The sequence below is a fragment of the Plasticicumulans acidivorans genome (assembly GCF_003182095.1).
GTDB classification, from domain to species: Bacteria; Pseudomonadota; Gammaproteobacteria; order Competibacterales; family Competibacteraceae; genus Plasticicumulans; species Plasticicumulans acidivorans.
On the sequence record NZ_QGTJ01000002.1, the window covers coordinates 485,617 to 597,162 of the forward strand.

The 111,546-nt window shown below is 65.9% G+C and carries 106 protein-coding genes, 1 pseudogene and 1 riboswitch (2 of these 108 cut by a window edge); of the genes and pseudogenes, 33 read left to right on the plus strand and 74 right to left on the minus strand.

What is annotated here, in order from left to right; genetic code table 11:
* From dapF to C7443_RS04930, 8 genes are all read right to left on the minus strand, one after another.
* On the minus strand, positions 1 to 354 hold the beginning of the coding sequence (gene dapF / locus C7443_RS20355; RefSeq protein ID WP_246004553.1) for a diaminopimelate epimerase. Its footprint begins 474 nt before the window's first position; the window shows 354 of its 828 coding nt (coding positions 1-354); the start codon lies at positions 352 to 354; its stop codon lies off the left edge, out of view.
* An 18-nt stretch (positions 355 to 372) separates the two neighbouring features.
* Positions 373 to 3,123, minus strand: coding sequence for a sensor histidine kinase (locus tag C7443_RS04900; RefSeq protein ID WP_246004554.1), 2,751 nt, complete (start codon positions 3,121 to 3,123; stop codon positions 373 to 375).
* A 4-nt stretch (positions 3,124 to 3,127) separates the two neighbouring features.
* On the minus strand, positions 3,128 to 3,328 hold the full coding sequence (locus C7443_RS04905; RefSeq protein ID WP_110017432.1) for a hypothetical protein: 201 nt from the start codon (positions 3,326 to 3,328) through the stop codon (positions 3,128 to 3,130).
* A gap of 9 nt (positions 3,329 to 3,337) precedes the next feature.
* A complete protein-coding gene (locus C7443_RS04910; RefSeq protein ID WP_110017433.1) occupies positions 3,338 to 5,455 on the minus strand; it encodes a 3'-5' exonuclease in 2,118 nt (705 codons plus the stop codon).
* A 35-nt stretch (positions 5,456 to 5,490) separates the two neighbouring features.
* Complete coding sequence (locus C7443_RS04915) at positions 5,491 to 5,862, minus strand: response regulator transcription factor (RefSeq protein ID WP_110017434.1); 372 nt, start codon at positions 5,860 to 5,862, stop codon at positions 5,491 to 5,493.
* Positions 5,863 to 5,918: 56 nt separating this feature from the next.
* The gene (locus tag C7443_RS04920; RefSeq protein WP_110017435.1) at positions 5,919 to 6,209 is read right to left on the minus strand and encodes a DUF6489 family protein; all 291 of its coding nucleotides are present in this window, start codon (positions 6,207 to 6,209) and stop codon (positions 5,919 to 5,921) included.
* A gap of 179 nt (positions 6,210 to 6,388) precedes the next feature.
* Positions 6,389 to 8,287, minus strand: a complete 1,899-nt coding sequence (mnmG, locus tag C7443_RS04925; protein WP_110017436.1) for a tRNA uridine-5-carboxymethylaminomethyl(34) synthesis enzyme MnmG — start codon at positions 8,285 to 8,287, stop codon at positions 6,389 to 6,391.
* Between the two features lie 92 nt (positions 8,288 to 8,379).
* Positions 8,380 to 8,829, minus strand: coding sequence for a c-type cytochrome (locus tag C7443_RS04930; protein ID WP_110017437.1), 450 nt, complete (start codon positions 8,827 to 8,829; stop codon positions 8,380 to 8,382).
* Between the two features lie 179 nt (positions 8,830 to 9,008).
* On the opposite strand from C7443_RS04930, the gene C7443_RS04935 reads away from it, so the two are divergent.
* The 3 genes from C7443_RS04935 (at position 9,009) to C7443_RS04945 (ending at position 10,591) form a co-directional block, all read left to right on the plus strand.
* Positions 9,009 to 9,410, plus strand: coding sequence for a cupin domain-containing protein (locus C7443_RS04935; protein ID WP_110017438.1), 402 nt, complete (start codon positions 9,009 to 9,011; stop codon positions 9,408 to 9,410).
* Positions 9,411 to 9,431: 21 nt separating this feature from the next.
* Positions 9,432 to 10,106 carry a GNAT family N-acetyltransferase gene (locus C7443_RS04940; RefSeq protein ID WP_110017439.1) on the plus strand — a complete coding sequence of 225 codons (675 nt, stop codon included), beginning with the start codon at positions 9,432 to 9,434 and terminating at the stop codon, positions 10,104 to 10,106.
* Positions 10,107 to 10,201: 95 nt separating this feature from the next.
* Positions 10,202 to 10,591, plus strand: coding sequence for an MAPEG family protein (locus C7443_RS04945; protein ID WP_110017440.1), 390 nt, complete (start codon positions 10,202 to 10,204; stop codon positions 10,589 to 10,591).
* A 25-nt stretch (positions 10,592 to 10,616) separates the two neighbouring features.
* Here C7443_RS04945 and C7443_RS04950 read toward each other — a convergent pair whose 3' ends face one another.
* From C7443_RS04950 to rpmH, 6 genes are all read right to left on the minus strand, one after another.
* Entirely contained in the window at positions 10,617 to 11,390 is a 774-nt protein-coding gene (locus C7443_RS04950; RefSeq protein WP_170123496.1) for an SGNH/GDSL hydrolase family protein, read from the minus strand.
* Between the two features lie 375 nt (positions 11,391 to 11,765).
* A complete protein-coding gene (gene mnmE, locus C7443_RS04955) occupies positions 11,766 to 13,112 on the minus strand; it encodes a tRNA uridine-5-carboxymethylaminomethyl(34) synthesis GTPase MnmE (RefSeq protein ID WP_110017442.1) in 1,347 nt (448 codons plus the stop codon).
* A 93-nt stretch (positions 13,113 to 13,205) separates the two neighbouring features.
* Positions 13,206 to 14,843, minus strand: a complete 1,638-nt coding sequence (yidC, locus tag C7443_RS04960) for a membrane protein insertase YidC (protein WP_425467066.1) — start codon at positions 14,841 to 14,843, stop codon at positions 13,206 to 13,208.
* Positions 14,844 to 14,863: 20 nt separating this feature from the next.
* A complete protein-coding gene (gene yidD / locus C7443_RS04965) occupies positions 14,864 to 15,091 on the minus strand; it encodes a membrane protein insertion efficiency factor YidD (protein WP_110017444.1) in 228 nt (75 codons plus the stop codon).
* A complete protein-coding gene (gene rnpA / locus C7443_RS04970) occupies positions 15,076 to 15,435 on the minus strand; it encodes a ribonuclease P protein component (RefSeq protein WP_246004555.1) in 360 nt (119 codons plus the stop codon). Before rnpA ends, yidD begins: the two co-directional genes overlap by 16 nt.
* A 7-nt stretch (positions 15,436 to 15,442) precedes the next feature.
* Positions 15,443 to 15,580 (minus strand): 50S ribosomal protein L34, encoded by a 138-nt coding sequence (gene rpmH / locus C7443_RS04975; protein WP_110017446.1) that lies wholly within the window; start codon positions 15,578 to 15,580, stop codon positions 15,443 to 15,445.
* A 152-nt stretch (positions 15,581 to 15,732) separates the two neighbouring features.
* Here rpmH and dnaA point away from each other — a divergent pair, with 152 nt between their 5' ends.
* The 5 genes from dnaA (at position 15,733) to C7443_RS05000 (ending at position 23,963) form a co-directional block, all read left to right on the plus strand.
* Positions 15,733 to 17,142, plus strand: a complete 1,410-nt coding sequence (dnaA, locus tag C7443_RS04980) for a chromosomal replication initiator protein DnaA (protein ID WP_110017447.1) — start codon at positions 15,733 to 15,735, stop codon at positions 17,140 to 17,142.
* A 232-nt stretch (positions 17,143 to 17,374) separates the two neighbouring features.
* Complete coding sequence (gene dnaN, locus C7443_RS04985; RefSeq protein ID WP_110017448.1) at positions 17,375 to 18,475, plus strand: DNA polymerase III subunit beta; 1,101 nt, start codon at positions 17,375 to 17,377, stop codon at positions 18,473 to 18,475.
* Between the two features lie 12 nt (positions 18,476 to 18,487).
* A complete protein-coding gene (gene recF, locus C7443_RS04990; protein ID WP_110017449.1) occupies positions 18,488 to 19,561 on the plus strand; it encodes a DNA replication/repair protein RecF in 1,074 nt (357 codons plus the stop codon).
* A gap of 30 nt (positions 19,562 to 19,591) precedes the next feature.
* Entirely contained in the window at positions 19,592 to 22,006 is a 2,415-nt protein-coding gene (gene gyrB, locus C7443_RS04995; protein ID WP_110017450.1) for a DNA topoisomerase (ATP-hydrolyzing) subunit B, read from the plus strand.
* Positions 22,007 to 23,426: 1,420 nt separating this feature from the next.
* Positions 23,427 to 23,963: a DUF4431 domain-containing protein gene (locus C7443_RS05000; RefSeq protein ID WP_146213233.1), complete on the plus strand. Its 537-nt coding sequence runs from the start codon at positions 23,427 to 23,429 to the stop codon at positions 23,961 to 23,963.
* A gap of 511 nt (positions 23,964 to 24,474) precedes the next feature.
* Here the strand turns inward: C7443_RS05000 and C7443_RS05005 are convergent.
* The 3 genes from C7443_RS05005 to gpmI all read right to left on the minus strand — a co-directional run bounded on the left by C7443_RS05005 (position 24,475) and on the right by gpmI (position 28,851).
* A complete protein-coding gene (locus tag C7443_RS05005; protein ID WP_110017452.1) occupies positions 24,475 to 25,635 on the minus strand; it encodes a GGDEF domain-containing protein in 1,161 nt (386 codons plus the stop codon).
* Between the two features lie 171 nt (positions 25,636 to 25,806).
* Complete coding sequence (locus C7443_RS05010) at positions 25,807 to 27,096, minus strand: S41 family peptidase (RefSeq protein WP_110017453.1); 1,290 nt, start codon at positions 27,094 to 27,096, stop codon at positions 25,807 to 25,809.
* Between the two features lie 207 nt (positions 27,097 to 27,303).
* Entirely contained in the window at positions 27,304 to 28,851 is a 1,548-nt protein-coding gene (gpmI, locus tag C7443_RS05015) for a 2,3-bisphosphoglycerate-independent phosphoglycerate mutase (protein WP_110017454.1), read from the minus strand.
* Between the two features lie 141 nt (positions 28,852 to 28,992).
* On the opposite strand from gpmI, the gene C7443_RS05020 reads away from it, so the two are divergent.
* From C7443_RS05020 to C7443_RS05035, 4 genes are all read left to right on the plus strand, one after another.
* Positions 28,993 to 29,418 carry a rhodanese-like domain-containing protein gene (locus tag C7443_RS05020; RefSeq protein ID WP_110017455.1) on the plus strand — a complete coding sequence of 142 codons (426 nt, stop codon included), beginning with the start codon at positions 28,993 to 28,995 and terminating at the stop codon, positions 29,416 to 29,418.
* A complete protein-coding gene (gene grxC, locus C7443_RS05025) occupies positions 29,415 to 29,693 on the plus strand; it encodes a glutaredoxin 3 (RefSeq protein WP_110017456.1) in 279 nt (92 codons plus the stop codon). Before C7443_RS05020 ends, grxC begins: the two co-directional genes overlap by 4 nt.
* Positions 29,694 to 29,786: 93 nt before the next feature.
* Positions 29,787 to 30,254, plus strand: coding sequence for a protein-export chaperone SecB (gene secB / locus C7443_RS05030; RefSeq protein ID WP_110017457.1), 468 nt, complete (start codon positions 29,787 to 29,789; stop codon positions 30,252 to 30,254).
* Positions 30,255 to 30,265: 11 nt separating this feature from the next.
* Entirely contained in the window at positions 30,266 to 31,258 is a 993-nt protein-coding gene (locus tag C7443_RS05035; RefSeq protein WP_110017458.1) for an NAD(P)H-dependent glycerol-3-phosphate dehydrogenase, read from the plus strand.
* 125 nt (positions 31,259 to 31,383) lie between these two features.
* Here the strand turns inward: C7443_RS05035 and C7443_RS05040 are convergent, their stop codons facing one another.
* From C7443_RS05040 to glnA, 8 genes are all read right to left on the minus strand, one after another.
* Complete coding sequence (locus tag C7443_RS05040; protein ID WP_110017459.1) at positions 31,384 to 31,854, minus strand: thermonuclease family protein; 471 nt, start codon at positions 31,852 to 31,854, stop codon at positions 31,384 to 31,386.
* 11 nt (positions 31,855 to 31,865) lie between these two features.
* Entirely contained in the window at positions 31,866 to 33,290 is a 1,425-nt protein-coding gene (locus tag C7443_RS05045; RefSeq protein WP_170123497.1) for a virulence factor family protein, read from the minus strand.
* The gene (gene mprF, locus C7443_RS05050) at positions 33,287 to 35,848 is read right to left on the minus strand and encodes a bifunctional lysylphosphatidylglycerol flippase/synthetase MprF (RefSeq protein WP_110017461.1); all 2,562 of its coding nucleotides are present in this window, start codon (positions 35,846 to 35,848) and stop codon (positions 33,287 to 33,289) included. Before mprF ends, C7443_RS05045 begins: the two co-directional genes overlap by 4 nt.
* 60 nt (positions 35,849 to 35,908) lie before the next feature.
* A complete protein-coding gene (gene trmL / locus C7443_RS05055; RefSeq protein ID WP_110017462.1) occupies positions 35,909 to 36,373 on the minus strand; it encodes a tRNA (uridine(34)/cytosine(34)/5-carboxymethylaminomethyluridine(34)-2'-O)-methyltransferase TrmL in 465 nt (154 codons plus the stop codon).
* Positions 36,374 to 36,470: 97 nt separating this feature from the next.
* The gene (locus tag C7443_RS05060) at positions 36,471 to 38,018 is read right to left on the minus strand and encodes a PEP-CTERM sorting domain-containing protein (protein WP_110017463.1); all 1,548 of its coding nucleotides are present in this window, start codon (positions 38,016 to 38,018) and stop codon (positions 36,471 to 36,473) included.
* Positions 38,019 to 38,054: 36 nt separating this feature from the next.
* Positions 38,055 to 38,135, minus strand: a riboswitch (cyclic di-GMP riboswitch).
* A 129-nt stretch (positions 38,136 to 38,264) separates the two neighbouring features.
* Positions 38,265 to 39,677, minus strand: a complete 1,413-nt coding sequence (gene ntrC / locus C7443_RS05065) for a nitrogen regulation protein NR(I) (RefSeq protein WP_110017464.1) — start codon at positions 39,675 to 39,677, stop codon at positions 38,265 to 38,267.
* Between the two features lie 6 nt (positions 39,678 to 39,683).
* Entirely contained in the window at positions 39,684 to 40,757 is a 1,074-nt protein-coding gene (gene glnL, locus C7443_RS05070) for a nitrogen regulation protein NR(II) (RefSeq protein WP_110017465.1), read from the minus strand.
* A 245-nt stretch (positions 40,758 to 41,002) separates the two neighbouring features.
* Positions 41,003 to 42,412: a glutamate--ammonia ligase gene (glnA, locus tag C7443_RS05075; protein WP_110017466.1), complete on the minus strand. Its 1,410-nt coding sequence runs from the start codon at positions 42,410 to 42,412 to the stop codon at positions 41,003 to 41,005.
* A gap of 809 nt (positions 42,413 to 43,221) precedes the next feature.
* Here glnA and glyQ point away from each other — a divergent pair.
* The 4 genes from glyQ to C7443_RS05100 all read left to right on the plus strand — a co-directional run bounded on the left by glyQ (position 43,222) and on the right by C7443_RS05100 (position 47,521).
* Positions 43,222 to 44,100 (plus strand): glycine--tRNA ligase subunit alpha, encoded by an 879-nt coding sequence (gene glyQ / locus C7443_RS05080; protein WP_110017467.1) that lies wholly within the window; start codon positions 43,222 to 43,224, stop codon positions 44,098 to 44,100.
* Positions 44,093 to 46,165: a glycine--tRNA ligase subunit beta gene (gene glyS, locus C7443_RS05085; RefSeq protein WP_110017468.1), complete on the plus strand. Its 2,073-nt coding sequence runs from the start codon at positions 44,093 to 44,095 to the stop codon at positions 46,163 to 46,165. The genes glyQ and glyS overlap by 8 nt, the downstream gene beginning before the upstream one ends.
* 85 nt (positions 46,166 to 46,250) lie before the next feature.
* A complete protein-coding gene (locus C7443_RS19800) occupies positions 46,251 to 46,787 on the plus strand; it encodes an HAD-IIIA family hydrolase (RefSeq protein ID WP_146213234.1) in 537 nt (178 codons plus the stop codon).
* Entirely contained in the window at positions 46,784 to 47,521 is a 738-nt protein-coding gene (locus C7443_RS05100; protein WP_246004557.1) for a lysophospholipid acyltransferase family protein, read from the plus strand. Before C7443_RS19800 ends, C7443_RS05100 begins: the two co-directional genes overlap by 4 nt.
* A gap of 83 nt (positions 47,522 to 47,604) precedes the next feature.
* Here the strand turns inward: C7443_RS05100 and C7443_RS05105 are convergent, their stop codons facing one another.
* The 3 genes from C7443_RS05105 to ubiD form a co-directional block, all read right to left on the minus strand.
* Positions 47,605 to 48,633 carry a CDP-6-deoxy-delta-3,4-glucoseen reductase gene (locus tag C7443_RS05105; RefSeq protein WP_110017471.1) on the minus strand — a complete coding sequence of 343 codons (1,029 nt, stop codon included), beginning with the start codon at positions 48,631 to 48,633 and terminating at the stop codon, positions 47,605 to 47,607.
* A 106-nt stretch (positions 48,634 to 48,739) separates the two neighbouring features.
* Positions 48,740 to 49,009 (minus strand): YkgJ family cysteine cluster protein, encoded by a 270-nt coding sequence (locus C7443_RS05110; RefSeq protein WP_110017472.1) that lies wholly within the window; start codon positions 49,007 to 49,009, stop codon positions 48,740 to 48,742.
* Positions 49,006 to 50,469: a 4-hydroxy-3-polyprenylbenzoate decarboxylase gene (gene ubiD / locus C7443_RS05115; protein WP_110017473.1), complete on the minus strand. Its 1,464-nt coding sequence runs from the start codon at positions 50,467 to 50,469 to the stop codon at positions 49,006 to 49,008. Before ubiD ends, C7443_RS05110 begins: the two co-directional genes overlap by 4 nt.
* Before the next feature lie 238 nt (positions 50,470 to 50,707).
* On the opposite strand from ubiD, the gene C7443_RS05120 reads away from it, so the two are divergent.
* Positions 50,708 to 51,292 carry a TRAP transporter small permease subunit gene (locus C7443_RS05120; RefSeq protein ID WP_110017474.1) on the plus strand — a complete coding sequence of 195 codons (585 nt, stop codon included), beginning with the start codon at positions 50,708 to 50,710 and terminating at the stop codon, positions 51,290 to 51,292.
* A 9-nt stretch (positions 51,293 to 51,301) separates the two neighbouring features.
* Complete coding sequence (locus C7443_RS05125; protein ID WP_110017475.1) at positions 51,302 to 52,744, plus strand: TRAP transporter large permease; 1,443 nt, start codon at positions 51,302 to 51,304, stop codon at positions 52,742 to 52,744.
* 64 nt (positions 52,745 to 52,808) lie between these two features.
* On the opposite strand, the gene C7443_RS05130 is transcribed toward C7443_RS05125, so the two are convergent.
* Positions 52,809 to 53,891 carry a TRAP transporter substrate-binding protein gene (locus C7443_RS05130; protein WP_110017476.1) on the minus strand — a complete coding sequence of 361 codons (1,083 nt, stop codon included), beginning with the start codon at positions 53,889 to 53,891 and terminating at the stop codon, positions 52,809 to 52,811.
* A 231-nt stretch (positions 53,892 to 54,122) separates the two neighbouring features.
* Positions 54,123 to 54,575, minus strand: a complete 453-nt coding sequence (locus tag C7443_RS05135; protein ID WP_110017477.1) for a PaaI family thioesterase — start codon at positions 54,573 to 54,575, stop codon at positions 54,123 to 54,125.
* Between the two features lie 153 nt (positions 54,576 to 54,728).
* Between C7443_RS05135 and C7443_RS05140 the strand changes: the two genes are divergently transcribed.
* Positions 54,729 to 55,364, plus strand: a complete 636-nt coding sequence (locus C7443_RS05140; protein ID WP_110017478.1) for a MarC family protein — start codon at positions 54,729 to 54,731, stop codon at positions 55,362 to 55,364.
* Between the two features lie 241 nt (positions 55,365 to 55,605).
* Here C7443_RS05140 and ubiB read toward each other — a convergent pair whose 3' ends face one another.
* The 7 genes from ubiB to C7443_RS05175 form a co-directional block, all read right to left on the minus strand.
* Complete coding sequence (gene ubiB, locus C7443_RS05145) at positions 55,606 to 57,276, minus strand: ubiquinone biosynthesis regulatory protein kinase UbiB (RefSeq protein ID WP_110017479.1); 1,671 nt, start codon at positions 57,274 to 57,276, stop codon at positions 55,606 to 55,608.
* Positions 57,277 to 57,306: 30 nt separating this feature from the next.
* The gene (locus tag C7443_RS05150; RefSeq protein ID WP_110017480.1) at positions 57,307 to 57,918 is read right to left on the minus strand and encodes a ubiquinone biosynthesis accessory factor UbiJ; all 612 of its coding nucleotides are present in this window, start codon (positions 57,916 to 57,918) and stop codon (positions 57,307 to 57,309) included.
* A gap of 10 nt (positions 57,919 to 57,928) precedes the next feature.
* The gene (ubiE, locus tag C7443_RS05155) at positions 57,929 to 58,675 is read right to left on the minus strand and encodes a bifunctional demethylmenaquinone methyltransferase/2-methoxy-6-polyprenyl-1,4-benzoquinol methylase UbiE (protein ID WP_110017481.1); all 747 of its coding nucleotides are present in this window, start codon (positions 58,673 to 58,675) and stop codon (positions 57,929 to 57,931) included.
* Between the two features lie 157 nt (positions 58,676 to 58,832).
* Positions 58,833 to 59,189: a gamma-butyrobetaine hydroxylase family protein gene (locus C7443_RS05160; protein ID WP_110017482.1), complete on the minus strand. Its 357-nt coding sequence runs from the start codon at positions 59,187 to 59,189 to the stop codon at positions 58,833 to 58,835.
* Positions 59,190 to 59,201: 12 nt separating this feature from the next.
* Positions 59,202 to 60,545 (minus strand): ATP-dependent protease ATPase subunit HslU, encoded by a 1,344-nt coding sequence (gene hslU / locus C7443_RS05165; protein ID WP_110017483.1) that lies wholly within the window; start codon positions 60,543 to 60,545, stop codon positions 59,202 to 59,204.
* Positions 60,546 to 60,553: 8 nt separating this feature from the next.
* Positions 60,554 to 61,087, minus strand: a complete 534-nt coding sequence (gene hslV / locus C7443_RS05170; protein WP_110017484.1) for an ATP-dependent protease subunit HslV — start codon at positions 61,085 to 61,087, stop codon at positions 60,554 to 60,556.
* A 320-nt stretch (positions 61,088 to 61,407) separates the two neighbouring features.
* The gene (locus C7443_RS05175; RefSeq protein ID WP_110017485.1) at positions 61,408 to 64,266 is read right to left on the minus strand and encodes a methyl-accepting chemotaxis protein; all 2,859 of its coding nucleotides are present in this window, start codon (positions 64,264 to 64,266) and stop codon (positions 61,408 to 61,410) included.
* A gap of 102 nt (positions 64,267 to 64,368) precedes the next feature.
* Between C7443_RS05175 and C7443_RS20595 the strand changes: the two are divergent.
* From C7443_RS20595 to C7443_RS05185, 3 genes and pseudogenes are all read left to right on the plus strand, one after another.
* A pseudogene (locus tag C7443_RS20595) lies at positions 64,369 to 64,575 on the plus strand (SDR family oxidoreductase); the annotation flags it as partial.
* Between the two features lie 34 nt (positions 64,576 to 64,609).
* Positions 64,610 to 64,867, plus strand: a complete 258-nt coding sequence (locus C7443_RS20360) for an SDR family oxidoreductase (protein WP_246004558.1) — start codon at positions 64,610 to 64,612, stop codon at positions 64,865 to 64,867.
* Positions 64,868 to 64,957: 90 nt separating this feature from the next.
* A complete protein-coding gene (locus C7443_RS05185; RefSeq protein WP_110017487.1) occupies positions 64,958 to 65,881 on the plus strand; it encodes a hypothetical protein in 924 nt (307 codons plus the stop codon).
* A gap of 4 nt (positions 65,882 to 65,885) precedes the next feature.
* Here the strand turns inward: C7443_RS05185 and C7443_RS05190 are convergent, their stop codons facing one another.
* From C7443_RS05190 to polA, 7 genes are all read right to left on the minus strand, one after another.
* Entirely contained in the window at positions 65,886 to 66,416 is a 531-nt protein-coding gene (locus C7443_RS05190; protein WP_110017488.1) for a YdcF family protein, read from the minus strand.
* A gap of 92 nt (positions 66,417 to 66,508) precedes the next feature.
* On the minus strand, positions 66,509 to 67,075 hold the full coding sequence (gene efp, locus C7443_RS05195) for an elongation factor P (protein WP_110017489.1): 567 nt from the start codon (positions 67,073 to 67,075) through the stop codon (positions 66,509 to 66,511).
* Between the two features lie 43 nt (positions 67,076 to 67,118).
* Complete coding sequence (gene earP, locus C7443_RS05200; RefSeq protein ID WP_110017490.1) at positions 67,119 to 68,270, minus strand: elongation factor P maturation arginine rhamnosyltransferase EarP; 1,152 nt, start codon at positions 68,268 to 68,270, stop codon at positions 67,119 to 67,121.
* Positions 68,267 to 69,424, minus strand: coding sequence for an EAL domain-containing protein (locus tag C7443_RS05205; protein ID WP_110017491.1), 1,158 nt, complete (start codon positions 69,422 to 69,424; stop codon positions 68,267 to 68,269). The genes earP and C7443_RS05205 overlap by 4 nt, the downstream gene beginning before the upstream one ends.
* A 1,180-nt stretch (positions 69,425 to 70,604) precedes the next feature.
* Entirely contained in the window at positions 70,605 to 71,345 is a 741-nt protein-coding gene (locus C7443_RS05210) for an ABC transporter ATP-binding protein (RefSeq protein WP_110017492.1), read from the minus strand.
* Between the two features lie 15 nt (positions 71,346 to 71,360).
* Positions 71,361 to 72,089, minus strand: a complete 729-nt coding sequence (locus C7443_RS05215) for an ABC transporter permease (protein ID WP_110017593.1) — start codon at positions 72,087 to 72,089, stop codon at positions 71,361 to 71,363.
* Positions 72,090 to 72,473: 384 nt separating this feature from the next.
* A complete protein-coding gene (polA, locus tag C7443_RS05220; RefSeq protein ID WP_246004559.1) occupies positions 72,474 to 75,191 on the minus strand; it encodes a DNA polymerase I in 2,718 nt (905 codons plus the stop codon).
* A 96-nt stretch (positions 75,192 to 75,287) separates the two neighbouring features.
* Here polA and C7443_RS05225 point away from each other — a divergent pair, with 96 nt between their 5' ends.
* The 3 genes from C7443_RS05225 to C7443_RS05235 all read left to right on the plus strand — a co-directional run bounded on the left by C7443_RS05225 (position 75,288) and on the right by C7443_RS05235 (position 77,387).
* Positions 75,288 to 76,013, plus strand: a complete 726-nt coding sequence (locus C7443_RS05225; protein ID WP_110017494.1) for an LOG family protein — start codon at positions 75,288 to 75,290, stop codon at positions 76,011 to 76,013.
* Between the two features lie 33 nt (positions 76,014 to 76,046).
* Positions 76,047 to 76,379 (plus strand): DUF2782 domain-containing protein, encoded by a 333-nt coding sequence (locus tag C7443_RS05230; protein WP_110017495.1) that lies wholly within the window; start codon positions 76,047 to 76,049, stop codon positions 76,377 to 76,379.
* Positions 76,380 to 76,445: 66 nt separating this feature from the next.
* Complete coding sequence (locus tag C7443_RS05235; protein WP_110017496.1) at positions 76,446 to 77,387, plus strand: homoserine kinase; 942 nt, start codon at positions 76,446 to 76,448, stop codon at positions 77,385 to 77,387.
* Between the two features lie 83 nt (positions 77,388 to 77,470).
* Here C7443_RS05235 and C7443_RS05240 read toward each other — a convergent pair whose 3' ends face one another.
* From C7443_RS05240 to speE, 7 genes are all read right to left on the minus strand, one after another.
* Complete coding sequence (locus C7443_RS05240) at positions 77,471 to 77,608, minus strand: DUF3149 domain-containing protein (RefSeq protein ID WP_110017497.1); 138 nt, start codon at positions 77,606 to 77,608, stop codon at positions 77,471 to 77,473.
* Between the two features lie 316 nt (positions 77,609 to 77,924).
* Complete coding sequence (locus C7443_RS05245) at positions 77,925 to 78,539, minus strand: pentapeptide repeat-containing protein (protein WP_110017498.1); 615 nt, start codon at positions 78,537 to 78,539, stop codon at positions 77,925 to 77,927.
* Positions 78,540 to 78,595: 56 nt separating this feature from the next.
* Positions 78,596 to 80,464 carry a methanol/ethanol family PQQ-dependent dehydrogenase gene (locus tag C7443_RS05250; RefSeq protein ID WP_110017499.1) on the minus strand — a complete coding sequence of 623 codons (1,869 nt, stop codon included), beginning with the start codon at positions 80,462 to 80,464 and terminating at the stop codon, positions 78,596 to 78,598.
* 49 nt (positions 80,465 to 80,513) lie between these two features.
* Entirely contained in the window at positions 80,514 to 80,597 is an 84-nt protein-coding gene (pqqA, locus tag C7443_RS20600) for a pyrroloquinoline quinone precursor peptide PqqA (protein ID WP_110017500.1), read from the minus strand.
* Between the two features lie 319 nt (positions 80,598 to 80,916).
* Positions 80,917 to 82,230: an ATP-binding protein gene (locus tag C7443_RS05260; RefSeq protein WP_110017501.1), complete on the minus strand. Its 1,314-nt coding sequence runs from the start codon at positions 82,228 to 82,230 to the stop codon at positions 80,917 to 80,919.
* Positions 82,231 to 82,238: 8 nt separating this feature from the next.
* Entirely contained in the window at positions 82,239 to 82,907 is a 669-nt protein-coding gene (locus C7443_RS05265; RefSeq protein WP_110017502.1) for a response regulator, read from the minus strand.
* A 141-nt stretch (positions 82,908 to 83,048) separates the two neighbouring features.
* Positions 83,049 to 83,918: a polyamine aminopropyltransferase gene (gene speE / locus C7443_RS05270; protein WP_110017503.1), complete on the minus strand. Its 870-nt coding sequence runs from the start codon at positions 83,916 to 83,918 to the stop codon at positions 83,049 to 83,051.
* A gap of 156 nt (positions 83,919 to 84,074) precedes the next feature.
* Here speE and C7443_RS05275 point away from each other — a divergent pair, with 156 nt between their 5' ends.
* Entirely contained in the window at positions 84,075 to 84,947 is an 873-nt protein-coding gene (locus tag C7443_RS05275; RefSeq protein WP_211346148.1) for an NAD(P)-dependent oxidoreductase, read from the plus strand.
* Positions 84,944 to 85,486, plus strand: coding sequence for a lipocalin family protein (locus tag C7443_RS05280; protein WP_110017504.1), 543 nt, complete (start codon positions 84,944 to 84,946; stop codon positions 85,484 to 85,486). The genes C7443_RS05275 and C7443_RS05280 overlap by 4 nt, the downstream gene beginning before the upstream one ends.
* 18 nt (positions 85,487 to 85,504) lie before the next feature.
* Here the strand turns inward: C7443_RS05280 and C7443_RS05285 are convergent, their stop codons facing one another.
* Positions 85,505 to 86,200 (minus strand): SPOR domain-containing protein, encoded by a 696-nt coding sequence (locus tag C7443_RS05285; protein WP_110017505.1) that lies wholly within the window; start codon positions 86,198 to 86,200, stop codon positions 85,505 to 85,507.
* A gap of 60 nt (positions 86,201 to 86,260) precedes the next feature.
* Positions 86,261 to 87,946 (minus strand): arginine--tRNA ligase, encoded by a 1,686-nt coding sequence (gene argS / locus C7443_RS05290; RefSeq protein WP_110017506.1) that lies wholly within the window; start codon positions 87,944 to 87,946, stop codon positions 86,261 to 86,263.
* Positions 87,947 to 88,281: 335 nt separating this feature from the next.
* Between argS and C7443_RS05295 the strand changes: the two genes are divergently transcribed.
* On the plus strand, positions 88,282 to 89,106 hold the full coding sequence (locus C7443_RS05295) for a THxN family PEP-CTERM protein (RefSeq protein ID WP_170123498.1): 825 nt from the start codon (positions 88,282 to 88,284) through the stop codon (positions 89,104 to 89,106).
* 33 nt (positions 89,107 to 89,139) lie between these two features.
* Here C7443_RS05295 and murB read toward each other — a convergent pair whose 3' ends face one another.
* From murB to C7443_RS05315, 4 genes are all read right to left on the minus strand, one after another.
* A complete protein-coding gene (murB, locus tag C7443_RS05300; RefSeq protein ID WP_425467067.1) occupies positions 89,140 to 90,162 on the minus strand; it encodes a UDP-N-acetylmuramate dehydrogenase in 1,023 nt (340 codons plus the stop codon).
* A 62-nt stretch (positions 90,163 to 90,224) separates the two neighbouring features.
* Positions 90,225 to 91,022, minus strand: coding sequence for a nucleotidyltransferase domain-containing protein (locus C7443_RS05305; RefSeq protein WP_110017509.1), 798 nt, complete (start codon positions 91,020 to 91,022; stop codon positions 90,225 to 90,227).
* 30 nt (positions 91,023 to 91,052) lie between these two features.
* On the minus strand, positions 91,053 to 93,881 hold the full coding sequence (locus tag C7443_RS05310) for an EAL domain-containing protein (RefSeq protein ID WP_170123499.1): 2,829 nt from the start codon (positions 93,879 to 93,881) through the stop codon (positions 91,053 to 91,055).
* Between the two features lie 84 nt (positions 93,882 to 93,965).
* A complete protein-coding gene (locus tag C7443_RS05315) occupies positions 93,966 to 96,155 on the minus strand; it encodes a primosomal protein N' (RefSeq protein ID WP_110017511.1) in 2,190 nt (729 codons plus the stop codon).
* Positions 96,156 to 96,295: 140 nt separating this feature from the next.
* Here C7443_RS05315 and C7443_RS05320 point away from each other — a divergent pair, with 140 nt between their 5' ends.
* Both C7443_RS05320 and C7443_RS05325 read left to right on the plus strand, forming a co-directional pair.
* Positions 96,296 to 96,631 carry a hypothetical protein gene (locus C7443_RS05320; RefSeq protein ID WP_110017512.1) on the plus strand — a complete coding sequence of 112 codons (336 nt, stop codon included), beginning with the start codon at positions 96,296 to 96,298 and terminating at the stop codon, positions 96,629 to 96,631.
* A 116-nt stretch (positions 96,632 to 96,747) separates the two neighbouring features.
* Entirely contained in the window at positions 96,748 to 96,930 is a 183-nt protein-coding gene (locus tag C7443_RS05325; RefSeq protein WP_110017513.1) for a hypothetical protein, read from the plus strand.
* Between the two features lie 72 nt (positions 96,931 to 97,002).
* On the opposite strand, the gene C7443_RS05330 is transcribed toward C7443_RS05325, so the two are convergent.
* Entirely contained in the window at positions 97,003 to 97,680 is a 678-nt protein-coding gene (locus tag C7443_RS05330; protein ID WP_110017514.1) for a YiaD family glycine zipper/OmpA-like lipoprotein, read from the minus strand.
* Between the two features lie 100 nt (positions 97,681 to 97,780).
* Complete coding sequence (locus C7443_RS05335; protein WP_110017515.1) at positions 97,781 to 98,452, minus strand: alpha/beta hydrolase; 672 nt, start codon at positions 98,450 to 98,452, stop codon at positions 97,781 to 97,783.
* A gap of 88 nt (positions 98,453 to 98,540) precedes the next feature.
* Between C7443_RS05335 and lptM the strand changes: the two genes are divergently transcribed.
* Genes lptM through C7443_RS05350 form a run of 3 tightly spaced genes read left to right on the plus strand, consistent with a single transcriptional unit; the run spans position 98,541 to position 100,397 of the window.
* Positions 98,541 to 98,672: an LPS translocon maturation chaperone LptM gene (lptM, locus tag C7443_RS05340; RefSeq protein WP_110017516.1), complete on the plus strand. Its 132-nt coding sequence runs from the start codon at positions 98,541 to 98,543 to the stop codon at positions 98,670 to 98,672.
* Positions 98,673 to 98,718: 46 nt separating this feature from the next.
* Positions 98,719 to 99,966 (plus strand): diaminopimelate decarboxylase, encoded by a 1,248-nt coding sequence (gene lysA, locus C7443_RS05345; protein WP_110017517.1) that lies wholly within the window; start codon positions 98,719 to 98,721, stop codon positions 99,964 to 99,966.
* Between the two features lie 8 nt (positions 99,967 to 99,974).
* Positions 99,975 to 100,397: a CoA-binding protein gene (locus C7443_RS05350; protein WP_110017518.1), complete on the plus strand. Its 423-nt coding sequence runs from the start codon at positions 99,975 to 99,977 to the stop codon at positions 100,395 to 100,397.
* Positions 100,398 to 100,404: 7 nt separating this feature from the next.
* On the opposite strand, the gene dinB is transcribed toward C7443_RS05350, so the two are convergent.
* From dinB to C7443_RS05425, 15 genes are all read right to left on the minus strand, one after another.
* Positions 100,405 to 101,490 carry a DNA polymerase IV gene (gene dinB / locus C7443_RS05355; protein WP_110017519.1) on the minus strand — a complete coding sequence of 362 codons (1,086 nt, stop codon included), beginning with the start codon at positions 101,488 to 101,490 and terminating at the stop codon, positions 100,405 to 100,407.
* Between the two features lie 116 nt (positions 101,491 to 101,606).
* Positions 101,607 to 102,233, minus strand: coding sequence for a ProQ/FINO family protein (locus C7443_RS05360; protein WP_110017520.1), 627 nt, complete (start codon positions 102,231 to 102,233; stop codon positions 101,607 to 101,609).
* A 122-nt stretch (positions 102,234 to 102,355) separates the two neighbouring features.
* A complete protein-coding gene (locus C7443_RS05365; protein WP_170123500.1) occupies positions 102,356 to 102,745 on the minus strand; it encodes a Mor transcription activator family protein in 390 nt (129 codons plus the stop codon).
* Positions 102,746 to 103,360: 615 nt separating this feature from the next.
* Positions 103,361 to 105,904 carry a hypothetical protein gene (locus C7443_RS05370; RefSeq protein WP_110017522.1) on the minus strand — a complete coding sequence of 848 codons (2,544 nt, stop codon included), beginning with the start codon at positions 105,902 to 105,904 and terminating at the stop codon, positions 103,361 to 103,363.
* The gene (locus C7443_RS05375) at positions 105,901 to 106,212 is read right to left on the minus strand and encodes a CHC2 zinc finger domain-containing protein (RefSeq protein WP_246004561.1); all 312 of its coding nucleotides are present in this window, start codon (positions 106,210 to 106,212) and stop codon (positions 105,901 to 105,903) included. The genes C7443_RS05370 and C7443_RS05375 overlap by 4 nt, the downstream gene beginning before the upstream one ends.
* Positions 106,209 to 106,409 (minus strand): hypothetical protein, encoded by a 201-nt coding sequence (locus tag C7443_RS05380; RefSeq protein ID WP_110017523.1) that lies wholly within the window; start codon positions 106,407 to 106,409, stop codon positions 106,209 to 106,211. The genes C7443_RS05375 and C7443_RS05380 overlap by 4 nt, the downstream gene beginning before the upstream one ends.
* On the minus strand, positions 106,406 to 106,687 hold the full coding sequence (locus C7443_RS05385; protein ID WP_110017524.1) for a hypothetical protein: 282 nt from the start codon (positions 106,685 to 106,687) through the stop codon (positions 106,406 to 106,408). The genes C7443_RS05380 and C7443_RS05385 overlap by 4 nt, the downstream gene beginning before the upstream one ends.
* Positions 106,684 to 106,932, minus strand: coding sequence for a hypothetical protein (locus C7443_RS05390; RefSeq protein ID WP_110017525.1), 249 nt, complete (start codon positions 106,930 to 106,932; stop codon positions 106,684 to 106,686). Before C7443_RS05390 ends, C7443_RS05385 begins: the two co-directional genes overlap by 4 nt.
* Entirely contained in the window at positions 106,925 to 107,152 is a 228-nt protein-coding gene (locus C7443_RS05395) for a hypothetical protein (protein WP_110017526.1), read from the minus strand. Before C7443_RS05395 ends, C7443_RS05390 begins: the two co-directional genes overlap by 8 nt.
* Positions 107,153 to 107,549: 397 nt before the next feature.
* On the minus strand, positions 107,550 to 108,704 hold the full coding sequence (locus tag C7443_RS05400) for a phage major capsid protein (RefSeq protein ID WP_110017527.1): 1,155 nt from the start codon (positions 108,702 to 108,704) through the stop codon (positions 107,550 to 107,552).
* A gap of 39 nt (positions 108,705 to 108,743) precedes the next feature.
* Complete coding sequence (locus C7443_RS05405; RefSeq protein ID WP_110017528.1) at positions 108,744 to 109,436, minus strand: hypothetical protein; 693 nt, start codon at positions 109,434 to 109,436, stop codon at positions 108,744 to 108,746.
* Between the two features lie 4 nt (positions 109,437 to 109,440).
* Positions 109,441 to 109,770, minus strand: coding sequence for a phage protein Gp27 family protein (locus C7443_RS05410; RefSeq protein ID WP_110017529.1), 330 nt, complete (start codon positions 109,768 to 109,770; stop codon positions 109,441 to 109,443).
* Positions 109,771 to 109,772: 2 nt separating this feature from the next.
* Positions 109,773 to 110,111: a helix-turn-helix transcriptional regulator gene (locus C7443_RS05415; RefSeq protein ID WP_110017530.1), complete on the minus strand. Its 339-nt coding sequence runs from the start codon at positions 110,109 to 110,111 to the stop codon at positions 109,773 to 109,775.
* Between the two features lie 129 nt (positions 110,112 to 110,240).
* Positions 110,241 to 111,191 (minus strand): hypothetical protein, encoded by a 951-nt coding sequence (locus tag C7443_RS05420; protein WP_110017531.1) that lies wholly within the window; start codon positions 111,189 to 111,191, stop codon positions 110,241 to 110,243.
* Positions 111,192 to 111,496: 305 nt separating this feature from the next.
* On the minus strand, positions 111,497 to 111,546 hold the 3' portion of the coding sequence (locus C7443_RS05425) for a type II toxin-antitoxin system MqsA family antitoxin (protein WP_110017532.1). It continues 223 nt past the right edge of the window; the window shows 50 of its 273 coding nt (coding positions 224-273); its start codon lies beyond the right edge, outside the window; the stop codon is at positions 111,497 to 111,499.

Sequence of the window (111,546 nt, forward strand, 5' to 3'; positions counted from 1 at the left end):
GTCGACGCAGACATCACCGTCGTCACCGACGTGCAGCACGATGACACCGCCGGCGGTCTCGACGCGGATTGCCGACTTATCGGTCAGCCCCTGATCGCGCACGAAGCGGGCGAAGCAGCGTGCACCGTTGCCGCATTGTTCGACCTCGCCGCCGTCGGCGTTGAAGATGCGGTAGCGGAAATCCGTGTCGGCACTGCGCGCCGGCTCGACCAGCAGCAGCTGATCGCAGCCGACGCCGAAATGGCGATCCGCCAGCCGGCGCACGCACTCGGCATCGAGCTGGACATCCTGGCGCACGCCATCGATGACGACGAAGTCGTTGCCGAGGCCATGCATCTTGGTAAAGCGCAGCATTGATTTCATCGGCGCAGTTTAGCCATCTGCGCAGGTGACGGCATGATCATCGGCAAGCGGCAGCACGACGCGGAAACTCGCGCCCTGCCCTGCGCGGCTGGACAGATCGATACGCCCGCCGTGGCGCTCGACGATCTTCAGGCTGATCGGCAGGCCGAGGCCGGTGCCCTTGGGTTTGCCGGCCTGCTGGCTGGAGACCTGATGGAATTTCTCGAACACCGCACGCTGCTGCTCGGCCGGGATGCCGGGGCCGTTGTCGTCGACCTCGATATGCGCCGTCGTCGCATCCCCCCACAGCCGCAGCCGCACCCGGCCGTCGTGGTCGGGGCAGAACTTCACGGCGTTCGACAGCAGGTTGATGACCACCTGCGTCAGCCGGTCACTGTCGCCGGTCACCCGCAGCAGCGGCTCGGCCACCTCCAGCTCCAGGCGCACGCCCTTGTCGCGGAACAGCTGGCTGGTCGAGTTGGCGGCATCGCGCAGCAGCGTGTTCAGCTCGACACACTCGCTGCGCCAGTCGACGCGGCCGGCCTCGATCTTGGCCATGTCGAGCACCTGATTGATCAGCCGCGTCAGCCGCTCGCTTTCCTTGACGATGATGCCGAGGAATTCGCCGCGCTGCGCCGGCTCCATCTCCGGCGCCGACTGCAGGATCTCGGCGAAGGCGCGGATCGAGGTCAGCGGCGTGCGCAGCTCGTGGGTGACCGTCGACATGAACTCGTCCTTCAGCCGGTCGAGCTCCTGCAGGCGGGCATTGGCCTCGCGCAGCTCGCGCGTCGCCGCCTCCAGCTCGCGCGACTGCACCTCCAGCCGGCGGCTGTACTCGATCGCCTGCGAGGTCTCGTCGAGGATCGTCATCACCTCATCGAGCGACAGCGCCTCGCCCTTGACCACCGAAGACACCATCACCCGCGCCGAGGCCGCCCCGATCGCGCCGGCCAGCTGCTGCTCGGCAAAGTGCATCAGCGCACCGTCGGCCCGCGGCTGGCGCTGCCAGTCGAGGCCATGCGCCGTGGCGTAGCCGGCGAAGGCCGCCGCGGTGCGCGCCGGGCCGAGGAAGCGCGCCACCAGCGCCTGCAGCTCGCCGACATCGGCACTGCCGCGCCACAGCAGCCGCGCCTCGCGCCCGGCGTCGCTGGTCAGCGCCTCGGCGAAGGCGCGCGCCTGCACCCGCTCGACGGCATCCGGCCGGCTCAGCAGCGAGCCGAGCACCAGGCCGCCGACGTTGGCGATCCAGCTCCACACCAGCGCATGGGCGTAAACGTCGAGCCCGCCGAGGCCGAACAGCTGATATGGCCGCAGCAGCTCGATGCCGAACGGCCCGGCATCGATGAAGCTCGCCGGCAGCCAGCCGGAACGGGCGAACGACGGCAGCAGCAGCGTGTAGGCCCACACCGCAAAGCCGCCGGCGAGTGCGCAGAAGGCGCCACGGCGCGTCGCCCCCGGCCAGTACAGGGCAGCGAGGATCACCGGCGCGAACTGCGCGCAGGCAGCGAATGAAATCAGGCCGATCGACACCAGCGCGTAGGACTCGCCGATCAGGCGAAAGTACAGGTAGCCGAGCAGGATCATGCCGGCGATCGCCACCCGGCGGATCGCCAGCAGCCAGCCGCTGAGGTCGCGCTCGACCAGACGCAGCGCACGCACGCGCAGCAGCAGCGGCATCACCAGGTCGTTGCAGACCATCGTCGCCAGCGCCACGGTCTCGACGATGACCATGCTGGTCGCCGCCGACAGCCCGCCGATGAACACCACCAGCGCCAGCCACGGCAGCTGGCCGCGGATCGGCAGATCGAGCACGTAGAAGTCCGGGTCGAGGCCGGGGAACAGCAGCAGGCCGGCGAAGGCCACCGGCAGCACGAACAGATTGATCGCCCACAGATACAGCGGCACTCCCCAGCAGGCGGTGCGCAGATGGGCTTCGTCGACGTTCTCGACCACCAGCACCTGGAACTGGCGCGGCAGGAACAGGAACGCGCAGGCCGACAGCAGCGCCAGCGCCAGCCAGCCAGCATGGCCGCCGGCGACCGCCTCGAAGCGCATCAGCCGCGCCAGCTCCGGCAGCGCCGCGGCCTGCGCGAACAAATCGCCGGGGCCGGCGAACAGCCCCCAGGTGACGAACACACCGAGTGCGATGAAGGCGGCCAGCTTGACCACCGACTCGAAGGCCACCGCCGCCACCAGCCCTTCGTGGCGCTCGGTGGTGTCGATGTGGCGGGTGCCGAAGAGGATGGCGAAGGCGATCAGCGCCAGCGCCGCCCAGAAGCTGGTATCGGTCCAGAATGGCCCGCTGGCGGCAACATCGGCAGCGAGCACCTGCGGGTAGGCGCGCAGCACGGCGAAGCTGGTCGCCACCGCCTTAAGCTGGATCGAGATGTAGGGCATGATGCCGAGCACCGCCATCACCGTGACCAGGCCGGCGAGCAGATGGCTCTTGCCGTAGCGCGCACCGATGAAATCGGCGATCGAGGTGATGCGCTGGCGGCGCGAGATGCGCACGATGCGCCGCAGCAGCTGCCAGCCGAGGATCAGCACCAGCGTCGGCCCCAGATACACCGGCAGAAAGCCGATGCCACCGTGCGCCGCGCGCCCGGCGCTGCCATAGAAGGTCCACGCCGTGCAGTAGACACCGATCGACAGCGTGTAGGTCCACGGGCTGGCCAGCAGCGAGCGGCCCTGCTCGGCGCGGCGGTCGCCATACCAGGCGATCGCGAACAGCACGCCGATGTAGCCGAGCGCCGCGCCGAGGATCAGGCCGTCGGAGAACATGCGCTCAATCCCCGTCTCCGGCGCGGCGCATCCACGCCCGCACCAGCCCGATGATCAGCAGCCAGGCGACGAAGACGTAGACGTAGAGCAGTGGCATGCCGGCGATGCGCTGCTCGCGGTCGAACAGCGCCAGTCCCGGCCATACCAGCAGCAGCACGGCGGCGACGGCGAGCCAGACGATCCAGGCGCTGCGCGGGCTGTCCATCGTCGCGTCCTAGAACTTCGCCTGCTGCTTGCGCACGGCGGTCATTTTTTCGGACAGCTCCAGTGCCTGGCCGAGCGTGGTGATGCCCTGGGCTTCGAGCAGCTCGATCAGGCGCACGAACACCTGCGCGGTGACCAGCGTGTCGCCGAGCGCGGTATGACGGTTGTGCACGTCGACGCCGAGGCGCTCGGCAATCGCATCGAGCGTGTGGTCGTCGGTGTAGTCGTGGATCGCGCCGCTCAGCAGCAGCGTGTCGAGCACCGGATGGGCGCGGAAGGACACCCGCGCCACCGCCTCTTTCAGTTCGAGGAACTTCATGTCGAAGGCGGCGTTGTGCGCCACCAGCACGGTGTCGTCGGCGCCGACGAAGGTCGCGAACTGCATCAGCACGTCGGCCGCGCCCGGCTTGTCGCGCACCATCGCGTCGGTGATGCCGTGGAATTTGATCGAGGCCTTGGGGATCGGCTTGCCGGGGTTGATCAGCCGGTCGAAGGTTTCACCCTCGCGGATCTTGCCCTGGCAGATGCGCACACCGGCGATCTGGATCATCTCGTCACCACGCGAGGGCGACAGGCCGGTGGTTTCGGTATCGAAGACCACGTAATCGAGGGATTTCAGCGCCCGCTCGCCGAGCGCGCCGAGCTCGGCCGGCCGCCGCCCCAGCTCGAAGTCGTAGAACTCCGGACGCTCCGGCAGCGCTGTCGCCTGCAGCCACTGCCGACTCGATGCCGGCAGCGGAATGCGCAGCAGCGCATAGCCGGTGCGACGATGCGGCTGGCTCCACAGATCGGAATGATGGCGGCGCAGGATCTCGCCGACGGTCGCCGCACCGGCGACGTTCTGCAGCGGCGCCCGCGCCCAGGCCTCGATGGTCGCCGCCGGCAGCGGCCGCCCCGGCCAGACGATGTCGATGTAGACCTGACGGTTGCCGAGCAGGCACTCGATCTCGATTTCGGCCTCGGGCTGCACGCGGTGCAGCTCGCCGAGCACGAATTCCACCAGCTGCATCACGCTCTGGCCGTCGCAGTGCAGCCACAGCGGCTCACCGCTCAGCGTCACCCGTGGCGCATCTGCCTGCCGCTCCAGGCGCGCCAGTACGGCGCCGAGGATGTCGGCGCTGAACACGTCGGCGGTCGGCCATTGCGCGGCGAACAGCGCACGCACGTGGTGGGCAAGGAATTCGACGCGTTCGGCCAGCGCCGCGCTCTCATCGAAGATCACGCCCTCGAAGGCCTTGCGCTGCGCCGGCTCCATGTCGCCGAACAGCGACAGGCTCTCGGCGGCGAAACGCAGCGAGGCGATCTGCCGGCGCAGGTCCTCGACCAGCCCCTTGAAGCCGCTCGGGCCGAGCGTGCCGGGCGCAACCTGATGGGTGATGTCGCGCACGGTGACGACGAAGCCGGCGCGGCCCGGCGCCAGCCCCGGCAGCAGGCTGATGCGGCACTGGAACAGCCGCGACTCGTCGGCGGCGGCACAGATGAATTCGGCATCGGTCGCCGGCACGCTGCCCTCGCCCGCCTGGCTCTGGCGAAAACTCAGCCAGTCCAGCGTGTGCTCGATCGGCGCCCGCGTCAGCAGGCCGTAGATCGAACGGCCGAGACCGAGCGCCTCGGGCTGCGGCATCAGCTTGAGCAGCGCCGGGTTGTAGAGCAGCACGCGCGCCTCGGCGTCGCACACCAGCACGCCCTCGCTGAGCTCGCGCAGGACGATTTCCAGCCGCGACTTCTGCAGCTCGATCTCGCGGGTGCCGGTCGCGGTCGCCGCGGCGACCTCCTTGCGCGCCTTGTGCAGGCTGGCGCCGAGCTCCTGCACGATCGCCGGCACTTCGCCGAGCAGATGGTTGTTCGGCATCTCCAGCGTATGCGCCGGATTGCTGCGGCTGATGATGCGTGCACCGTGCAGCAGCGCCTTCAGCGGGCGCACGAACGCGGTATCGATGAAGGCCCAGACCACCGCGTAGGCCAGACCGGCGAGGATGCCGCCGGCGAAATAGAAGGCGCGGACGTTTTCCTGGATGTAAGGATCGACGACGATCTCAGGCAGCTTCCATAACGAGATCGCCGCGAAAATCGCCGTAAAAGCCAGCGGCGCCAGCAGCAGCGCCCAGAACTTGGTGCGAACGGACATGCCGGGACTCCCCCTGGCAGCGACTGCGGGTGAGCTCAGGCCGGGCCGGCCAGCAGCTCCCTGACCCGCGCCAGCAGCTCCTGCGTGGCGAAGGGTTTGATGATGTAGTCGTCGGCGCCGAGGGCCATGCCTTTCTCGCGCTCGACCTCACGCCCCTTGGCGGTGAGCATGACGACCTTCACCGCGCTGCAGGCCGGGTTGTCGCGGATCGCCTGACAGACCTCGTAGCCATCGCGCCGCGGCATCATCACATCGAGCAGCACCAGATCCGGCACCTGCGCGGCAATGGCCTGCAAGGCCGCCTCGCCGTCAATGGCAGTGCGCACCTCATAGCCCGCGTGACGCATCAGAAATTCGAGCGACAACAGAATGTTGGGCTCATCGTCGACCACCAGAATCCTGGCCATGAACCGTCTCCTCCCCGGGGAGCAGCGGCCGGCCCCAGCCGGCCGCAACGGGCGCTTCAGGCGCCTCTTGAATCTTTCTTCGCAGCACTCGCCGTGCCCGTCGCTGCACCCGATGCGTGGTTGAACGCATCCCAGAACAGCTTCTGCAGCGCCTCGACCGACTGCACCTGCATGGAATTGGCGAGGAAGGGCTTCATCAGCGAGACCGGATCGAAGCCGTTCGCCCCCTTCATCATGTTTTCGCGAATCAGCGCCATCATTTCATCGTGCAGCGGCTGCACGTTGGGCAAGCCGAGGAATTCGCGCAATTCCTGTGGCGTCGCCTCCACATTGACGTTCAGTTTCATTCTGCTCCCCCTGTCAACCGATCCACCGGCGCGCCCGTCTCTGCGCGCGGACGGGTCTGCAACGGGCCGGTACTCAGGCTCCGTCTAAACCGGAAGCCGTCCTGACACTAGCCGAAAACCGGCACCAGCGACAATTTTGCGGCCGCAGGGCGCGCGTGCGATGAGTTTTAGCGCTGGATTCAGCCCGCTGCACGCTGCCCGGACTGCTCGCGCAGACGCCGCAGGTGCACCAGCAGCAGCGAAATCGCCGCCGGCGTCAGGCCGGGAATGCGCCCGGCCTGACCGACGGTGTCCGGGCGCACGCGGGCGAGCTTTTCACGCACCTCGGCGGACAGGCCGCGTACTGCCGCGTAGTCGATGTCGGCAGGGATCGGCGTTTCCTCGTGGCGGCGGGCGCGTTCGATCTCCTCGCGCGAGCGCTCGATGTAGCCGGCGTACTTGGCCTGGATCTCGACCTGCTCGCTCACCGCCGGGTCGTTCTCCAGCGCCGGCAGGCCGCCGAGGCGCAGCACCGCGGCGTAGTCCAGTGCCGGGCGGCGCAGCAGTTCGAGCGCACGCGTCTCGCGCGCCAGCTCGCCGCCGAGCAGCTCGCCGGCCAGCGCCGCATCGAGCTGTGCCGGCCGCACCCAGCAGTCGCGCAAGCGCTGGGTTTCGCGCTCGATCGCTTCACGTTTGCCGCTGAACGCCGCCCAACGCACGTCATCGACGCAGCCCAGCTCGCGCCCGATCGCGGTCAGGCGCAGGTCGGCATTGTCCTCGCGCAGGTGCAGGCGGTGTTCGGCGCGGCTGGTGAACATGCGGTACGGCTCGCTGGTGCCGCGGGTGATCAGATCGTCGATCAGCACGCCGAGGTAGGCCTCGTCGCGGCGCGGCCACCACGGTTCGCGCCCCTGCACGGCGAGTGCAGCGTTGAGACCGGCGAGCAGGCCCTGCGCGCCGGCTTCCTCATAGCCGGTGGTGCCGTTGATCTGCCCGGCGAGGTAGAGCCCGTCGAGGTGCTTGCTGGCCAGCGTGTGATGCAGATCGCGCGGATCGAAGAAGTCGTATTCGATGGCGTAGCCGGGCCGGGTGATGTGGGCCTGCTCCAGGCCGGCGATCGAGCGCACCAGGCCGAGCTGGATGTCGAACGGCAGACTGGTGGAAATGCCGTTCGGATAAAACTCGTGCGTGCCCAGTCCTTCCGGCTCAAGAAAGATCTGGTGCGCCGATTTGTCGGCGAAGCGCACGATCTTGTCCTCGACCGACGGGCAGTAGCGCGGCCCGACGCCCTCGATGACGCCGGCATACATCGGCGAGCGGTCGAGACCGGAGCGGATGACGTCGTGCGTGTGCTGGTTGGTGTAGGTGATCCAGCACGACACCTGGCGCGGATGCTCGGCGCGCGAGCCGAGGAAGCTGAACACCGGCTCCGGCGTATCGCCTGGCTGCTCGGCGAGGCGCGAGAAATCGATGCTGCGGCCGTCGATGCGCGGCGGCGTGCCGGTCTTCAGCCGGCCGACGCGCAGCGGCAGCTCGCGCAACCGCGCCGACAGCGTGTTCGCCGGCGGATCGCCCATGCGCCCGCCTTCGTAGTTTTCCATGCCGACGTGGATGCGCCCGGCGAGGAAGGTCCCGGCGGTCAGCACCACCGCGCGGGCGCGGAATTCGATGCCGGTCTGCGTGCGCACGCCGCACACCCGCGTGCCGTCGAGCAGCAGGTCATCGGCAGCCTGCTGGAACACCTGCAGGTTCGGCTGGTTCTCGACGATCGCCCGGATCGCCGCGCGGTACAACGCGCGGTCGGCCTGGGCCCGCGTCGCCCGCACCGCCGGGCCCTTGCGTGAATTGAGCGTGCGGAACTGGATGCCGCCGCGATCCGCCGCGCGCGCCATGGCGCCGCCGAGCGCGTCGATCTCGCGCACCAGATGGCCTTTGCCGATGCCGCCGATGGCCGGATTGCAGCTCATCGCGCCCACGGTCTCGATCGTGTGCGTCAGCAGCAGCGTGCGCGCACCACACCGCGCCGCGGCCAGGCAGGCCTCGGTGCCGGCGTGGCCGCCACCGACCACGATCACATCGAACTCGTCCGGGTAACGCATCGCTTTGATCCGCCAATCGAAAATGGAGGCGGATCGTAGCACCGGCAGCGCCCGCCGTCAGCGCCGGGCGGGCTTACCCGGACGTATTTGCCTCACTCGGCGCGGAAGGCCTTGTGGCAGGCCATGCAGGTCTTTTCGAGCTTCTCGACCGCCGGCCGCACCTGATCGAAATCGCGCGTCTGCGCCGCGGCGGCGACGCCGTCGACCGCGACGATGAAGTCCTTGCGCAGCTGCTCGAACTTCTGCGGCTGCGCCCAGATCTCAGGCTTGGCCCGGGTCTTTTCGGTGTCGCCCGGCTGCGGCGGCGTGAAGAACTCCCAGGGCTTGTCGGCGACGCGCTGCAGCTCCGCGGTCTGCTCGATGAAATTGTCCGCGTGGTACGGATCGCGCCCGCGCGCCACCTTGCCCAGCGGCTCGGCGTAGCGCACCACCATCTTGAAGGCCTGCTTGCGCTTGAATGCAGGGCTGTTCGGATCGGACGAGTCGCACGCGGCCAGCCCGCAGGCCAGCACGACGGCAAGGAGAACGGTGAGCTTCTTCATGGTTCGACGGCATTCCGTGGACGATGCGGACAACGGCGGACACAGCACCGTCCGCCGGCAAAGGCCGCGGACTTTAGCAGAGCGGGATGATGAAGCGCTTATGGCGCCGGCACTGGCCGCCGCCGAATCGCACTGCCGCTGCAATACTCTCGGGCAGCGCACCGCGGGGAGTAGCGACCATGCAGCAGCCAGTGCAGGCGATCCGCCCGGATCGCGAGGTGATGACGCGTCAGCAACTGCCGTATTTCATCGGCATTTCCGCCGCGACGGTCGGCGCTCGCGGCCTGTCGATGCACATCGTGGTCATTCCACCCGCCGCGCGGGCACTGCCGCACCGCCACATCGGCTACGAGACGGCGATCTACGTGCTCGAAGGCCGCGTGCTGACGCGCTGGGGCGAGCGGCTGGAGCATGAAGTCATCAGCGGTGCCGGCGAGTTCCTGTTCGTGCCGCCGGGCGTGCCGCACGAGGCGATCAACCTCAGCGCAACCGAGCCGGCGCGCGCCGTCGTCGCCCGCAACGACCCGGCCGAGCAGGACCGGGTCGAGCCCTATGTGCCGGCCGGCGATGCCGCGTCCTGAACCGCCCGGCCAAAACGCACCATGCTGACGCTGCTCGACAACATCGTCTGGCACGCGCTGAACGGCGCGCAGGCCGCGCTGGCGCAAGGGACCGACAGTGCCCGCCGCTACGCCACCGGCGTCACCGCCCTGATCGGTTTCGCCGAGCCACAGCGGCCGGACTTCGCTGCGCTGGCACCGTTCTGTGCGGCCGGCGAACGCTTCTACTGCATCGGCTGGGACGGCAAGGCACCGCCGGGCTGGCATGTCGAAGTCGAGTCGACGATCGTCAAGATGTACTGGGACGCCGCCATGCCCGACGACACCGCCGCGTTCAGACCGCTGCCGCTCGGCGCCTCTCACCTTGCCGCGGCGCAAGCGCTGGCCGAACGGACACACCCCGGCCCGTTCGGGCCGCGCACCTTCGAGCTCGGCGAGTACCTCGGCTGCGTCGAAGACGGCCGCCTGCTGGCGATGGCCGGCGAACGCCTGCACGCCGCGACGCTGCGCGAGATCAGCGCCGTCTGCACCCACTCGGACCATCAGGGCCGCGGCCTGGCGCGGGCACTGATGCACCACCTGCTGCGCCGCCAGCTGCAGCGCGGCGAGCAGCCGTTCCTGCACGTGCTGCACGACAACCCGGCACGCCGGCTGTACCGGCAGATGGGGTTTCGCGAGTACAGCGCACCGCGCGTACGCATCGTCGTGCGCGATTGAACCGGCGACGTGCCACGACCGGCGGGCGTGTGCGGCCTGCCATCAACGGCGCGCGCTACGCTGCCATTCCCGCCCCCGTGCCCGGAGCTGCGCCGATGAACGTCATCGCCCTGAGCTGTATCTGCGTCCTCGGCCTGCTGCTGTTCGGCCTCGGCATGGCCGTCTCGGCGCAGCGTTTTCACAGCCGGACGCTGGATGGCCACAGCGACGCGCCCGACGACCCGCTGCACAAGCTGATCTGCGCCCACGCCAATACCGCCGAATTTGCACCGTTTCTCGCCATGCTGATGCTGTACCTCGGCCTGCAGCAGCCGGCGGCCGGCACCGTCGCGCTGATGGTGGCGGTCACACTGTGCCGCGGGCTGCTGGTCATCGGCCTGCTCGGCGGCTCGCTGGCGCGGCCGAATCCGCTGCGCTTCATCGGCGCGCTCGGTACCTATCTGCTCGGCGGCGCACTGTGCGTGGTCGCGCTGATCGAGCGCTGAGCCCTGCCCCGCCAGCGCCAAGGTGTCAGAACAGCTGGCGGCGCTGCAGCTCGGCGTACAGGCGACGGGCGAGCTTCTCGAAGCCGACGGTCTTCGGGTGCATGTCGTCGTCCCAGTCGCCGCGCTCCAGCGTGCCGGCGGTGCGCACGAACACCACCCGCTGCGGGTCGGCATCGGCCAGCTGCTGCAGGCGATCGCCATACGTGTCGATCAGCCGCTTGATGACCTCATGGCGCAGATTCGGCGGAATGCCGGCGGTGTCCATCGGCTTCTTCAGCCAGCCGAGGCCATGCCGCAGGTGATCGCCCGGCCAGGGATAGTCGTAGTTGTGCAGCAGCACGGTCAGGCGCGGATTGCTCGCCGTCGCCTGCTGCACCAGCGTGCGCATCGCCTGCTGGCAGCGCTCGAACAGCGCGTCCATGCCCGGCGGGTTGAGGCATTCCTCGACCGTCGTCGCCGCGCTGCAGCGGTTGCCGAGCACCGGCGCCAGATCCTCCTCACCGGCGAAGTCGTTGCCGCCACCGCTGAGGAACACCAGGCGGATGCTCGGATAGGTCTTCAGGTAGGCGACGTAGTTGTTCCAGTCGCTGCCGCGCTCATCGACGTAATCGGCGACATTGCGCCCGATTTCGCCGAGCATCAGCGTCGTCAGCGGCAGCAGCCCGTGCAGGGAATCGACCAGATTGCGCTGCAGCGGGTGCCAGAACCACGAATCTCCCAGCGCGAGGATGTCGAGGCTCTCCCCGCTCGCACCGAGTGTATCCGGCAAAACCGCATGGATGTGACCGGGATTGCTCATCACGCACCTCCTGCTCGCCACCAGACCGCCGCGCGGCGGTGCCTTGATGTAAGCAGATGCGCCGGGGCATGGCGGGGTTGGCGCGGAAATTTGCGCCGCCGGGGCTGAACGGCCGCAGGCTGCACTGCCCTTCCCCGCCATCGGGTCCAGGTGATGCATGGAGCCTGTCATGAACCCACACCTGCCGAGCCAGCGAGCACCTCGGACAACAGCAGGCAAACGAACAGCAGAAAGCACAGCCCCTGGACGTTACGCAACAGGCGCCCGTAATCGCCCGTTTCAGACGAACGCTTCAGCACAAGTGCTGGGCACTTCTGTCAGCTGACAACGATTGAGCAACTCCAGAAGACGCCAGCAGATGTCCGCGGACATCGATCACTTGCCGATGCAGAAGCGGCTGAAGATCGCGCCGAGCAGGTCGTCCGGGGTGAATTCGCCGGTGATTTCGCCGAGGGCCTGGTGGGCGCGGCGCAGTTCCTCGGCAGCGAGTTCGCCGGCGCGGACGCTGAGCTGCTGGCGGGCGCAGGCGAGGGCCTCGCGGGTGCGCTGCAAGGCGTCGAGGTGGCGGCGGCGGGCCATGAAGCGGCCCTCGTGGGCGTCGTCGTAGCCCATACAACGTTTGAGGTGCGCACGCAGGCTGTCGAGGCCGCGGCCGTCGAGCGCCGAGAGGCGGATTTCCTCGCCCCAGTCGCCCTGCGTTTCGCCAGCGCCGGCGCCGCTGAGATCGATCTTGTTGCGCACCAGTGTCAGCGGCAGGCGCGCCGGCAGGCGGGCGCGCAGGGCGGCGTCTTCGGCGGTCGGGCCGCTGGCGTCGTCGACCAGCAGCAGCAGGCGGTCGGCGCGCTCGATCTCGCGCCAGGCGCGGCGGATGCCTTCCTGCTCGACCGGATCGGCCGATTCGCGCAGGCCGGCGGTGTCGATGATGTGCAGCGGCATGCCATCGAGGTTGATACGCTCGCGCAGCACGTCGCGGGTGGTGCCGGCGATCGGCGTGACGATGGCGGCGTCGAAGCCGGCCAGGCGGTTGAGCAGGCTGGACTTGCCGGCATTCGGCCGCCCGGCGATGACCACGGTCATGCCCTCGCGCAACAGCCGGCCCTGACCGGCCTCGGCCATCAGTGCGTCGAGCTCGGCGGCGAGGGCGGCGGCGCGGGCGCCGAGTTCGCCGTCGGCGAGAAAATCGATTTCCTCTTCGGGAAAGTCGATCGCCGATTCGATCCACAGCCGCAGCTCGATCATGCCCTCGGCCAGCACCTGCACGCGGCGCGAGAACTCGCCATCGAGCGAAGCCAGCGCAGCGCGGGCGGCCTGCGCGGTGGCGGCGTCGATCAGGTCGGCAATCGCCTCGGCCTGGGCCAGATCCAGCCGGCCATTGAGGAAGGCGCGCTCGGAGAACTCGCCGGGCCGCGCCGGCCGGGCACCGAGTTCGCAGGCGCGCGCCAGCAGCAGATCGAGCACCACCGGCCCGCCATGGCCCTGCAGCTCCAGCACCGGCTCGCCGGTGAAGCTCGCCGGCGCAGCGAAATACAGCACCAGCCCGGCATCGAGCGCACCGCCATCGGCGGCGCGAAAGTGCCGGAACACCGCCCGCCGCACAGCTGGCAGGCCGCCGCAGATGCTATCGGCGATGGCCGCGACCGCCGGGCCGGAAACACGGACGATACCGACGCCGCCGCGACCCGGTGCGGTGGCGATCGCGGCGATGGTGTCGTGCTGGTACATGAAAACCTCCGCGGCCCGGTGCTGTCGGCCGAAAAAAAAGCGGGCGGGAAATCCCGCCCGCCGTATCTGGCGCTACCCGCTCGAAGCTGATGCTCAGGCGGCGGCTTTCTTCTGCTCACCGGCTTCGATGCGCCTGGTGATGATGTACTGCTGCGTGATCGACAGCGTGTTGTTGACCACCCAGTACAGCACCAGGCCGGACGGGAACCACAGGAACATGAAGGTGAAGATGATCGGCATCGCCATCATGATCTTCGCCTGCATCGGGTCCGGCGGCGCCGGCGACAGCTTCTGCTGGATGAACATGGTCACGCCCATGATCAGCGGCAGGACGTAGTAGGGATCCTGCTGTGAGAGGTCGACGATCCAGCCCATGAATGGCGCCTGACGCAGCTCGACGCTCTCCAGCAGCATCCAGTAGAGGGCGATGAACACCGGGATCTGCACCACGATCGGCAGGCAGCCACCGAGCGGGTTGACCTTCTCGGTGCGGTACATCTCCATCATCGCCTGGTTGAGCTTCTGCTTGTCGTCGCCGTAGCGCTCCTTCAGCGACTGCAGCTTCGGCGCAAGCTTGCGCATGTTCGCCATCGAGCGGTAGCTGGTTTCGGAGAGCTTGTAGAACGCCGCCTTGATCAGCACCGTCAGGATGATGATCGACCAGCCCCAGTTGCCGAGCAGCGAATGGATGTGGCGCAGCGCCCAGAACAGCGGCTCGGCGATGATGGTCAGCTTGCCGTAGTCGACGGTCAGCTCAAGGTGCGGAGCGACCTTGGCCATCACGTCCTGCAGCTTCGGACCGACGTAGAGCTTGGAGCTGAAGGTGGTCGAACCGCCCGCCGGCACGGTGGTCAGCGGACCGCTGCGGCCGAGCACGAAGCGCTCATTGCCGGCGGCAAGCGAGTAATAGGTGCCGGTCTGCGTCTGATCGGGCACCAGCGCGCCGACGAAGTAGTGCTGGATCATCGCCGCCCAGCCACCGGTGACGGTGCGGTCGAGCGGCGTCTTGGTCATGTCGTCGAAGCTGAGCTTCTCGTAGTTCTTCTCGGCGGTCGACAGCACGCCACCGGTGTAGGTGTAGGTGCTGCCGATATGGCTGCCCTTGGAGGCCGGTGCCTGACGCTGCAGCTGCTGGTAGGCGACGCCGCGCCATTCCTCGGCCGAGGTGTTGTCGACGGTCTGGGTCAGATCGATGACGTAGCTGCCGCGATGGAAGGTGTAGGTCTTGGTGACCTTGACGCCATCGGGGCCGGTCCAGTGCAGCTGGACGTTCAGCTGGTCCTGGCCGTCGGCCAGCGTGTAGTCGGTCTTGTCGGCCTGAAACACGGCGTAGTGATCGGGTGCGCTGCCGCTGCTCGCGCGCAGGCCGGACTGGGCGACGAACACCTCGCCGCCGCTGTCACGCATCAGCACGAAGGGAATGTCCTTGTGCTGCACCGATTCCGGGTAGCGGCGCAGGCCGACATGACGCAGATCGCCACCGGTGGTGTCGAGCTCGATGTCATAGACGTCGGTCTGCACATGGATGCGCGTACCCTCGGGCAGAACCGATCCCTGGCGAGCCGCACCCGGTGGTGGCGGTGCCTCCGGTGCTACCGGCACGTCGCGCGGCGCCGATCCAGCTTCGGCCGGAGCTGCCGCCACGGTCGGCGCTGGCGCCGGCTTCGGTGTGTGTTCACCGATCCAGGCTTCCCAGATCAGGAATGACACGAAGCCGAGCGCGAGGACCAAGAGGAGTCTCTGGTTTTCCATCAGTCTTTCTCGAGGCTCTGGGGAACGGGGTCATAACCGCCGGGATGCCACGGATGGCAGCGGCTGATGCGCTTGACGGCGAGCCATCCGCCGCGCAGCGCGCCGAAACGCTCGATGGCTTCGAGCGCATAGGCGGAACAAGTGGGGTGAAACCGGCAACGGGGGCCGAGGAGGGGACTGATCAGCAGCCGGTAGGCGCGGATTAGCAGCGTCAACAGCGCACGCATCGTTTCGCCAGTCGGGCCCAATGCCGATTCAGGGATTCGAACAGCAGTCGATGCTCGACGCCGGACAAACCCGGTCGCGCCATCACGACGAAATCCACGCCACCGAGCGTTGCGAGCTGATGGCGGAAGCTTTCGCGGATGATGCGTTTAATGGAATTCCGCAGCACCGCCAGTTTGGCATTGCGCTTGGAGATGGCGAGGCCAAGGCGGGCATGTTCCAGGGAATTCGAACAGGCCAGCACCGTGAAATAGCGGTCGGCCGATTTTTCCGCCCGGTCGAAGACCGTCTGAAACTCCGCCTTGCGCACCAGGCGGGCGCGCCGTTCGAAGCGCGCGCCGTCCACGGTGGAATCAGGCCGACAGGCGCGCGCGGCCCTTGGCGCGGCGGGCATTGATCACAAGACGGCCGTTCTTGGTCGCCATGCGTGCGCGGAAACCGTGCGTGCGCTTGCGATGGATGACGCTGGGCTGAAAAGTGCGCTTCGACATGATGCTGAATCCATTGGGAAATCGAACGAGGTACCGGGCGACGGCTAAAGACTCGCCCGAAGCAAGGGGCGCGAGAGTAGCCGTGCAGACAGCGATTTGTCAACGCGGCAGTGGGGGGGCAACGGCGTGCATACCCTGTGGATAACTTTCGGATGACCACATACACTCCGCCCCTTTCGCCAACGAATTACCTTTGGGGATCGCGCGTGGACGACACGCTCTGGAAGCTCTGCCTCGACCACCTCGAACATGAGCTGAGCGAACAGCAACTGAACACGTGGGTGCGCCCGCTGCAGGCCATCGTCGAAGATGGCGGTCTGCGCCTGCTCGCACCCAACAAGTTCGTGCTGGACCAGGTCCGCGAGCATCACCTCGGCGTGATTCGTGACGCGCTGGCGAATATCTACCCTAACCAGGAAATCCCGGTGCAGCTGGAAATCGGTTCGAGCCGGGCTACGCCGGTGCGCCGGGCCGAAGCACCGGCCCCCCGCCGCGGCGGTGTCATCAGCGAACCGGTGGCAATGCCGGAAAACGAGCACTTCCAGAGCAACCTCAATCCGGATTTCACGTTCGACAGCTTCGTCGCCGGCAAGTCGAATCAGCTGGCCCGCGCGGCCTGCCAGCAGGTCGCACAGAATCCCGGCAAAGCCTACAACCCGCTGTTCATTTACGGTGGCACCGGCCTCGGCAAGACCCATCTGATGCACGCCGTCGGCAACCAGCTGCGCCGGCTCAAACCGGATGCGCGCGTGGTCTACCTGCATTCGGAGCACTTCGTCGCCGACATGGTGCGGGCGCTGCAGCACGACCGCATCGATGAGTTCAAACGCTTCTACCGCTCACTCGATGCCCTGCTGATCGACGACATTCAGTTCTTCGCCGGCAAGGAGCGTTCGCAGGAGGAGTTCTTCCATACCTTCAATACGCTGCTCGAAGGCAACCAGCAGGTCATTCTCACCTGCGATCGCTACTTCAAGGAGATCAACGGGCTGGAGGATCGGCTGAAATCCCGCTGCGGCTGGGGCCTGACGGTAGTCGTCGAGCCGCCGGAGCTGGAAACACGGGTGGCGATCCTGATGAGCAAGGCGGCGCAATCGAAAGTCGCACTGCCACATGAGGCGGCATTCCTTATCGCCAAACACATTCGCTCAAACGTGCGTGAGCTGGAAGGCGCGCTGCGCCGGGTCATGGCCAACGCCCAGTTCACCGGGCGGCCAGTCACGCTTGAACTGTGCCGCGAAGCGCTGCACGACGTGATCTCACTGCACAACAAGCTGATCACCATCGACAACATTCAGAAGACCGTTGCCGAGTATTACAAGCTGCGCGTCACCGAGCTGGTGTCGCCTTCCCGCAATCGCTCAATCGCGCGCCCGCGCCAGCTCGCGATGGCACTGGCCAAAGAGCTGACCAATCACAGCCTGCCGGAAATCGGCCAGGCCTTTGGCGGTCGCGACCATACGACGGTCCTGCATGCCGTGCGCAAGATCGCCGAGCTCAGGGAGGAGGACAACCGCATTCGCGAGGACTTCAACAACCTGTTGGTAACCCTGTCAATGTAGTTGTGGATAACATGTGGATAAGACAAAAAAGCTGTGGAAAACTAAACGGCTCATTTTTTTGTCCACAGGTGGGGGCCGGTTGAGTGCACACATCATCCAGAGCTTATCCACAGGGCGAGTGCGCATATCTGATTGATAGCATGGCTTATTTTGTTTTTTTGCACAGACTGGCCATCTGCTAGTAATAACAAGTTCTTTTATATAAACCGATACTGTTATTTGAGGGACGGCGATGAAACTCGCATGTCAGCGCGAAAACCTGCTGAAACCACTGAGCCACGTGATTGGCGTCGTTGAGCGTCGCCAGACGCTGCCGGTACTCGCCAACGTGCTCGTGCATCTCGGCGACGGGCAGCTGACGATCACGGCAACGGATCTGGAACTGGAGCTGGTTGCCAGTCAGGAAATGGAAAGCGACGACGCTGGAGAGATCACCATCCCGGCGCGCAAGCTCTACGACATCCTGCGTACCCTGCCAGAGGAGTCGGAAGTCAGCCTGGCAATTGAGAGCGAACGGGCACTGATTCGCAGTGGACGCAGCCGTTTCCAGCTGGCGACCCTGCCGGCTCATGATTTCCCGAACACGGAAGATGTCGACTTCGATGTCGAGATCACATTGCCGCAGCATCAGTTGCGGCAGTTGCTGGAGCGCACGCAGTTCGCGATGGCGCAGCAGGACGTGCGTTTCTACCTCAATGGCCTGCTGCTTGACTGGACCGGGGAAGAACTGCGCGCGGTGGCGACTGACGGTCATCGTCTGGCTCTGTGCAGCACGGCGATCGAGGGCATCACCGCCGAGCCGTTGCAGGTCATCGTGCCTCGCAAGGGCGTGCAGGAGCTGATTCGTCTGCTGGGTGATGGCGATGAGCCGGTGGTGCTGCGCATCGGTGGCAACCACATCCAGATTCTGCTGGGCGGTATCCGTTTTACCTCCAAGCTGATCGACGGCAAATTTCCGGATTACCAGCGCGTACTGCCGAAGATCGGCAATCGGGTGGTGCTGGCCGATCGCCTGGTGTTGCGCACGGCTCTGGCGCGCACGGCGATTCTCTCCAACGAGAAGTACCGCGGGGTGCGCTTGCAGGTTGAAAACTGGCTGCTGCGGGTGCAGGCGCACAACCCCGAGCAGGAAGAGGCCGAGGAAGAAGTCGAAGTCAATTACGACGGCGAGAGCTTCGAGATCGGCTTCAACGTGGCCTATCTGCTCGATGCGCTCGGAGCCCTGCCCGGCGAACTGGTGAAACTGGCGTTCACGGATTCGAATTCGAGCTGCCTGATTCAGGATCCGGACAGCGAGACGGCGCGCTACGTGGTCATGCCGATGCGCCTGTAGACGGTTCTGTCGATGCTGCTCGAACTCGAACTGCACGGGTTTCGATGTTTTTCCGATTTGCGGATCGAGTGCGGACCGGCATTGAACTGTTTCACCGGCAGCAATGCCTGTGGCAAGACCAGCCTGCTGGAGGCGATTTACTTTCTGTCGCGCGCGCGCTCCTTTCGCTGCCGCTTGCCGCAGGACCTGATACGTCGTGGCGCTGCGGTGTTCCGGCTGGTGGCGCGCATCGAGAGCGATGGGCGCCGAGAAACACTCGGCATGCAGCGCGATGCGCAGAGTCTGGTCGTGCGACATGCCGGGACCACGCTCGTGTCACTTGCCGAACTGAGCCGTCTGCTGCCGGTGTTACTGCTGACGCCGGACAGCCATCGCCTGCTCGATGACGGGCCGAAGTCCCGCCGCCGTTTCATCGACTGGGGCGTTTTTCAGCGCGATGCTTTGTTTCTCGGCCATTGGCGACGTTTTACTCAGGCCCTGCGCCAGCGCAATGCCGCATTGCGCGATCCGCGGATGTCGCGCGGTATCGAGGTCTGGGAGCGGGAAATCGCCCAGGCGGCTGTCAGTCTCGACGCGGCTCGTTCAGTCTTCTGTGCCGAGTTGGATGCCGAACTGAGCTTGCAGGCGCAGGCGTTGCTGGGACTCGATGGTGTGCGTCTGGAGTACCGGCGTGGCTGGCATCGCGATCACGAGCTTGAGGCCCTGCTGGCGGGTTCGCGTGATGGCGATCGCCGGCTCGGCCATACTCGTCTGGGGCCGCAGCGGGCCGATTTCCAGGTGCGCATTCAGGGGCGGCCACCGGGGGCGGCGTTGTCGCGCGGTCAGCATAAATTACTGGTCGCGGCGCTGATGCTGGCGCAGGCCGCGCTGTATCGGCGGCATCATGAACAATGTTGCACGCTGCTGGTCGACGACCTGGCCGCTGAGCTCGATCAGGAGCACCGCGCACGTTTCATCACCGCGCTGAGCGCCGCCGGAGCGCAGGTATTTCTTACGGTGATCGAACCTGCGGCGATTGCCGGTCTGTTGCCGGCCGACAGCGTCCAGCAGGCCTTGCCGAACGCGGCAACAGGGGACGTGTTATAATGCTCTGCTTATCTGAATGGATGGATTTTGATGAGCGAATCAAGCACTTACAACTCGTCGAGTATCCAGGTCCTGAAAGGGCTGGACGCCGTCCGCAAGCGCCCCGGAATGTACATCGGCGATACCGATGACGGCACCGGATTGCACCACATGGTCTTCGAGGTCGTCGACAACTCGATCGACGAGGCGCTGGCCGGTTACTGTAGTGAAATTCGCGTCGTTATCCATACCGATAACTCGGTCAGCGTCAGCGACAACGGTCGTGGCATCCCGGTCGATCTGCATCCCGAGGAGGGGGTGTCAGCGGCCGAAGTGATCATGACGGTGCTGCACGCCGGCGGTAAGTTCAACCAGAACAGCTACAAGGTGTCGGGCGGACTGCACGGCGTCGGCGTGTCGGTGGTCAACGCGCTGTCGGAGTCGTTGCGGCTGACGGTGCGCCGTGAAGGGCATATCTACCAGCAGGATTACCGGCACGGCGTGCCGCAGTATCCGCTGAAGGCCGTCGGGGATACCGAGCAAAGCGGTACCGAAGTCCGTTTCAAGCCCAGCGGCGAGACATTCACGCACATCGAGTTCCACTACGAGATTCTCGCCCGGCGTCTGCGTGAGCTGTCGTTCCTCAATTCCGGCGTGCGCATCAGCCTGACCGACGAGCGCAACGGCAAGAGCGATGCTTTCGAGTATCAGGGTGGTATCCGCGCTTTCGTCGAGCACCTGAACCGCAACAAGACGCCGCTGCATGATGGTGTGTTCTACGTGAATGCCGAAAAAGATGGCATCAGCGTCGAAGCGGCCCTGCAGTGGAACGACTCCTATCAGGAGAACGTGTACTGCTTTACCAACAACATTCCGCAGCGTGATGGCGGCACCCACCTGACCGGTTTTCGCAGTGCGCTGACACGCACGCTGAACGAGTACATGGAATCGTCCGGTGTGCTGAAAAAGGCCAAGGTTGCGACCAGCGGTGATGACGCCCGCGAAGGTCTGACCGCTGTGCTGTCGGTCAAGGTGCCGGACCCGAAGTTTTCCTCGCAGACCAAGGACAAACTGGTGTCGAGCGAGGTCAAGCCGATCGTCGAATCATTGCTCGTCGAGTATTTCGGCAGCTTCCTGCTCGAACATCCGGCGGATGCCCGCGCCATCACCGACAAGATCGTCGAGGCGGCGCGTGCGCGCGAGGCGGCGCGGCGGGCGCGGGAGATGACGCGGCGCAAGGGCGTGCTTGATGTCGCCGGCCTGCCGGGCAAGCTGGCCGACTGCCAGGAGAAAGACCCGGGCCATTCCGAGCTGTTCCTGGTCGAGGGCGATTCCGCAGGAGGTTCGGCCAAGCAGGGACGTGACCGCAAGTTTCAGGCGATCCTGCCGCTCAAGGGCAAGATCCTCAACGTCGAGAAAGCGCGCTTCGACAAGATGCTGCAGTCGGCGGAGGTCGGTACGCTGATCACCGCGCTCGGCTGCGGCATCGGCCGCGAGGAATTCGACCCGGACAAACTGCGCTACCACCGCATCATCATCATGACCGACGCCGACGTCGACGGCTCGCATATCCGCACGCTGCTGCTGACGTTTTTCTACCGGCAGATGCGTGAGCTGGTGGAGCGCGGGCACATCTACATCGCGCAGCCGCCGCTGTACAAGGTCAAGAAGGGCAAGCAGGAGCAGTACGTCAAAGACGACGCCGAACTGCAGGCTTACCTGCTGAATTCCGCGCTCGACGGGGCCGCTCTGGTGGCCGATGAGCTGTCGCCGCCGATCGTCGGGACGGCCTTGGAAGAACTGGCGCGCGAGCAGGTTGCCGCCAGTGCCGTGATCGCCCGGCTGAGTCGTCGCTACGATCTGCAACTGCTGCAGCAGCTGGTGCAGCTGCCGCGCGTGCGCGCGGAAATGCTGCGTGAAGGGCGGGGACTCGACGGCTGGCTGCATGCACTCAGCGAGCGTCTTGCCGCAGTACCTGCCGAGTTCGGTGTTTACAGCGCGAGCTTGGAGGCACTCGGTGCCGAGGGCCACTGCATCAAGGTTCGGCAGCTGCGCCACGGCCTTGAGCGGGATACGCGACTGAGTCCGGAATTCTTTGAAACGCCGGAATACGAGCTGCTGGCACGTCTCGCCGACAAAGTGGCGGATCTGTTCACTGCGCAGACGGCGATTCGCCGCGGTGAGCGTGTGCAGATCGTCGACAGTCTGCGCCGTGCCGTCGAATGGCTGCTCGAAGAGGCCAAGCGCGGACAGCACATTCAGCGTTACAAAGGCCTTGGTGAAATGAACCCCGAGCAGCTTTGGGAAACCACGATGGACCCGGGCAGCCGCCGGCTGCTGCAAGTGCGCATCGAGGACGCCATCGCGGCCGACGAAGTGTTCACGATGCTGATGGGCGACGAAGTCGAGCCGCGTCGCGATTTCATCGAGACCAATGCATTGTCGGCGGCGAATATTGACGTCTAGTTTTGTGAATCCCTCGATGATCTAGTTTTTTATAAAAAATCTAGATTTCATGAGATTTAAATTTTTAAGAGCCACCTCTTTAAAGGTGGCTCTTTTGCTTTAGTACAGTCTGCTGGTTGGCTAAAGCGGTCGTATGTCTGTGCAGTTAATCTATTTGCCAGTGGCGGTTGATCCCGCATTCAGCAGATCAACGATTTCAGCGCTTGATTAAAATCTGTAATTGTCAGTTTGGAGAAGCTGGCCTTCAACGAAGGCTTGATGGACGCGTCGCCGATAAGCGGCGTGTTCCATCGACTGTAAGGTGAAAGAACGCGTATTCTTGCAGAATTTTCGAGAACATTTAGTGAGTTTTCCATGACGGCCACACCATTCCGTCCGTGGGCATAAATAAAGCGCTCTGGCGTGATGCATCGGCACTGCACACCACTATATGGGCTCCCTGAACTAGAGAAAATAAAGTTTTCCACATCTTTTCAACTTTGTGGATAATAATGTCCCGCGTCTTCTGCATCTTCGCTGGGTTCTACTTTTCAGCTGAATAATGCTGTTGACGTAAAAATATTTATTTTTAAATCAAAGCGTTATGCCGTTTTTGGTGGTTATGCCAATTTCATATCTGCTCTATACAAATCAATTTTTTGCAATGAATTCGAGCTTCCCTTGCCAATGCCAATCGGGTGTGGAAAAGTACAAGATAAAAACTATTCGTTTTATTTTTAATAGGATAGGGCAGGCGTGTAATGAATTCATATATGCCTAGCGGCATTGCATTGTTCGGTTCTCTGCTGGGTGGCATGCTTGCCATGATGGTACCCGTGCCGCAGTGGTACGGCATACATGCGTGGATAGTACTTGGCTTTGGCTTGGCTGGAATCATCGCTGGGTTGCTTCTAACACTTAATAGCGCACCCGCCATGAAACTTCGACATAGAATCGTCTTTGGGTGCATGGTTATCGCTGCAGTCGCCCTGAGTTTTATTAGCACGGCTGACGTAGTTTTTTCTCCACAGGGTCGAGAGATTGCCGGACCGAATGGTACGAGTATCTATGTGTACGAGCGCGCGTGCTTCCCTCCTGATAACAGGTCCGAGTGTGGTATCTACTCCAGTGATGCGAGGATCAGGTTAGGCAGCACTCCATTTACACGATCTGTTTACTCATGCCGTTGTTTCTTCGGAGAGCCGATCATCAGCGGCATAGTTGCGAAGATTCCGCTTGAGGAGAATCAAGATGATGGCCCAAGCCACATTGAGATTGATTTTTCTACTGGGGTACGAGTTGGGCTCTAACCACTGTTTCCAAGCCGATGTCCCAGCCTGCGGAGCTTTGTTTCTAGGTTCAGGTTGCGACTGAAGCTGGGGCTAGCGGGGAGGTAAAAAGCCTTTTTGTCCCTCTGAACGGTGCTCGGAGGAACAAAATTTTGAAAATAGCCGAATATTTGTGCAGAATGTTCTTAACTTTTTTGCAAAACGATAGATTTTTTATTTTTCTTCATTTCACTGATTACTCAGAATTTTTCTCCGCCCTGTTAGGTTTATCAATGAAGATCTTTGTGTCTGTCGTTATCTTATATTTATGTTTTTCCCATTTATCGTTTGGGGCTGTGCCTTGTCTGCACTACGCGGGTGAGCCAGTTACTTTGAGTGGACAGGTTACGTTGAAAATATTCTATGGGCCGCCTAACTATGGTGAGAACCCAGGTTCCGATTCTCGTGAAACACAAGCTATTTTAGTTTTGAGTAAGCCTATATGTGTTGGTGCAAATCCAATTACTTATGAAGAGGAAGAAAAAAATCAAAGAGAAGTAACGCTGGTGCCATCAAAAGCGATTGAATTAAGTATGTATGCTGGAAAGAAAGCAACACTCCAAGGCACACTGTTTCATGCACATACAGCTCACCATCACACAGCTGTTCTTATGCAAATAACTAATATTATGGCGTATTCAAAAAAATAATTATCGACAAATAAAGAGCAGTTTGCAGACAAACGATTTTTGTCAAAGCAACCCTGCATGTTGCTCGTGCGAGTTACCCTTGGCCTGACTCTCCGAAGGGATGCGGCAAGTAGTACCCGGTGAGTCGGCGCTTCGCGTTGCGGTATCGCGCTTGTGATGGCGCACTCCAGTGAGCAATGTCTGCGCCGTGCAACCGATATTGGCTGTGATGGCTTCGATGGCCCCAGCCATTAACATGCTCAATAAAAACAGTGAATGGCGCCGTGGGCGGACAGTTAAACACTGTTTTTGCGCGTAGATACCCGACGGCGGTGGGATTACGGCGATACGCCGTAAATTTCAGTTATCCGCAGAAGCAGCAGGTGGCACTGTACATGGAAGTATGTGTTTGTTTTGCCGTTGTCGTCTGACCGGATGCGCTGATTACCGTCGGACCGGGTGCGTGATAGCCGCCGCCGCTTATCCACAGGAATAATGCATGGTGCTGTGGATGAAATTTGGGGGCATTGGGTCAGAGCAGGACGGCAGCCACTTCGCAGCGATTGCGGCCCTGCTGTTTGGCTCGGTATAGAGCGACATCGGCGTGGGCGAGCAATGCGTCGATCGTGTCGGCGGAGCCGATGGTCAGCTGCTCGGTGCTCGCGATGCCGATGCTGACGGTATATCGCAAATCCAGACGTTCCATTTGCCGAGCGGCAACAGCGCAACGGATACGTTCGGCGATGATCAGTGCGGCGTCCGTGTCGGTATTGGCCAGCAGGATGACGAACTCCTCGCCGCCGAAGCGGGCGACCAGATCGATCTTGCGCAGGCAGGATTTCATCGTCCGCACGAAGTCGCAAAGGACTTCATCGCCGGTCGGATGTCCGTGTAGGTCGTTGATCTGCTTGAAGTGATCGAGGTCGAGCATCAGCAGCGCCAGGGGGTGATGATGGCGCTGGGTCAGTTCGTGATGTGCACGCAGAATGAAGCTGCGGCGATTGAGCAGGCCTGTCAGCGGATCGGTGGTGGCCAGCAGGTGCAGTTCTTCCTCCATGCGCGTGCGGTGCATCAGCACGAAGCCGAAGGAGGCACCGACCGTCGTCAAATAGCTGCCCAGAAACGCCAGTTGTTCGAGTGCGGTGCGAAATGCCAGCGGCGAGCCCAGCGGTTGTCTCATGAACAGTTCACCGGCGCGCAGCAGCAGGACGATGCCGAGCGAGGTAAACAGCACCAGTACGCCGCGGCGCAGCGAGCGGGCGCCGAAATCGGCCGTCCGCCAGAGCAGGAAGGCGCAACTCAGTGCCAGTGTGCCGTAGACGATGTCTGCACAGGCAACGCGCGAGACGCTGTCGCTGGGAAAGATGGCGGCGCATGGTAATGGTGCGAGGGACAGTACGATCAGCGTTCGGCGCCAGGGTCGCAGACCGGCAAAGCGACAAAGCGCCGTGCAACGCAATGTCCAGCCGCTCGCGAATAAGCTCAAAGCGATGCTGCCGAGCAGCAGATCGTCGGACAGGGTTTTACCGTTGATGTGGGCGATAGCCCAGCCAGCTCCCTGAGCCAGCAGTGAAAGCGTCCACGCACGCAGGCTTTTCGTCGAACGATGAGCTCCTGTCAGCATCAGCAGCATGGCGATCAGCACGCTGCTGATGGGCAGGATCACCATCATCGTTTTGATGTCGAACAGCATGCGCAGAAAGACCCGACAGCACGGAGGGCCGTGGCGGCGCGACGGCTGGGGATGCCACCGATCGCGCAGCGACTGCGGTCATGCTAACTCCTTGTTAATGTTGCGGCGGTGATCGCCATCACTGCGCCCGATCAAGACCTTGCGGGCGATGGCGATACCGTGCCGGTGCACTCAACGTTTGTACAGCGCAAGGCCTTTCAACAGATTGAGCGCTTCGTTCAAGGGATAGTCGGAGGCCGCGAGCGCCGGTTGCGCGGCCGGCGGGGTTTTGTCGGACGACGGTGCAGCGTCACCGTTCGGATTGTCGAGATGGCCGTTGAGGTCGGCTTCCTTGATGGTTTGCGTCGCCTCGACTTCGGCGATGCGTACGGCATCGAGTTTGACGTCCGGGGTGATGCCTTCAGCCTGGATCGAGCGGCCGCTGGGTGTGAAGTAGCGAGCCGTGGTCAGCTTGACGGCCGCGCCGTCGGGGAGCGGCATGATGGTCTGCACTGAGCCCTTGCCGAAGGTCTGCGTGCCCATGATCAGTGCACGGTGCTGGTCCTGCAGTGCGCCGGCGACGATTTCCGAGGCTGAGGCCGAGCCGCCGTTGACCAGGACGACGATCGGGGCGCCATTGATCAGGTCACCGGGCTGTGCGTTGAAGTTCTGCCGGCTTTCGCGCTGGCGACCCTCGGTGTAGACGATCAGGCCACCGTTGAGGAAGGTGTCGGCGACGTCCACGGCGCCGGTGAGTACGCCGCCGGGATTGTTGCGCAGATCGAGGACCAGGCCCTTCAGTTTGCCGCCGCTGGTTTGCTGCAGCTGGTCGAGTGCTTCACGCAGGTAACCGGCGGTGCGGGTCTGGAATTGCGTGATGCGCACGTAGCCGAAACCGGGGTCGAGCATGCGGTGCTTGACGCTCTTGACCTGGATGAGCTCGCGCTGCAGCGTGAAGTCGAGCGGTTTGTCCTCGCCGGCGCGCACGACACTGAGCTTGACCGTGGTGCCGGCATTGCCCCGCATCAGCTTGACGGCATCGCCCATCGATATGCCCTTGGTCGGCGTGTCGTCGATGCGGATGATCAGATCGCCGGATTTCAGCCCGGCCCGGGCGGCGGGGGTGTCGTCGATCGGCGAGATGATCTTGATGAAGCCGTCTTCCTGGCCGACCTCGATACCGAGGCCGCCGAATTCCCCGCTGGTACCGACCTGAATGTCGCGATAGGCCTCGCGATCGAGATAGGTCGAGTGCGGATCGAGGCCGGCGAGCATGCCGCGGACGGCGCTTTCCAGCAGCTTGCGGTCGTCGACCGGCTCGACGTAGTCCTGCTTGATGCGTTCCAGCACCTCGGTGAAGGTGCGCAGTTCATCGAGGGGCAGGCGTGGTGGCGGTTCGTCGGCGTGAACGGGGGAGAGGGCGGCACCGAGCAGGACGCCAGCGAGCAGGGACAGGCCCTGACGGCGAAATTTGGACTTCATGGAAACTCCGGGCGCTAGAGAGCGGGACTGGCAGTCCGACTGCGGAATTCTGGCGCGGTTCGCGCGCGGATGGCAGGGGAGGGGGCTCGGCGTCTGCAAAGACAAAGACCCGCACCCCGCCGCGGCCGCATCGCTGCAGGAGTTCCGCCTTCGGCATCGGCGGGACTCCGGCGTCGATTCCACCGCGACGGAGGGCGGGGCGTTCGGTCAGCCGAGTGGCTCGATGAGCGAATGCCCGCTCATCTGCGGCGGCTGGGTTTCGCCGAGCAGCTGCAGCAGCGTCGGCGCAACGTCGCACAGCGCTCCGTCGGCAGCGAGTTGGCTGCCGCTGCGCGCGGCGTGGGAGATGTAGAGGAACGGCACGACGTTAGTGGTGTGGGCGGTGTTCGCCTGGCCGCTATTGTCGTCCCACATGCTTTCGACGTTGCCATGGTCGGCGGTGACCAGCATTTCGCCGCCAACTTTGGCGAGTGCCGTATCCAGCCGGCCGAGGCAGGTGTCGATTGTCTCGACCGCCGCGACCGCCGCCTCGTAGATGCCGGTATGGCCGACCATGTCCGGGTTGGCGTAGTTGCAGACGATGAGGTCGTAGCGCTGGGATTCGATCGCCTCGACCAGCTTGTCGGTGACCTCGGGGGCGCTCATCTGCGGTTGCAGATCGTAGGTCGCGACCTTGGGGGAGGGGATCAGAATGCGGTCTTCGCCGGGGAAGGGCTGTTCGCGGCCGCCGTTGAAGAAGAACGTGACATGCGCGTACTTCTCGGTTTCAGCAATGCGCAGCTGGGTCTTGCCGTGGCTTGAGAGGTATTCGCCGAGGACGTTGGCAAGGTCTTCGGGAGCGTAGGCGACCGGTGCCGGGATGCTCTTCTGGTACTGGGTCAGACAGACGAAAGCCGCGAGCTCCGGCTTGCTTGCACGTTCGAAGCCAGTGAAATCGGCTTCGACGAAGGCTCGGCTCAGCTCGCGGGCGCGGTCGGCGCGGAAGTTCATGAAGATCACTGCGTCGCCATCGCTGATCTGCGCGGGATCGCCGATCACCGTCGGCTTGACGAATTCGTCGTTCTCACCGCGTTCGTAGGCGGCGGCCAGCCCGGCCCGGGCAGCGCTGGCGGCGTAGTCGGCCTTGCCGGCGGTCAGCAGATCGTAAGCGGCCTGCACGCGGTCCCAGCGATTGTCGCGATCCATCGCATAGTAACGGCCGACCAGCGAGGCGATGCGGGCAACGCCGGTGGCGGCACACACGGCATCCATGGCGGCGAGGGAGGCATCGGCACTGCGCGGTGGCGTGTCGCGGCCGTCGAGGAAGGCGTGCACGTAGACACGGCTGGCGCCGCGCTGCGCCGCCAGCTTGACCATCGCCTGCAGGTGTTCTTCGTGCGAGTGCACGCCACCCGGAGACAGCAGCCCCATGATGTGCACGGCGCCGTCGCGTGCCTTGGCGGCGTCGACGGCGGAACACAGGGTCGGGTTGGCGAAGAAGTCACCCTTCTCGATGGCAAGCGAGATGCGGGTCAGTTCCTGGTAGACGACGCGGCCGGCGCCGAGGTTCATGTGGCCCACTTCGGAGTTGCCCATCTGGTCGCCCGGCAGACCGACGTACAGCCCGGAGGTATGAATCAGGGTGTGCGGGTGTTCGTTCCACAGACGAGTCCAGTTGGGCGTGCGGGCACCGAGAATCGCGTTATGGGCCGGATTTTCGCTGTAGCCCCAGCCATCGAGGATCACGAGAACGACGGGTTTCGGCGGCTGCTCCATGAGTGCACTCTCTGCAGAAAGAAAAGTTCTGACAGGATAAAGACTTGATGTCAGCGTCGCCAGCATCGACCGGCCACGCGCGATTCCGTGGCCGGCAGCGTTACAATCGGCGCTTCCCGTCTGTCCAATCCGGAAGTCCGCATGGATCAGTTTCTCGCATTCGCCGCCAAGAACTGGCTGCTGTTCGCCGCATTCTTCGCGATCCTCGCGACCTTGATCACCACCGAGATACTGCGCCTGATGCGCGGTGTCCGCTCCATCGATCCGCAGCAGGCGGTGCGTCTGCTCAATGACGATGAGGCGACGATGGTCGATGTGCGTGATCCGGCCGAATTCCGCGCCGGCCATATCACCGATGCCCGCAACCTGCCGCTCAAGGAGTTCGACCGCCGCGTCAGCGAGCTGGATCGCTATCGTGAGCGCACCGTCATCGTCTGCTGCCAGTCCGGCGCGCGCTCGCAGAGCGTGGCCACCAAACTGAAGAAGGCGGGGTTTGCCAAGGTGGCCAACCTCAGCGGCGGCATGCAGAGCTGGACCTCGGCAAATCTGCCGGTCGTGCGCAAATGAGCACGACGACGCCTGAAATCGTCATGTATTCGTCGGCGTGGTGCCCGTACTGCCGCGCGGCGCGGGCGCTGCTGGATCGCAAGGGGGTGAGCTATACGGTGCTCGATGTCGATGCCGAGCCGGCGCTGTGGAGCGAGCTCGAAGAGCGTACCGGCCGCGACACCGTGCCGCAGATCTTCATCGGCACGCAGCATGTCGGCGGCTACGATGACATGGCGGCGCTGGATCGTGCGGGTGGCCTCGATCCGTTGTTGTTCCCGAAATCCACGCCCTGAGCGCCGCGACGGCATCCGCGTCACCTCCAGGATGCCTGATGGAGCCCTCCCGGCTGCGTTTTACCACTCACCCATACCACCAGAGTTTCTACGATGACCGAGCAAGCCAACGTTCCGCAGCAGCATTTCGATATCCAGAAGATCTACCTCAAGGATCTGTCCTTCGAAACGCCGCACAGCCCGATGATCTTTACCGAACAGTGGAGCGGCGAGAGTCAGCTGCAGCTGAACAACGAATCCACTCAGCTCGCCGAGAACATTCACGAGGTGGTGCTGACGCTGACGGTGACGACCAAGAACGGCGACAAGACCGCCTATCTGTGCGAAGTCAAGCAGGCGGGTATTTTCACCATCGCCGGCTTTGCACCGGAGCAGCTGGCGGCGATGCTCGGCGCCTACTGCCCGAACGTGCTGTTCCCGTTCGGTCGTGAAATGGTGTCCTCGCTGGTCCAGAAAGGCGGCTTTCCGCCGCTGATCCTGGCGCCGGTCAATTTCGACGCGCTGTACATGCAGCACCTGCAGGCGCAACAGGCCAAGGCTGCTGCGCAGCCTGAAGCTTGAGGCTGAGGCCGATGCGTGCCGGCGTGCTGGGGGCGGGATCCTGGGGGACGGCGCTCGCGCTGCTGCTGGCACGCAATGGCCATGAGGTTTGCCTGTGGGGGCACGATCCCGCGCACGTGGCGCGTTTGGCGCAGGCGCGCGAGAACGTGCAGTTCCTGCCGGGCGCGCGTTTCCCGCAGTCTCTGAAGCCGTGTGCCGAGCTGCGCGACGCGCTGGTCGACATGGATCTGGTGCTGGTGGTGGTGCCGAGCCATGCGTTCGACGCCACGCTGTTACGCTTGCGTGAGCACTTGACCGACGGTCAGGGCGTCGCCTGGGCAACCAAGGGATTGGAAGCCAGCAGCGGGCGGTTTCTGCACGATGTCGCGCGAGGGCTGCTCGGCGAGCGGCCGCTGGCTGTCGTCTCGGGGCCGAACTTTGCGCGTGAAGTCGCCCTTGGTCTGCCGACGGCGACGACAGTTGCCAGTCGGGACGATGCCTTTGCCCGCCGTGTCGCGCAGATGCTGCACGGGCCGGATTTCCGTGCCTACACCAGCACGGATATCACCGGCGTGGAGATTGGTGGCGCCGTCAAGAACGTGCTGGCCATTGCCTGCGGCGTGGCCGATGGGCTGGGCTTCGGCGCTAACGCCCGTGCGGCCCTGATCACACGCGGGCTGGCGGAGATGGTGCGGCTCGGGCTGGCCTGTGGTGGGCAGCGCGACACCTTCATGGGATTGGCCGGGGTCGGTGATCTGGTGCTGACCTGTACGGACGACCAGTCGCGCAACCGTCGCTTTGGCCTGGCGCTCGGTCGCGGCGATCAGGTCGAGACCGCGTTGCAGAACATTGGGCAGGTGGTCGAAGGGGTCCGGGCAGCGCGTGAGGTGACGCGGCTGGCGCGCGAGCACGGTATCGAGATGCCGATCTCGGAGCAGGTCGAACAACTGATCGACGGCAGCTGCGATCCGAGACGTGCCGTGGCGGCTTTGCTGGCGCGTGAACCGCGGGCCGAAGGTGTCTGAGCGCCGACGTCGGCAGCTGCTGCTTACTGATTGCCCGCTCAGCGTTTTATCCGGCACCTCGTTGGATGCGCGCATTAATATGCGTGGCTTGCGTCGCTGATGTGAGCCACGGAAGGGAGCAGCTGTCAGCGTGCCTTCGCCGGAGCGGGTTGTTGCGGCAGCGTGGGATCGTCGAAATGTCCCCGCCAGAGGCCGCGCCCGAGTTCGCGTGCATGATCCTGCTGGCTGGCATAGCGTGAGGATTCGTCGCGCCGCGCCAGAGCCCAGCCGGCGCTGACCAGCTCTTCTCCGATATCGCGGCCGTCGATATAGCAGGTGGCGGTGCCCGGCACGCTCTCGCGGACACAGACGGGCACCCCGCCGGCGACCAGGCTTTGCAGGAAGGCGCGGGCGTGCTGCCCGCAGGCATAGGCGATCGGTTGAGAGCCGCGCCATTCTTCGCAGCGCTGGTCGAGACGCGGCGAGATCGTCGCAAACAGGCGGACGCGCTCACCCTCGTAGATCAGTGTGCCGGTGGTGTCGTCAGGGCCGGGCGGTGCGGCCTGCACGCCGAGCGCGGGCAACATGCAAAGTGCAGCAAAAAAAATGTTGCGCATCGTCTTCTCCGTTACTTCCGTGCACTGACTGCCTGAGCGGTTTCGAGCAGGCGCTTGGCGAGGGCCTGGTAATCGCCATCGAAATGATGGCCGCCGTCGAGTTTCCAGGTGATGAGTGCGTCGTTTTTCGTTTCCGGCAGATCCGTGCATGCCGAGTCCTCGGCTTCATCACTGCCGTAGACGCAGAGGGTCGGAACGCGCAAGCGTTCGAGTTCAGGCGCGACGGGGAGGTCGGTGGCTGAAGCGCCGGCGCCGATCCAGTCGAGTGCATGAAATTCGAAACTGGCCTCACGGCTCGGCGCGAGCAAGACGCCGAGCGCGACGTGAGCGCGTTCTTCCGGCGGCAGGCGATTGAGGACGAACGGCAGTACCTCGGCGCCGAAGGAATAGCCGATCAGTAGGATATGCGAGCGTTGCCAGGTCGCCCGGTAATGGGCCAGGACGCGACTGATGTCCGCGGCTGTCTGTTCGGGGGTGCGTGCCTGCCAGAAATACTTCAGGGCATTGAAACCGACTGCGGGAATGCCCTGACTCTGCAGTGTCTCGCCGATTTCCCGGTCCAGTGCTGCCCAGCCGCCGTCACCGGTCAGGATTACGGCGAGCCAGTCACCGTTCTGCTCGACGGGCAGTTCGATCAGCGGCAGATCGGCCAGCCCTTCCGCGTGACTTTGGGTACCCAGCAAATCTCGCCAGGCGGATGCGAACACGGCCTGCCAGCGCGGAGGATTGTCGAAGCCGTGGCCGATACCCGGCACCTGCTGCAAACGCGCGCCGTCGACTGATTCGACATAGGTACGCAGCGTAGCCGGATCAGTGTAGGGATCGGCGGCGCCGTTCAGCGCGATCCAGTTGATGCGCCAGTCGGCGCTCGGTGCGAGTGTCCAGCCGCTCTTGCTTGGCGCCTTGCGCGCGACCTCGCCCTGATCCCCGGCGCAGAGCGGCTGGCGACTGCGCCACTGCGGGTCGAAGCCGAGAGTCAGTACGCCGCGAAACGTGTTGATGGTCGATTGTGCGGCGGCGGCCAGTGCGATAGTGGCGCCGTCACCGACGCCGACCAGCGAGGGTTGGCGAAACTCGTGAAGTTCGAGCAGGCGTTCGAGCTTCTGTGCGCCGGACTCGAAGTCCCAGCCGAAGAACAGGCAGTCGCTGCCTTCATCGGGCGTCACCGTATCGAGATAGCGTTCACCGTCGACCAGCAGCACCAGTACCCCGGTGGCCTGCAGCTGCCGGGCGACAGCCTGCTCGGCACCGCCGCCGGGGCCGGAGCGACCGGAGATCAACCAGCTCACTGCGGCTGGCGGCTGCTGTGCAGGGCGCAGGATGGTGATGACGCCGAGTCGATCCAGCGTCAGGGTTTCCTGTGCACTGGATATGGCACAGGCACTCAGGCCGAAAGCGAGCGGGGCGAAACAGCGTAGTACCTGCAGCCGCTTCATTTGCGCACCACACCACCGAGGCCACCGGCAATCAGTGTCGCCAGTGCCGCCAGGATGCGCGGCACCCGCAGGCCACCGGGGGTGGCGAGATAGCGTGGCTCCCATATCGGTCCGAATTTCTCTTTGTACTGGCGTACGCCACGGAAGTTGTAGAAGTGTTCGCCATAGCCGAACACCATCGCCCCGAAGCGGTTCCACAAGGGGGCGAGGGCGCGGGAGTGCAGACCGGCCAGCGGTGCCATGCCGAGGTTGAACCATTCGTAACCGTTGCTTTTGCCCCAGAGCAGCAGTTCGGTGAACAGGAAGTCCATCGTGCCGTTGGGGGCGGTGTGTACGAAGCGCATCAGGTCGACCGACAGTTCGCGCCGATCGGCTCCGCACCAGAGATTGGCGAAGGCGATGATTCCGTTACCGTGGGAGATCACCGCAATCGGATTGCCGCAGAGGTAGCGCTCCTCGAAACAACCGACGGAGAAACGCTTTTCTCGGGTTTGCTTGCTGGACAGCCATTCATCGGATACCGCACGTAGTTGCGGCAGCAGTGCCGGCACATCGGCGGGCTCGACGATGTGGAAGCTGTAACCGTCGCGCTGCAGGCGCGAGCGGGTGTTGCGCAGGGTCTTGCGGCTGGCGCCGTCGAGATTGAAACGGGCGAGCTCCACCCGGGCCTCTTCGCCGATCTTCAGCAGGCTGAGGCCGAGTTCGACGTAAATATCGAGCTGTTGCGGACTGACCTGATAGAACACCGTCCAGCCGGCGTGCTCATCGGCCAGCTCACGCAGCCGCCAGGCGAGCTCCCGGCATTCGGCAGGCGTGCCCAGTGGATCACCCATGGCGATCCAGGCACGGCCCTGTACGGTGTACATCAGAAAGCCGGTGCCGGTGGTGCTGTAGAGAATGGCTTTGTCGCCGACGCGCGCCAGATGGGCGTAGGTTTGCGGGCAGCTGGCGAGGCGGGCCGGCAGCTGAGCCAGCGTGGTGGCATCCGCTGCCGTGCGGGCAGGGGGGGCCGGTTGCAGCAGATGGCGGGTGGCTACCAGCATGGCACCGCCGCCGATCGCCAGCAGTGAGCGCAGGAACCGTGGTGCCTCGCCCTCGTCGTCAAAGGTGAATTGCCACCACAGGTCGCTGCTGTAATCGACCTCTTTAAAAGAGAAAAAGCCGAACCAGATCGCTGCCGCACAAACCATGGTGATCGCCAGCAGCCAGCCGGGAGAGAAGCGTTCGGCGAACAGCGAGGACTGGCGATAGAACTGGGCACGGCATGGCAGCAGGATCAGGGCAAGCAGGGCGAGCACAGACGCTTCTTCGTAATCGCCACCCTTGAGCAGTGCGGTGACACTGCCGCCCAGCAGCAGCAGAAAGGTGAACAGCCAGGCGGCATCGAGACGACGCTGCAGACCCTGCGCGAGCAGGATCAGCGCCATGGCAATGACAGCGCCGAGGAAGTGGGAGAGCTCAAGCAGCGACAGCGGGATGAAACGGGACATCCACTCAAGGCGGCCATCGGCGGCAGGGCTGACTGTCGACAGCAGCAGCAGGGCGCCACCGGCAAACGTCACCAGTGCCAGCGCCGAGGGCAGCAGGGCACTGACGACGGGTGAGAACGTGTCGCTCACCGTGCTCAGGCGTCGCCGCAAGGGCGCACTTTCGTAGACGGCGAGGGCGATGGCGGCCAGCAGCAAGGGCACGAAGTAATAGATCAGGCGGAAGGCGAGCAGCCCGCCGAGCAGATCGCTGGCGTCGAGCCAGGGTTCGAACATCAGCAGGACGACAGCCTCGAATACGCCCATGCCGCCCGGTACGTGTGAGATCAGGGCAGCGATCTGCGCACTGAGGAATACGGCGAGAAAATGCACGAAGCCGAGTTCTTCAGCCTTCGGCAGCAGCACATAGAGCACCGTGGCAGCAAGCAGCCAGTCCACCGAGCCGATCAGAATCTGGCGCAGGGCGAGGTGCATGCGCACGATGGGCAGTTCCCACATGCCGATGCGCAGCGGCTGGCGACGAAAATGCGCCAGGAGCAGGTAGACGATGACCGGCGTCAGCAGCAGCCAGCCAAGGGTGCGGCTGTGCTGGATCGGCAGATGGAGGAGGTCGGGCAGCTCCACGGGTTTGACGATGAGCACGCCGCTGGCGGTGACCAGCAGGCCGAGCCATAAGGTGATCGCGGAAAAAATCACCAGGCGGGCGATTTCCAGTGCGCTGAGCCCCCAGCCGGAATACAGCCGCAGTCGTACCGATGCTGAACTGAGCACCGACAGACCAATGGTGTTGCTGAAGGCATAGGAAAGGAAGGATGCAAACATGACCTTGCCGATCGGCAAAGGCTTGCGCAGATAACGCATCGCCAGCAGGTCATACATCGTGATGACGGCGTAGCTGGCGCAGGTCAGCAGCATGGCCGCACCGAGGTTCGACCAGGGCAGCTGATCAAGGTAGTCGATCATGTCGCCGTAGTTATATTCGGCGAGCTGCTGGTGTAGCACCCATAAGGCAAGGAGGAACAGGCCGAGGCCGGCGAGCGGGCCCAGTCGGTGCAGCAGTGGGGGTGTCATCGGACTCAGACGCGAGGAACGCACGGTCGTAGCGCTGCGCGAGTCTAGCGCCAATCGAGCTCAGGCGGAGCCGCTGTAACCTTGCTGGCGCCAGGCTTCGTAGACGGCGATTGCGACCGAGTTCGAGAGGTTCAGGCTGCGCACTTCGCGACGCATCGGGATGCGTACCCGCTGTTCGACTGGGATGGCGTCGAGCACGTCCGCGGGCAGGCCGCGGGTCTCCGGGCCGAACAGCAACGTGTCGCCAGGGGTATAGGTCACTTCCTGAAAATGATGCCGCGCATGGGTGGTGAAGGCGAATACGCGCTTTGAGCCGAGTGTCTGGAGGCAGGCTTCGAGGGATGCGTACTCGCGAACGCTTGCGTACTCGTGGTAATCGAGCCCGGCACGTCGCAGGCGCGCGTCGTCGAGCGTGAAACCAAGCGGATGAATGAGGTGCAGCGTGGCGCCGGTGTTGGCGCACAGGCGGATGATGTTGCCGGTGTTCGGCGGAATCTCTGGTTGAAACAGCACGACGTTGAACATGGTCGGAACAGTGGCATACCGCGAAAAAGAAGGGCACGAGCATAGTGCCGTGCCCTTGCGGATGCACCCGCCGCCACTCATTCGAGCAGGGGCGTTTTCAGCGGTTGCGCCGGCGGCGGAGCCCGATCGACAGGCCAGTCAGTGCAAAGACTCCGGCCATCAGGCTGACGCTGCTCGGCTCGGGGACAGGAACCGCCATGAGCATCAACTGACCACCCTCGACCAGAGCCGGGTCGGTGTTGGCGTAGTGAGCCTGTACGTCGAGCAGGAAGTAGCGATAGGCGGAAACGTCGTAGCCGTCGACGCCATCGAACAGGTAAGTCACATCGACGATGCCGGAGGACTCTTCGTCCTGCGTCAGGAAATCCACGCCGCCGATCAGGAAGCGGTCGGGATCATGCTGCGAGACCTCGGTCAGCGCGCGGGTCTCGGGATTGAACTTCCAGACCTTGCCGAGACGGTCGGCATTGCCGACGTCTTCCTGGATCATCACGTTGCCATCCGCATCGACGGTGATGTTGTCCATCATCTGCGGCTGGCCGGCCTGCAGGCCGTCGATCATCAATTCGATGACACCGCCGGCGGAAGGATCGTTCACGTCATTGAGCGTGATGCGCCACAAGCGGCTGGTACGTGAGGTGGGATCGGTGCTATCCAGACCGTCAGTGGTTACGAAGTAGGCGCGATCGGGATTCTGTGTATCCCAGCTGACGTCTTCGGGGCGCAGAAAGTTGGTGCCGGTACCGTCGTCGACGAGTTCGAAGCTGGCTTTGCCGGTGCTGTCGAGACCGAGGCCGGCATCAGCGGTGCGGGATTCCAGGGCAGCGCCGTTGACCTTGATGGCGTAAGCGTGGCCGTTGGTGAGGCCGGCTTTCTCCAGCTCGGTGCCACTGTCCTGCTTGTCACCGAAGTAGAGTGTGACGCGGCCCTTGGCGTTGACGGCATCTCCATTGGGATGGGTATCGTCAGTGCCGATGACAACAGTGCGGTCGTCAGCAAAAGGACGGGCAACGATATTCTCCCAAGAGGCATTGCCGATGCCGGTGAACTCGTAGGCATTGCCTTTTTCCGCGCCGGTCGCGGCAATGGCAAAAGCGCGACCCGTCGGGCCGTTTTCTTCGCCGTTCATGAAGAAGCGAGTAGTTGTGCCCTTGCCGCTCGATGCGTTGTAGAAGGCGTCGACGCTCGGCAGATCTGCCGAGCAGAAACGGCTCAGCGACACATTGGCAGTCAGCTGGTAGCCGGTGCCGTTGCCCAGGTAGACGTTCTGGATCAGATCGGAACCGCTGAGTACATGGAGGTCGCTTTTGCGCACGATCCATTCAGAGACGAAAGCTCCGTCGGCGCCGTGAGCGCGGACCGCGCCGCTGCCCGCACGCAGCTCATGGTTCATTAAAACGGTGAAGGTACCGTCTCCATTGTCGTAGGTGCCGAGGCCGTCGGGTATGCCGACCATGCGGTAGCCGTTGCCGGCAGCATCGCCGACGCTGAGCAGGGCGGTGATATCGGTGCCGGGGAGCACGGGGTCCTGGTAGGCGCTCTGTGAACTGGAGCCGAGGCTGCCGGCCGGGAAGGTGGTGGCAGATGCAGTGGTCGCGTAGCCGGCGGCGACGAGCGCCAGAATGATGGCGGTTTTGCGGAACATGGAACACCTTACGTAGTTCACGGATGGAGATGATCCGCGAGCAACCCGGCTATCCCTTGTTCGTCAGGACCCGTGGCTTTCCGGCCCGGCTTTGCAGTCGGTGTGGCGTGTCGGCGGAGTACGTGAATTTTCGTAAAGCTGTGTGACGATCGAGCTTATGAGTTCATTAAGGACATATTGCAAAAAAAACGACGTTCCACGTGGAACGTCGTTGGGTTCAGTCCGCAATTCTGGATAAGACGATGCTTACTCCATATGCAGTTCTTTGATCTTGCGTGTCAGCGTATTGCGCCCCCAGCCGAGCAGGCGAGCTGCATCCTGCCGGTGCCCGCCGGAGTGTTTCAGGGCCACATCGATCAGGATTCGTTCGAATTCAGGCAGGGCTGTATTCAGTATCTCGCTATCTCCGCGTGCAAGACTCGATGCAGCCCAGTCGGATAGCGCCGATCGCCAGTCACCAGCACCTTCGCTGTTGCTGCCCAGGGCTTGGGTTTGTGGCTGACGCAGTTCACCGGGCAGGTCTTCAAGATGAATCTCCCGGCCAGAGGCCATGACTGTCAGCCAGCGGCATAGATTTTCGAGCTGCCGCACGTTGCCCGGCCACTCAAGCTGCATCAGGAAATTCTCGACCTCCGGTCGCAGCGTTTTCGGTTCGACTTCCAGCTCGCGAGCGGCGGACTTGAGGAAGTGGTTCATCAGCAGGGGGATGTCTTCGCGGCGTTTACGCAGCGATGGCAGATGAATGCGGATGACATTCAGTCGATGGAATAAGTCTTCACGAAATGCGCCCTGACGGACACGGGCTTCGAGGTCCTGATGGGTTGCGGCAATAACCCGCACATCGACCTTGATGGGACTGTGTCCGCCAACGCGATAGAACTCGCCCTCGGCCAGCACGCGCAGCAGCCGAGTTTGCAGTTCGGAGGGCATGTCGCCGATCTCATCGAGGAACAGGGTTCCACCGTCGGCCTGTTCGAAGCGGCCCTGACGTGCCGCCTGAGCTCCGGTGAAGGAGCCCCGCTCGTGTCCGAACAACTCGGACTCCAGCAGATCGCGCGGAATGGCGGCCATGTTCAGTGCGATGAAGGGGCGTTCAGCGCGTGGGCTGTGTCGATGCAGCGCCCTGGCAACCAACTCCTTGCCGGTACCGCTTTCACCGTTGATGAGTACAGTGATATTGGAGCGCGACAGCCGACCGATGGCGCGGAAGACTTCCTGCATTGCAGGGGCTTCACCGATGATCTCGGGCATCGGGCCGCCGTTGTCGGTGCTGGCCGTCTGTTGCCGACGCAGGTCGCAGGCGCGACGCACCAAGGCTACGGCTTCATCGACGTCGAACGGCTTCGGCAGGTACTCGAAGGCGCCACCCTGATAGGCGGCAACGGCGCTGTCGAGGTCCGAATGCGCGGTCATGATGATGACGGGCAGATCCGGAACCTGTTCCCGGAGACGTGCCAGCAGTTCGAGTCCGTTGATGCCAGGCATGCGGATGTCAGCCACGATGGCATCGGGTGTGCTGCCACGCTCCAGAGCGGCCAGTGCGGCGTTGCCGCTGTCGAACACGGAGACCGCCATTGATTCGCGCTGCAGGGCTTTCTCCAGCACCCAGCGGATCGAGTGATCGTCGTCGATCACCCAGATATGTTCTTTTCTGGCCATCCAGTCTTACTCCAGCGGCAGCAGCAAGGTGAAGGTGGTTTCGCCGGGCTGACTCTGGCACTCGATCAAGCCGCCGTGCTGGCTGACCAGCCCCTGAGCGATCGAGAGTCCGAGGCCGGTACCTTCGGCCCTGCCGGTGATCATCGGATAAAAAATGCGTTCCTTGATTTCTGGGGGAATGCCGGGCCCGTTGTCGATGATGTCGAGTCGGGCGACCAGCTTGTGACGTTTGACGCCAATCGTGCACTGTCTGGCGACGCGGGTCCGCAACTGAATGGTGCCGCCGCCCGCGAGCGCCTGTGCTGCATTGCGCACGATATTGAGCAGCGCCTGCACGAGTTGGTCAAAATCACCTTTCAGCAACGGAATGCTTGGATCATAGTCGCGCACGATCTCGGTGCTGCCGAGTCCTTCTGCGACGACCAGGGAGCGCACCCGTTCAAGCACTTCATGCAGGTTGACGTCCTTGCGTGCGGCCGGATGGGTGGGACCAAGCATCCGATCCACTAGCCCGCGAAGACGATCGGCTTCATGGATGATGATGCGGGTGTATTCCTGCAGGCGATCATCCGGAAGTTCATGTTCGAGCAGTTGTGCCGCCCCGCGCAGACCTCCAAGTGGGTTTTTGATTTCATGCGCGAGATTGCGCACCAGCGTCTGGGTCGTGCTGTGCTGTGCGATGAGGTTCTCCTCGCGGGAGATCCGTAACTGGCGATCGACCTGTCGCAGTTCGACGAGCAACTCGATGACCTGCTCACCTTCAACGACCGGGGTGACGGTGCAGTCGACGGTGATCATATGTTCACCGGGAAGTATCAGCGTCAGTTCCCGTTCGGTGTATGGATGCGTGGTTGCGAGACAGCGGCGCATGCCGCTCTCCAGTGCTTCGGCTCCAATCGCCAGGTCGCGAAACGCTGCGCCGAGCGCCTGGCGAAACGACAGCGCAAATAACATTTCTGCTGCCGCATTCATGTAAACGGTGCGCAGCTGCCGGTCGAGCACGACGACGCCGGTGGTCAGGTTGTCCGTGACCCGACGCGGATAATCGGTTCTCACCACAGTAGCGATCTCCCTGTACATGAATTCGAAACAGCAAAAAGCGGTCCAACCCGGTGCATTCGCAGGTTCGATGCAGTGCGAGTCTTTGCATGAAAGAGTTGGAAGGCTCAGCTCTGGTGCGTGCCGATGCTTTGCACTGGTTTTGACGCATCATGATGGTGCTGCGCCTTTATGTGGTGCAAACCAGTGAATGACGTCCGCTCTTTCTGGCAAAGAAAAACCCCCGCCAAAGCGGGGGTTTCGATCAGGCACTTCCAGCGGATTACTCAGAGGCTGTAGTACAGCTCGAATTCCGCCGGGTGCGGGATCATGCGGACCTTCTGAACTTCCTGATTCTTCAGGCCGATATAGGCATCGATGAGGTCGTCGGTGAACACGCCGCCCTTGATCAGGAACTCACGGTCCTTATCCAGCTCGGAGAGTGCTTCATCAAGGCTGAAGCAGACCTGCGGGATCAGCTTTTCTTCCTCTGGAGGCAGATCGTACAGATCCTTGTCCATGGCATCGCCCGGATGGATCTTGTTCATGATGCCGTCGAGGCCGGCCATCATCATCGCCGCGAAGGCGAGATACGGGTTGGCGGTGGAGTCCGGGAAACGGACTTCGATGCGGCGACCTTTCGGGTTCGACACATACGGGATACGGATCGAGGCTGAACGGTTGCGCGCCGAATAGGCGAGCATGACCGGGGCTTCGAAGCCGGGGACCAGACGCTTGTAGCTGTTGGTCGACGGATTGGTGAAGGCATTCAGCGCCTTGGCATGCTTGATGATGCCGCCGATGTAGAACAGCGCGGTTTCCGACAGACCGCCGTACAGATCGCCGGAGAACAGATTCTTACCGTCCTTCGCCAGCGACTGATGGACGTGCATGCCATTGCCATTGTCACCGTGCAGCGGCTTCGGCATGAACGTCGCCGTCTTGCCATAGGTGTGGGCGACGTTCTGGATGATGTACTTCAGCGACTGGACTTCATCAGCCTTGCGCACCAGCGTATCGAAGCCAACGCCGATCTCACACTGACCAGCCGTGGCGACTTCGTGGTGGTGGACTTCGACGCGCTGGCCGATTTCGCTCAGGGCGAGGCACATGGCCGCACGGATGTCGTGCAGACTGTCGACCGGGGGAACCGGGAAATAGCCACCCTTGACGCCGGGACGATGGCCGATATTGCCGTCGGTGTACTGCTTGTTGGTGTTCCAGGCGGCTTCTTCGGAGTCGATCGTGTACGAGACGCGGCCCATTTCGGTGGAGTAGCGCACGTCGTCGAAAATGAAGAACTCGTTTTCCGGTCCGAAATACGCTGTGTCAGCGATGCCGGTGCTCTTCAGATAGGCTTCGGCACGACGCGCCACGGAACGCGGATCACGCTCGTAACCCTGCATCGTCGACGGTTCGATGACGTCACAGGTGATGTTCATGGTCGGTTCGTCGAAGAAGGGATCGACGAACGCAGAATCCGGGTCCGGCATCAGGATCATGTCGGACTCATTGATACCCTTCCAGCCGGAGATCGACGAACCATCGAACATTTTGCCGCTGTCGAATACGTCTGCGTCGACCGTGTGGGCGGGAACAGTGACGTGCTGCTCCTTGCCGCGGGTATCCGTAAAACGGAAGTCCACGAACTTGATACCTTCGTCTTCAATCTTCTTCAGAACGTCTGCAGCAGACATCTAATTTCCTCCGCAATGGGACGGACAATGAACAGACTCGGTGGAACACCGGGTTTTGCGACCGCATAGACACAGCATGGTCCATGCCATGCACAGTAAGCACCTATGTTGGTCATTCAATGAGCAAAATGCACACACAGACCAAATCAGGCATGCACTTTTTTTGTGCAATTCTGTTCTTTTTTGGTGCATGCAGGTTTGCTGCTAGATCGATCCGCGATCCTGCGTGGATATCTTGCCACTGCCCAGCGTCCGAATACATCACGGTATCAAGGTCGATGTTGATCAGTATCAGTCTGGAAAATTGTGGAAAAGTCTATGGATAAGTGGCGCGCTTATCCACAGAACGACTGCCGGTACAATCCCTTATGTCAGCCAAATTCTCAAAGCCGATACGCGCCTGCTCTTAATTGAATGAGCAGAAACTGAGCGCTGGAGTACACATCGCCTGCGAAAGAGCTTGCTGTCGAATGTGCCTCATCATGACAGGCCAGATTGTTGGCGGTTTTTTGTGAAACAAGGGCTCGCCTGCCGTTGCTGAATAAAGAGTCTGTCCTACGACAGTCGGCAGTTGTGTGAGGTGACGACTGGATGGTTCCTGCTGTGCCGTGCTCATACTCACATGCGGCAAATGAGCCTGTGTGCAGAGCTGGGCTGTTTCACGTGGAACCTTGGCTAATACGCTGGATATCGGGCACGTGCCGCCCCGGCGCAGTTTATACTCGCGCGTCTTTCGGCCCCGATATTGGCGGTGGCCGAGGCAAAGAACGGGGGGCGCGAACGTGCGCGATGTTTCGACTTTTCAGGGCATGATCCTCGCCCTGCAGGAATACTGGGCCGAACAGGGCTGTGCAGTCCTTCAGCCATATGACATGGAAGTAGGGGCGGGCACCTTTCATACGGCGACTGTGTTGCGAGCTGTCGGCCCGGAGCCCTGGGCCGCCGCATATGTGCAGCCTTCCCGACGGCCCACGGATGGTCGTTACGGCGAAAACCCCAATCGTCTGCAGCACTATTATCAGTTCCAGGTCGTCATCAAGCCCTCGCCGGATAACTTCCAGGATCTTTATCTCGGTTCTCTGAAACATCTGGGCCTTGATCCGCTGGTGCACGACATCCGCTTTGTCGAAGACAACTGGGAGTCGCCGACGCTCGGCGCCTGGGGTCTGGGCTGGGAGATCTGGCTGAACGGTATGGAGGTCACGCAGTTCACCTACTTCCAGCAGGTCGGCGGTCTGGACTGCAAGCCGGTGACCGGTGAAATCACCTACGGGCTCGAACGCATTGCGATGTATCTGCAGAACGTCGAGAGCGTCTACGACCTGACTTGGACCGACGGTCCGTTCGGGCGCATCAGCTACGGCGACGTGTTCCATCAAAACGAGGTGGAGCAGTCGACCTACAACTTCGAGCATGCAGACGTCGAATGGCTGTTCCGTCAGTTCGAGCACTGCGAGCAGCAGTCGAATCGTCTGATCGAAGCAGGTCTGGCGCTGCCCGCCTATGAACAGATGCTCAGGGCCTCACACACCTTCAATTTGCTTGATGCTCGCAAGGCGATTTCAGTGACCGAGCGTCAGCGCTACATCCTGCGGGTACGTGCGCTGGCGCGTGCCTGCGCCCATGCCTATTACGACGCCCGCGAGAAACTGGGCTTCCCGATGTGCAAGGAATCCGTCCATGGCTGAGACCCGCGACCTGCTGATCGAGATCGGCACCGAGGAGTTGCCGCCCAAGGCGTTGTCGACGCTTGCCGAAGCCTTTGAAAGCGGCATTCTTGACGGGTTGAGCAAAGCAGGCATCCCGTTCGGGGCCGCACGCCGTTTCGCCGCACCCCGCCGTCTGGCCGTTCTTCTGCATGACGTCGTCACAGTGCAGCCGGATCGTATGCTTGAGCGCCGGGGTCCAGCGCTGAAAGCTGCTTTTGATCAAGCCGGAAAACCCACTAAAGCCACCGAAGGCTTTGCCCGTTCCTGTGGCGTGGATGTCAGCGCTCTGCAGATCCAGACCACCGACAAAGGCGCCTGGCTGGTGTACACCAGCACCGAAGCAGGGGCTGCGACCACGGCGTTGCTGCCTGAAATCATCGATGCTTCACTGGCGGCGTTACCGATTCCTAAGCGGATGCGCTGGGGGGATCGGGCGGAGGAGTTCGTGCGTCCGGTCCATTGGGTTGTGCTGCTGTTCGGCGAAGAGGTCGTCGAATGCAGCATCCTTGGCCTGGCTGCCGGGCGCGAAACCTACGGGCATCGCTTCCATCACCCGCAGCCGATCGCGGTTGCAAAGCCGGCGGCCTACGCTTCGCTGCTCGCGGAGACGGGCAAGGTGATTGCCGATTTCGCCACCCGCCGCGAGGCAATCCGCAATCAGGCCGTGCGTGCTGCGGCGGATCTGGGCGGCGAGGCGGTCATCGAGCCTGCTTTGCTCGACGAGGTCACCGCGCTGGTCGAATGGCCGGTGGTTCTGGTCGGTAACTTTGAGCCGCGTTTTCTGGCGGTACCGAACGAAGCCCTGATCTCGACGATGCAGGACAACCAGAAGTATTTCCCGGTGGTCGACGCGCAGGGGCGGATGCTCCCGCACTTCATCACCGTCATGAACATCGAATCGAAAGACCCGGCACAGGTGCGCGCGGGTAACGAGCGCGTCATCCGTCCGCGCTTTGCCGATGCGGAGTTCTTCTGGAACCAGGACCGCAAGCATTCGCTCGACAGCCATATCGAAGGGCTCAAGAGTGTGGTGTTCCAGCAGAAGCTCGGCAGTCTGCATGACAAGTCCGAGCGGGTTGCCGCGCTGGCGCGCCACATCGCCACCGCTGTCGGTGCCGATGTGGCTCATGCCGAGCGCGCCGCTCGCCTGGGCAAGTGTGACTTGCTGACCGACATGGTCGGTGAGTTCCCGGAATTGCAGGGCACGATGGGGCGCTATTACGCGCAGCACGATGGAGAACCGCAGGCTGTTGCCGTCGCGCTCGAAGAGCAATACCGCCCGCGCTTTGCCGGTGATGCGATCGCGGCGAGCGATGTCGGGCGCGTGCTCGCACTGGCGGAGCGCCTCGATACGCTGGTCGGCATCTTCGCCATTGGCCAGGGGCCGACTGGCGCCAAAGACCCCTTTGCCTTGCGTCGTGCCGCGCTGGGCGTCCTGCGCACGGTGATCGAAGGCCAGCTGGATGTCGATCTGCAGGCATTGCTCGGCATCGCCGCCGCACAGCTGCAGCAGGTCGACGCCGCCAGCGTTCAGGACACGGTCTTCGATTTCCTGCTCGATCGCCTGCGGGCTTATTACGCCGAGCAAGGGTTCCAGAGTGACGAATTCGATGCCGTCGCCGAGTGCCGGCCAGCGCGCCCGCTGGACTTCGATCGTCGTCTGCGCGCGGTGGCCGGTTTCCGGCAGCTGCCGGAGGCCGAGGCCCTGGCTGCGGCCAACAAGCGCATCCGCAATATCCTGAAGAAACTCGATGGGCAGCTGCCGTTCGCCGTGCGTACAGAACTGCTGGTCGAGCCGGCGGAGCAGCAGTTGGCTGCCGTCCTCACCGAACTGGCCTCGGAAGTCTCGCCGCTGATGGATGCGGGTTTATACGCGGATGCTCTGGGGCGGCTTGCTGCGCTGAAATCGCCGGTTGATCACTTCTTCGATCAGGTGCTGGTGATGGCCGACGATCCGGGCGTCCGTGACAACCGGATCGCACTGCTCAACGAGCTCGGGGCTTTGTTTCTGCGCGTCGCGGATTTCTCGCGCCTGCAGAGCTGAGCGTGCCCTGCCATGCAGCGGTATTCGCCAGGAATGCCGCTGCGCTTCTTCGATGGTTTCCTGTTCGATTCCCTCAGCCAAGTCCATGCCTCTTCTGATCCTAGACCGCGATGGCGTGCTCAACGCCCGGGTTGAACCTTGCGTCGGTCACCCCGCGGACTGGCACGCCCTGCCGGGTGCCATCGAGGCACTGGCCCGTCTGAACCATGCCGGCTGGCGTGTGGTGCTCGCCTGTCATGAGCCGGCCGTCACCCGTGGCCAATTGAACCTTGAGGATCTGCATCGGGTGCATAACGCCATGCTCGCGCAGATCCATGACGGCGGCGGCAATCTTGAGGCCTTGTTCGTCCACACCGGCGACGATCCATCCCACCCCTGGTCGCTGCCCAATCCGGGCCTGTTTGTCGCCATCGAAAGGCGTCTGCATGTGCCGGTCGCAGGCATGATCGCCGCCGGCGCGAGCAGTGCGTTCATTGAGGCTGCGCAGGCCGCCGGCGTGAACACGGTGTTGATCGCGCCTGAAGCGGAGGCTGCCGAGGACAGTGGCGAAGCCTGCTTTTCCAGTCTTGCCGCCGCCGTTGCGCATTGGCTGGCACCGACCACGCAGGAGATTCAAGCGTGAACTCGATCCCCATGTTGTGGTTGCGCTCTGCCTTGTTCGAGGTGGTGCGCATTCCACTCGTCGTCACTTGGTCGCTGCTTTCGTTGCTGACCTGGCCGCTGCCCTTACGTTATCGCTACCTGTTCATCAGCCAATGGGCACGCATGACGCTCGCCTGGCTGCGTATCACCTGCGGCGTGCGCTGGCAGGTCCGCGGTCTGGAAAACATTCCGCGCGACACCCCGGTGGTGGTCATGTGCAAGCATCAGTCGGCCTGGGAGACGCTCTACCTGCAGCGCCTGTTCGTGCCGCAGGCCTGGGTTCTGAAGCGCGAGCTGCTGTGGCTGCCGGCCTTCGGCTGGGCGCTGGCGCTGACGCGGCCGATCGCGATCAATCGCGGTGACGGGCGCCAGGCGATCAAGCAGGTGATGGTGCAGGGCAAGGAGCGTTTGGACGACGGTGAAACCGTTGTCATCTTCCCGGAGGGCACACGTGTGGCGCCGGGGACACGGGGCACTTATCACGCCGGCGGTGCGATGCTGGCGACCCATGCGGGTTACCCGGTACTGCCGATCACCCACAATGCCGGCGAATGCTGGCCGCGCAACGGCTTTCTCAAATACCCGGGTACTGTCCAGGTGGTCATCGGCCCGCTGATGCCGGTCACCGGCAAAAGCTCCAAGCAGCTGATCGGAGCCGTGGAGGTCTGGATCGAGGACACGCTGGCAACATTGCCGCCGGCACGTCAGTCCTGAATCCCGAAGTTGGGCCATGCAAAAGGGCCGGTCACCTGCAGGCGACCGGCCCTTTGTTTATGCGCACACAGAAGGCTGGTGTTTCAGCGCCGTTCCTTGTCGTTGGCAAAATCGAAGGAGTCGAAGAACAGCTGCTCCTCGGGCAGTCCCTGCGCAAAGAAGGTTTCGCGTGCGGCCTGAATCATCGGTGGCGGTCCGCTCATGTACAGATCAAAGCCAGAGAGATCCGGGTAATCCGCTGCCACCGCCTGATGCACCAGGCCGCGGCGTCCCTGCCAGGCGTCAGCAGGCGTTGGATCGGAAAGCACCGGGGTATAGCGAAATGCCGGCTGATGCTCGGCCCAGCCTTCGACCAGCTCGTTGAGATACAGACCGTCGCGGTGGCGCGCCCCCCAATACAAATGCACCGGGCGGTTGGCACTGGTCTGAAATAAACGCTCCAGCATGGCCTTCAACGGCGCGAAGCCGGTACCGCCACCCATCATGATGATCGGGCGCTGCGAATCTTCCCGGACGAAAAACGTGCCGAGCGGCCCTTGGATGCGCAGGATTGCCCGCTCTTTCATTTCGTCGAAGACGTGTGTCGTGAACTCCCCGCCGGGAACATGGCGGACATGCAGCTCGATGAACTCATCGACCCCCGGGCGATTGGCGATCGAGAAACCACGGCGGCGGCCATCCTTGAGCAGGATGTCGATGTACTGGCCAGCCAGATACTGGAAGCTCTCGTTCGCCGGCACCTTGAGATACAGGCGCATGACGTCCTCGGCGAGTCGATGCAGACCGACGACGCGCGCCGGCAGCGTGCGGATCTCGATTCCTGGCGGCAAGGGGCGCGACTCGCGCAACTCCAGGACCAGCGGCGAAAGGGCGTGTGCCTGACACAGCAGGACGCGTCCGCTCTGTGCTTCCTGTGGGGTCAGGCCGGGCGGCAGGCCCTGCGGGTAGCTGATTCGCCCCTCGACCAGGCGGGCGGCGCAGGAGCCGCAGCTGCCATTGCGGCAGCCGTAAGGAATCGTACACGACTGGCGCAGGGCCGCGTCGAGCAGGCGTTCACCCGCATCGACCATGAACTCGTGCCCGCTCGGGCGTAGCGTCACCTTGAAACTCATCGGCAGGTGTTCCGGATGCAGCTTTCGAAGGGCGCGGATGATGCCTTACTTCCGCTTTCCGCTCATCGTGCGCCGCAGCACAGCACCTCGCAAGCGGCGAGTCCGTTCAGCCAAGCGGCCCCGTCGGGGCCGTTGCGCGTTCGAGTGCATCGAGCCGCCGCAGCGCATCCGCAGCTGATGTGCCGCACATCTCCGGCTCCGGGCGCAGGTGGCTGCAGACAGCGGGCCGCTGCGCCTGTCCGAACAGACGACAGCGCAGGGCGGCGTCCAGATGCGGGCAGGGCACGCCGGCCGCCTTACCCTGCGGCAGCCCGGGCAGCGGCGAGCTGATGCTCGGCGCGATGCAGCAGGCCGCGCAGCCCGGGCGGCAGTTCACAGACCGAGCTCCGGCCACAGGCGGTCGATCCTGTCCTTGATCTCGTCGCTCATGCGGATCGGTTGTCCCCACTCACGGTTGGTTTCGCCTTTCCACTTGTTGGTGGCGTCGAAACCGACCTTGCTGCCGAGGCCCGACACCGGTGAGGCGAAGTCGAGGTAGTCGATCGGCGTGTTCTCGATCATTACCGTATCGCGCGCCGGGTCCATGCGGGTGGTCATCGCCCAGATGACGTCTTCCCAGCTGCGGGCGTTGACGTCGTCATCAACGACGATGACGAACTTGGTGTACATGAACTGGCGCAGGAAGCTCCACACACCGAGCATGACCCGTTTGGCATGGCCGGGATACTGCTTGCGCATCGACACCACCGCCAGGCGGTACGAACAGCCTTCAGGCGGCAGGTAGAAGTCGACGATCTCCGGAAACTGCTTCTGCAGGATCGGCACGAAGACTTCATTGAGGGCAACGCCGAGAATCGCCGGCTCGTCCGGCGGCCGGCCGGTGTAGGTCGAGTGGTAGATCGGCTCGCGGCGGTGAGTGATGCGCTCGACGGTGAACACCGGGAACACATCGACCTCGTTGTAGTAACCGGTGTGGTCACCGAACGGTCCTTCCGGCGCCGTATCGTTGGGCTCGATGTAGCCTTCGAGCACGAACTCGGCGGTCGCCGGTACCTGCAGATCATTGCCCAGGCACCGGCCCAGCTCGGTTTTGCCGCCGCGCAGCAGACCGGCGAAGGCGTATTCCGACAGTGTATCCGGCACCGGCGTCACGGCACCGAGAATGGTTGCCGGATCGGCGCCGAGCGCGACGGCGATCGGGAAGCGCTCACCCGGATGGGCCAGCGACCATTCGCGAAAATCCAGCGCGCCGCCGCGGTGCGACAGCCAGCGCATGATCAGGCGGTTGCGGCCGATCAGCTGCTGGCGGTAGATGCCGAGGTTCTGCCGCGGTTTGTGCGGTCCGCGGGTGACGACCAGGCCCCAGGTCAGCAGCGGGCCGGCATCACCCGGCCAGCAGGTCTGGATCGGCAGCCGGTGGAGGTCGACAGCATCGCCTTCGAGCACGACTTCCTGACACAGTGGCTTGCCGACGGTCTTCGGTGCCATGTCGAGCACCTTCCTGAAGATCGGCAGGTTGTTCCATGCATCGCGCATGCCCTTGGGCGGTTCCGGCTCCTTGAGGAAGGCCAGCAGCTTGCCGACTTCACGCAGTGCGGCGACCGAGGTTTCGCCCATGCCTAATGCGACGCGCTCGGGCGTGCCGAACAGGTTGGCCAGCACCGGGACGCTGTGGCCGCTGGGGTTTTCAAACAGGATCGCCGGGCCGCCGGCGCGCAGCACCCGGTCGCAGATTTCCGTCATTTCCAGGTGCGGCGAAACCGGTACGCGAATGCGGCGCAGCTGACCGGCGGACTCCAGTTGAGCGATGAAGTCGCGCAGATCCCGGTATTTCATCTCGATCGATTCCTGTTCTCTGGCGGAGGGGGCGGCACCGTGCCCGGCGCAGTGGTGCGCGCGACTCTACACTAGATCGTGTCCACGGACGGGAAGGGGTCATCGAGCGTGATCCAGCGAGCGCGGTGGATGCGATCCGCGCACGTCCGTAGAGCGGGCACCCATACCAATAAGCCAGCGACCGCGCGGCTCGGGACGGCCGGTGCGGAAGCGCGCAATTTCCCCGGAGGAGAACACGGTGGATGTGCTACTCGCCGTATCCCGACTGATCGACGCCATCAATGCCCGTATCGGCCGCAGTATCTGCTGGCTGATCCTGCTGATGGTCGTCATCAGCACACTCAACGCGCTGGCGCGCAAGCTGTTCAGCGTTGGCTCCAATGCCTTCCTTGAGATCCAGTGGTACCTGTTCGCCGCGGTGTTCCTGCTCGGCGCCGGCAGCACGCTGCTGCGCAACGAACACGTGCGCATCGATGTGATTTCCAGTCATCTCAGCATTCGCGCGCAGCTCTGCATCGAGCTGATCGGCACGCTGATCTTCCTGCTGCCGCTGTGCAGCCTGGTGTTGCTCGACAGCTGGCCGTATTTCCTCGACTCCTGGACGCAGAATGAATATTCGCCGAATCCTGGCGGACTGCTCGTCTGGCCGGTAAAACTGCTGATCCCGCTCGGCTTTGCCCTGCTCGCCGCGCAGGGCGTGTCGCAGCTGATCAAGGTGATCGGCGCTCTGTGCGGACGTGTCGATCCGGCGACCCTGCTCAAGGGGGCGCATCCCGCCACCGGTCACAGCCACGGCACGGCGTCCAGCGCCGGGCGGCACTGAGCGTGCGCCATGGTCGAGTTCATCATCGCCAACATGGCGCCGCTGATGTTCGCGGCGCTGATCGTGTTCCTGCTGCTCGGCTATCCGGTCGCCTTTGCGCTGGCCGCCAACGGCATGCTGTTCGGTCTCATCGGTATCGAATTGGGGCTGCTCAAACCCGAACTGTTGCAGGCGCTGCCAGCCCGCATCTTCGGCATCATGCAGAACGATACTCTGCTGGCCATCCCGTTCTTCACCTTCATGGGGCTGGTGCTCGAACGCTCGGGCATGGCCGAGGATCTGCTCGATACCATCGGCCAGCTGTTCGGCCCGGTGCGCGGCGGTCTGGCCTACGCGGTGGTGTTCGTCGGCGCGTTGCTGGCGGCGACCACCGGCGTGGTGGCGGCCTCGGTGATTTCGATGGGGTTGATCTCGCTGCCGATCATGCTGCGCTACGGCTATGACCAGCGCCTCGCGACCGGCTGCATCGCGGCGTCCGGCACGCTGGCGCAGATCATTCCGCCGTCGCTGGTGTTGATCATCATGGCCGACCAGCTCGGCCGCTCGGTCGGTGACATGTACACCGGTGCGCTGATTCCCGGGCTGGTGCTGACCGGCATGTATTTCGGCTACGTTTTCCTGACCGCAACCCTGCGCCCCGAGCGCGCACCGGCGCTGCCGATCGAGGCCCGCTCGCTGCGCGGCCTGGCGCTGACACGCCGGGTGCTGGTGTCGCTGCTGCCGCCGCTGCTGCTGATCTTTCTGGTGCTCGGCACGATCTTCCTCGGCATCGCCACGCCGACCGAGGGGGGCGCGATGGGCGCGAGCGGCGCGCTGATCCTGGCGCTGATCAACCGCCGGCTCGACTGGAAACTGCTGCGCCAGGCGATGGATTCGACGGCGAAGCTGTCGTGCTTCGTGCTGTTCATCCTCATCGGCTCGACGGTGTTCGGCCTGGTGTTCCGCGCGGTCAACGGCGACCTGTGGGTCGAGCACCTGATGACCAGCCTGCCGGGCGGTCAGGTCGGCTTCCTGATCGTCGTCAACCTGCTGATGTTCCTGCTGGCGTTCTTTCTGGACTTCTTCGAGCTGGCCTTCATCCTGGTGCCGCTGCTCGGGCCGGTGGCGGACAAGCTCGGCATCGATCTGATCTGGTTCGGCGTGCTGCTCGGTGTCAACATGCAGACCTCGTTCATGCACCCGCCGTTCGGCTTCGCGCTGTTCTTCCTGCGTTCGGTCGCGCCGCCCGAGGTGCGCACCACGCAGATCTACTGGGGCGCGGTGCCGTTCGTCATCATCCAGATCATCATGGTGGCGCTGCTGATCGCCTTCCCCGGGCTGGTCAACGTCGACAAAGCCAAGGTCGATGTCTCGGCTCCGGTGAAGATCGAGATGCCGGCGGTCGACTACGGCGGCTACGGCAACGATGGTGGCTACGCGCCGCCGAGCTTCGACGACAAACCCGCGCAGTAAAGACCGCCAAACGATGAGGCCCCGGATGACGGGGCCTCTTCTTTGAGCGGCGCGGCTTGGCCGCTCAGTAGCGCTGGCTGTAGACGTAGTTCTGGTAAGTGCCTTCGGCGACGCGGAACCACTGGAATTCCTCGCTGCGGAATTTCTTCCAGGGTTCATAGATGGTTTTGAACTGCGGGTTTTTCGCAGCTTCCTCCTCGTAGAGTTCGTGGGCCGCTTTGAAGGCGGCGTCCATCATGTCCTTGGGGAAGGCATGCAGCTTGGTGCCGTTCTGCACCAGCCGCGACAGTGCTGCCGGGTTCTGCGTGTCGTAGCGCACGATCATCGTGATGTTGGCCTCGTAAGAAGCCGCAGTGAACGCCTCCTGATAGGCCTTCGGCAGTTTTTCCCATTCGCTGATGTTGACGAGGAAGGAGACATTCGGGCCGCCTTCCCAGAAGCCGGGGAAGTAATAGTGCGGCGCCACTTTGTAGAAGCCGAGCTTCTCATCGTCATACGGGCCGACGAACTCCGCCGCGTCGATGGTGCCTTTCTCCAGCGCCGGATAGATGTCGCCACCGGGGATCTGCTGCGGTACGGCACCGAGCCGCGCCAGGATCTCACCACCGAGTCCGGCGATGCGCATCTTCAGACCCTGCACGTCGCTGAGGGACTTGATCTCCTTGCGGAACCAGCCGCCCATCTGCGTGCCGGTGTTGCCGCCGGGGAAGTTGAGCACGTTGTAGTCACGCAGGAAGTTGCGGATCAGCTCCATGCCGCCGCCGGCGTACAGCCAGGCGTTCTGCTGGCGGCAGGTCAGGCCGAAGGGCAGGGCAGTGTCGAAAGCGAACGCCTTGTTCTTGCCGATGAAGTAATACAGCGTCGCGTGACCGCATTCGACGGTGCCCTGCTGGCAGGCATCGAGTACCTGGAAGGCCGGAACGATTTCGCCCGCCGCGAACACGCGGATGTCGAACTTGCCTTCGGTGATCGCGCGCACGCGATCGGCCAGTACCTCGGCGGCGCCGTAGATGGTGTCGAGGCTTTTCGGAAAGCTCGACGCCAGGCGCCATTTCACCTGCGGTTCGGCACGTACGATGGCCGGGGCGCCGAGCGTGGCGGCCGCGAGGCCGGCGCCGGCTGTCTTCAGAAAACTGCGTCTCTCCATCTTTGGCTCCTGGTGCTTTCTTATGGATCTGCCCGCAAACGCCGAGACGGCGGGCAGCGGCCTGTTCGGCTCGCGGTCAGTATAGGAAACGCACTTTGAGGTGACGCCGGCAGCCCGCCGGCGCGACGGCCGCCGGGCGCGCCGGCGTGTGGAGCCGAGGCGGGGCGCCGCCGCGCGTGGACGGAAGGCCGCTGCACGACGATCGCGCAGTCGGCCGCTTCCGTGCAGCGCTCAGCCGGCGCTGGCGGGCGGGCGTTTGTCGGCGACGTAGGCCATCGTCAGCATCGCCTTCGATACCCGGCTGCGCTGCGTGCCGCTGATGGCGAAGACCTCGGATTCGACGATGCTGAAATCGCGCCCCGGCTTGAGGATCTCGGCGCGACACAGCAGACGCTCGCCGCTGGCGGCGCGCAGCAGGTGAATCTTGAACTCCAGGGTCAGCACGATGCGCTGCGCCGGCAGCAGCGTGGCTGCCGCGGCGCCGGCGGTATGGTCGGCCAGCGTCGATTGCACGCCGGCATGCACAAAACCGTTCTGCTGGCGGTGCTCAGGGCCGAGTTCGATCCCGGCTTCACACCAGCCGGGACCGCAGTCGAGCAGCGCAATCGAGCAGTGGCCGAGAAACGGGCAGTCCGCGAACAGGTCGGCGACCACGGTGCGCCACGCAGGGTTGGGTTCGAGCATGGATGTCTCCTGTGGGCAGGGCGTCAAGCACGGGCGTCAAGCCCGCGCAACGATCGTCACGCCGCATGTGCCACGGCCGCATCGGTGTGGCGGCGTGCACATCGGCAGGACGCCTAGACTCGATAGTCCGCCCCCACTGCGTTTTCCTCGCCCATGCATGAACAGCTGATCAGCATTTTCGTCACCCTGCTGGTGGTCATCGATCCGATCGGCGTTGCGCCGATCTTCGCCTCGCTGACCCGCGGCGGTTCACCGGCCTACCGGCGGCGCATGGCGTTTAAGGGGACCGGCATCGCCGCCGGTATCCTGTTCGTGTTCGCCTTCAGCGGCGACGTGATCCTGCGGGTGCTCGGTATCGGCCTCGACGCCTTCAAGATCACCGGCGGTGCGCTGCTGTTTCTGCTGGCGATCGACATGATCTTCGCGCGCCCGTCCGGTATGCGTTCGACGACCGTGCGCGAGCAGGAAGAAGCCCAGTTCAAGGACGATATTTCGGTGTTTCCGCTGGCCTTTCCCTTGCTCTCCGGGCCGGGGGCGCTGACCACGCTGCTGCTCAGCGCGGCAGGCAGCGCTCACGACAGCCTGCTGTTTCTCGGCATGCTGCTGGCCCTGACGGTAGTGCTCGGCCTGACGCTGCTGTGTCTGCTGCTCGCACCGCGGCTGATGCGTTTGCTCGGCGAAACCGGCGCCAACGTCATCGACCGCCTGCTCGGGCTGGTGCTGGCCGCGCTGGCCACGCAGTTCATCGTCGATGGCCTGCGCGCCAGCTTCCCGCTGCTGGCGCGTTGAGGCAGGGACTTATGCACAAGCCTCGACGCCGTATGCCCGGCTGTCACCGAGAGTACCGACGAATGCAGGCAGTCCTCTGTTGCAGCGCAACATATTGATTTTATGAGTTCTTGTTTACGATCGAAAGCCATGAGGCAGAGCAATCGGCATACCATTCCGCCGGCAGCGGGTGGCATGGTCATGCAATTGCTCCACAGGGTTTTCCACAGATCGGGCGGCGTTGCCGCCCGCTGGTGCATGTTCAATCGCCAAGCTGCGCGTGGGCGATCAGCAGCGTGCCGATACCCGTCAGCATCCAGCTCAGCGCCGGTGCTGCGGCGATGACCGCCGGGTGCAGGCTGTTGAGGCCGTAGATCACCGCTGCACCGACCAGCAGCGCCGCGCCCAGCGTGTTCTGGCGCTGGCGGGCACTGCTGCGGCGGATTTCCTCGCGCAGAGCCTGCAGATCGCGAGCGTGGGCCTGCACCTGCAGTTCGCCGGCACGCAGCGCATTGAGCAGCTCACCGATCTGGATCGGCAGGTCGGGCAGGTGTTCGGCCATGCGCGGCAGGTTCGCCTTGAGCTTGTTCCACACGCTCTTCGGGCCGATGCGCTCGTTCATCCAGCTTTCGAGGAAGGGCTTGGCGGTCTTCCACAGATCGAGGTCGGGGTCGAGCTGGCGGCCGAGGCCCTCGATGTTGAGCAGCGTCTTCTGCAGCAGCACCAGCTGCGGCTGCACTTCCATGTTGAAGCGGCGCGCGGTCTGGAACAGCGTCAGCAGGAAGCCGCCGAAGGAAATTTCGCGCAGCGGCCGGTCGAAGATCGGCTCGCAGACGGTGCGGATCGCCGATTCGAACTCATCGACGCGGGTATCGCGCGGCACCCAGCCGGACTCGATGTGCAGTTCGGCGACGCGGCGGTAATCGCGGCGGAAGAAGGCGAGGAAATTCTCGGCCAGATAATGCTGATCGGTCGGCGACAGCGTGCCGATGATGCCGAAGTCGATGGCGATGTACTTCGGGTCGGCAGGGTTGGCGGCGTCGACGAAGATGTTGCCGGGATGCATGTCGGCGTGGAAGAAACTGTCGCGGAACACCTGCGTGAAGAAGATCTGCACGCCGCGCTCGGAGAGTTTCTTCATGTCGACGCCGAGGCCGCGCAATGTCTCGATCTGGCCGACCGGGATACCGCGCACGCGCTCCATCACCAGCACCTCGTGCCGGCACAGCGGCCAGTACATCTCCGGCACGTACAGCGCCGAGGAGTCCTCGAAGTTGCGGCGCAGCTGCGAGCCGTTGGCGGCCTCGCGGATCAGGTCCAGCTCGTCGAGGATGGTCTTTTCGTACTCGGCGATGACCTCCAGCGGCCGCAGCCGGCGGCCTTCGCGCCAGTATTTCTGCGCCAGCCCGGCAACGATGTAGAGCAGGTCGATGTCGCGGCGGATGGTTTTGGCGATGCCGGGACGCACCACCTTGACGATGACCTCGCGCCCGCCGTGCAGGCGCGCCGCATGCACCTGCGCGATCGAGGCCGAAGCCATCGGTATCGGCTCGAAGGCCTCGAAGGCTTCGCCGACCGGGCGGCCGAGGGCTCTTTCGATGATCGCCTGCGACTGCTCGGGCGGGAACGGCGGCACGCGATCCTGCAGCCTGGCCAGCTCCTGCGCGATGTCGTCGGGCAGCAGGTCGCGCCGCGTCGACAGCATCTGGCCGAACTTGACGAAGATCGGACCGAGATCCTCCAGCGCCGAGCGGATGCGCTCACCGCGTGAACGGCCGTCATCGGGCTTGCGCAGCCAGTGCCAGGGCAGCAGGTGGCGGACGAAACCGATCGGGCGGAACAGGTGCGTGGCGAGGATGATGTCGTCGAGGCCGTGCCGCACCAGAATGCGGTTGATGTACAGCAGGCGCAGCGCCTGGGCAGGTCGGAACATCGCTTGAACTCGTGCTGAGCAGCCGCCGCGTCAACGCGACAGGCCGAGGCGGGTTTCGAGGCGGCGGATACGGGCTTCGAGGCGGTCGACGTCGCTGCGCAGTGTGTCGACGTCGTCGAGCAGCGCACCGGTGTGGCCGGCATCCGGCAGCGCGCGGGATTCTTCATGCAGGTATTCGGCGGTGTCGGTCAGCAGCGTGTCGCGCGCCTGGCGCAACCAGTCGCGCAGACCGCGTGCCGCGCGGCCGAGCTGATGAGCAGCGACGTCGCCGACGAGGCGGGAGAGTTCTTCCTCCCAGTCGGGGTGCAGTTGCCTGACCAGCTGCTGCAGGCTCTGCGCGACCAGTGGATCGCCGACCATCTCGATGCCGGCCGCCTCCGGGGCGGCGCCACGCGCCAGCAGCAGGAAGCTCGCCGGCGTGCCGCGCACCAGCACCGCCGGGACGCCGGCGTATTCGTCGACGACCTGCACGTCGTGCTGGCCTGGCAGCAGAAACAGGCACAGGTTCGGCCCGGTCAGTTCGATGCCGATGACGGCGCCGTTCAGGCGGGCGAGCCGGGCGGGCGTATCGGCGTCGAGCTTGAGCAGGTGGTTCAGCGCGCTTTCGAGCGAGGCCGCGCACAGTATCGAGGGGGTCGACATGGCAGCCGGCTCAGTACTTGTAGGCGCGGTGGACGGCGACGATGCCGCCGCTCAGGTTGAAGTACTCGACGCCGCTCAGGCCGGCGGCCTCCATCATGCCCTTCAGGGTTTCCTGGTCCGGGTGCATGCGGATGCTCTCGGCCAGGTAGCGGTAGCTGCTGGCGTCCTGCGCGACCAGCTTGCCCATCAGCGGCAGCACCTTGAACGAGTAGACGTCATAGACCGGCGCCAGCCCCGGGACCACTGGCTTGGAGAATTCCAGCACCAGCAGCCGGCCGCCCGGCTTGAGCACGCGCTGGATCGAGGCCAGCGCCCGCTCCTTGCGGGTGACGTTACGCAGGCCGAAGGCCATCGTCACGATGTCGAAGTGATTGTCAGGGAACGGCAGCTGCTCGGCGTCGGCGAGCACGTATTCGACATTGCCGCAGATGCCGGCATCGAGCAGCCGGCGGCGGCCTTCTTCCAGCATCGAGGCGTTGATGTCGGAGAGCACCACGCCGCCCTTGGCACCGACCATGCGCACCATGCGCTCGGTCAGGTCGCCGGTGCCGCCGGCCAGATCGAGCACCTTGTCACCCGGGCGCACGCCGGCGATGTTGATCGCGAAGCGCTTCCACAGCCGATGGATGCCGAAGGACATCAGGTCGTTCATCAGGTCGTAGCGCGAAGCCACCGAGTGGAATACCTCGGCGACTTTCCTGGCCTTTTCCTCCGTCGGGACCTGCTGGAAACCGAAGTGCGTGCTGTCCTCGTTCATGGGCCTTCCCGGTGAAGCGCCGGCACCGTCGGGGCGCGCGGCGGCTGTGGTAGCGAATGATCCGTGTCCGTCGCCGCAGCGCGCTGCGCATGCGGCGTGCACGTCATACCCTCGCCGGCGGCGGAAATCCAGCGTTGCGCACGCCGCCGCGCCGTTCTCAGCTGCGGCGCGTGTGCCCGGCGGCGGCGAGCCGGTCGAGGTAGGTCTGCCAGTTTGCCTGCTGATCGCGCCCCAGTTCGTAAAGAATGTCCCAGGAATACAGGCCGGAGTCATGACCGTCGGAGAACACCAGCTTGACGGCGTAATGGCCGACCGGCTGGATGTCGACGATATTGACGTCCTCCTTGCCGAGCTGCAGCGTTTCCTGCCCGGGGCCGTGGCCGCGCACCTCCGCCGAGGGTGAATACACGCGCAGGTACTCGCAGGGCAGCGTGAAGTGCGCGCCGTCCTCGAAGCTCACTTCGAGCATGCGCGAGAGCTGATGCAGCTTGATGTCGGTGGGGTGCGGTGCCATCGCCTTGCTCCTTTAGAGGATGAAGCGGCTGAGATCTTCGTCCTGCACCAGCGCGCCGAGGTGGCCGTCGACGTAGGCGGCGTCGATCGTCAGCGTCTGGCCGGAGCGGTCGGCGGCCTCGAAGGAAATCTCCTCCAGCAGGCGTTCGAGCACGGTGTGCAGGCGCCGCGCACCGATGTTCTCGGTGGTCTGGTTGACCTGCGCGGCGATCTGCGCGATGCGCTCGACGCCATCGGCGGTGAAGCTCACCTCGACGCCCTCGGTCGCCAGCAGCGCGCGGTACTGTTCGGTCAGCGAGGCATGCGGCTCGGTGAGGATGCGCACGAAGTCGCCGGCATCGAGGGCGTCGAGCTCGACGCGGATCGGCAGGCGGCCCTGCAGCTCCGGCACCAGGTCCGACGGCCGAGCCAGGTGGAAGGCGCCCGAGGCGATGAACAGCATGTGGTCGGTGCGCACCATGCCGTGCTTGGTACTGACGGTGCAGCCTTCGACCAGCGGCAGCAGGTCGCGCTGCACGCCTTCGCGCGATACGTCGGCGCCGCTGTACTCGCCGCGGCGGCAGACCTTGTCGATCTCGTCGATGAAGACGATGCCGTTCTGCTCGGCGGCCTCCAGCGCCTGCTGCTTGAGATCGTCCTGATTGACCAGCCGCCCGGCTTCTTCTTCCTGCAGCGCCTTGAGCGCGTCGCGGATCTTGAGCTTGCGGGTCTTGGTGCGACCCTGCGCGAGGTTCTGGAACAGGCCCTGCAGCTGGCTGGTCATTTCCTCCATGCCCGGCGGCGCCATGATCTCGACACCGGCCGGCGCGGCACTGACCTCGATTTCGATCTCGCGCTCGTCGAGTTCGCCGCGCAGCAGCTTCTCGCGCATCTTCTGCCGCGTCGTCGAGTTTTCCGCCGGCTGCTGCGCCGGTTCGTTGGCGAAAAAGCCGTTCTGGCGCGGCTGCGGCAGCAGCACGTCGAGCACGCGCTCGATCGCCGCTTCCTCGGCACGCGGCTGCACGTGCTTGATGGCTTCTTCCCGCGCCATCTTGATCGCCACGTCGACCAGATCGCGGACGATGGTCTCGACGTCACGGCCGACGTAGCCGACCTCGGTGAACTTGGTCGCTTCGACCTTGATGAACGGCGCGCGCGCCAGCGCCGCCAGGCGGCGGGCGATCTCGGTCTTGCCGACGCCGGTCGGGCCGATCATCAGGATGTTCTTCGGCGTGATCTCGGCGCGCAGCGGGCCGTCGACCTGCAGGCGCCGCCAGCGGTTGCGCAGCGCAATGGCGACGGCGCGTTTGGCAGCGGCCTGGCCGACGATGTGCTTGTCCAGCTCCTGGACGATTTCTCGGGGGGTCATCTCGGTCATGGCGCGCCTCACAGCTCCTCGATGGTGAGGTTCGGATTGGTATAGATGCAGATCTCGGCGGCAATGTTCAGGGCCGCCTCGACGATACTGCGGGCATCCAGTTCGGAATGTGCAAGCAAGGCGCGTGCCGCTGCCTGCGCAAAGGCACCACCGGAGCCGATTGCGGCAAGGTCGTGCTCGGGCTCGATGACGTCGCCGTTGCCGGAGATGATCAGCAGCGCGCTGGCGTCAGCGACGATCAGCAGTGCTTCGAGCCGGCGCAGCATGCGGTCGGTGCGCCAGTCCTTGGCCAGCTCGACGGCGGCGCGGGTGAGGTTGCCGCCGTGCTTTTCGAGCTTGGCCTCGAAGCGTTCGAACAGCGTGAAGGCATCGGCGGTACCGCCGGCGAAGCCGGCAACGACCTTGCCCTGATACAGGCGGCGCACCTTGCGGGCGTTGCCCTTCATCACGGTGTTGCCGAGAGTCACCTGACCATCGCCGCCGATCACGATTTTGCCGTTGCGACGCACGGCGAGGATGGTAGTGCCGCGGAACTGTTCCATCGGAGTCGGTCTCCCGAAGTGCGCTGAGCGCAGTGTACTGACTTGCCGCCGGCTGGCGGCATGAACTGGGGTAACTGCGGCTTGCCACGATGGATTTCAAGGGGGCGCGCAACACGCATCGGCCCGCGGACAGAAAAAAGCCCCGGTTCAGGGGGAAGACCGGGGCCAAGCCGGACCCGTGCGAGGGACGGGTCCGCCCGACCAGGGAGGGGGTCGGGCAATCGGGGTGACAGCCAACGCATGACAGTCATGCCTTGAGAGCATGGTCGCGCAGAAAAGTTCCTGCCGCCGCCGTGCGCACGGGCCGCCGCGGATCAGGATCAGTAGCGGAAATGACCGACCGACTGCTGCAGCCCGGCGGCCATGCCGTCCAGCGCACCGGCCGCGTCGAGCAGCTGCAGGCCGGCCCCGCGGGTGTCGCCGGTGAGGCCGGCGAGTATGTGCAGGCGCCGGGCGATCTCCTGTACCGCCTGATTGGCCTCGCCGACGGCGCGGGCGATGTCTCCGGTCACGGTGTTCTGCTGCTCCGCGGCCGCGGCGATGCCGGTCTGCGTGACGTTGATGTTGTCGATGATGGTGCGGATGCTGGCGGCCGCGGCGGCCACGTCGCGGGTTTCGGCGTCGATCGCGGCGATGGCTTCGGCGATGTCGGCCGTGGCCTTGCCGGTTTCCTTGGCCAGTTCCTTCACCTCATGGGCGACGACGGCAAAGCCCTTGCCCGCCTCGCCGGCGCGGGCGGCCTCGATCGTGGCGTTCAGCGCCAGCAGATTGGTCTGCTCGGCGATTGCATCGATCAGGCCGATGACTTTGCCGATGCGGCTGCCGGAGGCTTCCAGGCGTTCGATGATCTCGCCGAACGTACCGACGCTGCGCACGGCTTCCAGCGCCACGCTGCTGGCGCTGGTGGTGTTGCGGGCGATCTCTTGAACCGTTGCGCTCATCTGCTCGGCGGCGGCGGCGATCGACTGCATCTGCTGGCTGACCGCATCGGCGGCGTCTGCCGCCTGGTCGGCCTGCTGCGCGCCGCTGCCAGCCCCCTCGCCGAGGCGCTGGCTCAGCGTGTTCAGTTCCTGCGCGGCTTCAGCGACGGTGCTCGCGTGAGCGTCGATGCTGGCGATGCTGTGACGCAGGCCGCGCAGCAGCTGCTCAAGGCCGGTGCCGACCTGGGCGATGGCGTCGTTGCCGTCGATATCGAAGTGCGCCCGCAATTCACCCTCGGCGGCGGCGTTCACCACGTCGAGCAGTGCATCGACCTTCAGCTGCAGGGCCGCCGCAACGGCGCGCTCGTGGGCGGCGGCGGCCTCCGCGGCGCGGCGGGCGGCGACGCGCTCGGTGATCAGTTCCCAGCTCAGCAGGGTGCCGAGCAGTGTCCCGTCGTGGCTGCGGATGGTCACCAGATTCTGCGACAGCGATTCCGGCCCCCAGTCGACGATCTGGCGCTGACCGCTGTCGCGCAGCTGCTCGAAGGCCTCCGGCGCCACCAGCAGTCGGCGCAGTTCGGCGCCGGGGCCGGCGCCGGGCGGCAGGTAGGCGTTGAGGCGTCCGAGCAGGGTTTTGCCGCAGGGGTTGGCATAGCGCAGCACGCCATCGGCATCGGCGAAGAACATCGCGACCGGCGCGTGCTCGACCATCGCCGTGATGCGTTCGATTTCATCGCGCTGTGCGGCCACGGCCGGCCAGCTGACCTGCTCGGCTTTCAGTGCGGCACGGATGCCGGCCAGCGACTGATTCAACGCCACTTCCATCTGCCCGATTTCGTCACCGCGTGTCGTCGGCAGCGCGGCGCGCAGCTCGCCGCCGGCCAGCGAGCGCAGCGCTGCTGCAGTGCGGCGCAGCGGACGGGCGATGGCGGCCGCCAGCCACAGGGCAACAGCGACGATCAGGGCGGTGGCGCCGAGGACGACCGTCGTCGCCGTGCGGCCGATATCGGCGTCGATCGCCCCTGCGATCTCGTCGGTGCGCTGCAGGGCGCGCAGGGCTTCGTCGCGGCTGATTTCCGCGAGCAGAGCCCAGTGCAGGCCGCCGACCTGCAGCGGGGCGTAGGCGCTCAGCACCGGGCGACCGTCGTAGCTGACGCTTTCGCCCGCGCCGCTGTTGCCGGCGAGAGCGGTGCGGATGGCCGCGCCGTCGATGCGACCCAGCGGCGGCTGGCGGAAGGCGGCTTTGACGCTGTGATGAGCGGTGTCGAAGCGCGTATCGGTGCGCGGCAACTGGTCGGGGCCGATGAGGTAGGTTTCGCCGCTGTCGCCAAGGCCGCTGCGTTCCGCCATTACCCGGGTCACTTCCGCCATCGAGTACTGGAACACCAGCACGCCGAGCAGGGTGTGGTCGCGGTATACCGGGGCACCGATGAAGCCGGCCGCTTCGTCATATGACGGGGTATATGGCTGTAGGTCGACGATGGCCGTGCCACCGGCCGGCAGCTTGCGGGCGGCGTCCCAGATCGTTTCGATGCCGCTGCCGGCCCAGGGGCCGCTGCGCACATTGGTGGCGAAGTCCGTTTCCTTGAAGGCGGTGTAGAGAATGTCGCCGTCATCGGGATCGATCAGAAAAACGTCGTAGAAACCGAGCCGCTGGATCAGGGCGTCGAGGCCCGGGTGCAGCGCCGCGTGGGCGCGGTCGTAGTCGCTGTCACCGCCGGTATTGGCAAGGCGATCCTTCTCACCGATCGGATTTGGGTTGGCGACGATGTAGCGGTACTGCAGGGCGACGGTGTCGGCGCCCAGACGGTCGACGAATGCCGCCGGCGGTGGGCGTTGTCCGCCGGATTCGCGGGCGTAGCGTTCAGCGAATGCACCGTCGTAGTAGGCGTGCAGCCGGGTGCGCATGTCGGCGAGCGCTGCGTCATCGATGCCGGCCTGCGCGCGCAGGGCATGAAAACCGGCGTGAAAGCGCTCGATGGCGGTGCTCATCAGCTCGGTTTGCGCCAGTGCGCCGACCTCTTCGAGCCGGCGTTGCAGAAAGCTCTGCACAGCGTCGCGCTTGGTATCGCGCAGTGCGACCAGTTTATCGAGAGCCTCATCACGGGAATGCTGGTCGACGACGGCGCGCAGCTGGGCGAAGCCGGCGTCGGTGTGTGATGACAGCAGCCACACCACGCTGGTCAAGGGCAGGCAGCCGAGACCGAGCAGGATCAGCAGCATCTGCCAGCGGATACCGATGCGGGTGAAAATGTTCATGGTGTCTCCTGACGAAGGCACTGTCTGGTGCAATTTATGGCGTCATGTGAACGATTTGGCGCTGATGGCGATCACTGTGCCTGACAAAAACTGTCCGTGCCTATGGTTTGCCAGCGGAATCGATTCGCTGCACTCGACCGGGCCGCGCAGGGCATCCGCGTCAATGCCGTCGCTCCCGGCAGCACCGATACGCCGATGCTGCGTCGCGTCCTCGGCGAGTTGCCGCGGCGCTATCCGCAGGCGTCGTCGGCGGTGGGCGAGGCAGCCTCTCTCGGCGCTATTTCGCTGGCGCGCTTTGCCGCGCCACGCGAAATCGCCGGGGTGATCGCCTGCCTGCTGTCGGATGCGGCGAGCTTCGTCATCGGCGCACCGCCTCGGTGCGCAGAGCCTCACCGTCAACGCCATCTGCCCGGGCTGGACCCGCACCGGGATGGCGCTCGGGCGCTTTGCCGAACCGGGGCTCGACGAGGTCGCCGGCAGCCCGCGCGGGCGCATCACCGAACCCGAGGCGGTGGCGGTGCTGGCGCTGTGGCTGGCCTCGCCGGCCGCGGCGGCGATGAACGCTCAGGCGCTGACGCTGGACGGCGGTGAATCGGCCTGAACCGCTGCGGTGGTGGTGATGCGGCGGCTATGCTTGCGCGTGCCGCGCCGCAGGGCGGGCGCGTTCATTTACTGCCAGGGAGTCAGCGCCATGCGCGAGGGAGTCGTTCACGCCGGTTGTTTTCAGCAGATCCATGTCGATGCGGCTCGCAACGCCACGGACGACTTCAATCCCTTCCATGATCCGCACAAGTGGATGCGCCTGGCCGGCAACCCGTTTCCCGGTCCGCTGGTACTCGGTTTCCAGCTCGAAACCCTGATCGAGGCACTGCTGCACCGTCTGCCCGGCCGCGATGACGACGATGCCTGGGCGGCACAGCACCGGCTGCGCTGGACCAATTACGAGCTGACCTTCGCCGGTGCTCTGTGTCCGGGCGAGGAATTCAGTGCCGAGGTGCGCGCCGGCAGCCGTCACGAAGGCACCGAACCGGGCATCGCCCATCGCGTGCTGATCCGCAAGCCCGGCGCGCCGGTGCTGCTCGGCTGGGTGCGGCGCAGCGCCGAGGCGCTGTTCGTCGCCGATCTCGAATGCGATGTCTTCGTGCCGCCGCTGCGCGCCGCGCCCGACCGCTGCCAGCGCGAGGACTGGTTCCTCAAGCGCAAATTCGCCAGTACCGGCCACGCCAAGAACTTCCTCGCCGGCGCGCTGGCCGATCAGGCCGAGTGGTTCGACGAGCTGGAAGACCGCGTCGAATTCCCGCAGATGCTGCCGGCGGCGCTGTTGTCGTGCGCGCTGCTCGAACAGGCGCGTCTCGCCGGGCATGACTTCTACGCCGAGCCGCTGGTCTACACCACGCATCGCTTGAGCGTGTATGCCCCCGGCGTGCACCGCATCCGCAGCAACGATGCCCTGCATCTGCTGGTGCACGGGCCGCAGGTGGTCAGCGCCGGCGGTGGACTCGGCGTCAACATCGAGCAGCAGCGCTATACCGGGCTGGTCTGCGGTCGTGACGACGAAGTCCTGGTGCGCGCCGAGGTGCTGCTGGCGCCGCTGACAGCGATCACCCGGCGCTGAGCGCTCAGCGCCGGCGGCGCAGCACCGGCGCGCGCAGCAGATACCAGAGGTAGCCGCCGGCCTCGTGTACGCCGAGGCGCAGCCAATGCGTCCAGCCACCGCCCGGCGGCTCGGCCGGGCCGCTGCAGGCGATGACCGGCGCGCCGGCAAGACGAAACGCCAGCCGCGCCCGCGGCAGGTGGTAGCGCTCGCTGACCAGCAGCAGCGTCTGCCAGCGCTGTGTGCGGGCGATCGCCGTGCAGTTGACGGCATTGTCGAGCGTGGTGCGGGCGTGCGCTTCGAGCACGATGGCGCTGGCCGGTACGCCGGCGGCGCGCACCCAGGCCTGCATCACCCCGGCCTCGGTCTGGCCGTAGCCGGCCGGGCCGCCGGTCAACAGCAGCCGGTGGCCGCGGCCGGCGAGCCACAGCGCGATGGCGTGATCGAGGCGGCGCTGCAGCGCCGGGCTCGGCCGGCCATCGGCCTCGACGGCGGTGCCGAGCACGACGATGGCGTCGGCGATCGGCTCATGCGCGGGTGCTGCGGCGGTGTTCATCCGTTGCCTCCCGCCATCCCCTGCGGCTGCCGACAAGCAAAAACCCCCGGCGCCTGCGGCGCGCGGGGGCTTTGGTCGGCACGCCGCGGCACTCAGGCGGCGCGGCGCTTGAATTCGCCGGTACGGGTGTCGATCTCGATGCGATCGCCGATTTCGACGAAGGCCGCGACCTGAATCTCGTGCTCCGAGCCTTTCAGGCGAGCGACCTTCATCACCTTGCCCGACGTGTCGCCGCGGGCGGCCGGCTCGGTGTAGGCGATTTCGCGCACGATGGTGATCGGCAGCTCGACGGCGATGACCTTGCCTTCGTAGAAGGTGACTTCGCAGACGTCTTCCATGCCGTCGACGATGAAGCTGGCGACGTCGCCCATGTTCTCGGCCTCGACCTCGTACTGGTTGTACTCGGTGTCCATGAACACGTACATCGGGTCGGCGAAGTAGGAGTAGGTGCACTCCTTTTTCTCAAGGACGACGACGTCGAATTTCTCGTCGGCCTTGTAGACCGTCTCGGTGCCCGAGCCGGTCAGCAGATTCTTCATCTTGATTTTCACGACCGCAGCATTGCGGCCGGATTTGTTGTATTCGGCTTTCTGGACGACCATCGGCTGGCCGTCGACCAAGATCACGCCGCCGGCGCGGAGTTCCTGTGCGGTTTTCATCGCAGTTCCTGCAAGGGTAAGAGGGGACAGCAAAAAAAGCCGCTTATCCTAGCCGGGAAGCGGTGAACTGCACCAGCTTCGCCGCCAGGTCGCCATCGTGCAGCAGCTGCTCGGCCCAGCCGGCGGCATGTTGTTCGAGGGCCGGCAGCACGGCGGCAAACTCCGGCCAGGCGGCGGCGACGTCGCGCTCACGGTTCCACGCCAGCTGAAAGCGCCGCGTCGCATCCGCCACCCCGGCATCGAGCCCGGCCAGCCAGCGCTGCAGCCAGGCATCGAGCTTGTCGAAGTGCGCATCCTGCGCCTGACGATAGGCCTGCCAGAGCAGCGGCCGGCGCGCCCATTGCGCGCGCACGAAGCTGTCCTCGCCACGCACGGCGTTCAGCGTGCAGCTCCACAGCAGGCGGTCGTAGTCGTCCTGATCGAGAAACGGCAGCACCGCCAGGCGCAGCGCGCCGCGGGCGTAGCGGCTGCCGGCAGCGAGCGGCTGCCCGGCCCAGGCCCCGAGCGCTTCGAGGATGCGTCCCTCCGGCACCAGCAGCAGCCAGGGTTCGCCGCTGGCCAGCTGCTCCAGCCACTCGCCGAGCGCCGCCTGCTCGTAGGCGAACAGCGACAGGCGGCGTTCACCGCCACGGGCGTCGATGCCGTGCGCCGCCAGCCAGCCGCGGGCGGCAGTTTCGTCCCAGGCGGCGCGCGCGCTGCGACAGGTCGCCTCGCAGATCAGTCCGCCGCTCGCCGGAGTGAAGCCGGGAAAGTAGAAATACTTGGCCACGCCGCCAGCCTGCGGGCTGGGCAGGCCGTGGCAGCCGTCGATCCAGTCCTCGGCGCTGAGGTATTCGAGGTTGATCCACAGCGGTCGCGTCACGGCCAGCTGCGCCCGCAGCGCTACCGGCAACTCGCAGGCGAAGGCTTCGATCAGCACCGCACCGGGCGGGCTGGCGCCGCTGTCGGCATCCCAGCGCAGGATGTCGACGCCGGCGCAGTGCTGCCGGGGCCGTGCGGGATCGATGCCGGGCTGCAGCCGTGCCAGGGCCTCCGGCCGGTCGATCCACAGCTGCACCGCCAGGCCGTACTCGGCGGCCAGCTGGCGGGCCAGCCGCCAGCAGACGCCGGCATCGCCGTAGTTGTCGACGACCCGGCACCACAGATCCCAGCGCTGGGCCGGTGCGGTATGGCAGGGGGCGGGTGGGCGGCTCAAGGTGGTGGCGGACAGGCGGTTTCCGCCGTGGCGACAGCCAGCGGATCGGGCGTCGGTTTGCCGTACAGGTAGCCCTGGATCAGCTCGAAGCCGGCCTCCCTGCAGAACTGCGCCTCGTCGGTGGTTTCCACGCCTTCGGCCAGCGTATGCACGCCGAGCGCCGAGGTCATCTTCACCAGGCTGCGCACCAGCTCCTGCACCTTCGGCGGCTTGAGGTGGATGTCGCGGATCAGGGCGATGTCGAATTTCAGCACGTCCGGCGGCACGTCCATCAGCTCGACCAGGCGCGCCTGGCCGGCGCCGAAGTCGTCATAGGCGAGGCGCATGCGCAGCTCGGTGAGCAGCTGGCGCAGCTCGCGCATCAGGCCGATGTCGGCGATCGCCTGTTCGTGCACCTCCATCACCAGCGGCAGCTGCGGAGCGAGCTCGCGCAGCTCGCTGAGCAGCCTGCGCAACAGCTCAAGCGACATTTCCGCCGGCATGGTGTTGAAGAACACGCAGGGCAGCTTGAAGCCCAGTGCACGCTGCACGCCGGTTTTGCGGAACAGATCGCTCAGCTCGACGGTGCGGCCGATGCCGTGGGCGATGCGCAGCAGCGCCACCGGCGAGACCGGCAGATCGGGGTGGGCGCCACGCCCGAGCAGCTCGAAGGCGACTGTGCTGCTGCCGTGCGCCGCGTGCACGATCGGCTGGAACCAGGGCGTTACCGCGTGCGTGCGCAGCAGGTCGAGCAGCGAGCGTTCTTCTTCCTGCGCGGCAAACGTTTTCGGCAGCTCGATGGCCGCCCGCACCATCGTGCCGCTGGCGTCGCCGATCGGCACCGCCGGTGTTTCTGTCGCGGTCTCGCGGTACTGCAGGCGGAATGTCATCTGGCCGAAATGCACGATGTCACCGTCGTTGAGACGATGCGGGGCATCGAGACGCTGGTAATTGACGAAGGTGCCGTTCTTGCTGCCACAGTCCTGCAGCACCGGATGCCCGTCGGCGGCGAAGTCGATGCGCGCATGCTGCCGTGAGACGTTCGGGTCGTTGAGGCACAGCTCGCAACTTTCCAGTCGACCGATGACGAACGAGGAGCCGGTGATGCGCACCTGCCAGTGTCCGCCGCTTTCGTTGACGGCCTCAAGAAACCAGTTGCCCGCCGTCGGATTCATGCCCACCCCCACAAGAGTCTGTCCCGGCGGACCAGCCCCGCCTTGCTCCCTGTATGGAACTGCCGGTCCCCATGCCGGCAGTCTTTCGATTCCGAGGCTGACGCAAGGGCCGTCCCTGATTCAGGATCGTGGCGGGACTTGGCGGGTGTGGATCACCGTGTGCCTAGCTCGCGTGCGTGGGCTGTCCATGGCAGCGTCAATGCCATCTGCGAAGTGAAAGCAATACTGATGCCGCGCGCCTGCTCATCGTCACAGGAGTGCTGCGGCCTCGGACCGGAGTTTCCGGCCAGTGCGAAAAACCCAGTGATGACGGTCGTCACAGATTCACTCCCGGCCATCGGCAGATGGCTGGAAGCGCCTGTATTTAAAATAGATGGTGACACTGACCGGGGTGCTGCAAGCGCCACTATAAAAAAAACGGACAGTCCGGCGGCAGGGCTGTCGGCGGTACTCATGGCGGTTGTGCCGGGCGCGATGCGGCCCGCACGAGACCCCCGAAGGGAGGGGCGGCAGGGCGCGGGCGGACGCCTTCAGCACCCACCACGCCGTCACTGCGTCTTGCGGGCCGTAGCCGCAGGCCGGTGACAATCAGAAAAGCTGCTCTGTCAACGTACGCGGCAAGCGTTGCCCCGCATGTGCTGGATGCCGCAGCCGCTGCTTCGGCCTGGCGAAGTGGCGTTGCAAGGGGCGCGGGAGCCTCGGTTCCTTGGCGCTTTAGGGCGCATGCAAACCGGTGCTGCGGAGCGACCATGCATGGCCGCGAGCGATTGAAGGGCTTGTGATCCAGGGCTGAGACGCGCGATCTCGAAGTCAGCGCCGTCCGTGCGGGGTGCACGGATGCGCGGTGATATGCGAACCGGATCGCGTGCTGTACCTGTCGCGGCTGACTCGCTGATCAGGGGCGCCCGCTCCATCCCGCCGTGAGCGGCATCGGCAGAGTCGCTTACTCAACCGAAACTTGACGCCCCGCTCTCCACTGACTGCGCTCGCCGACCGACTCGGCAGCGTTGACGATCAGTCCCGGTGGATTTCGCCGCTCGTGCAGGTATTGGCGCGGCACTGCAGAGCCCACGGGCCGCTGCCGTGAAAGGTTTCATCAGCATAAATGCTCGCTGCTGACGCAGGACTTGCGGGCATTGTTTTCAGATGACGGATAGTGATCGTGCCTGGTTCGTCGGTGTCAGTGGAAATAAGAATTGACGACTGATTCCGGGTCTGCATCCATGATGATTTTTCCATGCTCAAGCCAGATAGCGCGGTTACAGGTGTGCAGTACCAGCTCCCGTGAATGCGTTGCAATGATGAGGATGTTGGTCGACTGAACCATATTCGACATGCGTGCTTCGGCTTTATGTCTGAAAGCTTCATCCCCGACGGACAACCATTCATCCATTAAAAGAATTTCTGGGCGAACAATCGTGGAAACAGCAAAGGCCAAGCGCAGATGCATGCCGCTTGAATAGGTTCGCAGTGGCATGTCGATGAAATCTCCTAATTCAGAGAATTCGATGATTTCGTCGATGTGTTCCCGTATCTCGGGTTTGCTCATGCCGAGAAGGCCGCCGCGAATATAGATGTTCTCTCTTCCCGTCGCTTCCGGGTCGATGCCTAAAGATATGTCGATGAGAGATCCTATCTCGCCTTTTATATCCACCGTACCGGAGGTGGGCGCATAAACACCGCTGAGTAATCTCAGCAGTGTGCTTTTTCCGGCGCCGTTATGACCCAGCAGGCCGACCCGGTCGCCATCCTGGAGCGTGAGCGTCAAGTTCTCCAAGGCGCGGACGATCACTCGACCTTGGCTGTCCGCGCCTAACTGACCTCCCGTGGCAACCTGGAATAAGCGCTTTTTTAAAGATCTGCCATTGGCGTTATAAATCGGAAAGTCAACGCATACGTTTTCAATATGAATTAGTGCCATGATCTTTTTTGATGTCTAAAGCCAATAAGCGATACGGCGCTTGTAGCTGGTGTAGATCGCTACCGTCATGCCCCATCCGATAAGTGCCAATCCTGAGGCAACGAGCCAGCTCTGTGCGCTTGGCAGGTGGCCGAGAAGGGGGGCGCGGACGATTTCGAGCAGGTGGTATAGCGGATTGAGACTCAGCAGGTAAATGCCGGCCCGTTGTGGCAGCAGCGTCGGCATCCACATGATCGGGGTCAGATAAAATAAAACTTGGAGAAAATTGCTGACTATCTGCGGCAGATCGCGATAGCGGGCGCAAATGATGCCTAAAATCAAAGCGACCCAGGCTAAATTCAAGACAACCAGAATAAACCCTGGAATGCTCAATAAAGCCGTCACTTCCAATGGCTTGCCGACGGCAAGAAACACGATTGGCAGAATGGCCAGATTGTGGGCAAAAATGATCAAATTGCGCCACATCAGTCGCATGATGTGTACGAAAAGCGGAATCGGCAGTTGCTTGATGATGTTTTCTGCCCCGATGAAACCGACACAGCCTTCAGTGACCACTGAAGAAATCAGTCCCCACAGAATCATGCCGGCGGAGAGAAAGGGGAGAAACTCTGTCATCGGAGATTTGAAAATCTGACCGAATACGATACCGATCGTACCGATCATGACGCCCATGCTGATCGTCAGCCAGAATGGGCCCAGTGCAGAACGCCTATATCTCTGGCGAACGTCCTGCCAACCCAGCATGCCGGCAAGAGAAGAGCGCTCCAGTGCATTCGCGATGTCGTCTAGCGCTATGTTTTTCAACTCGGACTGCTCCGTGAATGAGCTCGTATAAAAGCTTGAAAGTATATTGTAATTGAGCGGTGGTTGATAGGCATCTGTGTCAGTGCCGCTTGTTCATGGCGCTGAAAATGGCCGGAAATCAAGAGGTGATGATTTACATGGTCGGTTTTACGCGGCGGTCTGCCGGGCAGGGGCGGCGGTAAAAGTCGTAATCTGAGCGTGGTAAATAAAGGCCTTTCAATATGATTGGGGCGGATTGAATGCCGCGATAGCAATGACGCCTTTCCCGAGTGCATTGGGGCGAAGCGTAAATGATAGCGCTCTTCCAATCCGCGCCCCGCGTATTCAGTGCGCCTCGTCCCAGTTGTCGCCGACGCCGACGCCGACGATCAGCGGCACGCTCAGCTTGGCGGCGGCACTCATGTGCTGCGCGACTTCGCTGCAGAAAGCATCGACGGCCTGCTCGGCGACCTCGAACACCAGCTCGTCATGGACCTGCATGATCATGCGGGCATCGCTGCCGCCCTGTTGCAGCCAGGCGTCCACGGCGAGCATCGCGCGCTTGATGATGTCGGCCGCGGTGCCCTGCATCGGTGCGTTGATCGCGGTGCGCTCCGCAGCGGTGCGGCGGGCCGGATTGCGTGAGCGGATCTCCGGCAGATACAGGCGCCGGCCGAACACGGTTTCGACGTAGCCGCGCTCGGCGGCGCTCTTGCGCGTGGCCTCCATGAACGCCTTCACGCCGGGGTAGCGGGTGAAGTAGAGGTTGACGTAGTCCTGCGCTGCGCTGCGCTCGATGCCGAGGTTGCGTGCCAGGCCGAAGGCGCTCATGCCGTAGATCAGGCCGAAGTTGATCGCCTTGGCGGCACGGCGCTGCTCCGGGCCGACCAGCTCCAGCGGCACGCCGAACACTTCGGCGGCGGTGGCGCGGTGGATGTCCTGGCCGGCGGCGAACGCGCGCAACAGCGCGGCGTCGCCCGACAGGTGCGCCATGATGCGCAGCTCGATCTGCGAGTAGTCGGCGGCGACGATGCGATAGCCCGGCGCGGCGATGAAGGCCCGGCGGATACGCCGGCCGGCATCGGTGCGCACCGGGATGTTCTGCAGATTGGGGTCGCTCGACGACAGCCGCCCGGTGCTGGCCACCGCCTGGTGGTAGCTGGTGTGCACGCGGCTGTCGGCGTCGACCAGTTCCGGCAGCTTGTCGGTGTAGGTCGACTTGAGCTTGGCCAGCGCGCGGTATTCGAGGATCGTCGCCGGCAGCGCGTGGCCCTCGTCGGCGAGCTCCTGCAGGACTTCCTCGTCGGTCGAGGGCTGGCCGGTCGGGGTTTTTTTCTTCACCGGCAGGCCGCGCTGCTCGAACAGGATCACCTGCAGCTGCTTCGGCGAGCCGAGGTTGAACGGCTGTCCGGCCAGTTCGTGGGCCTGGCGTTCGAGCTCGATCAGGCGCCTGGCGAACTCCGCGCTCTGGCGCTTGAGCTCGGCGGTGTCGAGGCGCACGCCGTGGCGTTCGATGCGCGACAGCACCGGGATCAGCGGAATCTCCAGCGTCTGATACAGCTCGGCGAGGCGTGGCTCCGAGGCCAGCTTGGCCCACAGCGCATGGTGCAGGCGCAGCGTGACGTCGGCGTCCTCGGCGGCGTAGGGCGCGGCGGTTTCGAGCGGCACCTGCTCGAAGCCGATCTGCTTGGCGCCCTTGCCGGCGACGTCCTCGTACTTGATCGTGCTCTCGCCGAGGTAGGCCAGCGCCAGGCTGTCCATGTCATGGCGGGTCGCCGTGGAATTCCACACGTAGCTTTCCAGCATGGTGTCGTGGGCGACGCCGCGCAGCGTGATGCCGTGGTTGGCGAGCACGTTCATGTCGAACTTGGCGTGCTGGCCGACCTTGGCGCGGGTGGCGTCTTCGAGCAGCGGCTTGAGCGCGGCGAGCACGGCGTCACGATCGAGTTGCTCCGGCACCCCGGCGTAGGTGTGGGCGAGCGGCACGTAGGCGGCGTGGCCGGCTGCACAGGCGAAGGAGACGCCGACGATGCGCGCACGCATGTAGTCGAGCGCGTCGGTCTCGGTATCGAAGGCGAACAGCGGCGCGGCGCGCAGGCGGGCGAGCCAGTCGTCGAGGGCGGCCTGATCGAGGATCAGCTGGTAATCGCGTTCGAGCGCCGGCGTGGCGTCGGGCGGCGGCTCGGCCGGGGCGGGGGCGGCGCCCTGTTCGACTTCACGCAGCCAGCTCTTGAATTCGAGTTCGCGGTAGAGGCGGGCCAGCGCGTCGCGATCGGGCGCGGCCGGCACCAGGTCATCGAGGCCGACCGGCAGTGTGCAGTCGCACTTGACCGTGGCCAGCGCGCGCGCCAGCGGCAGCTGTTCGAGGTGCACGCGCAGTGCTTCGCCGGCCTTGCCCTTGATGTCGCCGGCGGCGGCGATCAGCGCATCGAGCGAGCCGTGCTCGCCGAGCCATTTGGCCGCGGTCTTCGGGCCGACGCCGGGAATGCCGGGGATGTTGTCGACCGTATCGCCCATCAGTGCCAGCAGATCGACGATGCGCGCCGGCGGCACGCCGAACTTCGCCTGCACGCCGGACTCATCGTAGATGGACTCCTGGCCTTCGCGCTTCATGGTGTCGAGGATCTGCACGTGCGGGCCGACCAGCTGGGTGAGGTCCTTGTCGCCGCTGGCGATGACCACGTCGAGTCCGCGCGCCACCGCCGCGCAGCTCAGCGTGCCGATGACATCGTCGGCCTCGACGCCGGACTCGACCAGCAGCGGCAGGCCGAGCGCGCGCACCAGCGCGTGCAGCGGTTCGATCTGCGCCCGCAGCTCGTCCGGCATCGGCGGGCGCTGCGCCTTGTATTCGGCGTAGAGCTCATCGCGAAAGGTCGGGCCGCTGGCATCGAAGACCACGGCGACGTGCGTCGGCTGCAGGCGTTCGAGCAGCCCGCGCAGCATGGCGATGACGCCGCGCACGGCGCCGGTCGGGCGGCCGTCGGCGGTCGCCAGCGGCGGCAGGGCGTGAAAAGCACGGTAGAGATACGACGAACCGTCGACGAGCAGGACAGGAGCATTCATGGCGAGGCGCAATCCAATGTGCTGGAGTAGGACGGTCGCCGACCAGCAGGGACGGGCGACCATCGAATGAACACCGACGGGCAAGGGGCAAGCCGCATGTCACCCGACAACAAGCACAACCACCCGGGCATGGCACCGATCAATGACGCCATCCTCACCCGCGAGTCGTGGAAGATCTTCCAGATCATGGCCGAGTTCGTCGAAGGCTTCGAGCGCCTGGCGCGCATCAAGCCCTCGGTCAGCATCTTCGGCTCCGCACGCATCAAACCCGATCATCCGTACTACCAGACCGCCGAGGAGATCGCGCGCCTGCTCTCCGATGCCGGTTTTTCGGTCGTCACCGGCGGCGGGCCGGGCATCATGGAGGCCGGCAACAAGGGCGCCTATGCCGGGCAGTCGCCGTCGATCGGCCTCAACATCCAGCTGCCGCACGAGCAGGTCGGCAACCCGTACCAGAACATCGCGCTGACCTTCCGCCATTTCTTCTCGCGCAAGGTGATGTTCGTGAAGTACGCCTCGGCCTACGTGGTGCTGCCGGGCGGTTTCGGCACGCTCGACGAGATGGCCGAGATCCTGACGCTGGTGCAGACCGGCAAGACGCGGCGCATCCCGATCATCCTCGTCCACCGTCCGTTCTGGGAGCCGCTGGTCAACTGGTTCCGCGGCTCGATGGTCGCCGAAGGCATGATCGACGAGCGTGATCTCGAACTGTTTCGCTTGCTGGACAAGCCTCAGGAGGTCGTGGATGCTATTTTCTCCCATTACGAGAGTCGGGGCTTTGAGCCCTCGGCCGAAGAGCAGGAAATCCTGCTCGATCTCTGACGTTTCCTCCCAGCCAGTCGCAAGGATTTCGTGATGAAGCGCCTTCTTCCACTGTGCGCCCTGCTCGTTGCAGCGTCCGTCGCCGTCGCTCAGGATGCCCCGAAGCCGCCGGACCTGCAGCCGCTGCCCGAGGGGGCCGATGATGCCCAGCAGGAGTTACAACCGGAGGTCACCGTCATTCGCCGTGACGAGGGCACGATCGAGGAGTACCGCGTCAACGGCAAGCTGTACATGGTCAAAGTGACTCCGAGCAAGGGTTACCCGTACTACCTGATCGATACCGACGGCGACGGCAACCTCGAAACCCGCCGCAACGACATGGACCCCGGCATCGCCGTGCCGAGCTGGGTGCTGCTGCGCTGGTAAGATCCGTTCTCCCGTTCCCCGAGGCCCCGTCGCGACGGGGCCTCTTGCTGTCGGCCTCAGGCTCTCATGTCCGTCTACACCACCGTCGAGCGCACCGAACTCGCCGCCTTCGTCGCCGATTACGATATCGGTGCCTACGTCTCGCACCGGGGCATCAGCGAAGGCATTTCCAACACCAACTATTTCCTCGTCACCGAGCGCGACGAATACGTGCTGACGCTGTTCGAGCTGATCGGCTTCGACGACGTGCCCTATTACCTGGAACTGATGGCCTACCTCGCCGCCCGTGGTGTGCCCGGCGCACACCCGGTGGCCGATCGTGCCGGCAGTTTCATGAAACCGCTGGCCGGCAAGCCGGCGGCGCTGGTCTACAAGCTCGAAGGGCGTGGCGTGAGCAGCCAGCCGAGCGTCGCGCAGTGCCGTGCCATCGGCGCGACGCTGGCGCAGCTGCACCTCGCCGGGCGTGACTTTCCGCAGTTTCGCGCCAACGATCGCGGCCCGGCCTGGGCGTCGGCGGCGGCGGCGCGCGTGCTGCCGAAGCTCGACGCCAGCGATGCCGCCCTGCTGCGCGAGGAACTCGACGCGCAGGCGGCGCACCCGCGCGCCCTGCTGCCGCAAGGGGTGATCCACGCCGATCTGTTCGTCGACAATGCGCTGTTCGACGGCGATCGCCTGTGCGGGCTGATCGATTTCTACTACGCCTGCACCGATGCGCTGGCCTACGACCTCGCCATCACGCTCAACGACTGGTGCAAGCTGGCCGACGGCACGATCGATCATGAACGCGCCGAGGCGATGGTCACCGCCTACCTTGCCGTGCGCCCCTTCGCCGCCGACGAGCGCGAGGCCTGGCCGCGGCTGCTGCGCGCCGCGGCGCTGCGCTTCTGGCTGTCGCGGCTGGTCGACAAGCTGTTCCCGATGCCGGGCGAGCTCACCTACATCAAAGACCCCGATGAGTACCGCCGCCTGCTGCTCGCCCACCGTGCCGATCCCTGGCAGCTGGGCTGAATCCGCCCGCCGGCGAACGCTCGGCGGGAACAAAAAAGGCCGCGACAGCGGCCTTTTTCATTGGAGGGATGATCGTCAGGCGTTCATTTCTTGGCCTGATCGTCCTTCGACTGGCCGATGAACAGCCAGCCGAAATAGGCTCCCATGCCGAGCATGAACAGGATGACGAGCGCGGTGAGCACGCCGGTCCAGTCGGAAAACAGCAGCTTGAGCACATCCATCGGCGGAGCACCTGCGGGGGCTGGGAACGACGCTCCCAGTATTCGCCGAGCGGCCGCCGTCCGCTTTGCGAATTCGCAATGGCGTCAGCGGTATAGCCAGCGCCAGCAGCGGCGCAGCGTCTGCCAGAAACCACGCTGCGAAGCGCCGTTGCGCTGGCGCATGTGATCGATCTGGTTGCGCGTCATGTAGCTCATGGCAAGGTCCTGCATGGCTTCAGGGGCCGGTGTCCGACCCGATGCGTCTACTTTGATGAAACTAATTCTCGAATGCAAGCGATAGGCGCATGCCCATGCGATCCATCGAAGCCGCGAGCCTTTACCAATCGTGCGGACAGCCGTGGCAGCCGTCCATCACCGTGTCCTGCAAAATCGTGTAACGCAGCAGCGCACCGTCGAGCTCGGCCTCGCGCAGATTGGCGTGGCTGAGCTTGGTTTCCTGCAGATTGGCGTTGTTCAGCCGTGCGCCCTGCAGATTGACCTTGTTGGCCCAGGCCATTTCCAGGCTCGCCGCGCTCAGGTCGGCACCGCTGAGGCTGGCGCCGCTGAGGCGGGCGAAGGCGAGGTTGGCACCGCGCAGGCGGGCACCGTCGAGCCGCGCGCCCTGCAGGAACGCAAGCGACAGATCGGCCGCGTCGAGCTCGGCCTCGCGCAGGTCGGCTCCCTGCAGATTGGCGTGACGCAGGTCGGCGCGCGCCAGTTTGGCGCCGCGCAGCCGGGCGCCGTGCAGGTCGATGTTTTTCAGCGGGGCATGACGCAGGTCGGCGCCGGGGCAGTCGGCTCCGGGCTGCAGCCGGCAGCCGCGCCATTCGAGCGGTGCGGTGTCGAGCGGCGTTTCAGCGGGGATCGTCGTGCCGGCGGCATCGTCGGGCGAGGCGGCCAGGCTCGGCAGGGCAGCGGCCAGAGCGAAGCCCAGGGCCAGGAAGCGCTTCATCGGGGGAGTTCCTCGGTGCGGGCCGGGCGCCTGCGGCGGCGCCCGGCGCGGGCGGGTCAGCGGCTGGCGCTCTGCACGGCCTTGGGCAGCTTGAACACCCAGAACGAACCGCCCTGCGTGACGCGGGTGGTCAGATCGGCCATGTCACCGCCCCACAGCGGCACCGCGCCACCGTAGCCGGAGCTGACGCCGACGTACTGCTCGCCGTCCATCTCCCAGGTGATCGGCACGCTGACGATGCCGCTGCCGGTCTGGAACTTCCACAGCTCCCGGCCGCTGCTGGCGTCGAAGGCCTTCAGGTACCCGTCAGAGGTGCCGGTAAAAACCAGCCCGCCGGCGGTGGTGAAGGTGCCCGCCCACAGCGGCAGCTCCTCCTTGTGCTCCCAGACGATTTTGCCGCTGCCCGGATCGATCGCACGCAGGCTGCCGACGTGGTCCTCGTACATCTTGCGGATGCGAAAGCCCATGCCGAGGTACGCCGCGCCGGCGCTGTAGATCGGCGTCTCCGACCAGTAATCCTCCTTCCAGTGATTGGCCGGCACGTAGAACAGGCCGGTGTCCGGGCTGTAGGCCATCGGATTCCAGTTCTTGCCACCGAGGAACGGCGGCGAGACTTCCACCACCGGCCCCTTGCTCTCGCCGTCCTTGGGTTTGGGGGGGCGCTGGCCGGCGACTTCGAGCGGCCGTCCGCTGGTGAGGTCGATGCCCCTGGCCCAGGTGATGCCGTCGACGAAGGGGAAGGCGTTGAGCAGCGCCGTCGGCCGGTTCGGCTGGCCATCGGCCGGCGCGGCGAGCTTTGCCGTGTCGGTGATGTAGAAAAAACCGTTGCGGTCGGCGTGTGCACCGGCCTTGAGCGTCCTGCCAGTCCGCGGGTCCTTGTAGTCGAAGAGGATGATCTCGTTGTTGCCGGAAAAGTCCCAGGTGTCGTTCGGCGTGTGCTGGTAAAAGCCCTTGAGCTCGCCGGTGGCGGCATCGACGTAAGCCTGCCCGGAGGTGAACAGCGAGTCGCCCGGTGTGCGCGCCCAGCCGTTCCACGGTGCCGGGTTGCCGGCGCCGATGACGATGGTGTTGGTCTCGGCATCGAAGCTCGCCGACTGCCACGGCGCGCCGCCGCCGTGATGCCAGGGCTCGACCAGCTTGCCGTCCTTGTCGCGCGGCCACGACGGCGCATTGGCGTCGCCGGTCGGCGTCGACTCCTTGCCGTGGAGGCGGCCCATGTGGCCCTCGACCATCGGCCGGTACCAGACTTCCTCGCCGCTGTCCGGGTCGCGGGCGTAGAGGCCGCCGACGGCACCGAACTCGTCGCCGGAATTGCCGTGGATCAGCAGCACGCGGCCGGACTGGCGGTCCTTCACCAGCGTCGGCGCGCCGGTCATCGTGTAGCCGGCCTTGTGATCGGCGAACTTCTTGCGCCAGACGACTTTGCCAGTGTCCTTGTCGAGCGCCACGATCGCGGCGTCGAGCGTACCGAAGAACACCTTGTTGCCGTAGATCGCCGCACCGCGGTTGATCACGTCGCAGCACGGGCGGATGTCGTCGGGCAGGCGGTGCTGGTAGGTCCACAGCCGCTTGCCGGTGCGCGCATCGATGGCGAACAGCCGCGAGTACGAGGCGGTGACGTAGACCACGCCGTCGTGCACCAGCGCCTGCGCTTCCTGCCCGCGCTGTTTCTCATCGCCGTAGGACAGTGACCAGGCCGGCAGCAGCTGGGCGACGTTGCTGGTGTTGATCTGCTTGAGCGGGCTGTAGCGCTGCGCCTTCGGGCCCATGCCGTACATCAGCACATCACCGGGGGTGTCGGCGTCGTGGAGGATGTCGTCCCAGCTCACGTCCCTGGCGACGGCCGCGGGCAGGGCGGCGAGCAGGGCGAGGGCGAGCGGGGCGGCCGCAAAGCGGGCGCGCGTCAGGGGCTGCGGATGGTTCATCGGATGTCTCTCCAGGGCTTGGCCTGTACGGCTCTGTGTGTGGGGGCGTTCAGCGGGTGGCGACGTACAGCGTCACTTCGAAGCCGAGACGCAGTGCCTCGAAATACGGCGGCTGCCAGACGGGGCTGCTCATGCGGGAGTCTCCTGTTGCGCGGGTCGATGGCCGGCGGGCGGCCGTGAGGCGACCTTGGCAAAGCCCGCCGGGCAGCGGCCAGACCCCGGCGGCGGTGCGGGAACTGTTCCCGGCGGCCGGCGGGCGCAACACCCGGCGGCGGGCGGCGCGGGCAAAAAGAAAGGGTCGACCAAGGCTTGGTCGACCCTGCCAATGCCCCGGTCCCCAGGGTGTCACGGGAGTGTGCTGCCGCTCCGCTGGGCGGCCGGCAACGCGTGTGCAGCTTAGGTGCGGCGGGTGTCGCCGCGCTCGGGAATCCGTCCCGACGCGGTGCGGGCGTTCAGCCCGCGAGCGGCAGGCGCGCGCGCAGCCGCGTACCGGCGCCGGGTGCGGTGTCGATGCAGAGCTCGCCGCCGAGCGACTCGATGCGCTCGCGCAGGCCGAGCAGGCCGAAGCCGGCGCTGCACGGCTGCAGCTCGAAGCCGCAGCCGTCGTCCTCGATGCTCAGTTCGAGCTGCGCGCCGCGGGCGTGCAGGCGCACGCAGGCGTGCTGCGCGGCGGCGTGGCGGGCGATGTTGGTCAGCCCCTCCTGCACGATGCGGTAGACGTGAATGTCGGCGCCCGGGTGCTGCGGCAGCTGCGCGTCCCAGTGCAGCTGCAGGTCCAGCTGCGGCAGCCGGGCGCGCCAGTCCGCGCACATCTGTTCCAGCGCCGCGCGCAGACCGAGCGCATCGAGCATCACCGGATGCAGGCGGCGGATCAGCTGGCGCACGCCGTCCTGGATCGCGCCGGCGTTGACGCTGATCGCCTCGGCGCTGTCGAGCACCGCCGGTGCGCTGGCGACGCGGCGGATCAGTGCCGCATCGGCGCGGATCGCCGTCAGCGACTGGCCGAGCTCATCGTGCATCTCCGCGGCCAGCGCGCGCCGCTCTTCCTCGCGGGCCTGCAGCGCGTGCGCGGCGAGGCGGCGGTTGTCAGCGCGGCTCGCCGCCAGCCGTGCCGCCAGCGCGTCGATGTGGCGACCGATGCGGTCGAATTCCGGCAGGCCGCTGGCCGGCGTGGCGGCGCCGTAATCGCCGCCGGCCAGCGCATCGAGCCGCGCCGTCAGCCGGCCGACCGGCGCGAGGATGGTGCCGGCCAGCCACCAGGCGGCGAGGTTGACCAGCAGCGCGAAGCCGCCGAGCAGCAGCAGCAGCGCGTGGAAGTCGTTCCAGGCCTCGGCCAGCTCGTCGGCCGGATCGGCGTAGATGCGCAGCGTCAGCGGCGGGCCGCCGGCCTGCTGCAGCGTGCGCTCGAAGTGCGGCGTTTCCGCGGCCACCGCGTGCGCGAACCACGCCGGCACCGTGGCGGGGCGTAGCGTGGCCGGTGCGGCCGGCGGGCCATCGGCGAGCTCGATGTGCAGATGGCGGTGGCGGCCGAGCGCACGCAGGCGCTCGATGTGATTCAGCGGCGCGCTGAGGGCCTGCGCGCTCCAGTCGTCGATCAGCGCCAGCGCCAGGCCGGCGCTGGAATCGAGCTCCGCGCGCACCGCCTCGCGGGTGTTGTCGACGGCGATCAGCAGCGCGCCGCCGAGCGCACACAGCGTCAGCGCCGCCAGCGAAGCCGACAGCCGCGCGCGCAGGCTCAGCCGAGCCAGCCAGCCGCGTACCGGCATCGACCGCCTCAGACCGCCGCCACGCCGAGGCGGATCGCCAGCCGCGCCAGTTCCGCGCTGCTGGCGACGCCGAGCTTGGCGCGGATCAGGCTGCCGTAGTTGGCGACGGTCTTCGCCGACAGGCTCAGGCGCTGCGCGATCGCGTGCGGTGTCAGGCCGTCGGCGAGCAGGCGGAAGATCTCGAATTCGCGCGGCGACAGCGCTTCGAGCGGCGAGTCGGCCGCGTCGTGCGCCGCCAGTGCCAGGCGCCGGGCGATGTCGGCCGACAGGTAGCGCCGGCCGGCGCTGACCGCGGCGACCGCTTCGACCAGCTCCTCCGACGGCGCCGCCTTGGTGACGTAGCCGAGCGCACCGGCCTCCAGCGCCTGGGTGGCGAAGGCCGGCTCGTCGTGCATGCTGAACACCAGCACGCGCACGCGGGCATCGCGCTGCAGCAGCCGGCGCAGCGTCTCCAGCCCGCCGCGTCCGCCCATGTTCAGGTCGAGGATCACCAGCTCGCAGGGCTGTTCGACGAACAGCGCGTAGCCACGCTCGCCACTGTCGGCCTCGACACAGACGCGTGCCGCGCCGCAGGCTTCCAGCAGGCGGCGGATGCCGGCGCGGACGACGGCGTGGTCATCGATCAGCAGTACGCGCGGCGCGCGGCTGGGCAGCGGGGCGAGGACGGCTTGGCGCATGACGGTGCTTTCGCTGAGGGGAACCCGGTCGGGATCTTCAGCAGGAACCGGGCCAGCGCCGTAACTGGCTGATCGAATGATATTTTTATCGTAACCTGGACGACGCGGCGTGACAGCCTGCGCCGCCCGCGTGACGTCGTGTCAGCCCCAGACCGCGGCCAGCGCGCGGCGCACGAAGTTCGGCTGCGCCAGCGCCGCGCGGTGGATGTCGGCGTTGTAGTAGTCGGTGACGAAGGGCTGTGCCGACTCGCGCGCGGCATCGAAGGCGTGCGTGCCGCCGGCGCGCTTGGCGGCGAAAGCCGCCGACCACCAGCCGGACTGGTACACCGGCTGCGGGAAGTGCAGCTCGGTGGCCTCGGCGAAACCGGCGGCCCTGAGGTTGCGGTGCATCGGCACGATGCAGTCTTCGAGCTGGAACATCGGCGATTCCGACTGCTGCACGTAGAGACCGTCGGCGGCGAGCACGCGCACCACCTGGCGCAGGAACGGTTCGGCGAACAGCCCGGTCGACGGGCCGAAAGGATCGGTGGAATCGACGATGACCAGATCCCAGCTGCCGTCGGCGGAGTCCTCGACGTATTTCACGCCGTCCTCGAACACCAGCTCGGCACGCGCATCGGCGTTGGATTCGGTCAGCGCCGGGAAGAACTGCACGGCGGCGCGGGTCACCGCCTCGTCGATGTCGCACTGCACGACGCGCTCCACGCCCGGGTGCTTGAGCACTTCGTGCAGCGTGCCGCAGTCACCGCCGCCGATGATCAGCACGCGCCGGGGCTGCGGGTGCGCGTACAGCGCCGGGTGGGCGAGCATCTCGTGGTAGAGGAAGTTTTCGCGCTCGGTGAGCATGATGATGCCGTCGATCGCCAGCATCCGCCCCCAGCCCCGGGTCTGGTAGACCTCGATCTTCTGGAACGGGCTCTGTTCCTCGTGCAGCTTGCTGGTGACCTTCAGCGAGAAGGCGGACGGGGCATCTTCGAAGACGTCGGAAAACCAGCTCGAATCCAGGGCCATGCGGGCATTCTCCTGCGGGTGCGATGGGCGGCCGGCGCTGGCGGCGCGCGAAGCGGCGCATTCTACAACAGCCCTGTGAACACCCTGCCGACTCGCCGTGGCCGCGGGCGGGCGCTACGCTGCGCGGCGATTTTCTCCATTGCCGAGGTGCACTGCATGAAAGCCGGAGTCATCGGACTCGGCGCGATGGGCTACCCCATGGCGCTCAATCTGCATCGGGCCGGGTTGCTGGCGTCGTTCTGGAACCGCACACCGGCGCGCGCCGAGGCGCTGGCGGCGGAGACCGGCGTCGCTGCCGCGTCCGATCCGGCGGCGGTGGCGGCGGCCTGCGAGGTGCTGATCACCTGCGTGTCGGCCGACGCCGATCTGCTCGAAGTGATCGACGCGCTGCTGCCGGGTGCGCACGCCGGGCTGATCGTCTGCGACTGCTCGACGGTAGCCGCCGGCACCGCGCGTGAGGCGGCGCAGCGGCTCAGGCACGCCGGCGCGGGTTTTCTCGACACGCCGGTGTCGGGCGGCGTCGAAGGCGCGCGCAAGGGTACGCTGTCGGTGATGGCCGGCGGCGAGGCGGCGCTGCTGGAGCGGGCCTGCCCGGCGCTGGAGGCGATTTCCGCACGCATCGGCCTGCTCGGCCCGGTCGGCAGCGGTCAGGCGACCAAGGCCGTCAATCAGATCATGTGCGCCGGCATCGGCCAGGCGGTGAGCGAGGCGCTGGCCTTCGGCCGGGCGATGGGGCTCGGTCTCGACCAGGTCGTCGACGTGGTGCGTGCCGGCGCCGCCGGTAACTGGTTCCTCGATCATCGCGGCCACACCATGATCCGCGACGAGAACACCATCGGTTTCAAGACCCGGCTGCTGGTCAAGGATCTCGACATCTGCGTCGACATGGCGCGCGCCGTTGGCGGCAGCCTGCCGACCATCGAGGGCCTGCTGCCGCAATACCGCGAGCTGATCGAGCGGGGCCACGGCGACGAAGACCACTCGGCGCTGTACCGGATCAAGCGCCGCCTGTTTCCGGAGTTGGAATGAGCCGTCGATCGGTCTGGCGGGCGGCCTGGCTTGCCGTCGGCCTGAGCGCGGCCACGGCCGCCGCGGCTGAAACGCCGCTGCCGGTGGTGGCGAGCTTCGATGCCGGGCGCTACGCCGGACGCTGGTACGAGATCGCACGCCTGCCGCTGGTGTACCAGCGCGACTGCATCGCCGATGTCCGCGCCGATTACAGCCTACGCGCCGATGGCGGCCTCGACGTGCTCAATCGCTGCCGCACCGTGGCAGGTGAGATCAGCGCCCGCGGCGTGGCCCGGCTGCTGGCGCCGGGGCGCTTGCAGGTGCGCTTTGCGCCGGACTGGCTGGCCTGGCTGCCGTGGGTGTGGGCCGATTACCAGCTGATCGAGCTCGACGCGCAGTACCGCTGGGCGCTGGTCGGCCAGCCTTCGCGCGAATACCTGTGGCTGCTGTCGCGCACGCCGACGCTCGACGAGGCAACCGTCGAGCGCCTGCTGGCGCGGGCACGCGAGCTGGGTTTTACGCTCGACGCGCTGATCCGCACGCCGCAGACGGCGCCCTGAGGCGCCGGCGGCAGTGACTCAGTCGAGGCGCACCTTCGAGGAGTCGAAGCCGTTGGCGCTCAGCCGCTGGCGCACCGACTGGATGGCCTGCTCGTCGCGGATCGGCCCGGTGCGCACGCGGTAGATCGGGTTGCCGCTGGCATCGCGACCCTTTTCGGTGTGAGCACTGATGCCGAGCAGCGCCAGGTTGGCGCGCACCCGTTCCGCCTGCGCCTGCGTCGAAAACGAGCCGGCCTGCACCGCGAAACCGTTGCCGCCGTTGGAGCTGGTGTTGATGCTGACCCGCTGCGCGGTAGCGGTGGGTGTCGGTGCAGTCTGTGGCGCGATGCGGATGGTCTGCGCCGCCAGCGTCGAATTCGGTGGTTTGTTGCCGGTCGGGCCGATCTCGTCCTCGGGGATCGTCACCTGACGATTCTGCAGATCCTGATAGAAGCTGAAGCGTGACTTCTCCGCCGGCTGCGGCGTCGGCGCCGTGGTGTGACGCACGCTGCGCGTATCCTGCCCCGGCGCGCTGGCGACCGCCGGGGCACTGACCACCGGAGTGGCGGCGACCGGTGTCTGTGCCGTGAGCGGATGCCGGCTCTGCCACCAGCTCCAGCCGATGGCGCCTGCGCCCACCAGCGTCAGTGAGACGACGCTCCAGCCGAGGATGCGCACGCCGGTCGGGGCGGATTTTTTGCGCGGAACGGGCTTGTAGTCGCGACGCACAGGCATGCTGCGTACTCCGGGCGGCGCCGGCGGGGAGGCCGCCGGCAGGTTTCACTTCGTGCTTGGTTACATCGTATCCGGCGCCGAAACGCCGAGCAGGTCAAGGCCGTTGCGCAAGGTCTGGCGGACGGCTGCGAGCAGCGTCAGACGGGCATTGCGCAGGGGTGCATCATCGACGAGGAATGGTACGGCGTTGTAGTACGTGTGCAGGTCGCCGGCAAGATCCCGCAGGTACTGCGCGAGCAGGTGCGCCTCGTGATTCGCCGCCGCCGCCTCGACCATCTCGCCATAACGTGACAACTGGTTGAACAGCGCGTCCTCGTGCGGCTCGACCAGCAGGCCGAGGGCATCGCGCCCGGCCCGCGCATCCCAGCGCAGACCCTTTTCCTCGGCCTGGCGCAGCACGCTGCAGACGCGGGCGTGCGCGTACTGGATGTAGTAGACCGGGTTGTCGAGCGACTGCGAGCGCGCCAGGTCGATGTCGAACACCAGCTGCGAATCGGGCTTGCGCATGACGAAGAAAAACCGCGTCGCGTCGCGGCCGACCTCGTCGATCAGGTCGCGCAGCGTCACGTAGCTGCCGGCGCGCTTGGAGATCTTCACCTCCTCGCCGCCGCGCATCACCGTCACCATCTGGTGCAGCACGTATTCCGGCCAGCCCTGCGGGATGCCGGCGCCGAGCGCCTGCAGACCGGCGCGCACGCGGGTGATGGTGCTGTGATGGTCGGCGCCCTGCTCGTCGATGACGCGGGTGAAGCCGCGCTCCCACTTGTTGCGGTGGTAGGCGACGTCGGGCACGAAGTAGGTGTAGCCACCGTCCTTCTTGCGCATCACCCGGTCCTTGTCGTCGCCGAAATCGGTGGTGCGCAGCCACAGCGCGCCGTCGGCCTCGTAGGTGTGGCCGTTGTCGATCAGCGTCTGCACCGTCTGCTCGACCTTGCCGTCGGTGTACAGGCTCGATTCGAGGTAATAGACGTCGAAGCCGACGCAGAAGGCGCGCAGGTCCAGATCCTGCTCGCGGCGCAGCCAGGCGACGGCGAATTCGCGGATCGCGTCGAGATCCTGCGGGTCGCCCTTGGCGGTGACCTCGCGGTCGTCGGCATGCACGCTCTCACCGGCCAGATAGGCGCGGGCGACCTCGCGGATGTAGTCGCCGCGGTAGCCGTCGGCCGGCCAGCGCGGGTCGTCGGTGTCGATGCCGAGCGCGCGCGCCTGCACCGACAGCGTCAGGTTGCCGATCTGCTGGCCGGCATCGTTGTAATAGAACTCGCGGGTCACATCCCAGCCGGTGGCCGCCAGCAGCCGGCAGATGGTGTCGCCGATCGCCGCGCCGCGACCATGGCCGACATGCAGCGGGCCGGTCGGGTTGGCGGAGACGAACTCCACCTGCACCTTGCGTCCGCTGCCGCTGCCGGAGCGGCCGAAGGCCTCACCCTCGTCGAGGGCGGCTTCGATCACGGCATGAAACGCCGCCGGCGCCAGGAAGAAATTGATGAACCCCGGCCCGGCGATTTCCACCTTCGCGAGGCGATCCGAGGGCGGCAGCGCCGCCACCAGCGCTTCGGCCAGCTCGCGCGGCTTGCGTCGCGCCGCCTTGGCCAGCGCCATCGCGAGATTGCTCGCGAAATCGCCGTGGCTGCGCTCGCGCGTGCGCTCCAGGCGCACGTCGACATCGAGATCCGCGGGCAGCGTGCCGGCCGCCTGCAGCGCGCTGAGCGCCTGGCGGATGAGCTGGAGGAGATGGGTTTTCAACGGTGACTCCGGAGACGGTGAGGCAAATGCAAGCCGCCATTGTAACGACGCGCCGGGGGAGGATGAAGGCACGTTCAGGACAGTTGCCGTTCTGTACGGGCCGTCTGTGAGTCCTGTCTTCCGACTGCCTGCGCCGGTATGTCAGATAAATTTTACAGTCCGATTTATTAACGATCGGTAATTAATTGATTTTCAAGATCAGCTGTGAGTGGCACGGCGAATGCCTTACATGTAAGTGCTCCAGAAGTGATGTTTTTATTAATTAAATCAACATGGAAGGATGCGATGGCAGGGCAGCCACATTTCCCGGTGTGTTAAGTACAGTGGAGTGCATCATGGAAACCACACGTGGTTCTGGCTTCTGGCATCGACTCACACGGCTGGCCGGCATCGCCCTGATCTGTGCCAGCGGCGCAGCGCGGGCCGATACCTTCGTCAACAGCTGGCATTTCGAGATCGACGCGGACTTCAACAGCGCGATGACCTATTTCTCATCGCCGTCCGTGTCGAATCATGTGACGGCTCAGTCCTTGAGCTGGGGCGACAGCACCGGCTTCGGGCAGAGCTCGCTGGTCATCGGCAATGATCCGTCCAGCGGCACCATCGTCACCAATGATCTGGCCGGCGCTGCAACGCTGACGGTCACTCACAACAATGAGCCGGTCACCGGCGCGACCCTGACCTCGACGGTCATCGACAGCGAGCTGACGCTGTACGCCAGCGACCCGAATGACCCGACCGCGGTGATCGACGCGCAGACCATCGCTTTCTCGATCCTGTTTGCCGAGACGCCGAACTCGACGCCGTGCGTGGCCTCCAGTCCGACGCCGTGCAACGACATCTTCGTGCTGAGCAGCGGCCTGCTGAACTACCCGTTCAGCTACAACGGCTACGACTACTACCTCAACATCCTCAACATCACCGGCGGCGGCCTGACCGCGCTGAGCCCGCTGCCCGATGCCGTCTGCGCCGCCGCCGGTGCAGGGAGCGGCTGCCTCGGCTTCACCACGGTCGAAGGCCAGGCCAACACCTTCCAGTTCGGCCTGACCATCACCGGTACGCCGCTGACGGTCGATGTGCCCGAGCCGGCGACACTGGCTCTGTGGGGTGCCGGTCTCGGCCTGCTCGGCTGGGGCGGTCGCGCCCGCCGCCGTCACTGAGGCATCACGGCCGGCGGCACGTGCCGCCGGCGTTCACAGCACCACCGGCTCCTGTTCCAGCGTCACGCCGAAGCGTGCCTCGACATCGGCGCGGATCGCCGCCGCCAGCGCCAGCACCTCGGCGCCGGTGGCGCCACCGTGATTGACCAGTACCAGTGCCTGGCGGTCGTAGACGCCGACCGGCCCGAGGCGGCGGCCCTTCCAGCCGCAGCGCTCGATCAGCCAGCCGGCGGCGAGCTTGACCCGGCCATCGGCCTGCGCGTAGGCGACCAGTTCGGGATATTCGTCGCGCAGTCGCGCCGCCAGTGCGGCGTCGACCAGCGGATTCTTGAAGAAGCTGCCGGCGTTGCCGATGCGGGCCGGGTCCGGCAGCTTGCGCTGGCGTACCGTGCACACGGCATCGAAGACATCCTGTGGCGTCGGCGTGGTGCAGCCGCGCTGCTCCAGCTCGTGACGCAGATCGGCGTAGGCATAGCGCGGCGCCGGCTCGGCATCGAGGCGGAAGGTCACCGCCGTCACCAGCACGCGGCCGGCCAGCCGGTGCTTGAAGCAGCTGTCGCGATAGCCGAACGCGCACTCGCGGCCGCTGAGGCTGAAGCTTGCGCGCGTGGCGAAATCGAAGCACTCGACTGTCTCGATGCGCTCGCCGGCCTCGACGCCGTAGGCGCCGATGTTCTGGATCGGGCTGGCGCCGACGCTGCCGGGAATCAGCGCCAGGTTCTCCAGGCCGTAGGCCTGCTGCGCCAGCGTCCATTCGACGAAGGCGTGCCAGGACTCACCGGCTCCGGCGCGCACCAGGATCGAGCGGCCTTCGCGCGCCAGCACCTCGCGGCCGCGGATGGCCACCTGCAGCACCAGACCTTCGATGTCGCCGCTGACGATGACGTTGCTGCCACCGCCGAGCAGCGTGCGCGGCAGCGCCGCCAGTTCGGGCGCGGCCAGCGCCGCACTGAGCTGCCCGACCGATTCCACGCGCAGCAGGTGCTGCGCCCGGCCCGGCAGGCCGAAGCTGTTGAGAGGCGTGAGGTCGGCGGACGGGGGGAGCATCGAAGGCATGGTGGCGGCCCGGTGGCTGGCGGCAAGGTGGCGCATGCTGCCACAGCCGGCGGTGCGCGGGCTCAGACCTGCATCACGCAGTCGAACAGCAGCGCATCGAGTACGCCGCTGTCGACGCTGTGCGCGGGCGGCTGAGCGCCGTCGAGCGCCTGCAGCGTGGTGTCGATGAAGGTCTGGATCAGCGGCTCGGGCGGGCCGTAGAGGGCTTCGCCGCCCTGGCGCTTGCGCGCCAGCAGCGCATCGATGGCGGTGCGCAGCGCCGGATCTTCGATCAGCGCCTCGACCAGCGCGGCGAAGCGCATCGGCGGCGGCCCGGCGTGCCGCAGCACCCACTGCGCGGCGAGCAGCGGGCGCAGCACGTAGAGGTATTTCTTCAGCCGTACCGTGGTGCCGTGCAGGTAGCCGCGGTCATTGCCGCGGGCCATGTGCAGGTAGTGATGGAACGCCTGCTGCGGGCGATACACCTGCGCGCGCGCCGCCTGCAGGCGGGTGATGAACGCCGCGTCGGCGCGGTAGTGCACCGGCGAATCCAGCCACTCGCCGAGCGTCGTGTTACCGCGGGCGAGCAGGCGCAGCGCCTTGCGCAGTTCCCAGCCGTTGATGTCGAGCAGTGCGGATATCGGTTCCTCGATGACATCGCGGCCGGGCTCGATGCGCAGATACCAGGCCGGTGGCTGCACGTAGACGAAGCGCACGTCGTAATCGCTGTCGGTCGAGGCGAAGCCCCAGCCGCGGCTGCCGGATTCGCAGGCAAAGAGGATGCGCACGCCGTGCTGGGCTTCGAGCGCGGCCAGACGGGCCTCGATGTCGCGGCGGACGGCGGGGTCGATGGGGTGGAGGCGCGGATCGATCGCGTGCATCACGGGTCTTGCGGGCGTCACGGGCGGTGTTCAGCCGTTGAGGTGGTCGACGATGTCGTGCAGCGCCTTGCGCAATTCCTGCGGCGTGATCGGCTTGGTGAGGAATTTCTGGATGCTGCCGACGTTGATGCTGTCGATCAGCGTCTGCAGCGTCGAGCCGCCGCTGAGCATGACGCGGTAGGGTTTGGGGTAGAGGGCGTGCACGCGGGCCATGAATTCATTCCCGCTCATCGTCGGCATCACCTGATCGGCGACGACCACGTCGACGCGGTTGTGGGCAAGCAGGTCGAGGCCCTGGCGGCCGCTGTCGGCGCAGAGGATGCGCCAGGACTCGCCGTGCAGGCAGGCGCAGAAAAAGGCGATGAACGAAGCATCGTCGTCGACCAGCAGCAGCGTGAACGGCTCGGCGGCGAGCGTTTCCTGCGTGCGGGCCAGCGGATGGCCGGCGGCGATCAGCTCGGTGACCTCGGCGGCCGGTAGCGGGTGGCTGAACAGGTAGCCCTGCGCCTCGTCGCAGCCGTGCTCGCAGAGAAAGCGCTGCTGCGTGCTGGTCTCGACGCCTTCGGCGATGACGCTCAGGTGCAGGTTGCGCGCCATCGCCACGATTGCCTGCGTCAGCGCGGCATCGTCCGGGTCGGCACAGATGTCGCGCACGAAGCTGCGGTCGATCTTCAGCCGGTCGATCTGGAAGCGCTTGAGGTAGGCGAGCGAGGAATAGCCGGTGCCGAAGTCATCGAGCGCGATGCTGACGCCGCGTGCGTGCAGCGTGCGCAGCGTCTGCGCGGCGCCTTCGATGTCGCGCATCAGCACCGATTCGGTGATTTCCAGTTCGAGTTCGCCGGGAGACAGTTCGGTGTCGGCGAGGATTTCCTCGACGCGCTGCACCAGACCGGCCTGAGCGAACTGCAGCGCCGAGAGGTTGACGGCGATACGCAGTGGCGGCAGCCCGGCCAGACGCCAGGCGCGCGCCTGTTCGCAGGCGGTGCGCAGCACCCAGTCGCCGATCGGCAGGATCAGCCCGGTTTCCTCGGCGAGCGGGATGAATTCGGCCGGCGAAATCGTGCCGAGCTGCGGATGATGCCAGCGCAGCAGCGCCTCGACGCCGGCGATCTGGCCGCTCTTGAGGTCGATCTGCGGCTGGTAGTAAAGCTCCAGCTGACCGGCTTCGAGGGCGCGGCGCAGGCGGGTTTCCAGATCGAGGCGCTCGCGCGTCCACAGGTTCATCTCGGCGGCGAAGAACTGCGGCGGCGCGCCCGGATGCTGGCGCGCGCGCTGCATCGCGCTGGTGGCGTGGCGCAGCAGCGCGTCGACCTCGTTGCCGTCGCGCGGGAACAGCGAGATGCCGATGCTGGCGTCGATGAACACTTCCTGGCCGGCGACGGTGAACGGGGTCGTCAGCACCTGGCCGAGGCGGCCGGCGATCTGGCTGGCGCGCTCCTCGCCGACCAGGTCGTCGAGCACGATCATGAAGCTGTCGCTGCCGTGGCGGGCGACGGTGTCGCCGGGGCGCAGCGCGCGCCCGAGGCGCTCGGCGGTTTCGCGCAGCACCTGATCGGTGGCGGCGTGGCCGAAGCTGTCGACCAGGCTGCTGAAGCGGTTGAGATCGAGGCAGAGCACGCCGACCAGGCGGCCGCGGCGGCGGGCGTGGGCGATCGACTGCTGCAGGCGGTCTTCGAGCAGGTGACGGTTGGGCAGGCCGGTGAGCGGATCGTGGGTGGCGTGGTGGCGCAGCTGCGCCTCGTAGCGGCGGCGGTCGCTGATGTCGCGGCACAGCGCCAGCAGGCGCACGCCGTCGCCGCTCTCGAAGCGGCTCAGCTGGGTTTCCACCGGGAAGCGGCTGCCATCCTTGCGCTGGTGTACGCCGTCGATGGTCAGCGAGCCGTGGTCGAGGCGTTCGGCGAGATCGGCCAGATCGCTCTTCAGCAGACTGGTCTCGAAGCGCTCGAAGCTGGCGCCGACCAGCTCCTCGCGGCTGTAGCCGAGGCTGCGGCAGGCCTGTTCATTGACGTCGACGACGGTCCAGTCGAGGTCGATGACGATGAAGGCGTCCATCGCCTGCTCGACCAGCTGGCGAAAGCGCCGCTCGCTGCTGGCCAGCGCCTCCTCGGCAGCCTTGCGTTCGGTGATGTCGATGACGCTGCCTTCGATGCACACCAGCGCGCCGGTTTCGTCACGTACCGCCCGCGCGCTCTCCGAGATCCACACGATCGAGCCGTCAGCGCGGCGCAGCGGTGCCTCGAAGCCGTGCACCGTGCCCTCGCGTTCGAGCGTTGCCCAGAACTGCGCCCGCCGCTCGGGATCGGCGTGCAGTGATTCGGGCAGCGCCAGCAGCGCCGCCGGCGAGGCATAGCCGCAGATGCGCGCCAGCGCCTGATTGACGTCGAGGTAGCGGCCGTCGGGGGTGGCGCGGAACACGCCCTCGACGGCATTGGCGAACAGCGAGTGGTAATCGAGCGGCGGTGCCTTGGCGATGCTGGTGGCCAGTTCCGGAGCGCGCAGCAGGCAGGCATAGCGGGTGATGCCGCCGTTGCGGTCGCGCAGCGGCAGCGTGCTCAGTTCGCCGCGCAGCGGCGTGCCGTGCTGGCGTTTGAGGTTCAGCGTGCGGCTGCTGGCCTGGCCGCTGCGGATGGCGCGGCGCATGGTTTCCAGCGCATCGGCATCGGCTGGGTCGGCGAGCAGCGTGTGCAGGCCGCGGCCGGCGATCTGCGCGGCGTTGTAGCCGGTCAGCCGGGTGAAGCCGGGTGTGCTCCAGATCACCGGGTCGCCGGACAGGCGCGTGTCGCAGAGCAGTGCGCCGCAAGGTGCGCAGGTGCGCTCCACGAGCAACAGCAGCTCTTCGACGACGGCCAATGTCTGCACGATGAACAAAGTCCCTGTAAAGAAATTTAAGGATCGCTAAGACGCGAGTCTGTCACGTTTCCGGGGTGCTGCCAGCAAGGGTGACTAGTAAAGATCCAGCGGATCGACGTCCAGTGACCAGCGTACCCGGCGCGCCGCCGGCAGTGCGGTGAATTCCGGCAACAAACGTTCGAGCAGCGTATGCAGGGCGCTGCGCTGGGCCGCCTCGAACAGCAGCTGCATACGCCAGCGGCCGCCGCGCCGCTCCATCGGCGCCGGCACCGGACCGAGGCACTGCACCGCGCCGTCCGCGGCCAGCGCATCGGCCAGCGCCGCGGCCTGGTCGAGCAGGGCCTGTGCCGCCTCGGCGTCGGCGTCCTCGGCGCGCAGCAGGGCCTGATGGGCGAACGGCGGCAGCTGTGCGGCGCGGCGCTCGGCGAGCAGCGCCTCGGCGAGGCGGGCGTAGTCGGCGTGCAGCAGCGTGGCGAACAGCGGATGTTCCGGGTGATGCGTCTGGATCACCACGCTGCCGGGGCGTTCGGCGCGGCCGGCGCGGCCGGCGACCTGCACCACCAGCTGCGCTAGGCGTTCGGCGGCGCGAAAGTCGACGCTGTGCAGGCCCTGGTCGGCATCGACGATGCCGACCAGCGTCACCGCAGGAAAATGATGCCCCTTGGCCAGCATCTGCGTACCGAGCAGCAGGCGCTTGTCGCCGCACTGCACTGCATCGAGGAGCCGCTCCAGGCTGCCCTTGCGCTGCGTGCTGTCGCGGTCGATGCGGGCGATGCCGACGTCCGGAAAGTGCCGCACCAGCGCCTGCTCCAGACGTTCGGTGCCGTGGCCGAGGCCGAGCAGCTCCTCGGCGCCGCACTGCGGGCAGGCGTGCGGCAGTCGCTGGGTGTGGCCGCAGTGGTGGCAGATCAGCTGCCGGCGGCGCTGGTGCACGGTCAGTCGCGCGGCGCAGTGCGGGCACTCGGCGAGCCAGCCGCAGGCGTGGCAGAACAGCGCCGGGGCAAAGCCGCGGCGATTGAGGAACAGCATCACCTGGCCGCCGGCGTCGAGGTGCGTGCGCACGCGCTGCAGCAGCGGCCTGGACAGGCCCTCGTCGAGCAGCTGACGGCGCAGATCGATCAGTTCCATCTGCGGCGCGCGCGCGCCGGTGGCGCGGCGGGTGAGCTTGAGCCAGCCGTAACGCCCGCGCTGCGCGTTGGCGAGGGTTTCCAGCGATGGCGTCGCCGAGCCGAGCAGCACCGGCACCCGCTCCAGCCGGGCTCGCACCACGGCGAGATCGCGCGCCGAATAGCGCCAGCCTTCCTGCTGCTTGTAGGAGGCGTCGTGTTCCTCGTCGACGACGATCAGCCCGGGCCGCGCCAGCGGCGCGAACACCGCCGAGCGCGTGCCGATCACCACCTCGGCACGGCCCTCGGCGGCGGCCAGCCAGTCGTCGGCGCGCTCGCCGGCGGCCAGGCGCGAGTGCAGCACGGCGATGCGCCCGCTCAGGCGCACGCGAAAGCGCGCCAGCAGCTGCGGCGTCAGGCCGATTTCCGGCACCAGCACCAGCGCCTGACGGCCGCGCGCCAGCGTGGCTTCGATCAGCCGCAGGTAAACCTCGGTCTTGCCGCTGCCGGTGACGCCATCAAGCAGGAAGGCGCCAAAGCCGTCCGCGGCGGCGACGGCATCGATCGCCGCCTGCTGCTCGGCATTGGTCTCGGGGCCGGCCTGCACCGCGCGCAGCGGGCCGGCGGCGGCGACTTCCTCGACCCAGCCGCGCTTGAGCAGTGCGTTCAGCGGCGCGGAGTAGTCGGCGTGCAGCGCGCGCAGCGTCGCCCGGTCGAGCGCGCCGGCGGCCTGCGCCAGCGTCTGCAGCAGCGTGAGCTGGCGGCTGGCGCGCAGCTGGCCGCCGGCCAGCGCCTGCGCACCGGCCGCGCTGATGCGCCAGCCGGGCGTGATGCAGTCCTGCGCGGCGCGGCCGTGGCGCAGCGCACCGGGCAGCATCGCCGCATAGACCTCGCCGAGCGGGTGCTGGTAGTAGCGCGCCGCCCAGCGGGCCAGTTCGAGCAGCGCCGGCGGCAGCAGCGGCGTGTCATCGAGCACCGCCAGCACCGGCTTGAGCGCCTCCGGCGGGCAGGCCGAATCGCTGGCCAGCGCATCGATCACGCCGGTCAGGCGGCGGCCGGCGAAGTCGACGCTGACGCGCAGCCCCGGCACCAGCGCCGCCGCATCGCTCGGTGCCAGGTAGTCGAAAGTGCGGGCGAGCGGTGTGGGCACCGCGATGCGCAGGATGTTCGGGCTCATGCGGCCATTCTACGGATGGCGCCGGCCGGTGCTGGGTGGGCGTCTGATGTTAGGCATTGCAAACAGGAACCGTTTTGTGCTTGCAGATGTCATCACTCTGTAGTAATACTGTGCTAACCATGTATAGACAAGGTGCAGTCATGGGTAAGAAGGACAAAAAGAAGTCGAAGGACGAGGAAGCCAAGTTCGTCATTCGCATCGAAAAGGCCCTGCGCGATGAGTTCGTCGACGTCTGCCGCGATCTCGACACCACCGCGTCGCGCGAAGTCAGACGTTTCATCCGCGAGTTCCTCGCCCGGCAGACGGCCAGTGTGGTCGCCGTCGATACGCTGGTCGAAGCCGAGCCGGTGGCCGAAGCCGAGCCGGTGGCCGAGGCGCCGGTGCTCGACATCGCCGCCAAGGCCGTCGAGGAACCCGCACAGCCCGTCGCCGATACGGCGGACGGTGAAGCGCCGGGCAACGCTACGCCCAGCTGAAGCAGGTATCGATACAAGCGGTCCGGCAGAGACCGTCGTTCCCGCCGTGGGAGAAGCGCCACGGTGATTTTCAGGAAGTCGTTGTTTGAACTTAAGAGAGTTGGAGGTAAATCGAAATGAGCTACAACGGTCCAGCCCCGAACGATGCCGCCCTCAGCGCCCGCACCCGCGCCGCGATCGAGGCGATGCAGGCGTACTTCGAGGCCCGCAGCCGCCAGGCCCCGCGGGCCGAGTGCAAGCAGCTGGAGCGCAACTGGCTGAGCGCCGTGCGGCGCATGCGCATGGGGACCGCTCAGTAAGCCTGCAACCGCAGTACGCAGATACGACGGGCCGTCCGTTCGCGGGCGGCCCGTTTTCTTTTGCCCGCCGGCTCAGCCCTGCGTCAGCGGCAGCAGCGTGATCTCGACGCGGCGGTTCTGCGCGCGGCCGGCCTCGCTGCCGTTGTCGGCGATCGGTCGTGATTCGCCGTAGCCGTTGACCACCATGCGCTTGAAGTCGAGGCCGCCGCTGCGGGCGAGGTAGGCGGCGACAGTGCCGGCGCGTTTCTGCGACAGCGCCATATTGGTCTCCGGCGAGCCGGTGCTGTCGGTGTGGCCGGCGATGTCGATGATGGTCTGCGGGTATTCCTTGATGACGCCGCCGATCTTGCCGAGCTGCTCCTGCGCCTCGGGTTTGAGCTTGGCCGAGCCGACGTCGAAGGTGATTGCCTCGGGCAGGTTGAGCACGATGCTGTCGCCGTTGCGTGAAACGTCGACGCCGCTGCCGGCGAGCTGGCTCTTGAGCTGCTGTTCCTGCTTGTCCATGTAGTTGCCGACCGCGGCACCGGCCAGCGCGCCGATGCCGGCGCCGATCAGTGCGCGCTTGGCCTTGTCGTGTCCCTGCGTCAGGCCACCGGCCAGCGCGCCGAGGGCGGCGCCGGCCAGTGCGCCGGTGGTGGTCTTGCTCATGCCGGCCGAGCCGCCCGTGCTGCCGCCCTGCTGGGCGCAGCCGGCGACGGCGAGCGCAACGATCAGGCCGGAGGTCGCGAGCAGATGCTTCTTGCGGGTCATGTGAAGTCCTCTTCAAGCGGGGGTGGAAGAAAAACGCACGCAGTCAGCCCGGTGCGGGGCCGGCGGCGTGTGCCGAGCATAGACCGCGACAGCGGTGGCCTCAGTCGCCGAGCACGCGGGTGATGAACTCGCCGATGGCGGTGATTTCCTCGTAGCAGACCTCGTGGCCCATCGGATAGCTGTGCCACTCGGGCGCGTAGCCGAGCTGTTCGAGCTGCCGGCGTGCCTGCTCGCCCCAGGGATAACGCACCACGGCGTCGATCTCGCCGTGCGCCATGAACAGCGGCGTGGCGGCATTGGCGGGCGAGCGTTCCGCGGCGAGCGTGGCGGCGAGCGGCACGTAGCCCGACAGCGCGATCAGCCCGGCCAGCCGTTCTGGATAGCGCAGGCCGACGTGCAGCGTCATCGCCGAGCCCTGCGAAAAGCCGGCGAGGATGATGCGTTCGCTGGGGATGCCGCGGGCGTTTTCGCGCGCGATCAGCGCGCGGATGCGGGTCGCGGAGTCGCGCACGCCGCTGGCGTCCTCGGCGCGCGGAATCTCCACACCGAGGATGTCGTACCAGGCGCGCATGACGAAGCCGCCGTTGATGGTGACCGCGCGCATCGGCGCGTGCGGAAACACGAAGCGCACCGCCAGCGCCCGCGGCAGGCGCAGCTCGGGGACGATCGGTTCGAAATCATGGCCGTCGGCGCCGAGTCCGTGCAGCCAGATGACGCTGGCGGTGGCCGGGGAGGCGGGTTCGATTTCGACGGTCGGCAGCAGGTCGCTCATGGCGCGGGTCCTTGGGGCGAAAGGGCGGACGCGGCCGAGTGTACCCGCCGCGCTATACTCGCCACCCCTGTTTTTCGGAGCCGCCGCCATGAAGCGCCTCGCCTCCATCCTGTTCGTCGCGCTGGTGCTGGTCGGCCTCGCGGCCGCCTGCGGCCAGAAGGGGCCGCTGTACCTGCCCGAGCAGCAGCCGGCCAAGCAGACCGCGAAAAAGAGCGGCTGAGGCCGACTTTTTCCGCCGATCCCCCTCAACGCCCGAGTTCACCCGCATGGATCACTTCGAATATCGCGACGGCGCGCTTTACGCCGAGGATGTCGCCGTCGCCGAGCTCGCCGCGCGCTTCGGCACGCCGCTCTACATCTATTCGCGCGCCACGCTGGAGCGCCATTTCCGCGTCTTCGACGCCGCCTTCGGCAGCCATCCGCACCTGGTCTGCTACTCTGTCAAGGCCAACAGTAATCTCGGCGTGCTCAGTGCGCTGGCCAGGCTCGGTTCCGGCTTCGACATCGTCTCGGTCGGTGAGCTGGAGCGTGTGCTCGCCGCCGGCGGCGAACCCGGCAAGGTGGTGTTCTCCGGCGTCGGCAAGCGTGAAGACGAAATGGTGCGCGCGCTCGACGTCGGCATCCGCTGCTTCAACGCTGAGAGCGAGGCCGAGCTGGAGCGCCTGCAGGCGGTTGCCGCGCGCCTGGGCAAGCGCGCGCCGATCAGCCTGCGCGTCAACCCCGACGTCGACGCCAAGACGCACCCGTACATCTCCACCGGCCTCAAGGAGAACAAGTTCGGCATCGCCATCGCCGATGCGCTGGCGGTCTACAGCCGCGCCGCGGCCATGCCGAACCTGGAGATCGTCGGCGTCGACTGCCACATCGGCTCGCAGCTGACCCAGCTCACGCCGTTCACCGACGCGCTCGACCGCCTGCTGGCGCTGATCGCCCGCCTCGAAGCGCAGGGCATCCACCTGCGTCATATCGACCTCGGTGGTGGCATCGGCATCCGCTACAGCGACGAGACGCCGCCGCACCCGGACGAATACGCCGCCGCCGTGCTCGCCAAGCTCGCCGAGCTGCCCTACGAAATCTGCATCGAGCCGGGGCGCGCGATCGTCGGCAACGCCGGTCTGCTGGTCACCCGCGTCGAGCTGCTCAAGCTCACCGCCGACAAGAACTTCGTCGTCGTCGATGCGGCGATGAACGACCTGATCCGTCCCTCGCTGTATTCGGCGTGGATGGACATCGTCCCGGTCGACGCCCGCCTGGAGCGCCCGCGCCGCTGCTACGACGTGGTCGGTCCGATCTGCGAGACCGGCGACTTCCTCGGCAAGCAGCGCACGCTCGGCGTCGAGGCCGGCGACCTGCTGGCGGTGCGCTCGGCCGGGGCCTACGGCTTTTCGATGGCGAGCAACTACAACAGCCGCCCGCGCGCCGCCGAGGTGATGGTCGACGGGGAACAGGTGCACCTGGTGCGCGAACGCGAGAGCGTCACCAGCCTGTTCGCCGGCGAGCAGCGCCTGCCCTGAGGCCGGGCATGGACACGCCGGTCTTCGTCAACCCGCCGGCGGCGGCCATCGCCGAGTGCCTGCGCCGCGTGCGCACCATCGCCGTGGTCGGTCTGTCGGCGCACCCCGGCCGGCCGAGCCACGACGTCGCCGCCGCGCTGCAGCGCATGGGCTACCGCATCCTGCCGGTCAACCCGGCGATCAGCGCGGCGCTCGGCGAAACCGCCTATGCCGATCTCGCCGCGCTGCCGCTGGTGCCGGATCTGGTCGAGGTGTTCCGCGCCCCGGAGCACGTCGCCGCGATCGTCGATGACTGCATCCGCCTGCGGCTGCCGGCGCTGTGGCTGCAGGACGGCGTCATCGATGCCGTGGCCGCCGCCCGCGCCCGCGCCGCCGGCATCTTCACGGTGATGGACCGCTGCGTCTGGCGCGATCGCGTGCGCCTCGACTGAAGCGGCCTCAGAACAGTTCGAGCTGCACCATGCGCGACTCGGGCTGCGGCGTTTCGAAGCCCGACACCGTCAGCCCGAGCAGGCGCACCGGCCGGCTCGCCACCTCGGTGCGCGCCAGCAGCGCCGGCAGCAGCGCGACGATCGCCTCGCGGCTGCCGAGGCTGGCATCGGCGACGGTCTGGCTGCGCGTGTGCGTCTCGAAGCCGGCGTAGCGCACCTTCAGCGTCAGCGTGCGCCCGCGCAGGCCGCGGTGCTGCAGGTCGCCGGCGACTTCCCCGGCGATGGCGTCGAGTTCGTCGCGGATGCGCAGCGGGTCGTCGAGGTCGCGGGCGAAGGTGGTTTCCGCGCCGAGCGACTTGCGCTCGCGGCTCGACTGCACCGGGCGCTCGTCCTCGCCCAGCGCGAGCTGCGCGTACCAGCGCCCGGCCTTGCCGAAATGCGCGACCAGCTCATCGACGCTGCGCAGCTTCAGGTCGGCGCCGGTGGCGATGCCGAGCGCGAGCATGCGCGCCTCGGTGGCGCGGCCGATGCCGTGGAAGCGGCCGATCGGCAGCCGCGCGATGAACGCCGCGCCCTGCTCGGGCGTGATCACCGTCAGCCCGTCCGGCTTGTCGAGATCGGAGGCGAGCTTGGCGAGGAACTTGTTGTAGGAGACTCCGGCCGAGGCGCTGAGCTGCGTCGTCGCCCGGATCGCCTGGCGCAGATCGCGGGCGATCAGCGTCGCCGAGCCGCGGCAGGTGCTGACGCCGCTGACGTCGAGATAGGCCTCGTCGAGCCCGACCGGCTCGATGATATCGGTGTAGCGCGCCAGCACGCCGTGGATCTGCCGCGAGACCTCGCGATACGCCTCGAAGCGCGGGCGCACGAACACCGCCTGCGGACACAGCCGGTAGGCCTGCGCACAGGGCATCGCCGAGCGGATGCCATAGCGCCGCGCCTCGTAACTCGCCGTCGCCACCACCCCGCGCCCCTGCGGATCGCCGCCGACCACCAGCGGCCGCCCGCGCAGCCGCGGATCGTCACGCTGCTCGACGGCGGCGTAGAAGGCGTCCATATCGACATGGATGATCTTGCGTTGAATTTTGTCATTCATGACAAATAGTTACTTTGTAGTTTTGAGTGCCTTTTCGCCTATATGTACCGTTAGATGTACCGTTTTTTCACTGGCTGACCTCGGACAGCCTCGGACGATTACGGACCTGCACACGCTTACTGCGGTGGCTGCGGGCGCTTGCGCAGGCTGAGCACGGGGCGCGGTGACGGGGTGTCGGTGGTGCCGGGGGCGGGCGCTGGTGGCGGGCTCTGGTCCGGTGCGGGCTTCGTCAGACGGCCAGCGCGGGCGCGTGTAATCACGGCAGCGGTGGCCGGGCGGCTGGTGGCGGGCGTCGGCTTGCCTGTGGCCTTGGCGGCAGCGCGTTGGCGGGCGCGGGTGGTGGCCTGTTCCTGCGCCTTCGCCTTCGCCTGCTCGGCCTTCCTGCGTCGCTCGGCACGGGCTGCTGTCGCGTTGCCTTCGACTTCGAGCCGGGCGCAGGCCTGCGCCTGGTGTTCGGTGGCTGGCGCCTCGACTGGCTGCCCGTCGAGGTTCACGCGCGGCCGGCCGGCGGCGACGGCCGCGACGTAGGTGCGCGACAGGCACCAGCGGCGCAGCGCCCACAGCACGGCCGGTGCATCGGCGGCCGGATCGGTCGCGATGTGCGCGGCGAGCGGTTCGCGGATGCCGATTGCGAGCGGTGCGACGGCACCCGGATCGGTGCCGAAGGCGGCCGGGAAGCGGCGGGCGAGGTAGTCGAGCGCGGCAGCGGTACGCGCGCGCTTGCTGGTCGGGTTCGGGTTCATGACAGCGAGACTCCGGCGCGCGGCTGATCGCGCCGCGCCGGGGCTGATGTTCGCAGACCCGGCGCGCGGGCGCAGCCTGTGAGGTTCCCGCTATTTCCCGATTGAGGTCGGAATATCCCGCTTTATTTCGGCGAACAGCACGGCTGCGCGGCCCTTTCCTCAGCCGTATCAGGCGCCGTCGCCGGCGGGCCGGTGTGCGCGCTGGCGGGAGGTGTCACAGCGGCGGCAGCGCCATCTGGGCGCTTGCGAGCTTCGGCCAGGATGTAGCGCACACGCCGTTCCGAGATTCCGAAGCGGCGCGCCAGCTCGATGAAGTTTGTTCCGTCGAAGCACTCGGCAATCAGCCGGTCGCGGCGTTCCCGATAAGTGCCGGACGTGATGTAAGGCGCGGTGCCGCCCCATGACTGGCTGACTTCCTCGACGATGCGCAGCGCGAGTGTGCGTGCTTCGTCCGCCGAAGCGCCAAGAATCCTCAAAGCCATCAATTCCGAAATGGCTTCAAGATGCTCCATGAATTCGTTTCCGGCTTTTCTTCTGCTCATGAATAACCAGAAAATGACTGATTTATAATAACTTTATAAAACAAGTCTGCATTCTATGGTTTTTTGACATATTCACGTCAAGTCGTCGAATTTAATCAACTTTCATCCGAAGCAGGCCGCAAGGTGCGGGACAGGCTGTGAAGCCGTGCGGCGGTGCGCGCGCGTTTGTGTAAGCCCCCTATGTCTCCAAAGTGGGGACTTTGGGGACTCGATGAAAACCGCCTTCCAGATCATCGGCTTACAAATGCGAGCACCCGAAATTCCGGGGACACGCCGGGGACATTTCCGGGGACACGACGGCTGGCTTCTGGGAGGTGTCCCCGGCAGAGTCCCCGAAAGTCCCCGTAAAGTCCCCACGATTTCGGCAAAGTGCCTTCACAAGCAAATGAATAAACAGCACTTTTTTTGCGAGTCCCCAAAGTCCCCAATTCTGGAACATAGGGGGCTTTCTGCAATTTCTGTTGCCGGGATGTAAAAAACCCGCCGGGGCAGATTGCACCGGCGGGCGCTGATCGGATCGGTTCTGGGCTCGGGTCTGGTGGCTGGCGTCGGGGAGGCTGCGCCGGTGGCTCGCGTGTGCGCTGCTCAACTGCCGCGCAGCGCGGACAGCGGCATGACCAGCAGCCGCGGCCGGGAGGTCTGCCCGTACACCGATATGCGACGGGTGTCGCGGCTGCGCAGGGCGCCGTTGTCGCCGGCTTCGTCGTTGCCCGGCAGCAGCCATCCGCGGTCGCGCAGCTGCTGCCACAGCGCGGCTTCGCGCAGCGCCAGCGGTGCGCCCATGCGATGCAGGGCTTCGGCGACGATGGCGAAGGCGGCCTTCGGGATCAGGTAGGCGTTGCCGTCGGTTTCCGACACCCAGCCGACGTGACGGCCGAGCACGAAGGTTCCGCGCCAGCCGTAAGCGGCTGCGTCGGTGCCGGGGCTGGCGGCGCTGTCCTTGTCGAGCAGGTGCGCTTCGCCGGCGGCGAGCAGGTCGGCGAGCGTGGCGCGGAAGGCTTCGGCTGGCTGCGCGGCGAGCACGCGCCGGGCATGGGCGCGGCCGACTTCCTGCAGGGTCTGCCAGCCGTCGGCCAGCAGCGCGTCGCCAGTGTCGGCATCGAGGGCGCCGACGGCCTGCCAGTGCGACACGGCGGCTTCGTAGCCGAGCATCAGGAACGCGAGCTGCGCCGGCATGCGATCGGTGAATCCGGCATCGAGCGCGGCGCGGCGCAGTTCGCGCCAGCGTTCGAGCGCGGCGGCCGTGCGCGCCGGGTAGTCGGCGGCGAGGCCTTGCACGTAGTCGGCGAGCGTGCGCGCCAGCAGGCCGGCGGCGGCGGCCTGTTGTGCCTGGTCGAGCGCGTCCACCTGTACGTCGCCCTTGTGCATGCTCAGGCCGAACAGGCGGCGCGTGGCGCTTTCGCCGGTCGGCCACTGTTCGGCGGTGGACAGGCACAAGCCCCGCGGCGGGCGATCGGCGCGCCGGCTCAGATCGGCGTTGCTGCGCCCGCGGGCCGACAGGTTGCCGGCGCTGCGGATGACGCGCTCGGCGGTCTGGTCGAGCTTCGCCTGATCGGCCGCGGTGCGCTGCGGCGCATAGTCGTCGATGACGGCGAGTGCGTCGGCGAGCGTGAACAGCTTGCCTTCGAGTGTGACGGCGGTGTCCGACCACTGCGCCGGCAGGTGGTGCAGGTCGATGCCGGCGCCGTAGTGCGCGGCCATGACCGCGCACAGGCTCGACTTCATCGCGCCCGACGGTGCCTGTAGCCACAGCAGCAGGTCGGGTTGCAGCGTGCGGAACAGCGGTGCCAGGTAGACGGCAGCGAGCTGCGGCACACAGACGGTATCCGGCGCGATCAGCGCCGTTGCCAGGCTGGCGCGGGCGGCTTCGAGCCGCTCGGCAGCGGTCGTACTCGGGGCCGGCAGCGCGTACAGGCTGCCGAGCCGGTCGAGTTCGACCGTCACGCCCTCGACCGCACCGGCAGCGCCGATGACGGAACCGGCAGACAGGTAACACCAGCCAGTGCCGGGCACTTCGCGCCAGCCGGTATGCGTGTAGATGACGCGCTCGGGCGGTGCGCCCTCGGCATGGGAAAGGAGCTGGATCGCCTCGCGCAGTCGCGGCCCAGCAGAGCGCTCGGCACTGACGTTGCAGCGCGAGCCCCATTCCTTCAGCGGCCAGTTCATCGCGGCGAACTGCTCGGCGCTCAGCGTTACCGGAGCAAGCTCGGCACCGGCGCAGCGCCCGGCAATGACGATGGCGCGGGCGCGGCCCTGTCCGTCGTCGCGCACGATCTCGGCGACGATCCGGGCCGAGAAGTTGGCGAGCATGCACTCCTGCACTTCCTCATCCTCGCCCCGCGTGCGTCGGACGATACGAAACGTCCCGCGCTCGGTGACGACGTAGGGCGGCGGCGCCTGCTGGTCGCGCTTCACGGCGCGCGTCGGCGCGGTCGCGCACTCGGCGAGCCAGGCATCCGGCACCGGCCCGGCGACGGTCTCGACGGCGGCGCTCAGGCGCGCGGCGAAGGCCTCGGCCGCGGCACCGTCCGGCAGTTCGCCGAAGCCGTCCCAGGTGAAGCCGGCGCCGGCGAGCGCGGCGGCGAGCCAGTCGGCGGCGCCGGCACCCTCGACTTCCGGCAGGCCGACCGGCGGCGCGCCCACGCAGTCGCAGACGCCGGCGAGCTGGTCGGCGACGCTGACGGCGTAGGCGCGGCCGGGCGCGTCGGCATCGGGCCAGATCAGCACACGCCGGCCAGCGGCGATGGCCTCGCGCAGTGGCTGCCAGTCGGCGCGGTCGGCAGCCTTCGAGCCCCCCGGCGCGGTGACGGCAGCGAGCCCGAGCCGGTGCAGGGCGCTGGCGTCCTTCTCACCCTCGACCACGAACAGCGGCCCGGCGGCGTCGAGCCAGTCGAGCCCGAACAGCGGGCGCGGCTCGGCGGCGGCGCCGGCCTTGAAGCGGCCGGGCGTGCCGTTGAGCCTGAAGAACGGCACGACCAGCTTGCCGCCGTCGGCACGCTCGAAGCGCGCGACGTAGCCGAGCGGTTCGGCACCGGGCGCTGGGCGGTAGGTCCAGCAATGGCGGAAGGCGGCAGGTTCGGTGTCGCCTTGGTCGCGCCAGGTGGCGGGGATGCACTCGGGGCGGCTCATGAGCGTGTCCTCCCGGCCAGCCAGCACGCGGCCAGCTCGTCGACCGTCGTGCGGAAGTCGAGCCCGTGCTGCGCCTGGTGGAAGGCGAGTACGTCCCCGCCCTTCGCGCCGCAGGCAAAGCAAAGGTACGCGCCGCTGTCGAGATTGACCCGGAACGATCCGCTCCGGTGGTCATCGTGGAACGGGCATAAGCCCCCATCCACCCAGCCGGCGGCGCGCCGGGGTGCGGGCATGCCGGGCAGGGCTTCTGCGTAGTAGGCGGCCGGGTCGATCGCGGCCTTGAGCACGTCTGCAGAAAGGCGGCTCATGGGCGCGGCTTCGTCATCGGCTGCAGGACGGCTTCGAGCCGTTCGACGCGCGCCGTCAGCGCGTCGAACCGGTCGAGCCACGGCGCCGGCGGGCGCATCGGCTGCGCGTGGGCAAGTGCCGCCCGCAGGCAATTTTCGGCATCGGCAGCAGGCGAGCACGGGCGCGGGCACTGCGGGAACGGAATGACCTTGCTCATGCAGCTGCGCCTCCCTTGCGGCCGGGATTCCCGCCAACGTGCGCCCACAGCGTGCGTGCCGTTTCCAGATCGGCCGCGAGCGCTTCGAGGGCGCCGGCGAGGTCCACCGCCATTAGCGGGAAGTCGTGCGTGTGCGCAGCATCCGCGGTCGCTGCGAGAAACGCGGCGCTGCGGGTGGCGCGCGACAGAATCAGGTCGAGCTTGTCGACCGCACCGGTGCCGGTACTGACGGCATCTGCGATCTGTTGAGCCAGTTCCGGCGTGATGGCGTGCGTCATGCGGCCTCCCCGTCGCCCAGGCTGGTGAACAGTTCGGCATCGGCCACACCGGCGCCGGCCTCGGCGTCCACCAGCGGCGCGGCGACGGCGTACAGCGCCAGGGCGAGCTGTGCCGCGGCGTGCGGGCTCAACGTGAACGGCCCGAGCGTGACACGGCCGGCGGCATCGAGGCGCGGCGCGAGGATCTGCGAGGCGCTGCCCTCCCGGCAGGTGACGGGCACGGTGATGCAGACGGGATCAGCCACGGCGCGCGCCCTCGACGGCGGTGCCGTCCTGGTCGAAGTCGAACAGGTAGGCCGCGGCGTAGTGGCGGGCGAAGTCCACCAGCGCGAAGCGCGCGAGCCAGTCGACCGAGCAGGTCGCGTCGGCACTGGCGATGCCTTGCAGCGTGGCGAAGGTGTCGCGCGGAATGGCGACGGTGAGCAGCACGGTTTTGCCGTGCAGGACGGGAACGGTTGCGGGCATGGTGCCTTCCTGTTGATCGCTTTCAGAGCGACCCCTGAACGGCAGGGGCGCCGGGAGGCTGAAAGCCGTCAACAGAACGGCGCGCGCTTTTCCCCTCGCGGGTGTCGTATCGGCGCGCCCTCCCGGCATGACTGGCGACGCCCGGCAAGGTGCCGGGCGCCCGTGGACCGGGCATGAAAAAACCGCCATGTCGGGGCGGGGTTCCGCTGTTGGGGAGCTTTCAGACTCCGGGGCGAAAGCCTGCCCGGCGCGGCGGCGGCCGGCCAGTTGAATGAGGCTATCCAATATCGCTTTGCGATAGGAAACGGTGAATTGGTGGTGCGGTCTTGATTCAGGCATCAGGCGGCACTCGGCAGGCACGCGCCGGCCAGCGCGCGACCGCCGGCGCGCAGCAGGATCAGGGGGCGATGGACTTGTACAGCCCGCGCCAGTCGAGCACCGCGCCGCCGTAGATGTGCCGAATCTTGTACGTGAGCTTGTCGAAGGCGAACAGGCTGCCGGCGGTTGGCAAGTCCTGCACGAACAGTTCCGGCTCCTCGACGCCGTGCAGGAAGCCGACTTCGATCGTCGGACACTGCTCGGGATTGGCCGACACGCACCAGTCGTTCGCATCGTTCCAGTACCAGACCGCACGCACGTCGAGCCGCTGCCGGTGTAGCCACTGCGCGACGGTCTGCTGCTGGCGCACGAACAGGTTGTAACCGGCCTCCTCCATCTCGAACGGCACCCACAGCACGCGCGGGCGGATGCCGAGCGGATCGCCATCGCTGTTGCCGGGCGCGGTGCGCTTCTGCATGGCGGCGATCGCTGCCGCCATCGCGGCGGCCGACAGGGGCGCACTCGCGAGGTTGCCGCGGCTCGCGTGGAACAGCGGCTGCCCGTCGTAGATCGGCAGATTGAGGCGCAGGAAGTCGAGCACGAAATGCCCGAGCGTGCGCGCCGCGGCTTCGGCAAGCCGCTTCGGGATCAGGCGCAGCGCGTGTACGTCGTCGTTCTGCACCATCTCCAGCGTGACGGATTCCAGCCCGCCGCGCTTGGTGACACTGTAGGTCGCGGTTTCGGTCGGTGGCGTGGTCAGGGCCGCGTAGGCCCCGCCCTCGAAAACGACGGGCAGTTCTCCGTAACCGCCCCAGCGCACGCGCTCCTGTGTGCGGAAGCTGTCCACGGGCACGACGGTTGCCAGGTCACGCCAGACGGTGAAGCGTGCCAGCCGCGCATCGGTGTACTCGCGCACCAGTTGCCGGCCCAGGGCAGCGCCGAGCACGTTCGCCCAGGCGCTGCTGTCGATGGCTTCGCGCAGTCGGCCGTCGGCTTCCTGGTTGCGCAGCAGCGCACGCAGCCGGGGCGGGTCGCTGCAATCAACGCGGCCCGTCACCCCCCGATCGCCGGTCAGGGTGATGTAGCACTCCCGCAGCGAAGTCACGGCGCGGTCGTTCGGATCGAACAGTGCCGCCAGCATCGGCGCGGCCTTCTCGGCGGCATCAACACTGGTGGTGATGCGCTTCATGCGTGCGCTCAGGCGGTTTTCATAGGTGCCGGGGACGTAGGACATGGGATTCCCTTGCAAGGCGTTTGCAGTGACGGAAAACGCTCAACGCGCCGAGTAGCCGGCCGCGATCAGCTCGCCGGCGAGTTCGTTCGCGATGGCGCCGGCGAGGCGGTCAAACTCAGCGCTGCGGCCGTCGACCAGCGGCGGGACTTCGCGCGCATCGTCCGGCGTGATCGTCGGCAGGCGGATGTCGCGGCCGAAGCCGTTCGAGTTGCCGCAGCGAAACCGCACCATCAGCGCCTGCACGGCGGCGAGCTGCGCCGCAAGGTCGGCCACCTCAGGCGCCTGCGCCTGGTAGCGCGCGGCCAACTCGGCGAACTGCTGTTCGAGGTGGCGGCCGAGTTCCTGCCGCGCGTGCATCGCAGCCTGGTCGAGTGCGGGCAGCATCGCGGTGATGCGGGCATTGATGCCGGCCGCGATTGCGCCGGCATCCGCTGCAGCACTGCGCAGCGGTTCGAGTTCGGCGGCGAGCCCGGCCGCACGCTGCGCGGCGCTGTCCTCGGCACTTAGACGGTGCTCGGTCAGTGCCTCGATGCGCAGCGCGTCGAGTTCCTGAATGCGTGTTTCAAGCTGCTGGCGGCGCAGCGCCTCGCCGGCGAGGGCCGCACGCAGCTTGGCGACCGATTCGCGCAGTGCGAAGTAGCTGCGCTGTTCGGGCGCCTGTTCGTTGCCGGCAGCGAAGGTGCAGATCAGCGGCTTGAGAGCGGCGGTCATGCGTTCGATGGTGGTGTGCATTGGGTTACTCCGAATAAGAAGTTACAGCCTGCGCCAAAAACGCCAGCAATTCCGCGCGCCTTAATTCCATTACACCAAGCTCCGCGAGCGCTGCCACGACTTCCGGCGACCGTGGCAAATTCCGAGATTGCGGATAGGCCTGCATAACTCGCTCTATTACGGCGCGGTTTTTCTTGAAATAGCGAGCCAGTGACGAACCGGAAACCTTGATGCCTTGTTGTTTTGCCCAGTCTGCCAAACGATCAATCTGGCAGTAATTCATGCGCGCGGCCTCCGCTTCGAGTTGCGCGCGCTGGTGATCCGGCAATAGCTCGATGGACGAAATACGGGCCATGTTCAGACCCTCGCATCCGACGTTGCCGGCAATGCGCCACGCGCCGCTAGCCACGCATTGACAGCCGGCACCGGCCAGCCGGAAACCTGCGTCGATAGCTTCACGGGCGCAGGGAAGGTGCCAGCGTTCGACATGTCGTAAAGCGTCGAGCGGCCGAGTCCGGTCAAGCCGTCCGGTTTGGCAAGGTCGGTGATTCGGTAGAAGCCGGCGGTCTTGAGGCCGGACGGGGCCGCGCTGCGCTTGTGCTCCTGCGCATCGGGCTTTGGTTTGCCCGCAGCCTTGGGCTTGCGTTTGCCGGCAGGCTTTGCGGGTGGGGCATGACGTTCTGCTGATGCGGGCATGGGCCGTCTCCGGTTGTAGACGGCGGCGAGGTGCGCGCCGTCTGGACGGATACGGATTATTTGATTGCCTGCCCCCGCAAAAAACTATGGTTTCTGCCGAAACCCGGATTTCGGCAGGAATCCGGGCGATTACTGCGGGTTCTTCGGGCGCCCCGGTGTGGTCGCTGCCAGTGGGGCAAGATGCTTGATCCACTCCCGCACGGTGCTTACAGCGGGCGGTTTGTGGCTTTTGCGTTCGTTGCGAATTCGGCTGACGATTATTTCTGATACTTGCCCTAATTTAAGAATGTCGGTCTCTGAATTGTTGCCCCATAAGTCCCGCGCGATTTCTTCCGCAAATGCCCGCAGCGAATCATTTTTTGCATTTGTTACTTTGGCTCCAAGCCTGCCGCGTTCGGCGGCCACTTCTGATCTTTCGTCAATTTCCCGTGATGGCGTCGAGCTGAACCACTGCCAAATCGCTGCCGTTTCCGGAAAAACCACAGCGCGCACTTCCGGGCGCTGCGCATCAAGCCAGGCGTGCAGGCTGTCGCGGAAGATCGGGCCGGGCTTCGCCGGATGCGCGATGAACACGCTTGCCGCCGTGATGTGGTGCGGATCGAAGCCGACGATGCGCCGTGCCATAGCAACCACGTCCAGCAGACTGCCGGGGACGGTTGTGCTGCGAGCAATCCAGACCTTCGGCGGAACACGCAAATTCTGCAGCCAGCGAAGCAGGTGTTCCGCGTACATGGCGCGATCCGCACACGGAAGGCTGGACAGAGGCTCATGATCCGGAGTCGCACCGGCGCAGGCCTCGGCGAGGGAATAGGCCGGAAGCCAGGTCACGCACCGATCGCGTTCGAGCAGATCGCAACAGGCGCCCTCCGACACGATGCCGCCGGCATCGGGACGGTAGAGCGCGTCGAGTAAGACAGCGAGCACGCGCTCGGTTTTGGCGCGGTCTGGCAGTTCGGCGAGTTCGATAACGCCAGCCAAGGGCAGCGCATCCACGTCAGCAAGCAGGCCGGCGCGCGCGCGCTCCGGCAACGTCAAGCAGTCAGTCCAGTCCATCCGCGCCCCTTCGAGCATCCCCTTCATCAAGGATCGCCGGGCCGGCCCGGTGAAGGGGTCCGGGGATTCGGGGGCCAGCCTAGGCCCGGCGCGGATGATGGTAGCGCCGGATGCTGATGGACGGCAGCGGCTGCGCCCGGACGGTGACGGGTTGTGCCTGGTCGGCTTGCGGCCCGTGCCGGTGCTCGCCGGCGAAGCCTGCGCCGTGCTGGGCCGATCGGGAGCCGCAAGGGTGGGGCGGGCGATGCGCGTGTGCATGGCTGGCGCTGGTGCACCGGTGCCAGAGCGCGGGGCAGGGTTCAGCGGTACAGGTCGCGCCGGTGCCGGACAGCTCAACCGTCCAGACCAAGACGGCGTTCCAGCTCGGCCAGCGACACCGTGC

Excerpts from the sequence above, each read along its gene's own strand:
- C7443_RS04900 (WP_246004554.1), bottom strand. The coding sequence starts at position 3,123 with ATGTTCTCCGACGGCCTGATCCTCGGCGCGGCGCTCGGCTACATCGGC.
- C7443_RS04905 (WP_110017432.1), bottom strand. The coding sequence starts at position 3,328 with ATGGACAGCCCGCGCAGCGCCTGGATCGTCTGGCTCGCCGTCGCCGCC.
- C7443_RS04910 (WP_110017433.1), bottom strand. The coding sequence starts at position 5,455 with ATGTCCGTTCGCACCAAGTTCTGGGCGCTGCTGCTGGCGCCGCTGGCT.
- C7443_RS04915 (WP_110017434.1), bottom strand. The coding sequence starts at position 5,862 with ATGGCCAGGATTCTGGTGGTCGACGATGAGCCCAACATTCTGTTGTCG.
- C7443_RS04920 (WP_110017435.1), bottom strand. The coding sequence starts at position 6,209 with ATGAAACTGAACGTCAATGTGGAGGCGACGCCACAGGAATTGCGCGAA.
- mnmG (WP_110017436.1), bottom strand. The coding sequence starts at position 8,287 with ATGCGTTACCCGGACGAGTTCGATGTGATCGTGGTCGGTGGCGGCCAC.
- C7443_RS04930 (WP_110017437.1), bottom strand. The coding sequence starts at position 8,829 with ATGAAGAAGCTCACCGTTCTCCTTGCCGTCGTGCTGGCCTGCGGGCTG.
- C7443_RS04935 (WP_110017438.1), top strand. The coding sequence starts at position 9,009 with ATGCAGCAGCCAGTGCAGGCGATCCGCCCGGATCGCGAGGTGATGACG.
- C7443_RS04940 (WP_110017439.1), top strand. The coding sequence starts at position 9,432 with ATGCTGACGCTGCTCGACAACATCGTCTGGCACGCGCTGAACGGCGCG.
- C7443_RS04945 (WP_110017440.1), top strand. The coding sequence starts at position 10,202 with ATGAACGTCATCGCCCTGAGCTGTATCTGCGTCCTCGGCCTGCTGCTG.
- C7443_RS04950 (WP_170123496.1), bottom strand. The coding sequence starts at position 11,390 with ATGAGCAATCCCGGTCACATCCATGCGGTTTTGCCGGATACACTCGGT.
- mnmE (WP_110017442.1), bottom strand. The coding sequence starts at position 13,112 with ATGTACCAGCACGACACCATCGCCGCGATCGCCACCGCACCGGGTCGC.
- yidD (WP_110017444.1), bottom strand. The coding sequence starts at position 15,091 with ATGCGTGCGCTGTTGACGCTGCTAATCCGCGCCTACCGGCTGCTGATC.
- rpmH (WP_110017446.1), bottom strand. The coding sequence starts at position 15,580 with ATGTCGAAGCGCACTTTTCAGCCCAGCGTCATCCATCGCAAGCGCACG.
- dnaA (WP_110017447.1), top strand. The coding sequence starts at position 15,733 with ATGACCACATACACTCCGCCCCTTTCGCCAACGAATTACCTTTGGGGA.
- dnaN (WP_110017448.1), top strand. The coding sequence starts at position 17,375 with ATGAAACTCGCATGTCAGCGCGAAAACCTGCTGAAACCACTGAGCCAC.
- recF (WP_110017449.1), top strand. The coding sequence starts at position 18,488 with ATGCTGCTCGAACTCGAACTGCACGGGTTTCGATGTTTTTCCGATTTG.
- gyrB (WP_110017450.1), top strand. The coding sequence starts at position 19,592 with ATGAGCGAATCAAGCACTTACAACTCGTCGAGTATCCAGGTCCTGAAA.
- C7443_RS05005 (WP_110017452.1), bottom strand. The coding sequence starts at position 25,635 with ATGCTGTTCGACATCAAAACGATGATGGTGATCCTGCCCATCAGCAGC.
- C7443_RS05010 (WP_110017453.1), bottom strand. The coding sequence starts at position 27,096 with ATGAAGTCCAAATTTCGCCGTCAGGGCCTGTCCCTGCTCGCTGGCGTC.
- gpmI (WP_110017454.1), bottom strand. The coding sequence starts at position 28,851 with ATGGAGCAGCCGCCGAAACCCGTCGTTCTCGTGATCCTCGATGGCTGG.
- C7443_RS05020 (WP_110017455.1), top strand. The coding sequence starts at position 28,993 with ATGGATCAGTTTCTCGCATTCGCCGCCAAGAACTGGCTGCTGTTCGCC.
- grxC (WP_110017456.1), top strand. The coding sequence starts at position 29,415 with ATGAGCACGACGACGCCTGAAATCGTCATGTATTCGTCGGCGTGGTGC.
- secB (WP_110017457.1), top strand. The coding sequence starts at position 29,787 with ATGACCGAGCAAGCCAACGTTCCGCAGCAGCATTTCGATATCCAGAAG.
- C7443_RS05035 (WP_110017458.1), top strand. The coding sequence starts at position 30,266 with ATGCGTGCCGGCGTGCTGGGGGCGGGATCCTGGGGGACGGCGCTCGCG.
- C7443_RS05040 (WP_110017459.1), bottom strand. The coding sequence starts at position 31,854 with ATGCGCAACATTTTTTTTGCTGCACTTTGCATGTTGCCCGCGCTCGGC.
- C7443_RS05045 (WP_170123497.1), bottom strand. The coding sequence starts at position 33,290 with ATGAAGCGGCTGCAGGTACTACGCTGTTTCGCCCCGCTCGCTTTCGGC.
- mprF (WP_110017461.1), bottom strand. The coding sequence starts at position 35,848 with ATGACACCCCCACTGCTGCACCGACTGGGCCCGCTCGCCGGCCTCGGC.
- trmL (WP_110017462.1), bottom strand. The coding sequence starts at position 36,373 with ATGTTCAACGTCGTGCTGTTTCAACCAGAGATTCCGCCGAACACCGGC.
- C7443_RS05060 (WP_110017463.1), bottom strand. The coding sequence starts at position 38,018 with ATGTTCCGCAAAACCGCCATCATTCTGGCGCTCGTCGCCGCCGGCTAC.
- ntrC (WP_110017464.1), bottom strand. The coding sequence starts at position 39,677 with ATGGCCAGAAAAGAACATATCTGGGTGATCGACGACGATCACTCGATC.
- glnL (WP_110017465.1), bottom strand. The coding sequence starts at position 40,757 with ATGTACAGGGAGATCGCTACTGTGGTGAGAACCGATTATCCGCGTCGG.
- glnA (WP_110017466.1), bottom strand. The coding sequence starts at position 42,412 with ATGTCTGCTGCAGACGTTCTGAAGAAGATTGAAGACGAAGGTATCAAG.
- glyQ (WP_110017467.1), top strand. The coding sequence starts at position 43,222 with ATGATCCTCGCCCTGCAGGAATACTGGGCCGAACAGGGCTGTGCAGTC.
- glyS (WP_110017468.1), top strand. The coding sequence starts at position 44,093 with ATGGCTGAGACCCGCGACCTGCTGATCGAGATCGGCACCGAGGAGTTG.
- C7443_RS19800 (WP_146213234.1), top strand. The coding sequence starts at position 46,251 with ATGCCTCTTCTGATCCTAGACCGCGATGGCGTGCTCAACGCCCGGGTT.
- C7443_RS05105 (WP_110017471.1), bottom strand. The coding sequence starts at position 48,633 with ATGAGTTTCAAGGTGACGCTACGCCCGAGCGGGCACGAGTTCATGGTC.
- ubiD (WP_110017473.1), bottom strand. The coding sequence starts at position 50,469 with ATGAAATACCGGGATCTGCGCGACTTCATCGCTCAACTGGAGTCCGCC.
- C7443_RS05125 (WP_110017475.1), top strand. The coding sequence starts at position 51,302 with ATGGTCGAGTTCATCATCGCCAACATGGCGCCGCTGATGTTCGCGGCG.
- C7443_RS05130 (WP_110017476.1), bottom strand. The coding sequence starts at position 53,891 with ATGGAGAGACGCAGTTTTCTGAAGACAGCCGGCGCCGGCCTCGCGGCC.
- C7443_RS05135 (WP_110017477.1), bottom strand. The coding sequence starts at position 54,575 with ATGCTCGAACCCAACCCTGCGTGGCGCACCGTGGTCGCCGACCTGTTC.
- C7443_RS05140 (WP_110017478.1), top strand. The coding sequence starts at position 54,729 with ATGCATGAACAGCTGATCAGCATTTTCGTCACCCTGCTGGTGGTCATC.
- ubiB (WP_110017479.1), bottom strand. The coding sequence starts at position 57,276 with ATGTTCCGACCTGCCCAGGCGCTGCGCCTGCTGTACATCAACCGCATT.
- C7443_RS05150 (WP_110017480.1), bottom strand. The coding sequence starts at position 57,918 with ATGTCGACCCCCTCGATACTGTGCGCGGCCTCGCTCGAAAGCGCGCTG.
- ubiE (WP_110017481.1), bottom strand. The coding sequence starts at position 58,675 with ATGAACGAGGACAGCACGCACTTCGGTTTCCAGCAGGTCCCGACGGAG.
- C7443_RS05160 (WP_110017482.1), bottom strand. The coding sequence starts at position 59,189 with ATGGCACCGCACCCCACCGACATCAAGCTGCATCAGCTCTCGCGCATG.
- hslU (WP_110017483.1), bottom strand. The coding sequence starts at position 60,545 with ATGACCGAGATGACCCCCCGAGAAATCGTCCAGGAGCTGGACAAGCAC.
- hslV (WP_110017484.1), bottom strand. The coding sequence starts at position 61,087 with ATGGAACAGTTCCGCGGCACTACCATCCTCGCCGTGCGTCGCAACGGC.
- C7443_RS05175 (WP_110017485.1), bottom strand. The coding sequence starts at position 64,266 with ATGAACATTTTCACCCGCATCGGTATCCGCTGGCAGATGCTGCTGATC.
- C7443_RS20360 (WP_246004558.1), top strand. The coding sequence starts at position 64,610 with ATGCGGCGAGCTTCGTCATCGGCGCACCGCCTCGGTGCGCAGAGCCTC.
- C7443_RS05185 (WP_110017487.1), top strand. The coding sequence starts at position 64,958 with ATGCGCGAGGGAGTCGTTCACGCCGGTTGTTTTCAGCAGATCCATGTC.
- C7443_RS05190 (WP_110017488.1), bottom strand. The coding sequence starts at position 66,416 with ATGAACACCGCCGCAGCACCCGCGCATGAGCCGATCGCCGACGCCATC.
- efp (WP_110017489.1), bottom strand. The coding sequence starts at position 67,075 with ATGAAAACCGCACAGGAACTCCGCGCCGGCGGCGTGATCTTGGTCGAC.
- C7443_RS05205 (WP_110017491.1), bottom strand. The coding sequence starts at position 69,424 with ATGAATCCGACGGCGGGCAACTGGTTTCTTGAGGCCGTCAACGAAAGC.
- C7443_RS05210 (WP_110017492.1), bottom strand. The coding sequence starts at position 71,345 with ATGGCACTAATTCATATTGAAAACGTATGCGTTGACTTTCCGATTTAT.
- C7443_RS05215 (WP_110017593.1), bottom strand. The coding sequence starts at position 72,089 with ATGCTGGGTTGGCAGGACGTTCGCCAGAGATATAGGCGTTCTGCACTG.
- polA (WP_246004559.1), bottom strand. The coding sequence starts at position 75,191 with ATGAATGCTCCTGTCCTGCTCGTCGACGGTTCGTCGTATCTCTACCGT.
- C7443_RS05225 (WP_110017494.1), top strand. The coding sequence starts at position 75,288 with ATGTCACCCGACAACAAGCACAACCACCCGGGCATGGCACCGATCAAT.
- C7443_RS05230 (WP_110017495.1), top strand. The coding sequence starts at position 76,047 with ATGAAGCGCCTTCTTCCACTGTGCGCCCTGCTCGTTGCAGCGTCCGTC.
- C7443_RS05235 (WP_110017496.1), top strand. The coding sequence starts at position 76,446 with ATGTCCGTCTACACCACCGTCGAGCGCACCGAACTCGCCGCCTTCGTC.
- C7443_RS05240 (WP_110017497.1), bottom strand. The coding sequence starts at position 77,608 with ATGGATGTGCTCAAGCTGCTGTTTTCCGACTGGACCGGCGTGCTCACC.
- C7443_RS05245 (WP_110017498.1), bottom strand. The coding sequence starts at position 78,539 with ATGAAGCGCTTCCTGGCCCTGGGCTTCGCTCTGGCCGCTGCCCTGCCG.
- C7443_RS05250 (WP_110017499.1), bottom strand. The coding sequence starts at position 80,464 with ATGAACCATCCGCAGCCCCTGACGCGCGCCCGCTTTGCGGCCGCCCCG.
- pqqA (WP_110017500.1), bottom strand. The coding sequence starts at position 80,597 with ATGAGCAGCCCCGTCTGGCAGCCGCCGTATTTCGAGGCACTGCGTCTC.
- C7443_RS05260 (WP_110017501.1), bottom strand. The coding sequence starts at position 82,230 with ATGCCGGTACGCGGCTGGCTGGCTCGGCTGAGCCTGCGCGCGCGGCTG.
- C7443_RS05265 (WP_110017502.1), bottom strand. The coding sequence starts at position 82,907 with ATGCGCCAAGCCGTCCTCGCCCCGCTGCCCAGCCGCGCGCCGCGCGTA.
- speE (WP_110017503.1), bottom strand. The coding sequence starts at position 83,918 with ATGGCCCTGGATTCGAGCTGGTTTTCCGACGTCTTCGAAGATGCCCCG.
- C7443_RS05275 (WP_211346148.1), top strand. The coding sequence starts at position 84,075 with ATGAAAGCCGGAGTCATCGGACTCGGCGCGATGGGCTACCCCATGGCG.
- C7443_RS05280 (WP_110017504.1), top strand. The coding sequence starts at position 84,944 with ATGAGCCGTCGATCGGTCTGGCGGGCGGCCTGGCTTGCCGTCGGCCTG.
- C7443_RS05285 (WP_110017505.1), bottom strand. The coding sequence starts at position 86,200 with ATGCCTGTGCGTCGCGACTACAAGCCCGTTCCGCGCAAAAAATCCGCC.
- C7443_RS05295 (WP_170123498.1), top strand. The coding sequence starts at position 88,282 with ATGGAAACCACACGTGGTTCTGGCTTCTGGCATCGACTCACACGGCTG.
- murB (WP_425467067.1), bottom strand. The coding sequence starts at position 90,162 with ATGCCTTCGATGCTCCCCCCGTCCGCCGACCTCACGCCTCTCAACAGC.
- C7443_RS05305 (WP_110017509.1), bottom strand. The coding sequence starts at position 91,022 with ATGCACGCGATCGATCCGCGCCTCCACCCCATCGACCCCGCCGTCCGC.
- C7443_RS05315 (WP_110017511.1), bottom strand. The coding sequence starts at position 96,155 with ATGAGCCCGAACATCCTGCGCATCGCGGTGCCCACACCGCTCGCCCGC.
- C7443_RS05320 (WP_110017512.1), top strand. The coding sequence starts at position 96,296 with ATGGGTAAGAAGGACAAAAAGAAGTCGAAGGACGAGGAAGCCAAGTTC.
- C7443_RS05325 (WP_110017513.1), top strand. The coding sequence starts at position 96,748 with ATGAGCTACAACGGTCCAGCCCCGAACGATGCCGCCCTCAGCGCCCGC.
- C7443_RS05330 (WP_110017514.1), bottom strand. The coding sequence starts at position 97,680 with ATGACCCGCAAGAAGCATCTGCTCGCGACCTCCGGCCTGATCGTTGCG.
- C7443_RS05335 (WP_110017515.1), bottom strand. The coding sequence starts at position 98,452 with ATGAGCGACCTGCTGCCGACCGTCGAAATCGAACCCGCCTCCCCGGCC.
- lptM (WP_110017516.1), top strand. The coding sequence starts at position 98,541 with ATGAAGCGCCTCGCCTCCATCCTGTTCGTCGCGCTGGTGCTGGTCGGC.
- lysA (WP_110017517.1), top strand. The coding sequence starts at position 98,719 with ATGGATCACTTCGAATATCGCGACGGCGCGCTTTACGCCGAGGATGTC.
- C7443_RS05350 (WP_110017518.1), top strand. The coding sequence starts at position 99,975 with ATGGACACGCCGGTCTTCGTCAACCCGCCGGCGGCGGCCATCGCCGAG.
- dinB (WP_110017519.1), bottom strand. The coding sequence starts at position 101,490 with ATGAATGACAAAATTCAACGCAAGATCATCCATGTCGATATGGACGCC.
- C7443_RS05360 (WP_110017520.1), bottom strand. The coding sequence starts at position 102,233 with ATGAACCCGAACCCGACCAGCAAGCGCGCGCGTACCGCTGCCGCGCTC.
- C7443_RS05365 (WP_170123500.1), bottom strand. The coding sequence starts at position 102,745 with ATGGAGCATCTTGAAGCCATTTCGGAATTGATGGCTTTGAGGATTCTT.
- C7443_RS05370 (WP_110017522.1), bottom strand. The coding sequence starts at position 105,904 with ATGAGCCGCCCCGAGTGCATCCCCGCCACCTGGCGCGACCAAGGCGAC.
- C7443_RS05375 (WP_246004561.1), bottom strand. The coding sequence starts at position 106,212 with ATGAGCCGCCTTTCTGCAGACGTGCTCAAGGCCGCGATCGACCCGGCC.
- C7443_RS05380 (WP_110017523.1), bottom strand. The coding sequence starts at position 106,409 with ATGAGCAAGGTCATTCCGTTCCCGCAGTGCCCGCGCCCGTGCTCGCCT.
- C7443_RS05385 (WP_110017524.1), bottom strand. The coding sequence starts at position 106,687 with ATGACGCACGCCATCACGCCGGAACTGGCTCAACAGATCGCAGATGCC.
- C7443_RS05395 (WP_110017526.1), bottom strand. The coding sequence starts at position 107,152 with ATGCCCGCAACCGTTCCCGTCCTGCACGGCAAAACCGTGCTGCTCACC.
- C7443_RS05400 (WP_110017527.1), bottom strand. The coding sequence starts at position 108,704 with ATGTCCTACGTCCCCGGCACCTATGAAAACCGCCTGAGCGCACGCATG.
- C7443_RS05405 (WP_110017528.1), bottom strand. The coding sequence starts at position 109,436 with ATGCACACCACCATCGAACGCATGACCGCCGCTCTCAAGCCGCTGATC.
- C7443_RS05410 (WP_110017529.1), bottom strand. The coding sequence starts at position 109,770 with ATGGCCCGTATTTCGTCCATCGAGCTATTGCCGGATCACCAGCGCGCG.
- C7443_RS05415 (WP_110017530.1), bottom strand. The coding sequence starts at position 110,111 with ATGCCCGCATCAGCAGAACGTCATGCCCCACCCGCAAAGCCTGCCGGC.
- C7443_RS05420 (WP_110017531.1), bottom strand. The coding sequence starts at position 111,191 with ATGAAGGGGATGCTCGAAGGGGCGCGGATGGACTGGACTGACTGCTTG.